This is a genomic window from Pseudomonas sp. NFXW11 (assembly GCF_049887815.1).
GTDB lineage: Bacteria > Pseudomonadota > Gammaproteobacteria > Pseudomonadales > Pseudomonadaceae > Aquipseudomonas.
In genome coordinates, this window is sequence record NZ_JAGEKI010000017.1 from 56,813 (window position 1) to 165,379 (window position 108,567).

Sequence of the window (108,567 nt, forward strand, 5' to 3'; positions counted from 1 at the left end):
GTAGGCCTTGCCCAGGGCGCTGCTGTCGTTGGTGTCCACTGGGTCGAGGATGCCCACCGCCACCCGCAGGCCGTCCATCTGCGGGCTGCGGTAGGTGATCTGCGACGACGGAAAGGGATAGGGGTAACCGCTGCCGATATTGCCGAACGACACCCCGCCGCCGTCCACCAGCCCCAGGCTGTCGCTGACCTGGCCGTAACCGGCGAGCATCTCGTCCAGCAGGATGTTGGAACGGGCGAACAAGCCGAAGTCCTTGCCGATCAGCACCTCGCCCCACTCCGGGTTGGCCACGGTGCCGTAGAACTGGCGCACGTCGATGGCGGTGTCGGTGCCATTGGTCTCGCTGTCGTTGATGGTGACCCAGAACGAGGAGCGGGCGCCGAGCTTGAGGTCGTCCACCTGCTTGCCCAGGGTGAAGCCCAGGTAGTTGGGTAGAAAGCCCATCTTCACCCGCGCCTGGCGCCGGTCGTACTGGTCGCCGGCGCGGTCGACGTCGCTGTTGACGTAGAAGGCGTTGATATAGCCGTCGGTGGCGAAGGTGGTCTGGTCCTTGTCGTAGAGCAGGATCTCGGCTTCGGCCACCCCTCCGAAACCCAGGGTGGACAGGCCGGCGATCAGGGCCGGAATCAGAGGATGCTGGCGGTTCTTATTGTTGTGCATGGCGCGCTCCGCAATCGGGGGACGAGTTGTCGGAGGCGATTATCGAAAGGGCCCAGGGCCGGCCATAGGCTGCCTTGGCGCTAGATGTGCGGTGCTTTGGAGGGGCCGCGGGGGCCCGGCAAATCCGGCCTAGTACCGGGCCCCTCCCGGGAGTAGCACCAAGGGTTTAACCAGCGGGGGGGGCAAAGGGATAAGGCCCCTACTCCCCCGCCGCCAGGGCCCGCAGCCGCGCCAGCTCGGCAGCGTCCAGGGCAATGCCGTGTTGCAGGGATTCGGCGCGGCAGCGATGGCGGCGATCACCGGGCATGCGCTCCAGGCCCACGGCCTGCATCTGCCGCACCAGCTCGCCGCTGCGCCGGGCGAACTGCCCGCCGCCCAGGTGACTGGGGTCGATCACGATCAGCAGCTGGCCGGTCCAGGGGGTTTGTGCCCCGGGATGCCGGGACCAGTCGAACTCGAAAGAGAAGTTGCCGCCAGTCAGCGCCGCCGCCAGCAGCTCCACCATCATCGACAGCGCCGAGCCCTTGTGCCCGCCAAAGGGCAGCAAGGCGCCGCCGTCGAGCACCGCTGCCGGATCGCAAGTGGGCTGGCCGTCGCGGTCCACTCCCATGCCCGCTGGCAGTTGCTGGCCCTGGCGCTTGGCGATCTGCACATCGCCATGGGCAATGGCGCTGGTGGCCAGGTCGAAGACGATGGGCTCGGCCCCTTCACGCGGTGCGGCGAAGGCAATCGGGTTGGTGCCGAACAGCGGCCGCTGGGCGCCGTGGGGCACCACGCAGGTCATGCTGTTGACCAGGCTCAGGGCCACCAGCCCCTCTTCGGCAAAGGGCTCGACATCTGGCCACAGGGCCGCGAAGTGATGGGAATTGCGAATCGCCAACACCGCGATCCCGGCGCTGCGGGCCTTGCTCAGCAGCAGCTCGCGGGCCGCTGCCAGGGCCGGCTGGGCAAAGCCGTTGCCGGCATCCACCGCCACCACGCCGGGGGCCACATCCTCGACTTTCGGTACGGCCTGGCCATCGACCCAGCCGCTGGCCAGGGACGACAGGTAACCGGGAATGCGGAATACCCCGTGGCTGTGGGAGCCGTCGCGCTGGGCCCGGGCGCAGTTGTCGGCGAGCACCTGGGCCACCTCGGGGCGGACCCCGTGGCGGAGGAAAATACGTTGCAGCAAGTCGGTCAAGGCAGGCAGGTCGAGGTGCTCGACGGGGGCCTGCGCCAGGGTCGCTTGGGACACTTGGGTCATGGCGGTTCCATTGGAATTGTTATTGGAAGGCACCTGACTATCGCGTCACGCCAGTTAACTGTCAAATGTTGACTTCATGACAGAAAACATTCATTTTCCATTGCCAACGGCCCACAAGAATGAAAAAAACCATGAGCCAGCCGATCAAGCAACGCCTTGAAAGCAGCCTGTCCAGCGCCACCGCTTCGGGGCGGGCGATTGCCAGCTACATGCTGGCCAACCTCTACGAGCTGCCCTTCCAGACCGCTGCCGATATCGCCGAAAAACTCGGCGTCAGCGAGTCCAGCGTCGGCCGTTTCTGCCGCGCCATCGGCTACAGCCACTTCAAGGATTTGAAAAACGACCTGAAGAACGACCTCGGCGAAGGCCCGTGGCTGGTGGGCGACCGTTTGCAGGAATTTCGCCAGCAGCCCAACCCGGCCCTCCAGGGCCTGCCACGCAGTTTCGAGCTGGAAGTGGGCGCGCTGGTCAAGGTCTACGAGTACAGCCTGACCCCGGCCTGGCAGGCCGTAGTGCAGCGCCTGGCCAGCCGGCGCCGGGTGTATGTGGCGGGGTTCCAGACCGAGCGCGGCATCGCCGCTTCCATGGTCCACCTGCTGCAATACCTGCGCGACGGTGTGTACCTGGTGGACGGCGCCGCCGGGCATTTCGCCGATGTGCTGCTCAGCCCCGCCGAGGATTGCGCGCTGGTGGTGTTCGAGGCCCGGCGCTATTCGCGCCACGCCCTGACCCTGTGCCGCAAGGCCCGCGAAGCGGGGATTCCAGTGACCCTGGTGACCGACACCTTCTGCGATTGGGCCGAGCAGAACGCCGACGAGGTGTTCCGCGTGCCCACCGAGTTCAACCTGTTCTGGGAGTCCACCGCGGCCATGCTGTCGCTGGTGCACCTGTTGGTGAACGAGGTGTGCAAGCACCTCGGCCCCGAGGTGGAAAAACGCCTGGAGGCCACTGCTGCCCTGCATAACGAGTTTGTTGGCTACACATCATCCGCCCGAGCAAAACAATAAATCATCGAGGTGCTTCATGAACCCTGTCGTCCGCATCGCCACCGCCTGTGCCCTGGTCTTCGCCGCTTCCGCAACCCAGGCCGAAACCTTGAAGATCGCCACCGAAGGCGCCTACCCGCCCTTCAACTACGTGGACTCCAACAACCAGCTGCACGGCTTCGACGTGGACATCGCCAACGCCCTGTGCGCGCAGATGAAGGTGGAGTGCCAGATCGTCGCCCAGGACTGGGAAGGCATCATTCCGGCGCTGCTGGCGAAGAAATACGACGCCGTGGTGGCCTCGATGATCGCCACCGACGAGCGCAAGAAAAAGATCGCCTTCACCAACCACTACTACCGCACGCCATTGTCGGTGGCGGTGGCCAAGGACTCGGACATCACGGATGCCCAGACCAACTTCAAGGGCCGCACCGTGGGCGCCCAGGCCTCCTCGACCCAGGCCATCTATGCCGAGGACCACTACGGCCCGGCCGGCGCCGACGTGAAGTTCTACCCGACCCTGGACGAAGCCAACAGCGACCTGGCAGCCGGCCGCGTGGACGGGGTGATCGCCGACAAATTCCCGCTGCTGGCCTGGGCCGACAGCGCCGGCAAGGACTGCTGCAAGATCATCGGCGACGTCAACGGCACCACCGCCGACGCCTCGATCGCCGTGCGCCAGGACGACCATGCCCTGCGCGAACGCCTGAACCAGGCCCTGGACGCCATCGTTGCCGACGGCACCTACAAGAAGATCTCCAGCCGCTACTTCGCCTTCGACATCTACTGACCCCACGCCTTTACCGCAGCCTTAGCCCCGCGTTCCCCTGAACGCGGTGGCGCCCTGCACGGTTCTTTTATCCAGAGGGTTCGCGCATGTTCGACCAGTTGTCACTCCTGTCCTTTGCCAGCGGCGGCTGGGGCTCGGCCCTGCTTGCCGGGGCCCTGGTGACCATCGCCCTGGCGCTCGCCTGCGTGCCCATCGGCCTGCCCCTGGGGCTGCTGGTGGCCCTGGCCGCCCGCTCGAAAAACCGCTGGGCGCGGGCCTGGGCCACCACCTTCTCCACGGTGTTTCGCGGCCTGCCGGAACTGCTGACCCTGCTGATCATCTACTACGGCTGCCAGATTGCCGCGCAGAAAATCCTCGGCGCCCTGGGCTACCCCGGTGAAGTGGCGATCAACACCTTCGTCGCCGCGATGATCGCCTTCAGCCTGGTGTTCGCCGCCTTCTCCAGCGAGATCTGGCTGGCGGCGTTCAAGACCCTGCCCAAGGGCCAGTACGAAGCCGCCAGCGCCCTGAGCCTGTCGCGCCGCACCACCTTCACCCGGGTGCTGCTGCCGCAACTGACCCGCATCGCCCTGCCGGGGCTTTCCAACAACTGGCTGTCGCTGCTCAAGGACACCTCCCTGGTGTCGACCATTTCCCTGGTGGACCTGATGCGCCAGACCAACCTGGCGGTCAGCGTGACCAAGGAACCCATGCTGTTCTACAGCGTGGCCTGCTTTGGCTACCTGTTCTTCTCGGCGTTGTCCGGGCACTTGTTCAGCTTTCTCGAACGACGCTTCAACCGCCAGCAACGGAGCCTGCAGCCATGAACCTGGATGACCTGCTGAACCTGTTCCTCAACCAGGAACTGCTGGAACGCTACGGCCCGCGCTTTATCGACGGCCTGCTGGTAACCGCCAAGCTGGTGGCGATTTCCTTCAGCCTGGGCGCGGTGCTGGGCCTGCTGATCGCCCTGGGGCGGCTGTCCAGCAACCGCGTGCTGCGGCGATTTACCGGGGCCTATGTGTACTTCTTTCGCGGCTCGCCGCTGCTGGCCCAGCTGTTCATGCTGTATTACGGCCTGGGCTCGTTCAAAGGCTTCTGGCAGGACGTGGGCCTGTGGTGGTTCTTCCGTGACGCCTGGTTCTGCACCCTGCTGGCCTTCACCCTGAACACCGCTGCCTACCAGGCGGAGATCCTGCGCGGCAGCCTGCTGGCCGTGGCCCAGGGGCAGCGGGAAGCCTGCAAGGCATTGAGCCTGTCGCGCTGGACCGCGTTTCGCAAAGTGATACTGCCGCAGTCGCTGCTGATCGCCATCGGGCCCTTGGGCAACGAGCTGATTCTGATGATCAAGGCCAGCGCCATCGCCTCCCTGGTGACCATCTACGACCTGATGGGGGTGACCAAACTGGCCTTCTCCCGCAGCTTCGATTTCCAGATCTACCTGTGGGCCGCGGTGCTGTACCTGCTGATTGTCGAAGGCGTGCGGCGCAGCCTCAAATACCTCGAAGGCCGCCTGGGCCGGCACCTGAACTGACCCCTTTAGTGGGTCGCCCCGCGGCCCCTGCCATAAGGATGCACACATGCATTGCCAAACCCTCGTTCTGGGCGCCGGGATCGTCGGCGTCAGCAGCGCCCTGCACCTGCAGGCCCGCGGCCGCCACGTGGTGCTGCTGGACCGCCAAGCACCGGGCAACGGCACCAGCCACGGCAACGCCGGGCTGATCGAACGCGCCAGCGTGATCCCCTACGCCTTCCCCCGGGAAGTGTCGAAGCTGTTGCGCTACGGCCTCAACCAGCAATCGGACGTGCGCTACAGCCTGCGCCACCTGCCCAAGGCCGGCCCCTGGCTGCTGCAATACTGGCGCCACTCCTCGGCCAAGGGCCTGGCCGCCGCCACCCGCGCCATGCTGCCGCTGATCGAGCGCTGCGTGACCGAACACCTGGCCCTGGCCCGCCCGGCCAATATGCTGGAGCTGATCGCCGACGGCGGCTGGATCGAAGCCTTCAACGACCAGCAAGCCTTCGACATCGCGCAAAGAGCCGCCGCCGACCTGCGAGACTACGAGCTCAATTACCGGGTACTGGACCGCAATGCCCTGCTGGCCCTGGAACCCGGCCTGCACGCCGACATAGTCGGCGGCCTGCACTGGCTCGACCCCAAGACCGTGAGCGACCCCGGCGGCCTGACCCGGGGCTATGCCGAACTGTTCCAGCAACGCGGCGGCCAATTCATCATCGGCGACGCCCTGAGCCTGAGCCAGGTCGAAGGCGGCTGGCAGGTACAGAGCGCCAACGGCCCAATCACCGCCCAGGAAGTGGTGGTGGCCCTCGGCCCGGAAGCCCGCGGCATTTTCGAACCCCTGGGCTACCCCATTCCCCTGGCGATCAAGCGTGGCTACCACATGCACTACGCCCCCCTGCCCGGCACCCGTTTGCAGCACCCGATTCTCGACCCGGTGGGCGGCTACGTGCTGGCGCCGATGGTGGGCGGCATCCGCCTGACCACCGGCATCGAATTCGCCGACCGCGATGACCCCATCAATGAAATCCAACTGCGCCGCTGCGAAGCCCTGGCCCGACGCTTCTACCCCCTGGGCGAACGCTTCGACGCCGAACCCTGGCTGGGCCGCCGCCCGTGCCTGCCGGACATGTGCCCGGTGATCGGCCCCGCCCCGCGCCACCCCGGCCTGTGGTTCAACTTCGGCCACGCCCACCACGGCCTGACCTTGGGCCCGGTCAGCGGCCTGCTGCTGGCGCAGATGGTCACCGGCGAAACACCCTTTACCGACCCAGCCCCTTACCGCGCCGAGCGCTTCAACTGACCGACGGAGAACCGCCATGCTGACCCAGACCGCCCCGCTTTCCGCCGCCTCCCAAGCGCCCGTTCACCCCGCCGTCGATCCGCGTGAAGTGGTGATCGATATTGCCGGGCTGAACAAGTTCTACGGCGCCTTCCACGTCTTGCACGACATCGACCTCAAAGTGCGCCAGGGCGAACGCATCGTCCTCTGCGGGCCTTCCGGCTCCGGAAAATCCACCCTGATCCGCTGCATCAACCGCCTGGAAATCGCCGAAAAAGGCCGCATCCTGGTGGACCGCACCGACCTCTCGCAAAACACCCGCGAAGCCGCCCAGGTGCGCAGCCAAGTGGGCATGGTGTTCCAGCACTTCAACCTGTTCCCCCATATGAGCGTGCTGGACAACTGCACCCTGGCACCGATCACCGTACGCGGCCTGTCGCGGAAAAAAGCCGAAGAACTGGCCCGGGGATTCCTGGCCAAAGTGGGGATCGAGAACCAGGCGGATAAATACCCGAGCCAGCTTTCTGGTGGGCAGCAACAGCGCGTGGCCATCGCCCGGGCCCTGTGCATGGAGCCGAAGATCATGCTGTTCGATGAACCGACCTCGGCGCTGGACCCGGAGATGGTGAGTGAAGTGCTGGATGTGATGGTGAAACTCGCCGGCAGCGGCATGACCATGTTGTGCGTGACCCATGAGATGGGGTTTGCGCGGCAGGTGGCGGAGCGGGTGCTGTTCTTGGATGGGGGGCGGATTGTGGAGGATGCGCCGCCGGAGGAGTTTTTTGGGGCGCCGAAAAGCCCAAGGGCGAAGGCGTTTCTTGCGCAGATTGTGCATTGAGATAGGTGGGCAGAATCACCCAAGGCGTGATGCCACGACGCATAACCACTTTCCAGAAACTATAAGTATTCGATATCGCTAATTCACTCAGGAACATAAGTGGTTTAGCTAACGCAGATGCAATGAGGAGGCATCATGCTATTTCGATACGGCAACCCATTACGCAGTCTGGCCCATCGTCGGCACAGCCCCCGTCACAGGGCTGAAGCCAAGGCGATTTTTACCTGCGCCGGCGAGGCTCTATCGTCGCGGTATGCCGTCGTCATTGCCTTGTCCATCGGCAGCGCACATGCCGCGCATGGCGAGGGGGCCTCCCTCGACGTGGCGCAAGAGCATGCCCCGTTGGAACAGCAAAATTCGGCATTGCAGGTCACGCCCTACATCTGGGCTGCCCGCCTGGATGGTCGCGTTTCGCCGTTCCAGCGAGGCCCTACCATTAGCGTCGAAAAGCCGTTCTCCGAGGTAGTGGATGATCTGAACTTGGGTGGCTTCATCAATGTGTGGGGACGCTACGAGCGCTTCGTCCTCTCGGGCGACATCATGTATGTCGATACCACAGATATCCATAAAGTCGGCCCGCTGCCTGCCTTCTCGATTCCCGGCCTTGGCGTAATACCGCCGGGAGGCAATGTCGATGCGAAGGTCGACACGAAACAATTCACCGCAACACTCATGGGCGGCTACCGGGTGATCGATGCACCTGGGTTCAGCCTCGATGCCCTGGCCGGTGCCCGCGTTTGGCACATTTCCAACAGGGTGAAAGTTACCGGGAGCCTTGGTGGCCTAAGCAAGTCTGCCAGCTACCACGAAAGCTTCGGCTGGGTCGACCCACTGGTCGGCCTGCGTGCATTCCTGCCCATTACGCAAAAGCTCTCCGTTCAGGGTCAGGCCGACATCGGTGGGTTTGGCGCAGGCTCCAACTTCACATGGTCGACGCTGGTTAGCGTTAATTATGCTTTCAGAGACAGCCTTTCCACCTCCGTAGGCTATAAGTTGCTCGACGTCGATTACGACCACAACGGCCACGTCTACGACACGCGCCTCAGCGGCCCGGCGCTCGGAATGACCTATAGGTTTTGATCAGCAACGGCTTTGCACATACGTCCCAAGGATTGGTATTCACTATGTCTAAATTCGCCCTCACCCTCGCCACCTTAACTGCAGCCGTCGCCCTGCTGGGCGCCGAAGTCCAGGCCTGTACAAGGGCTGTTTACCATGGCCCTGACGGCCGGAATATTACCGGCCGCAATATGGACTTCAAGGACGCCATGGTTAGCAACTTCTGGGTCTTCCCTCGCGGGATGAAGCGCAATGGAGCCGCCGGTTCCCGCTCCCTTGAATGGACATCTAAATTCGGCAGCCTGGCCGTGTCTGGCTATGACATTTCGACGGTTGACGGCATGAACGAAGCTGGCCTCAACGCCAGCCTGCTTTGGCTCAACGCCACAGAGTTTCCCAAGGACGACGGGAAGACGCCTCGCATGTCGCTCTCGATCTGGGCACAGTTCTATCTTGATCAATTCGCGACGGTGTCAGAGGCGGTTGAATATACGCGCAGCCATCCCGTGCAGGTGGTCAGCGGTGAAGTACCTGGCCGGCCCGGCAGCCTCGCGCCGTTGCATTTGACCCTCTCCGATGCCTCCGGCGACAGTGCTGTGCTGGAGTGGATCGGCGGAAAGCTGAGTATTCATCATGACCGCCAGTATCAAGTGGTGACGAACGACCCACCCTACAGCAGCCAACTTGCTAACCAGAAATATTGGAGCGTGATAGACCCGCTCAATTTCCTTCCCGGTAGTGGCCGCTCCGAAGACCGTTACCTGCGCGCCGGTTTTTACATCAACGCCGTGACCAAAAGCGACGACCCCCGGATCTCTGCCGCCGCGGTGTTCAGCGTTATCCGCAACGCTTCGGTCCCCTATGGCGTAAGCCTTCCTGAAGCACCGAACCTTTCCACGACCCGCTGGCGCGTGGTGGCTGACCAGAAAAGTATGCTGTTCTATGGCGAGTCGGCCATTTCACCCAATATTTTCTGGGTGGATCTGAAGAAGCTCGACTTCTCTGAAGGTGCGCGTGTCCGCAAACTCGACCTCGGGGTGGACATGGACCGTATCCTTACCGGGGAAACATCCGGCCAATTCGTTACTGAAAAGCCGTTCGACTTTATGGCCGCTGAATGAGACTTAGCAAAGATTCGTAGTATCCGAGGGAGGCTAAAAACTTGTCGCATCCTTCTGCGATTGCAATCGAATCAGGCGAACGGATTGTGTTGTGTGGGTCTTCCGGCTCCGGCAAATCGACTCTGATTCGGGGAGTGAGGTGCTGGATATGATGGTGAAACTCACCGGCAGCGGCATGACGCATGTTGTGCGTGACCCATGAGATGGGGTTTGCGCGGCAGGTGGCGGAGCGGGTGTTGTTTTTGGATGGAGAGCGGATTGTGGAGGGTGCGCCGCCGGAGGAGTTTTTGGGGCGCCGAAGAGTGCGAGGGCTAAGGCGTTTCTTGCGCGGATTGTGCATTGAGGTGGGAGGCACCGCGCGCTTTGCGACACTTGTTTAGCTTAAAGTGGTGAGGACTAATTAGTGAAAGACTCCTATCGGCCAGAAGCGGACAGCCATCCCAGTAAATAAATCTTGGGCCTGCCCCCTTTTCTTTGGGCCGCCTGGAACTGGTGGTCCGCGAGCAGATTCCCTTAGGTAGTCCGGCCTGCGCGATGCCACTACCCCGCCCCGGCTTGCGCTACCATTCGATACGCCCCCCCGGCAATCTGTGCTGCTGAGACACCACGCGAGGTCACCTCGACCGTGCAGACGGCGCACTTCGAAATGATCTGGAATAGGCTAGTAGGGGGGGTCAGGTGGAGAGTATTAGTAGTGTGTAGCTGGTAGACTGGTTAAACATAGACGCAAGCAGAACTCTTTGAAATTAGAGAAAAATCCAGAACTATCATTAAACATCCTATGCATCACTAATGAAAAATATTTTAGAAAAAAACTCCTAATTGCACACTTGGCAACCCATTAAACACAAGGATGAGAAGCTTGGCTTATGGCCTTCATTAAAGACATTCGAATAGAAGACAATGCAACTCCTGCTGCTGCCACTTCGAAAATTGTCGCCCAGCGGCTAGGTAAAACACTTCGCGAACGTTTTCAGGACTACATACATAAACGTGAATGTACCCCAGAAATGTCTGACTACGAAGTTAAAATGGCTAGTAGAGCCATTGCAGCCTTTTCAATTTACAGCCTAGCATCCGTTGATGAAGCTATTGCAGGTCAGAGTGTTTGCGACAGTTCCCAAGATGGAGGAATTGATGCGGTCTGTGTAAACCATAACGAAAAAATAGTTGTCATTGTACAATCCAAGTTCAACCAAGCGGGCAATGGAACATGGACAAAAGACGACTTTGTTGCTTTTAAATTTGCTTGTGAGAAGCTGCAACTTGAGGAGTACCACAGATTCGATGAAATCCTTCAGTCAATGTCGCCTGACATTGACATAGGCCTAAGCTCGCAGGATTACAAATTCCTCTTCGTCATGGCTCACACTGGAAAAAGAGGAGCTGCAGAAGCCATTCTTAGCGATATGCAACTATGGCAGGATGAGCTTAACTCTGCAGCACTTGCATCCGATACACTCTCACAAGATGAACTACCATTCCAAGTCCACTTAGTATCTGCCGAAGACCTAACTGAATGGCTGCAGGCAGGAACACATGTGAGTATCGACCTAGACGACGTTGAGATAGAGGAATATGGTCAAAAAAAAGAACCGTACCTGTCATTCTACGGGCAGGTTAGTGGTGACCAGATTCTTGAGTGGTGGGAATCTCATGGCACTCGACTATTCTCAAAAAACATACGAAATCTATTAGGTGACACTGAAGTAAATGCTTCAATTAAAGAGACGGCCAACAGTGCCCCAGAGATGTTCTGGTACTACAATAACGGCATAACACTGCTAGTGTCCGACATACAGCCTCATCGCAGGAATGCTGGCAGAGATACAGCCAGAGGAACCTTTAAGTTTTCAAACGTCAGCATTATCAATGGCGCTCAAACGGTAAGTACCATTGGACAAATATTCAAGGGAAGCTCCGAAGAGCGAAGCATCATTCTATCCCAAATAAGAATCTCTGCGCGATTTATAAAAGTCAACGATACTGAAAATGCTGAAATTGCAACAGCAATCACAAAAGCCAACAACCACCAGAACAGAGTACTGGGTCGAGACTTCGCCTCTCAGCACCCAGAGCAGATAAGACTATCAAAAGAGCTGGCCGTAGAAGGTTACCAATATCAACTACTTAGAACATCAGCCCAAACTGGGTCGAACGAACCAACTGTAATTGATCTTGATGAAGCCCTTGACGGACTTGCCTGCCTAACCAGCTCATCATCCATACTTACCACACTTAAAGGGAAGCGAGGACGCTTCTTCGAAAGCCTTGACGGTAACTTTTACAAGACCATATTCAATCCTACAGTATCCGGGATCAAGGTTATAAACGCCGTCACACACTTACGCGCTATCGAAAGACTGATTTCTGAAAAGCTTGAAGGAATTGACAGGGCCGCGAAAAGGAAACAGCACTTAATCGTCACCCATGCAAATAGAGTGTTGACTTCTCTTCTACTTAGAGAGGCATGTGGAATTTACAGCGCAACAGAAATTGTGCAGCCAAAAGAGCCACAACTACTTGAAAAACTCGACTTCTTGTGCGAAGAGATTGAGCAGTACATAGAACATAGCTATATAAATGCGTATCCTGCAAGGTTCTTTGCAAACACCGAAAAGGTTGGCGAGATAATTGATCATCTGACAATTAGACTCAGAGCCAACCGGCCTACCAACTGAGCTATTTCATCCCAACGAAACGCCGCGTAACAATCGGGGAAAGACCACGACTTTGATGCTACCAGGGGAATCCTAGGGCTAACTCTGCCGGCAAAAAGTCACAGCTCTTGGCCGGATAGCGACGGTCTGGCTTCGGCCGTCGCTATGCATGGTCAGACCTCGGTCTGTTCCGCCCTTTCCAAGGCGTCATCGACCTCAATTCCCAGGTATAGAACGGTGCTTTCCAGCTTCGTATGGCCGAGCAGGAGTTGGACTGCCCTCAGGTTCTTCGTCTTCCGGTAGATCAGGGATGCCTTCGTACGCCCCAGCGTGTGGATGCCGTACATGGCCGGATCAAGTCCAATGGCTGTTACCCAGGCTTTGACAATTCGAGCGTATTGCTTGGTGGAGAGACGATCTGAGCCTCGCAACCGACTCGGAAACTTTGCTCTGTGATCTCGAACTGCCAACCGCTTCGATTTTGAATTCCGGGGTGAATCGGTCTAGATTTCGCAGACGCATTGATCGGCCGCTTCTGGCCGAAAGCTGTCTCTCAAGTCTGTCTACAAGACCAGATAACTGTTACGACATAACCGCTCAAACATCTCACCCAATGCACAGTTGCCGCCTCCAAACACCGCCCTTATAGTTCCCCCTCGCAGCAACACCCGCGACGACCTTGGCCGGTCGAATTACAACGCAGCATCAGCGTCCACAACACCTTTTTGCAGTCGCCTTTCCGGTGCCCGCGACAGGATGTCATGACGGCTGTGCGCGGTGATTCTCCGGTCGTCATAGGTGCGCACAGCAGTCATTTTCTTTGTCGCCGGCAACTCAGGTGATTGCTCCATAAGCAGGAGCTGTACCGATGATTGACCAGCCACTCTCACGCTTTACCGCCGTCGACACCCACGACGCCAACCAAGCCGTTTTCTACCTCGACACCCAAGCCTCTCTGAACGATCTGGCCAGCAGTGCGGCCCATCGTTTCACCGTGGTGCGGGATCTGATGGACACGCTGTCCACGCTTAACCTGAAAGACATTGCTGACTGCGACCTGACACGGATCACCCGAGGGGTGCATCTGCTCACCCGGGAGGGTTGCGCGGTGCTGGAGGTGATTCAGTGGCGAACTGGGCAGGAATCCTGAACGCCATTGAACTCAACCAGCGCGTAAACGCGCATGGCTTTGCTTTGGCTTTTGATCTGGTTTTTGATCTTCCTGTCGTGCAGGCATTGCACAGGTCTCATCAAGGGCGATGCATGGCTTGCGGGCCAATTCGCCGGCAAGCCGGCTCCTACGAAAAGCGCGTAAAACGCGCTTGGCTTTGCTCTGGCTTTTGATCTTGCTTTTGATCTGCCTGCCCCTTCAGGAGGCCGAGCGCAGGCGTTGCGCAGGGGGCAGCTCGGCATGGATGCCGAGCTAGCCGCCCCAGGCCATGGATGGCCTGTGGCGGCGTGCCCCCGGAGCAATGCCGGAGTGAGGGAACGCCGAGCCTAGGCGAGGCGCCGGATGCGGGGGCAGAGAGCCTTTGGTTACTTTGGGCTCCATCCAAAGTGACCCGCTGTAAGAGCGGAACCCTAAGCGGCCGTGACCGAAGCAACGGATATGTACCCCAAACGCCCAGGCACATCCCCCATCCCGATTTCGCAGACACGAGCTGGGGCATGCTGAACATCGACATCACCCCGTACCTGGACAAGACCGAGAAGATCAACGTCACCCTACCGGGTTATGTGATCCAGCAAATCGACCGCTTCGTCCGCGAGCACAACATCAAGAGCCGGCCGTCCTTCCTGGCCGATGCCGCGATGGAAAAGCTCGGGCGCTGAAAGCAGCTGCAGAGGGCAAGCCCAGCGGAGTGAGGCCGGTTGGGGCTGCTGCGCAACCCAGCGGGAGCAAGCTCCCTCGCCACAGGGAGTGTGGCCGGGCAAATGGCTGCATCACCTGGCTGCATTGAGACGGCCCGTTGCACACTCAACTCCAACTACGCACCGCCGCTCTTTTGCAGCCTCTATTCAACCAAAAATGATGAGAAGCAAAACGACAACTTATTATCTTCAAGATCAACCAACCGATAACGCATCCGGTCAAAACCCGAATCCAGCTTACTCACACTCATATGCATCAACTGAGTCAATCCACCGCCAATATCCCAGGACGCAAAATGACTGACATCAATAAACCTGATACGCACCCCATCAGCCCCTGCCTTTTCAGAGACCGAAATCGATAGGGATAAATCATAAGCCCCCCATCTTCGTTCAACTGAATCTCAATGGCGCGCAAGCAGTTGTGAGCAACCAGCAGCTCATTCAACTGCGAAACTTTACTCATCAACTACCCTCGCCCCTTTAACCTTGGGCCCATAGCCAGGACCCTATTTGCAGCTATGCGTGTGCGTATCGAAAGTCACTCCGCATCACCGTTGAAGAGCTTTGCTTGGCTAGGGAAAGCGGACGGCTGCTGCCGACATGACCGCGTTATGCACGAGTAAAGAGGCTTGCTCGGGGTGTTGCTGCAAAAAATGCTTGATCGCTTGATCCTGGCGATCCACCACGCATACGTTCACGCTAGGGCGAGGGACGGTGCAGTTGCCAAGCGCGAGGAACCCGCAGTTCAATACGCCGTACACCGCAGCAGGTTGCGCGACGGCCGAGCAGCCGTAGACCATCTCGCCAAGGTAATTGAGCTGCCCTTGGGTGACGGTGAAACGCAGCGGTTTGGAGTAAGCCCCCATGACCCCGCGACGGTGACCCAGGCGGCTCACTTCATAGTCACCGGCAGGTAGCCATGCCGAGTAATCATCCTTGGGCCCCCAGCCATAAGTCTTGTCACTCTTGATATCGCGAAATTCAAGGTAGGTTCCGTAAGGGCCGCCTTCCAGCAGCGTGCCGACCACTAGACCCGCGTTTTGCGCGTTGTAAACAGGCGAATTCAACGCCATTTCAGCTGGCATTGACGAACAACCGGCCAGTAATCCGATCAGGCCAATTGCAAAGATGTTGCGCGAGTCAAGCATTCCACTACCTCGGTGGGAGACAAAGAAAATCCCCAGAAAAATTCAGGGACGACAGGCGCGCTGGACGGCGGCGACTGCCTTCTTTAGCATGATGGCCTTTCGCCCACTCGTGCATCAAGGACGATCTATCAACATGTTCTGTTTTTCCCAATGGCGCATGCGTGGCGCTGTAAGCATTGCCGCGCTGTTACTTGGCGGGTGCAGTTTCAACGGCACCTACCCGGACGCCAGTGAACCCGATGCAGCGAAGCTGCGCTTTATCAGCAGCAGTGACAGCTCGACGCTCGACTTGTTCGATGCCGAACACTGCGGCGGCCAAACCACGGGGCTGCTCAATAACCTGTTCAGCGCCAATACCCGGCGACGGGCGGCCATGAGTGCCGCTGCCCCCGACGATGCCAAGGCCTACTTGGAAGTGCGGCTGCAACCGGGTCATGAGCTGTTCGCGCGAGCCAATACCTTGAGCACCGGCAGCGTGTGCACCGTGGGGTTCAACTTTACCCCGCAGAGCGGCGGCGAGTACGAAGCGAACTTCCGCCAAGTAGGTCGCACTTGCCAGGTCACCCTTAGCCGTCTGCGCCAGATCGATGGCAAGACTGTGCGCTCGCCGATCGCGTTGACCAGCAAAGGCGTGCCCGCCTGCGCCGGCCACAACCCTATTTTCCCCAAGTCCGCCGAAGCACAACCGCAGTCAGCGGAGCGTGCAGCGCTGATCGCGCAGATCGTCGACGCGAGTGTCATCGCGAAAATGAAGCCCGACGCCGAGGATTCCCCTTCGGTCCAGAAAACACTGCTCGACAAATCCATAGCGGAACGCAAACAGCGCCTCGACTTCAGCCTGCCCGATGCCTATTGGGCTGGATATCAGCAGAACCTGGAGCAGTTCGCCAATGAGATGGGGGGCACCAAGGCCCGTTCATTGCAGCTGTACAAGGATTACTACAGCAACCGTCTGGGCCTGCTCGACACCCCTGCGATCAAGGAACTGCTGCCCGACAGCGCAACGGCCGACCGTAGCAAGGCAATGTCGACCAATAATGAAATGCTCGAGTACTACTACCGAGCCCGGCGAGAACTGCTGAAGGAAACCCTGAGCGCACATCAGGCACGCATGGCCGATCTGGATCAGCGCTTTGAGGTGTGCAAGCGTTTCGCAGAATGCTGGCAACGTTGAAGCGGAGTGCGGCTTGAACATACCGGCAGACGCCCGTACGCCGCCTTAGCCCTGACTGTAGTCGTCTAATAAAACCGGACACTCCATTAGGCGAGAATGCTCGCCGGATGGAGGTGTCTGATGCCGACCTGTTCCCACATCAATAAGTAACTTATGAAACCTCTTTACCTGTGCTCAATTATGCTGCTTGCAGGCTGTGCCCCAGTGCCGAAATACATTGTTCCTGCAGGGGCGCCTCAGGCACTTATCCGCAGCGAATTGGTGTCGATGGAGAATTATCGAAACGGCGTATCTCTGGTCGAAGCGCCTGCCATCAGCTGCAAATACGGTAGAGCCATGGCGACTGCGCAAGGTGGACAGGGACGGCAACTGGTTTCCGTTTTTAAGAATGTATCGACGCCGGAAGGCTTTTTTCCGATTGAAGCCGGCAAACCGATGCGCCTGGTAATGTATGGCATGGCCAATGCCAAGCGCTCATGCACCATAGCGTTCGTCAGCGAATTTACGCCGGGCGCACGTTACGTGATCAAAGGAGGAATTGTCGACAACCCGGGCGCGCTGAGCGGTTGTTACCTTGAAATATTCAATGTCGATTCGGGCGCCCGCGTCCCCATCGCCGATGCGCCGAAAATGGACCGCATTTGTGCGTTGGACCGGCTACCGGCGCTCTAGTTGGAAATGGCGCACTACCTAAACACCCGTTTGCGTTGCATGTGACCGGGTTGACCAGACACTTTTAATGGATGCCTCAGAACCACAATTTGCTCTCGACTATCTCCAGATCGCAGGTGCGTGATTGCAGAGTTGAAAAATCAATTAGTCTCTTTTTCTAAGTAGATACCAATGGTTACTCCCCTCGATCTTCAGAGCTTTGACGTTGGATGGATCGCCACTGATGCCATCGGGCAGGTTGCGCTTTTTACTACGGCTGGTCTGGGGTCGATTCCTGTCTCCGCAATTCCCTCCGTCGAGCACTTCGAAGAATGGGTCCGTTCATTGCCAGAGGTATCAGATGTAAAGATGGTCACGTCCATACCTAGCGCAAACGCTTTCGTGGCCTTTGCCAAACGTGGAGTCTTTGCATATGACTGGTCGGACGTCCATCGCGCGGCACACCAAGTCTTGAACGGATATGAGCTGCAATACCGTCCACTCAATCCACTAACACTTCACGACTTGCCTGCCCCTTTACGGGCATTGGCTGAGCTTACCCGGCTATCCGGCGTAAGGTTCGGAGTATCTATCGTAGTGATAGGTGGTCAGGTTTCTTAGCCACTGTTCAACGGCTGGTGTTGTTTTTGACCGATAGTTATCTCTCATATCCACCTAAAAAAGCAGAACGCGATTTAAGGTTTCGACACGCTGTCCACGCTTAACCTGAAAGATATTTGCGACTGCGATCTGAAGCGAATCACCCGTAGGCTGCATCTGCTCACCCGGGAGGGTTGCGCGGTGCTGGAGGTGATTCAGTGGCGGACTGGGCAGGAATCCTGAACGCCATTGAATTCAGAAGGCGCGTAAAACGCACTTGGCTTTGCTTTGGCTTTTGATCTTGCTTTTGATCTTCCTGCCCCTTCAGGAGGCCGAGCGCAGGCGTTGCGCAGGGGGCAGCTCGGCATGGATGCCGAGCTAGCCGCCCCAGGCCATGGATGGCCTGTGGCGGCGCGCCCCCGGAGCAATGCCGGAGTGAGGGTACGCCGAGCCCTAGCGAGGCGCCGGATGCGGGGGCAGGAGCCCTTTGCTTACTTTGGGGCTTTTCCAAAGTGAGTCGCTGTAAAAGCGAAACCAATAGCGGCCACACCCGCAGAAATGGATATGTACCCAGCCCCTCGCCGTAAGGGCGAAACCACCAGCAGCCATACCCGCACCCAAACGCCCAGGCACATCCCTCATCCCGATTTCGCAGGCATGAGCAGGGACATGCTGAACATCGACATCACCCCTTACCTGGGCAAGATCGAGAAGGTCAACGTGACCCTACCGGGTTATGTGATCCAGCAGATCGACCGCTTTGTCCGCGAGCACAACATCAAGAGCCGCTTGTCCTTCCTGGCCGATGCCGCGCTGGAAAAGCTCGGGCGCTGAAAGCAGCTGCAGAGAGCAGGCCCAGCGGAGTGAGGCCGGTTGGGGCTGCTGCGCAACCCAGCGGGAGCAAGCTCCCTCGCCACAGGGAGTGTGGCCGGGCAAATGGCTGCATCACCTGACTGCATTGAGACGGCCCGTTGCACACTCAACGCCCACTACGCACCGCCTCTATTTTGCACCCTCTACTCAACCGAAAATGATGAGAAGCAAAACGACAACTTATTATCTTCAATATCAACCAACTGATAGCGCATCCGGTCAAAACCCGAATCCAGCTTACTCACACTCATATGCATCAACTGAGTCAATCCACCGCCAATATCCCGGGACGTAAAATGGCTGATATCAATAAACCTGATACGCACCACATCAGCCCCTGCCTTTTCAGAGACCGAAATCGATAGGGACAAATCATAAGCCCCCCCATCTTCGTTCAACTGAATCTCAATGGCGCGCAAGCAGTTGTGAGCAACCAGCAGCTCATTCAACTGCGACACTGTACTCATAGACTACCCTCGCCCCTTGAACCTTGGACCCATAGCCAGGCCCCTATTTTCAGCTATGCGAATGTTCCTCAGCTGCTCACTGTCAGGTAGTGCGAGCGCCAACCATTCGAAAGCCCATGAGAGAAATCGTTATCTGGACGACCAGAACCAGGCACAGCAATACCGCTGCCATTCCCCAGTCACCGTGGTCGGCGATAACCCCCAACGTCGCGATCATTATCGTGGCGCCAATATTGCCGACCAACCAGAAAATTGAAGTCGCCGTCCCAGACCTGGAAAGCCCGGCAGTGTCGGCTATCAGCTGCAGCAGAAGAGGCAGCGGAGATAACAGCGCGGCACCGATCACGATCCCTGCCAGGCTCAATATCCAAGGGGAACCCGAGGTGAACAGCAGTACCGTGCCTCCCCCTGCCAACAATGAAACCCCGGACAGAATGCCCCCCACGGTGGCACCGCTACGAACCATTAAAGGCATGAACGTCATACCCGCGATACCACCGGCCAACATCAGAACAACGATAAATCCTGAAACCTGGGCTTCGATCCCCTGACGCAACAGGATCGGCTCCAGCCATGTCGTAATGGCGGAGAAATAGCCGTTGGTTAAAAAAATCATCAGCAAAACAGCCGTGAACGGAGCCGTGCGCAATAAATCGACACCCTCCGCCAGTAAACGGCCGCCGGACTTGGTCGGGGCGGACGTTGTTTGCACAAGAGGGCCATCTCGCGGGACATAAATAAAGGTCAATAGCGTAATCAGCCCCAGGATCGCGACGTCAATCAACAACGAACTGCTGACATTCCCCTCCTCCGTCAACGGAACAATCATGAACGCAGAGCCTATCCCCAGGAAAATCACCATACTGAACAGCGTCGTGACCCGCACATGTTCATCTTCAGAAAACCAGGTGATCATCAACTTGACGAGCAGCGACATGGTCAAGGGTTGAACAAACCCGAATAACAGTTGGCCGGCAAGCAGGTATTCATAATGGGGTTGTAACACCCGGATCAATGCCGCCAACAACATGGCAATGGCGGTGATACGCAACGCTGTCTGCACCGATATCCGGTCAATCAGGCCACCGCTGGGAAGTGCCAGCGGTAAGGCAAGTGCCGTCACCGCCAAAGACAATGAACCCACTTCCCCATAAGTAATACCGTACTGGGTGGACACCTGATCCGTGATAGGCGCAAAGCGCATCCACTCATACTGGGTCAACGCCAGCATGCCGGAGTAAATACAAAGAATACGGTAACGTACTGGGATCACTTTAATCTCCCGCAAGAAGACACAAGTGAAGTCCGGGGCGAATGCGCCGGACCTTGAGTTCACCCTGTGCAATCAAAACGCCCTCACCGGGCATGGGTTGTCAGCAACCTTAATACTTGATTCCGGTTGCCAGGCTCCAGTCACCGTATTGCGTGCGGGAAACGGTAATATCGCGAAAACCGGCGATCGTCAGCAGCTCCCTTATCTCGGTCTCTGACAATTGCTGACCCTGGGTCCAAAGCAACATGTTCGCGTTATAAGCCGCGACATTATGCGGGCCGGTCTTGTCTTTATTAAAAAACATCTCATGGAGAATGATACGACCGCCACTGGGCAGTGCATCAAAACTCTTCTTGGCCAGAAAAAGACACTTGTCCAGCGGCCAATCATGAAAGATATCACTGTAAAGATGCACATCGGCGGCTGGATACTCAGACGCCCAGATGTCTCCTTTATGGGTTGTGATGCGCCCCGCCATTCGGTACTGCTCGACGTAGGTATCGGCAATATCGCACACATAGGGAAGATCAAAGATCACCGCATTCAGTTCAGGCCATTTCTCCAGCGCACAAATGGAGTGAACACCCGAACCACCGCCCACATCCAGAAGACAGCTATACCCGGACAGATCAATCCGCCCCGACCAGGCCCGAGCCGGTCCTTTGCTTTTACTGTGCATCGCCTTGGTGAAAATTTCGCTGTGTAACTGATCCTGCGCATTGTTCTCAAACAGATCCGTCTCACCGAACAACCCGGACTCGCCACTGAGCATCGACTCTTTGAAGAATGCATAAGAGAACGCATCTTCTTTGTGGCGTGCGGATTGCAGAACCCCACTGAACGAGGTCTCCGACTTTCGGGTCAGAAACGCTTGTGCCAAAGACGTCAGGCCATAACACTCCCCACTCTTCTCAAGCAGCCCCTGACTGGTGCACATAGCCACAAGCGCCTGTGCGGCTCGAGGGGCCAGTTCCAATGCCGAGCCGATTTCATCCAGCCTCAGCGCTTTGCCTTCAAGCAGATCAAACAGTTTTACTTCATCGGCAAAAAACAAGGTGTAGGTATTGATAAACCCAAAGTAGATATCAAATATCTGTTTATCACTGTGATGTTCCCTGTGCACTGTACTGTCCATGTAGATGCCTATCCCACTTCAAAAATGCCGTTGAAGACCATCAACGATGCCATGACAATAGAAACCCTCTACAACACGATCAAACGCCTGCCTGGCCTCGTGCGAAGCGTTGCCCACCAGGTAACCATGTGAACAGGCCTGCAACATCTCGATGTCATTACAACTGTCCCCGAACGAGATGACCTTGGCGGGGGAAATCGCATGTTTCTTGACGATGAAATCGACCCCCTGCTTCTTTCCGCACCCCGGGTGCATGATGGCTACATCGTAGACATTCTCGGGGTCGCCGGCGGCGGCACTGGCGTAGGTAATTGAGGCCTCAAGACCCACCTGCAAACAGAGCCTATGGATCTGCTCGATGGCGGTCGCTTCATTGCCATCGGCCTTCAAGTAATAACCCCGAATGCGTTTTTGCTGGAAAGCCTCCGACTGCAACGTCAACTCAATACCCTCTTGCTCGAACAGGGCGCTCAGCCTTATGACCCGCTCTGGAAACGCTCCAGCGCCTTGTAACGGCCAACCTTCATCCTCCAGAACACTGTCCGGGTGATTCCAGTACAACTCGGTTCCCAGACTGGTCAGTGCAAAGTCCCAGGGAAATTCGGGGTATCTCTTCATCTTGTCCAGGACCACCGCTTGACTGTTTCCCGTGGCCCAGCCAAATAACAGGTGGTGCTTGCGTTTCAGTTGATTCAAACAGCTTTCCAGTTTGTCTATCCCGGCATCCGCCTCTCGAGACGACAAGACCGGCATAAACGTCTCGTCAAAATCAGAAACTATCAACCAGGTGTCTTTGCTCGTCATACCTGTTCACTCTCTGATGAGTCCCATGGACTGTGAGGATATTTCAATCCGGGAAAACTCCCCGACCGCTCCCTCGGAAAAGGGCGACTGCACACTAAACCCAACGCGGACTTCATTCGGGCAGTTGCTCACATAGAACGACCGATGAAAAACCACGGCCCCCTCAGAACCACTCAGATAACACGAGAACACATCCCCACTTCGTGAAATGAACAGCCGCACAGGCTCATCGTTTACCTCGATGCCATTGGCTTCATCGCTATAGGGCGATGAATGCACCGATACGATCTTCTTGTTGCTGCCGTACTCTTCAACACCGAACTTCAGCTTGTGCAGCCCGACTTCAAGAAAGAGCCCTGCAGCATCAAACTTGGCCAGGCTGAATAACTTGATGTCAGCGCCAAGGGCAAACTCTCCCGTCACCGACGTGAGCAAAGTGCCCAAGCTGTCCACCGTATGAAGCCCTGGAATATTGAACGCATCGCTACCGGGTTCGCTGCGCATTTTCAGAACCGGCGCTACATAACGCAGCTGTGCGCAATGCTCGGCACCGAACACACGATCACTGATCCTCAGTACGGTGTCCGGGTCTTCGCGCAAAACAGCCGTATTGCCAAGGGTGTCAGCCATACAGGTTCATTCCGCCATCGACCGACAGGGATTGAGCTGTGATGTCTTCGTTCTCAAGGACCGCCAGACAGAACCGGGCAATGTTTGCCGGGATCTGTGTACGACCCAGCGGGATCAGGCCCTCCATGCGAGCCCACAAGTCATCCAGCGACTCGTTGGGCTCGATGAGGCGGTTCTCCAGGTACTTCCACATATTGGTTTTGACGATGCCGGGGCAAACGCAGTTGACCCGGATATTGTGAGTGGCCAACTCCAGCGCCAAGGCGCCAGAGAAGCCCTGCAACCCGGCTTTCGCGGCGCAGTAGGAAGAGATTCCAGGAAAGGCGACTTTTGCGGCAATGGAGCTGATATTCAGGATCGCGCCGCCCTTGCCTCTCTGGATCAGTGCGCGGGCAGCTTCGCGCGACGTCAGGTAAGGGGCTGTAAGGTTGGTTTGCACGATCGCATCAAACTCGCTCAGCGCTGATTCAACCGTGTTGATCAGATGGCTGCTGCCAATGGCGTTGACCAGGCCGTAGAAGTGCTCTGACTCATGGACAACGCCACCTACGGCTTCTACGACCTGGGCTTCAGACGTTGCGTCGACCGCAATGGCCTTTACCGAAAGCCCTTGTTCCACAAGATCCGCCGCCAGCGTGCGAGCCGCCTGATAACCACTGACATCCTGAGTTTGATAGTGGTTGATTGCATTGGGTGTCCGGTCGGTATCAAAGATGTAGACATGAACACCTTCTTTGGCCAGTACTTCAACAATCGCGGAGCCGATGCCTCTGGCACCGCCCACGACGATCATGGTTTTACCGGACAACTTGCCTTGCGCTTTATTTCCCTGCGTCATAAACCACTGCTCCTGAATCCATAGAAAGCCTGCCGAACCCTATACAGGGTTCAGAAAACCAATAAATAGTTAAAACTGCATTTAAACCTGTGAAGCCTAATTAGCTAATGCGCACGGCGGGTCAGCCAACAATGCACCCAGTACTCGAGGTGCAACATTGGCCTGGAACGTCTCGATTGTTGGCCACTCATAGGCATCACTGAAGACCTTGCGAACTCGAACCAGCAAACTGGACTCAATGTATTCAGCCAGGTTGAAGCGACCACTGTTATGTTCAACGACAATAATTTCGCCACATCGGCTCAGCATGTCTTTAACCAACTCAAGATCCGGCCGAACGGACAGAAACCGGATATGCGTGCATCTTTTTGTCGTGGCAACCTGAAAGGCTTCGTATGCCATCGACTCCGATGACACTATCAATGAACCTGCGGCAAACTCGGGCTGAAAAATATAGATATCTTCAGACAGCTTCCGATACTTCTCCCTCAGGGCACACACTCTTTCCATGGGCTGGTCGTACATTAAGTACAGGCCGTTTCCACCCTGTGCTTTCTGCCGATGAATACAGGCCAACAGATCGAGAGGGTCTGTCAGTTCGTATACGGTTTCTTCCGTCAGCAAGCTGAATACGGTTGAGGCATAAGTAGCGCCGCCCCAGACACCGTTCTTCCGAGCGCCAATGACATGCAAATTACGACAGGCAATCAAAGCAGAGTGCAGTACATCTATCGCGTTGAGGTAATACTTGTCATCGGTCAAGACAAACTTCAGTTCATCATCCGGGCACCCCATCGCGCAGGTCAGCAACGCTGACTCGGCCAGGCCGATGTTGCAATAACCGGACAATGACTTGAGGCCAAACCGAGCGGCCAGATCCGCGGTGAATACATGGGCAGGTGCCCCTGAGCGAACTTCTTCGATAACGTCGGCCGTCCGACTGCAGCTGGAAGCTTTCCTCAGATCATTCTTCTGCTGATCGTCCGTTGACGTCATCAAACTCTGATGGCTGGCACGTTTGTAGGAGTGAACGCCCTTTTCGGTATGACAGATGATCGCGGTAGACCGATGGTCCTTCTCTGCCTGGCGAATGTGTTCACTGATTGCCTGGGTGTCGTGTCCATCCACTTCATAAACATCAGAAAAGTAGGCGGCCAAATACTCCGGCCTCAACTTCCCGGGAAGTGGGTCAATCCCTCTGCCATTGTTGTCCACTATCAACGTCAGGTTCTTGACCTCAAGTTCGCCAACCAGGCGAATCGCCTCGAAAGACACCCCTTCGTTCAACTCACCGTCACCCGCCACACAGATAACACGTGCATCTGGATTGGTATTCGCCCGCCCCAACGCAATGCCCATTCCCTCGCCCAGGCTATGCCGCATGCTGTAGGCAAAACCGTAGTGTTTATTGACAACGGCCGGAACCTTGTCGTGAACCGCAGCCAAAAAAGCCAAAGGCATACCGTTGAGCAGATGACGATAGGCATAAAACAATGGCGCAATATGCCCCCTGCCAATCACCAGATTCTGATTGGCCACCCCTGCCGCATTGCAGAGTTCCAACGCAAACAGCGCTTCGGCAATGTTCAGTGACGACAGGCAAGATGCCAGGGTTCCGTAACCGGCAATTTCATGAATCCGCTCCAGGCACACCCTTACGTCTGAATAGAAAGGCGTAAATTGTCTGGCGATGGCTACCGACAGTTCGTTGATCGTCTGGCACTTCGGCGACTCGGCAATACCGACTTCAACTTCCTCATTGGCACGCACATACTCATCGGCCGTCAGGTACGCCTTCCGTTTATGCACGCTTTGACGAATGCCATATATCGGCGTCAACAGGCTGGCAACTGGCTCGAGGTCATAACTGACTAATTGATTCATTCAACACCTCGAACACGTCACTTAGCGTTTCTTCTGACATGATGTAGGCGGGCGCAAGGCAAGCCCAATCTTCCTCACCTCGAATAATCAACTTCCTGTCAAAGCACAGCCCACCCAATTTCTTGCCTGCCTGCTCCCCAAGGCTTGAGTCCAGGGTTATGCCGATCAGCAAGCCGTGGGATTCAATTCGGGCGATACGCTCATTCCCGGCGATTTCCTGACACAGCGCCTGGGTCTTTGTAATGAGTTTTTGTACCTGCCCTGCGGCCTCTATCTGTTCCAGCACGCGCATCGACGCATTGATGGCCGCAATCGAAACCGAGTTGCTTGCATAGGTATGCGAATAGGAAAACGGGATCCACGGCTCTGGCTTGTCAAACACCGAGGCTATTTTATGGGATGTCACCATGGCGGATGCCGGGTAATAACCACCGCTGATGCCTTTCCCGAGCGCGACGATATCGGCAGAAACCCCAAACTGATGGGTATTCAAGAACTCTCCGGTTCGAGAGGCGCCGGTCACGATTTCATCGGTAATCATCACGATATCGTAACGGTCACAGAGTTCACGAATACCGATCAGGTACTCGCGGGGAGTTTGCCGCATCCCTTTCAAATGGTTGACCGGCTCGAAAATAATGCAAGCGATCTGCTCCGCACCATAATGAAGAATAATATTCTCCACATCCGCCACGCTGTGCATTTCCAACGCCTGACCTTCGTGAACGACAGGGAATGGCGGGTTGATCCGAATAGTGTCGTAACCGCTGCAACGCAGGTCCTTGAAATCGTTCCTGCCGGTAATACTGTGGGCCCCCAAGGTGGCGCCGTGATAGGAGTGCTTGCGGCAGATCACTTTCTTCTTGAACGTATTGCCTTTGCGCTGGTGATATTCCAAGGCCATGGCAATCGACGACTCGATAGCTTCCGAGCCGCTGTTGACATACAGCACGCCGCCGTCTTCCATCTTGGCGCGCTTGAGCAGCAGCTCTGAAGTTTCAAACAGCTCGGACGAATAGAAATGATCCTTGGGGTGGAAAGGCAGATCCGTCAACGTTTTGGAAATATGCTGCTTGATGGGTTCGCACGAATACCCGAACGGTACGTTAAACATGCCCGAAATCGCATCCGTGTAGATGCCACCCTCTGCATGAACACTGACATCTTTAACAGAGCCAACAATTTGGTCTTTCACGCGTGACTGATAGACAAACATCCCTTTCTGCCTTCTATTGATTAGATCGGATAAACCTGAGAACCAGCGCCCAGCACTTTACTGTGTGGCGGAACCGACTTTGCCACGACAGCACCCGCACCGATAATTGACCCTTTACCCACTGTGACGCCCGGCAAGATTGTTGCGCCGCCGCCAATCCATACATCATCTTCAATGACTACAGGCGCACCCGACTCTATATAACGACGCCGCTGCTCAAGATCCTTGGCATGGTTAGAGGTATAGATACCGACATGAGGCCCGATAAACACACGGTTGCCGATGTTTATTTCAAACGCATCGAGGAACACACCATTGGCATTAATAAAAACGCCTTCACCAATGTTGATGTTCGAACCAAACTCACAAAAGAAATTGCCCCACTGTTCAAACCCCTCACCCACTGACCCGAACAGGAGTTTATAAAGCGCTTCCCGACCATCAGGGTTACTGCTGATGGAGGAACATAACGCACGGGCGGTGCGCCTACGGGCAACCAAAGCAGGTTCCGCCGCATCGAATGTCATGAACTCACGCATACGCCACCCTGTAGACACGGGTGTAACAAAGAGCACTCATGCCGCGCTGTTCGGCAAGTAACCGTGGGCAAACAAGACGATCACTAGTTGCGCGCCTGCCACTACCACCCACAATTAACGCCCACACTTTTCCAATAGCCTGATTCCCTTCAGCCATCATCATCTCCATCTAGTATTTATTTTTTAAATATACTTCCGCACTTCTTGAAATTTTTCCACCTTCTACACTCGCCACCAACGCCTTGCAAGTTAGTTAGTGTGTCAGCCGTATTCTTATGTCACTGTTTTCAGGGCCTGTTACTCCCGTTCTGGATTGAGTGTGACGGCACCGATGGGCTGCCAATGACGCGTCGCACCTGACCAGCGATGCGGAGGTTGATAAAGGACTTGCTGCTACATGGCCAGCAGCTCTTGATCCTCGCCGCGATGACGCTGCGCAAGGGGTTACGAAGCGGATGCGGTTGTGGCGGTGCTCATGGTTTTACCCGCGGATAAAATCTCGCACCTGGCTGCGAGCGGCGTCGAAATGTGCAAAGCCATCCTTGGGCCGTTGCGAGCAGTATTTCAGCGTTCGAAACAGCCATTCTGAGTAGCGGTTGTCGTTGCTTACCCGTGGCCGGCCGCGTGACGGGATTCAGCCACTAACCAGCGACTGCGCTTGCGTGGTCGCCCCGGCTTACCGGGAATTCGCACCTGATCCAGCAGCGGTTGTGCATGGGCGATATCGCTGGCTTGGTCGGAGCCCCTCGCGGTAAGGGCGAAATCGCCAGTTGCACTCCTAATCCCAACTACGGACTGTCCCCATTTCCCCCTCTAATCAACCGAAAATGACGAGAAGTAAAATGACAACTTTTCATCTTCAAGATCGATCAATTGATAACGCATCCTGTCAAGACCCGAATCCAGCTTACTCACACTCATATGCATCAACTGAGTCAATCCGCCGCCAATATCCCGGGACGTAAAATGGCTGACATCAAAAAACCTGATACGCACAACATCAGCCCCCGCCCTTTCAGAGACCGAAATCGATAGAGACAAATCATAAGCCACCCCATCTCCGTCCAACTGAATGCTAATGGCGTACAAGCAGTTGTGAGCAAAAAGCAACTCATTCAACTGCGAAACTTCAATCATTATTCACCCTCGTTGCTCTACCACTAGACTCATAACCAACACCCTATTCGTGGGTATACGCGTGCAAATCAGAATCATATTCCGCAGGCTTTCCTTTGCCCCCAAAAGCCGACAGGTCTTTCTGGTTCAGACCGCTTTGGGGGTCTTGCAGGGCGTTAGATGATTTGGGTTGAAATGGCAGATGGAAACCATCTGCAGCAATGGTATGGGAGACGGTCAGTCACTGGCTCAAGCAGGCGGTATTTGAGGTCAATCAGAAGATGAGAATTAAGGTTAACAAGAACAGATTGGTGATTACACAAGAGCAATACATACCCCCGACAGAGTCGGGGATACTTATTCAAAACACACTCAACTCAACCAACCAATATCAAAATCAGAAAGCTGATTATCAAGATGCGACTCTAGCGCAAACCAATAATCAAAAGCTTGACCATCTTCATTGCTCAAAAACAAGTAATACCCACCTGTCTCCCCTTCACGATCGTCATCAATAGATATGCTCCACCCAGAGTATTCTCCAGACACAACAATTCCTTTTCGGATAATCGTCATCAATCCTCCTCAATCAAAATATGGAACATGATTGTTGGCTATATACTTACCTGTCACTGGGTCTTTAACACCAAAATGGACATGTGGAACTCCAGGTGCATGGGAACCCGCGATTGAACCTGCATCAATACGAAACTCCCTTGTTCCATCTGCACTATGAAAGACACCAGAACCAGGTTTTCCAATTTCCTTATATCCCGACCCAAGATATTTTTGCCCTGCCGCTAAAGCCTCATCAGTAGATAGCTTAAGATTGCTGGTGAAATTTTTCTTACCTGAAATAGTTTCATTAATTACCTGATCTACTACACGAGCAGAGTTAGCTTCTAGTTGAATTTGTTTCTCAGCTGCAATAAAACGTTTCCAATTTTCTGTAGGACCTGCGAGTGGAGTGCGCGATGCGCTAGAAGCGGCCTCTCCACTTCCTTTTGCCGCAAGCTCATCCACAGCTTTGACAACAGGTACACCTGTTGACGTTGCCCTCACCAATCCTTGCAGATAGTTACCAAAACCACGAACCGCATTGCCAAGATTGATGACCGCCATCACCAAGCTCGCCTTAGCCTCGACATCAAGCCTACTGCGCTCAGATTCCGTCTCAGTGTACAAAGCGTCACGTAGTTGAGGAGCTCTGCTGAACATAAAGCCGTCAACAAAAGCGATCGCTTCAGGCTTGGCGTTCTCTATCCCCTTTCCATGCTCCCCCTCTACACGCATGGCAAGAACAATATCGTCGACCGTCAACTTCTTGAAATCAATGCCCATGTCGCATAGCAGCGGGTTTTCGCGGCAGTGATCCAGCGCTTGCTGGGCCACCTGTTTCGCCGCAGTTTCATGCAGGTCATGGTTGTACTGAGTGGCGCCTTTGGCGATGGCAACGCCTTTGTCCAAATCGCCGTCGACTGCCGCAGCCGCTACCAAGCCAGTAAGTTGCGATAGAACCAGCCTCAGCTCTTTGTTATCCCGGCCCAGGTCGCCCATCGAGCTCACCATGACTTCATTGAGCCCTGCTGCCGCTGCGCCTGTCTTGAAGTCACTGCCTGTCAGCTCAGCCAACAAGCCGCCCATGATCGCGTGAGCAACCACTTTTTGGACGCTGCCATCTGGAAAACGAATGGCGTTGTCACCAATCCAGTTGAAACCGGAGGCCATGGCCATATTGCCGGCCTCGCCCATCAAGGCTGCACTGAAGTTGCTGCCGAAACTGCCTCCCCCAATGGCCGAGGACACTCCGCTAGAGATAAGCGCTCGCCCAACGGTACGAGTCGCCGCATCAGACGCATTGCTCCAACGGAAGATATCTTTGGAAGGATTGGCCGCACTTACTGCAGCACCATCCGTGGGTTGAACACCCTGTGTGGCCGAGCCAGCGCCATCGGCTGCCGTGAACCATTTGTCGTCGGCGTAATCAAGAAGCCCTGCAGTGAATCCTGCAATCGCCGCGCTCTTCAGGCTACCCGCACTGAACGTATCTTTGATCGCCAGGCCAAGGTTGCCCTTGTTATCAATGGTGCTGGTAACGGCAGTGGTACTGAGGCTCGCTGCAACAGCCAAGTTGGTCCCACCCAGCCCCAAACCGGCAGGGCCGAGGATGAAAGACATCAGAATGGCGATGGCAATCTTGGCGCCGGCGCCGAGGCCAGAGGACTCGTACTTGAAGCTGTCGTGAATTTCCTTTACCTGGTGCCAATCGATATCACCGCGGGCTTCCGCCTGCTTCATCCAGGCCAGGTTAGGGTCCGCTTGCACCATCGCGTCGATGGTTTGGCTAACGCTCTGTTGATCGACCTGCTTGATATCGATACGAATGCCTTCAGCAGCCTTGATAACCAGCTTGCCTTGAGCAATCAGGGCGCTTTGCCGCAGGGTCTCGTCTGTTTTTCCTTCGCCCTTCATCTTGTACCAAGCCAAGTCGCCCTTGCTCTTGGTATGGCTCTCGTCGTGGAAGTCCTTCACACCCTCGAACACGATGCGACCACCGCTCTCCAGCGTCAGGTCCTTGCCGCTGTCCAGGGTTGCCACTTGATAACGCTGATCGCCACCGCTCTTGAGTGTGAGATCGCCACCCGTCTTGATTTCACTGCCGACGTTAGTGTGCTGCGTCACCTCATCGCGTTTCGCCGCGTTACTCCCCCAACTGCCTTTTTTGCTCATGTCGTAGAGGGAGTAGTCGCGGTTGAGCTCAGCCATCAAATTCAACTGCTTGCCGGCAACCAGATAGGCCTCGTTACCCGCGTTGATTTTGCTGGCGACCATCGTCACGTCTTGCAGCGCCGCGACCTTTACATCACCACCGGCCTCAATCGTCGTGCCCTGCTGCCGAACATGGTCCTCTTCCTGATTGATCTTCTTGCCGCTGCGCTTGTAGCGGTACTCACTAGACTCTTCGTTGGCAGCCGCCAGGAGGTTCACATCCTTGCCAGATAGGCTGACGTCGCTGCCTGCCTTGACATGGCTGGCAACCATCGTCAGCCCGTTCGTCGCCACGACATCAAGATTTCCACCTACCGTGATCTCACTGGCATGCTGCACCGTCTGGCTTTGTTCCCAGAAATGCCGTTTGTCCTGACGCATCGACCCGGTTTCTTCACGAGCCGCCGCAATCACCACATCATTACCCGCGCTCAACTCTGCGTTCTTGCCGGCTGTGATGGCCCCGCCGACATTCAGTAAATCCCGCGCAGCATGCATCGTCAGGTTGTTTGCGGCTTCAACCCGCGCAGCGCTATCGACGACTGCAGTCTTGGAGCTGAAGCCCTTCCCACTGTTTTCAATCGTGGTGATGGTCCGGTCATTGCGGATATCCCCAGTCAAGGTGCTCAGGTCAACATCCTTGCCCTTGAGGATGCCGCCCTGCATGTTCACCAGGTCCTTACCCGCCACCAGCTTCAGCTTCTCACCGGCCTCAGCCAGTCGAGTATTCACCAGGTTGTTCCCGGCAGCTGCCGAAAGGTTTTCACTGGCGCGCAAGGTCCCTGCGTTCTTCAAATCAGCGCCGGCAATCAGTGTGACGTCCTTGCCCTGAATCAATGCCCCATCCGCCGTCAGGCGGTTGTTTGCCTGGGCCATGTACAGCACGGGTACCAGCACGTGCTCGCCATTGATCACCTGGTCTTCCATCCAGACGATATCGTGGGTCAGCGCAGCGACTTGTTGCGAGGTAAGGGTCACACCGACGGCAAGGTCGAGTTGCTCCTTGCTGGCGATGGCGTTGTTCATCAGGTACTTGAACATGCCTTCGTCGGTGGTCTGGCCAGCGATAAAGCGCTGACCTGTACGTGCGGTGACGGCTTGTTGAATCAAGCGTTGCTCGTAGAGGCCGTCACCCAGGCGCTTCCAGGCGGTCTGCGGGTCATAGCCGAGCTTGCCCAGCAGGTAGTCCGAGCTCATGAACTGCTTGAGGTCGGTGAAGGCAGAGTTGGTTTCGACCAGGTATTTGGGGCCGACGAACACCCGGCTGGCGTCCGAGCCCTGGATATTGGCTTTGCTCAGATCCTGGCTGTTTTTGGCCACAGCGGCGCTGTCGACCACATGGAACAACCCGTTCGTACCACTCGGCAAAGTGAAGCCCGGCATGCTGGTCGGATTGACTTGTTGCTGTGCCAGGTCCGGTGGCAGTTGTGGGTTCAGCACCACCACGGCGGGTTTGCTCACAGTCGTGGCGCCGCCCTTGTCCGCGATGGCGGTAGGCGGCGTGAACTGCACGATGCTGCTGTTCTCCAGCTGCTGGGTCGCCTGGATGCTGATGTTGCCGCCCGCTTGAATCACCGAGGCAATGGGATCGCCCGGGGTCACAGTGGTGGTGTCACCCACCAGGCGGAACGAATTGAGCGCGCCAACCGGCAATACCTTCGGGTTGGGCTGGGCGTTGTAGGGGTTGATCCAGTTGGCGCGGAAGCGCTCATCCGTGCCATCGGAAACGCGGCCCGTATTCCAGGTGCGCGTGCGTGTGCTGGTGCCGGTGGTAGCGCCGATATTGGCGAAGTTGTCGGCGGTGATCAGCAAGTCCGCGCCCGAAGCCATGGTGCTGTATTTATTGAGCACGCTTGAACCGTCGACGGTCAGCTTGGCCCCACTCTGAATCGACGAGCTGGCCGAATCTGTCGCCACCACACTTTTGGAGACTTCGTGAGCCACATAATCAACGTTATGGTGATCGCCACCGCAGTCGTAGCACGTCACGCTGAGGTAGCCCGACACCGCCTCGTCGACGGTGCTGAACACGTCCTTGCGGTTGATTACACGGTCGCTGCGTACCAACGCATCGTTGGCGGCTTCGACATGGCTGGAGATGTTTTCCAGTGACTCACTGCGGGCCACGCCGTCGCGGGCCATCATGCTCAGGCCACCGAGGCTGTAGATGTCGGCGTAGTAGTTGGTCAGGTTCTTCAAGCGCAGCGCCATGTCGGTGCCGCTGAAGATCAGGCCGCGGTCGTTGCGCACGGCTTCGGCGTTCAGATCAACCTTGCCGGCGCCGCCGAGGGTGCCGGTGTTGGTGACATTGGCGGCGGTCAGGGAGAACGCCCCGCCGCTGGTGATGCGCCCGGCATTGGTCCAACTGTCGCCCTTGCCGGTGAAAACTTGACTGGCGGCAAGTTTGCCGGTGGCTGCCTGGTTGAACTGGCCTACGGTGACGTTCAACACATCAGCCTGAACATCAGTGCTGTTGTCCCAGGTGGCGGCATCGACGGTCAGTGTGCCGGCAGTGGCGACGCTTCCGCCGATATTGCTGAACTTCGCCAGATCGACCGCAAAAGTGCCTGTGCCGACATGACGGACATTACCGTCGCTGTTCTTGAAGCTGGCCATGCGCAGGGAGACATCATGGTTGGCGGCTTCGATCATCCCGCCCTGATTATCCAGCAACTGCGTGCTGGCTACGCTGGCGGTGCCTTGCTGACCGAGGGAGCGCAACTTGCCGTTCTGGTTGTTGATGGACGCGGCGTCGATCAGCAAGGCGCTGGTGCCTTCGACCAAGCCAGATTGGTTGTTCAGCTCGCCACTCAGGCCGAAATCGATGGCATCAGCGGCGGCTCGGCCCTGGCTGTTGTTGAGATGGGTGGCACCTAGGTTCAGGGTTTGCTTGGCCAGCAATGCGCCGTTCTGGTTGTCGAGAATCGTGGTGGTAATCTGGGTATCGCCGCTCAGGGCGGAAATCTGGCCGCCGCTGTTCAGCAGCGATTGTTGCGCGCCCAGGTTGACTACCTGGGCCTGGATCAGCCCTGCTTCACCCACAACGGTGAGCGACTTGCCGTTATCCAGCACGGTCGCCAGAGTGGCCTTGAGCTTGCCCGCGACACTGGCCAATACACCGCCACGGTTATCAAGGTTGTTGGCTTCGATGTTGAGGTTGTCGCTCTGGGTGATGACGCTGCCATCTTGGTTATTCAGCCCACCGCCCAAGGTGGCAGTGATGCCGCTCTGGCTGAGCAGGCTGCCCGTGGTGTTATCCACCGCACCGCCGTTGATTGTCAGGCCCTGCTGGGTGCTGATGATGCCTTTGCCGGTGTTGATCAGTTGCTGATGGGCAGTGAGGCCCATGGCATTGGCAGAGGCGATGTAGCCGTCGAGGCTGTTGTCGATCGTGTCGGAGCTCAGGGTGAGCTGGCCTTGGCTGATCAGTTTGCCGCCTTGCTGGTTGAAGGCTTTGGTGGTGGCGAGAATGTCACCCTGGCTGGTGATCTGACCCTTTGCGTTTTCGACGGTGCTGCCCTTCAGGGTCAGCGCGCCTTTGGCGGTGATCCTGGCGCTACTGTTGTCGAGGCTGGCCACGTCCAGGCCGAGCGTATCCTGGCTGCTGATGACTCCATTGCTGTTCTTCAGCGCTACCGCTTTCAGTGTCTGCTCAGCGCCGCTGGCGAGGGTACCGTTATCGCGGTTATCGAGCCTACCACCGAGGGTAGTTTTGAGCGTGCCCTGACTGGTCAGGGTGCCGCCGCGGTTGTCGATGTCCTGGGCGCTGAGGATCATCCCGGTGTTCGCCGATAGCGTGCCGGCGCGGTTGTCGAGGGTTTCGCTGACGGTTGCCTTGAGGTCGCGACTGGCGATGACGCTCTGGCCACGGTTGTCGATGTTGTTGGCGGTGAGCGTCACATCACCGGTTTGGTTGCGGGTGCTCTCCGGGGTGACGCCGGCCTCGATCAAGCCAAGGTTGTTGAGCTGACCGTCGCTGGTCAGCTTGACGCTGTCCCGAGCCGCGATGGAATGGCGGTTGGTCAGCGTGCCTTGAGTGGTGGCTTCGACACGGGTACCGGCATAGATCGCGCCCTGGGCATCCAGGCTCTTGGCGTTGATGACAACCGCTTCAGCCGCCGTGGCCTGCACCAGGCTCAAGTGACCATTGGCATCCAACTGCATATCACTGCCACTGGCGAGCATCTTGCCGTCAAGCTTTACACCGACACCGGCTTCACTGCTGACCAGCTTGATCGCCCCGGCATACATGCCGCCCAGGGCCGAGGAGTCGATGGCCAGTTGAGGGGCAGTCGCCGGGTCGGCGGCACGCGCAGTAGCCTTGAGGGTCTTGGCATCAACATCATTGGCACCGGCAATGATCGTCAGGTTCTTGGCCTGAATTTCGGCATTGAGCTTGGCCGAGCGGGTGATGATTTCAAAGCGGTCGATGTTGTTGGCATTAAGCTCGGCGCCCTCAATAACAACGCTGCCCTGATCCACCTGATAACGCTGAAGCTGGCCGTTTTCAAGCACCGGCTTACCGGTGGTCAAGGTGGCTTGCGGGGTATTGATAAAGCCGCAGCCGTTACAGGTAATGCCATAGGGGTTGGCCACGATCACATGGGCCGACTGCCCCGCCACTTCGGTAAAACCGCGTAGTTGGCTGGGGCTACCACCGTTGACCTCGTTGAGGATCACCTTGGCAGCCGTGCCGTTGAGGTTCTGGTTGCCGAGGATGATCCCACCCAGCTGCGTGGACTGGGTGCGACTGGTCGCGTTGTTGAGGATCACGCCCTGCTGGCCGACGTTGTAATCCTTGAACTGGTTATGCGACAGCCCGCTGCCATTGGGTGCACTGATGTTGACGATCGGCACGCCATTCGCCGCCTGGCCCAGGCTGGTACCGGGCGCACTGACTACAATCCCCTCCGCCTGCACCAGCAATGGTTGCCAGAACATGGCGTTCGCCAGAACAAACGCCAACCCGCGTTTGGGCAAGCCCATAAAGTGGGAGCGGCTTTTCAGGGCTGCAGAAGGTTGGCGCGCAAGGAAGGCGAACTGTTGAACGTCCATGTAATGTCTCGTGCCCGTGGGCGGTAAAAAATTTAGAGAAAGAAATCCAGGCGGAAATAGATCGGCGCTTCACGCTCGGTGATGGGCGCCGGACGTTCCAAAGAGTGTGCAAATGTCACGGTGGCGGCGACGTTCTGGCCGCGTGCAAACATCTCCACCGAGTTGCTGGTCATACGCCCATGCTGTTCGGCGTTATAGCGGTCGTGGCGGATCACGCCCTGGTCATAACCCAGGCTGGTGCCGTACTCGCTGAATACCGGCTGCATCCAGGTCCAGGTCACCGGGCGGCTCCAACGCAGGTCGTTGCGCCAGTAACCGCCGCTGTCTCCGGCCAGGCTTTGATCCTTGTAGCCGCGAATCGATGACTGCCCGCCGAGGCTCATGCGCTGTGGGCTGAACAGCACGTCTTCGCTGCGCTGACCAGTCATCAGGCTGCTGAAGCTGAACGACTCGCCCCACAGCTTGAACGGGTACAGGTAGCTCAGGGTCGCGGTGTATTTGCGATAGCGCGCATCGGCTTGGCCGGGTCGTGGGTTGTGATTGGCCTGGGCATCGAACGCACCAATGCCGTCCTGCATGCCCAGGTCGATGTTGAGGAATGAGCCGCCGATACGTCGGCCATGGTTAATACCGAACTGGGCTTCGCTGAGGCGGTTGCTGCTCAACGCAAGTTTGCTGTCCTCGATGAAGTTGTTGGTGCGCAGATACGCGACGCCGGTACTGAGGGATGTTTTGCTCAAGGCATCGCGATGGATCACCCGCTCCAGGCCCAACTGATGATTTTGACTGTCGCCCGATTGCTTGAAATTGAAACCGCTGGCCTGGGCCAGAGAGCGGTATTGGGTTTCGCTGTAGGTGTAATTGAGGTTCCACCAGCCGAACGGCAGGCTGTAGTTGAGCATCGAGTTGCGCGAGGTTTTCTGGTGATCGCTTACTGCATCGTGGCCACCGCGCAACGAGAGTTGATCGGCCAGGCCGAGAGGGTTGTCCCAATCCAGATTGATGCCCCACTGCTGCTCTCCCGTGCTGCGCTGGCCACCGTTGTGGCGCGACAGGCCTACGCGCCAGGGCTTTTGTGGAGTGTTTTTGACCAGTACTTCGCTGCCACCCACTGCCTTGCCCGGTGCCAATTCCATCTGTGCCTGATTGGATGGCAAGCGGTTCAGTTGCTCGACCATCTGCTCGATCTCTCGCAGGTTGAGCATGTCACCCGGTTTGCCTGGGAAGCTCATATACAGCTGGCGGTCAGTGATGCCGCTGCCTTCTGCGCCCCTCATGCCTTCCAGTCGCCCCTCGACCACCTGCACCTTCAAGTTGCCGCTGGAAAGGTCTTGCTGTGGCAAGTAGGCACGGCTGGTGACCAACCCTTTGACCATGTATTGGTCGGTGATGACCTTGAGCAATTCATTGAGCTGGGGGACGCCGAGGCATTGGCCGATATAGGGCTTGAGCAGTTTGCTGCGCTCGCCCTCGGACAGAGCATCGGCGCCACTGAAATCGACGGTTTCGATGGTGAAGCAACGGGTGCCGATAGGCGCTGCCGACTTGCTAGGCCCTGCGACGTTGCCGGGCAGGTCCTTGAGTTCTTCGAGGCGGCGTTGTTGCTCTTCGAGCAGGCGATCCTGGCGGTCCCGGATCAGGTCGGTGACGCCTGGAGCATTCTGCAAAGTCGCGGATTCGGCCATCCCGGCTGTGCCCAGGCAAAAAAAAGCGGACAGCAGGCCGAGCCTGGTCCGATCAACCAAACGCCACATTTCTAGATCCTTCTATATGGCGTTGTGCCATTAATCGGCGGCGATCTTAGGGCGGCGTTTTAATGACGTCAATTAAATGTACTGGCTTGTTTCAATCTTGGTGTAACCAGCCATCAGCGATGACTCTCGGGAGTTCACTGTGGAGAGGCCGAATAAGGCTTGGTGGGGTGATTCAACATTGGGCCAGCGCCCGCAGTGGCCAATGAAAAATGTAACTCCGTGTCCGGGCTGATTGACCCCAAACTCTCTGAACGATCTGGCCAGCAGTGCTGGCCCATCACACCAGCCCCCTCCTCGCTGAACGACATGCCCCGAAACATAACTCCAGACACACAATTCAACCTGCGTTATGATGCGCCTGGAGTTATAAAGCACCTCTCACCCCGATAAGGAGATGGAGGTGCAAAGCATACAGTTGATCAAGGAGCTTGAAGCTGCTGGCTAGGTGCTGGAGCGAGTCACTGGCAGCCATCATCTGTTCAAGCATCCTTACCGGCCCAACACCGTTCCGGTGCCTCACCCGAGGAAGGATTTGCCACGGGGTACGGTCAGGGCCATCAAGAAACTGGCTGAACTGATCTAGCTCCCGCCACCTTCGCACCTATTGAGGAGATCCCCGTGCAATATCCCATCTGTATCGAGTGGGGCGACGAACACACCGCCACAGGCATCCAGATTCCTGATATTCCCGGTGCAGTCACCGCCGGCGACAGCTTCGAGACCGCCTATAGTGCGGCCATCGAGATTGCCCACGTCATGCTCGAAGAGCTGGCCCGTGCAGGGCACGCCATTCCCCTGCCCTCTCCCACCCGCAAGCACCGCGCCAACCCCGATTTCGAAGGCATGGGCTGGGGCATGCTGGATATCGATATCGCGCCTTACCTGGGCAAGACCGAGAAGGTCAACGTGACCCTGCCGGGTTATGTGATCCAGCAGATCGACCGCTTTGTGCGAGAGCACAACATCAAGAGTCGGTCGTCCTTCCTGGCCGATGCCGCGATGGAAAAGCTCGGGCGCTGAAAGCTGCTGCAGAGGGCAGGCTGAGGGGTGTGAGGGCGGTTGTGGTTGCTGCGCAACCAAGCGGGAGCAAGCTCCCTCGCCACAAGGGCTTGTGGCCTGGAAAACAGCTGGGGCTATCCAGCCTCAGTGGCCACAGCCCAGCAAACCATAAGCCAGGAACATCAACAGACCATCGCCTTGGCTTTGGCTTTTGATCTGCCTGTCCCTTCAGGAGGCCGAACGCAGGCGTTGCGTAGGGGGCAGCTCGGCATGGATGCCGAGCTAGCCGCAAGGGCGAAACCGCCAGCAGCCACACCCGCAACAACGAATATGTACACCAGGAATCACAAACAACCAGCGGTCGAACGTGACTGCGCATCATCGTTGAAAAGCTTCGCTGGCAAGCCAGCTCCTACAGAGGACGGCAAAGCGACTCGGCCCCAAATCAATTTACACTTTTGAACTCAAAGTACTCTTTCATCATCTCGAAGGGCTGCTTCATATCCACACCCAAGAAACCCAATACCTCAAAAAACCACGACAGGTTATCCCCCAGGACAGACATATCCTCCTCATCATTCGACAGCAGACAAATGGCCAACCGCGCCATCAATATCTCCCGATCATGAAACTGCCGAGCTGCTTCTTTCTCATCGATTTTTGCCCACCAGCCCGAAACTTGCGCCTTGCATTGCCCAATAGGAATTTCCCCGGCGACATAGTCTCTCGCCAGACGCAAAGGATCATGCTCGCAACCAGAGAACTTGAAACCCAACTTATCCAGAACCTTGATCAAGAATCCAATCTGGTGTTTGAGCGCGGTGGAATTGTCAGTTGCCCGAACAATTGAAGCCATATTGTATTTCTTGAATTCACTTGGATTCATGCATCAACCTTAAAATATTGCTGCGCGATTCATCCATCTACGCAGGATTGCCTCAGATGCTGCTGACAAATCTACCTATCGACACAAAACCCTTGAAATTACTGCTGGGCAATCCAGCCCTCAAACTCAGCAGCTTCCAAAGGAGAGTTAATTTCCTTGATCCAATGGATTTGCGTCTCTGGGTCGATACTGTCGGTAACCGAGAAAGCGAAAATCACGCCTTCCAACTCTGTCTTTCGCAACTCTTTAAGGGCGTCCACGCACAGACTAAAAACATGATAACGATACTTAGTGAACTCAGCCCCTTCCGGTGCTGACTGAGAGAATCGCAGCATATCCTTGGAAATATCGTCAAAAAACTCGACCCCGACACTTTCATGACTCCACTCACCAGGGCTCCATTTAAAATAAAATGGATCTTCAGGATACTCAGCCTGCATCTTCGCAAGATGAGTTCTACAGTTGAATGCTGGAGACAAGGAAGTAGCATCAGAGTCGGAGTACAATGCAAAACCGCAAACTTCAGAGTCTGGAATTTCCCTTTCAACTTCAATGATTGCCTGACGCGCAGCAGTTACAACCCTGCTGCGAAAATCATCGACATCAAAGACAACCATATTGCTACTCCTTACAACAATAAGTTAATTGTCTCGCCAACAACGTGCTGCCTCATGCGACGACAGAAGCCCTTCTTTATGCGAGGAAAGCGCCTGTAGCACCGGCATCCGCCAATGCAAACAGCAGCCCCTCCACCGCTTCTCCTGGAACCGACCCCAAGTCAATCTTGACCCTGTAGCCTTCCTCCGTCGCCTCCGGGTCCGACACAAAATGCACCACCCCTTGCAGCCCTTCCGCAGTCGGCGGGTTTTCATCCTCCCCATCGAACCACTCGAAGAACCAGCCCCGAATCACTTCGCAGGCCTGCTCCAGGCTCAAGCCGCGCACCTCCAGCGGCAACCAGTCCCAGCCAAAGGGCGAGATCGCCACCGCCATCTGCTCAATGGCAAAGCGCACCGGTTCAAAGCCCAACTCGGATTCGGAATCGACCTGCAGCGCTTCCCCGGCAGCCGCCCCCTGCCCGGCAATCACATCCACCCGGCACGGCGTGGCCAAGGCCCCATCAACCGCCAACGCACCGTCACTGTTGCGGTAGGCCGGCTCAACATGCGCCGCCCCTTCTGCGGCGGCACGCGCCAGGGTTTCAACATAGGGTTTACGGATGGCGACAAGCAGTTCGCTGACGGTCATGGATCTGATGACTTCCTTGGCATAAGCCCGTCGATGGATCGACCTTCGACGGGAGGGTGATGGGTGACTGAAAGGTCGGCGCAATAATGGAGGCAATCAGGTGCCCATGAAAAGCAGATAAAGCTTCGCTGAAGCATCTGGCCAGCGATGCGGCCTATCGTTTCACCGAGGTGCGGAAGGTGATTCAGTGGCGAACCGGGCAAGAGTCCTGAACACCCTGCTTACTTTTGTGCCGACTGACAAAAGTGAGTCGCCGTAAGGGCGAAACCAATAGCCGCCGTTACTACGACAACGGATATATACACCCAGAACCACAAACAACCAGCATGTCGAAAGTGACCCCGCATCATCGCTGAAGAGCTTCGCTGGCAAGCCAGCTCCTACAAGAGAACACCACACCTGCCCGGCATCTCTCACCGCAGCAACAGATATGCCCCCCCAAAAGAAACCCATACAATGCCCTCCCCGCCCCCTGAAGGATCAGACATGTCCATCACCAACCCAACAGTCATCGATATCTGGGCAATCCCCAAATCCGAGCCCGACAGCCTGCTGTTGATCATGGTCGACCCCCTCGAATGGGGCGACGAAGCGGCACACAGCGAACACCTGCTCCTGCTGCAAGAGAAGATCAACACCTACATCACCTTTATCGAAAGTGACGAGATCTACAGCGAAATTCCCGACGCCTGCGGCAAGCAGCTGATTATCCGAGTACTGGGTTTGCACGAACTGCCCGAGCAAGTCGATTGGTTTTTCAAACGCATTACCGAGATCCTCAATGACCGGAACATTGGCTTCGATTTCGAGCTAAAAGTGAACGAAGAAGCGCCCCACCTGTAGCCCAGCACCTGCGCGCTGCCCGATCGAGCAGCGCGCAGCTGTACTTCATACGGGCTGAATCAACGCCCGATTAAGCGCAATCAAGTCCACATGTTCCTCATAGGAAAAGCCCTCGATCACCTCTTGCAGGTGCACATGCTCGCGCCCATTCGCCGCCATTTCGTGTGCCGCATCGATCAAGAACAGACCCAGCGCCCTGAGTGTTTCCGGCTCGGCGAGAATTGAAATCTCATCCAGCTGAATGCTCTGGTCACTGCCCACTGCGGTTCCTTGAACGGTGAATGTCTTGAGCTTTTCCAAAGGTCGAATTCCTTTACCCATAGGTCATTGTCAAATCGAGACTGTCTGCACGCTTTGACCGAAACCCACTACTGCAAGGGCACATAAATATCCGTCTGCCACTGCTCCAGCGGCGTCTGCGGATAAATACTCAGGTACTCGAAGAACAGCGGCTGATCCCGCAACTCCTCGCCACTGCTCGGCAGCCAATCGCGGTAGATCGGGTAGATGCTCTCACCAATATGATCCGGCGAGCCCACATGCCGCACCACCGCGTAGCGGCCACCGGCTATCTGCAGCTCGCGAATACCCGCCTCATTGGCGGCCACCGCCTCATGAATCTCGCCGCAGATGGCAAAGCGGAATTCCTCCGGCGGTGTGGTATCGGGGTTGTTGAAGGGAATGCCAAAACTGCGACTCGACGCCACCGGCGACTGCCCGCTCTGCATCCGCCAATCGATAAACCTGCGCACACTTTCATCGACCTGCCCGGGAGGCCCGTAGTGCTCCAGCGCTGCAACCCGGGTGTCGGCAAAGTCCACGATTCGTACCTGCATGATGATGCTCCTGGAAAAATGAGGGATAGCGAATACCGCATTCCAGACCTGCCAGTTCGGCTGCTTCCTGAACCCACTCGGGCTCATGCCGAACGCCCGCCTGAATGCCCTGGAAAAGGCCTCGGGGCTTTCAAAACCGGCGCCAAGCGCGGCGTCCAGCACCGAGTAATCCGCCAGGGAAACCAGGCGATGGGCCGCACCGCGCAAGCGCATCAGTTGCACATAACGTGAAACCGGTACGCCGACGAAGGCAGTGAATTGCCGATGGAAGTGAAACGCCGAAAAGTTCGCCACCTGGCTCAAGGTTCGCACCGACAGGTCACCTTCAAGGTTGCCATCGATGTAGGCGAGCACGGCGTTGAAGCGTTTGGTGTAGGCAGCGTTGATCGGCAATTCAGACACTGGGCACAGACTCCGGGAATTACGGTAGGCGAAGGATTGACCATGCCGGGGTGAACGCGCCTAGCCGCACTTGCTCAAGCTACGCAGAGGTTGGCCAGTGTAGCCACTTCCAGGATGTCGCTGGGCTTTGCCACAGCCCGGACTGATATGATTTTTTTCAATATGATTGCATATGGATTTTTATTGTGTCATTTATGACTGCGCCGATCACAGGAAAGATCCACCGCGCCACCCTGGATGGCGGGCACCCGTTCCCCCAATGCCCCCTGGAGTCAACAAGATGAACAAGACAGAACTTCTAGGTGCTTTGCTGCTGTGCGCGTCCAGCTTCCTCGCCCATGCCGACGAAGACAGCCTGCGTATTGGTATCGAAGCCGCCTACCCGCCCTTCTCCTTCAAGACCCCCGAGGGCAAGGTCAGCGGTTTCGACTACGACATCGGCAACGCCCTGTGCGCAGAAATGAAGGTCAAGTGCGAGTGGGTGATCCAGGAATTCGACGGCATGATTCCGTCGCTCAAGGTGCGCAAGATCGATGCCGTGCTGTCGTCGATGTCGATCACCGAAGACCGGATGAAGTCGGTGGACTTCAGCAAAAAGTACTACCACACCCCGGGCAAGCTGGCGATGAAGGCCGGCAGCCAGATCAACGACCCATTGCAGGACCTCAAGGGCAAGAAACTCGGCGTGCAGCGCTCCTCGACCTACGACCGTTTTGCCACCGAGCAACTGGAACCCGCAGGCGTGCTGGTGGTGCGCTACGGCTCGCAGAACGAAGCCTTTCTCGACCTCGCTTCGGGGCGCCTGGACGCCACCCTGGCGGATATCGTCAACACCAACGAGAGCTTTATCAAGACGCCTGCGGGCCAGGGTTTCGCCCTGGTCGGGCCGGATATCAACGACCCGAAATACTTCGGTCGGGGCGCCGGGATTGCCGTGCGCAAAGGCGACAGCGCCAACCTGGCGCGGCTCAATGCGGCAATCGACAGCATCCGTGCCAACGGCACGTACCAGCAGGTGATGGCCCGCTACTTCGCGTTCGATATCTACGGCGAGTAAGCCTTGGTTGAGCCCCGGCGCCGGCTGCTTGCTGGCGCCCCCGGGGCTTGTGTTGCGCGCCTCGCGGCGCTCGCTTGAGGAACTTCATCATGCTCCACGGCTACGGACCGAGCATTCTCGATGGCGCCTGGCTGACCATCAACCTGGCCCTGACTTCCATGGCCCTGGCAATTGCCCTGGGCCTGATCGGCGCGGCCTTGCGCCTGTCACCGCTGAAGTGGCTGGCGCTGCTCGGGGAAAGCTACACCACCCTGATTCGCGGCATTCCAGACCTGGTACTGATCCTGCTGATTTTCTATGGCGGCCAGGACCTGGTGAACCGCGTCGCCCTGGCACTGGGCTACAGCCACTACATCGACATCAACCCCTTTATCGCCGGGGTCTGCACCATGGGTTTCATCTTTGGTGCCTACCTCTCGGAAACCTTTCGCGGCGCCTTTATGGCGATCCCCAAGGGGCAGGCCGAGGCTGGCCTGGCCTACGGCATGGGCGGCGCCCAGGTGTTCTGGCGCATCCTGGTGCCGCAAATGATCCGCTTCGCCATTCCCGGGTTCACCAACAATTGGCTGGTGCTGACCAAATCCACCGCGCTGATTTCAGTGATCGGCCTGCAGGACATGATGTTCAAGGCCAAGAACGCCGCGGACGCCACCCACCAGCCCTTCACCTTCTTCATTGCGGTGGCGGCGCTGTACCTGCTGCTTACCAGCCTGTCCCTGGTGCTGCTGCGCGGCCTGGAAAAACACTACTCGGTCGGCCTCAAAGCCGCCGAACTGTGAGAGGAGTCGCCCCATGATGCTTGACTACCAACTGATCTGGGACAACCTGCCGCTGTACCTCAACGGCGCCGTGCTGACCCTCAAGGTGCTGCTGATTTCCCTGGCCCTGGGCTTGCTGCTGGCGCTGCCTTTGGCGTTGATGCGGGTGTCGCGCTCGCCGCTGCTGAATGCCCCGGCCTGGCTCTACACCTACGTGATTCGCGGCACGCCGATGCTGGTGCAGCTGTTCCTGATCTACTACGGCCTGGCGCAATTCGAAGCGGTGCGCCAGAGCCTGCTCTGGCCTTACCTGTCCAGCGCGACCTTTTGCGCCTGCCTGGCCTTTGCCATCAACACCAGTGCCTACAGCGCCGAGCTGCTGGCCGGCAGTTTGCGCGCCACCCCCGCCGGCGAGATCGAGGCCGCCCGGGCCATGGGCATGTCGCGCCTGACCCTGTACCGGCGCATCTTGCTGCCGTCGGCCTTGCGCCGGGCCTTGCCGCAGTACAGCAACGAAGTGCTGATGATGCTGCAAACCACCAGCCTGGCTTCCATCGTCACCCTGGTGGATATCACCGGCGCCGCGCGCACGGTCAGCTCGCGCTTCTACCTGCCGTTCGAGGCGTTTATCACCGCCGGGCTGATCTACCTGGTCCTGACTTTCATTCTGGTGCGTCTGTTCAAGCTGGCCGAGCGCCGCTGGCTGGCGTACCTGGCACCGCGCAAGCACTAAGGAGCTGCTATGGAGCACATTCAATACCTGTTGCCCTGGAGTGCATCGGGCACCGAACGCCGGTTGAGCCTGCTGCGCTTTGGCAGTGGCAGCCGCAAAGCCTATATCCAGGCCTCGTTGCATGCCGATGAGTTGCCGGGCATGCGCGTGGCCGTGGAACTCAAGCGCCGCCTGCTGGAGCTGGAAAGCCAGGGCCGCCTGACCGGCGTCATCGAGCTGGTGCCGATGGCCAATCCGCTGGGTATCGCGCAAATGTTCCAGGCCACCCACCAGGGGCGCTTCGAGTTCTCCAGCGGGAAGAATTTCAACCGTGATTTCCCGGAGCTGTTCGAGCCGGTCGCAGCAGAGCTGCAAGGGCAATTGGGTGATGACGCCGAGGCCAACGTTGCGCTGATCCGCCGCACCATGGTCGAGGTACTGGCGAGCATGCCGGCCTGCGCCTCGGAACTCGACGGCCTGCGCCGCCTGCTGCTGCAGCACGCTTGTGACGCCGACCTGGTGCTAGACCTGCACTGCGATTTCGAGTCGGTGATGTTGCTGTACGCCATGCCGCAGCACTGGCCGCGCCTGCAAGCACTGGCCGCACGCCTCGGCGCCGAGGTTGCCCTGCTGGCCGAGGATGCGGGCGGCAGTGCCTTCGACGAAGCCTGTGCGATTGTCTGGCTGCGCCTGGCCGAGCACTTTCCCGAAGCCAATATTCCCCTGGCCTGCGCCGCCACCACCATCGAACTGCGCGGCATGGCCGACACCGACCGCGAGCCCTGCCTCGACAGCGCCCAGGCGATTCTTGGCTACCTCGCCGAACAGGGCCTGATCGACGGCGACTGGCCCGCGGCGCCCCCCAGCCACTGCCAGGCCATGCCTTTTGCCGGCGCCCAGTACGCCTATGCGCCCCATCCCGGGGTGGTGAGTTTTCTGCAGCCCGTGGGGGCGCAGGTCAAGGTCGGCGACCCGCTGTTCGAAGTCATCGACCCGCTCAGCGACCGTCACAGCCTGGTGCGTGCCAGCGTCGACGGCATTCTCTATGCCCGCGAACGGCTGCGCTTTGCCCAGCCCGGTCTGTGGCTGGCCAAAGTCGCCAGCGCTACCCCCATTCGCCAGGGTCGCTTGCTCAGCGACTGATTCCGGAGAGTTCACAGCATGTACAAACTTGAAATTCAGGACCTGCACAAAAGCTACGGCGCGCACCAGGTGCTCAAGGGCGTGTCGCTGCAGGCACAGGCCGGTGACGTGATCAGCCTGATCGGCTCCAGCGGCTCGGGCAAGAGCACCTTCCTGCGGTGCATCAACCTGCTGGAGCAACCCAATGCCGGCAGCATCCTGCTCAATGGCGAAGCCCTGAAGCTGGTGGCCAACAAACACGGCGGGCTCAAGGCCGCCGAACCCAAGCAGTTGCAACGCATGCGCTCGCAGCTGTCGATGGTGTTTCAACACTTCAACCTCTGGTCCCATATGAGCGCCCTGGACAACGTCATGGAAGCCCCGGTGCAGGTGCTGGGCCTGAGCAAGCAGGAGGCCCGGGAGCGGGCCGAGCACTACCTGGAGAAAGTCGGCGTGGCGCACCGCCGGCACGCCTGGCCGGGGCATATGTCCGGTGGCGAACAGCAGCGCGTGGCGATTGCCCGGGCCCTGGCGATGGAGCCCCAGGTGATGCTGTTTGACGAGCCGACCTCGGCGCTCGACCCCGAGCTGGTGGGCGAGGTGCTCAAGGTCATGCAGGACCTGGCGCAGGAAGGCCGCACCATGGTGGTGGTGACTCACGAAATGGGCTTTGCCCGGGAGGTCTCCAACCAGTTGGTGTTCCTCCATCAGGGCCTGGTGGAAGAACGCGGCGCGCCTCGCGATGTGCTGGCCAACCCGCAGTCCGAGCGCCTGCAGCAGTTCCTTGCGGGCAGCTTGAAGTAAAGTCGCCACGCCAGCGCTCGGTGCAGCCCCGGCGAGGCCGGCTTCGGATACACTCCAGGCCATCTCGCCAGGGCACCAGGCACAGCCCTTCTCTCACCTTCAGCCACTGTTGAGCCGGATATGCCAAGCCCATCGAAAGACACCACGGTCTACGCCGCGCCGGTGATGCGCAAACTGTCGGAAATCGTTGCCGAGCTGCCGCCTTCCCTGCGCAAGGTGGCGGACTTTATCCTGCGCCACCCGCTCAAGGCCGCGACCCTGACCATCGAGGAAATGGCCCAGGCCACCCTGACCTCGCCCGCCGCCGTCAACCGCCTGGCCAAGGCCCTGGATCTTGGGGGCTACAGCGGCATGAAGGCCGAGCTGGTGGCCACCTTGCAGCAGATGGTGTCGCCGGTGGACAAGCTGCGCAACGAACTGGCCCAGCGCCCGGGCGGCGCCTTCGGCCTGCACGAGCAACTGCAGAGCGCCAGCAGCAACCTAGCCACCGCTGCCACCAGCAACCATGCCGACAGCTTCGACGCCTTCATCAGCCGCCTGACCAGCGCGCGCAAGGTCTACATCCTGGGGTTCGGCAACAGCGTCTACCTGGCCGGGCTTGCCGCCGCCACCCTGATGCCGTTCTGCGCCGACGCCACGGCCATCAGCATGGAAGGCGGCAATGAAAATGCCGCCTACCGGTTGGCGGCGATCACCGCTCAGGATGTATTGCTGGCGATCTCCCTGCCGCGCTACTCCCAGGACACCTTGCAACTGGCGCGCTTCGCCATTGAGCGCGGCGCCGTGGTGCTGGCGATTACCGACTCCCCCGCCTCGCCGCTGACCGCGATTGCCGAGCACACCCTGTTCGCGCCCTGCGATCACCCGGTGCTGACCAGCTCCAATATTGCCGTGCTGGCGTTGATCGAAGGGCTGGTTGCCGGGGTGATGGCGCGTAATGAAAAGGCGGTGAAATTGGCCACTGAGCTCACGGAAAGCGTGATGTCTTATTTGCATATTCCGGGTCAGGGGAAGGTGCTGAAGAAGTGAGGGTGTGGTTTTTTCTTTGATGCTGGTTGCGGGGACATATCCGTTATTGCGGGTAGCGAGGGACGGAGTACATATCCGTTGCCGCGGGTGTTGCGGCTATTGGTTCCGCTCTTACAGCGGCTCACTTTTGTCAGTCGACACAAAAGTAAGCAAAAGGTCTTGCCCCCGCATACGGCCCCTCGCCTAGGCTCGGGGTGCCCTCGCTCCGGCATCGCTCCGGGGGCGCGCCGCCACAGGCCATCCATGGCCTGGGGCGGCTAGCTCGGCATCCATGCCGAGCTGCCCCCTACGCAATGCCTGCGCTCGGCCTCCTGAAGGGGCAGGAAGATCAAAAGCCAAAGCAAAAGCCAGGGCAAGAACCAAGCGCGTTTTACGCGCTTATCGTAGGAGCCGGCTTGCCGGCGAAGAGGCCTGTAAGCCATGCATTGATTCGGCCGACGCCTTCGCGGGCAAGCGGAACGCCGCCCGGCCAGCGCCTACAGAGAGAGGACGAGGCCGTAAGGCCAAAGTTTGCTCTGGTTCTGGCTCTTGATTTTGAACTTAGCGGCCCCGTTAACCACGATGGCCGCACGCAGGCATTGATCCGTGGGTAACCCGGCAGGACGCCGGGTTAGCCGCACTGGGCCAGGGATGGCCCATTGCGGCGGCCCACGGATCAATGCCGGAGTGCGGGCATGCCGAGCCTTAGCGAGGCACCGAGTGGAGGGGCAAGACCTTTTGGTTCCTTTTGTGTCGACTGACAAAAGGGACTCGCTGTAAGAGCGAAACCAATAGCAGCCGTAACCGCAGCAACGGATATGTACACCCAACCCCAGCTTTGCGCCCGCTGCGCGGTCGAGCGGGAGCAAGCTCCCTCGCCACAGTAAGGGCGTGCACTGCCTGCTTTTCTCCAGGCAAAAAGGGCATGCCCTGCCTGCCTTTCTTCAGGCATAAAAAAAGCGGCTACCCCCAGGTAGCCGCCTCTTTCAAACGCTGGCAGTAACGCTTATTTCGCCAACTTGTAGGCAATGATGTAGTCGCCCATCTTGGTGCCCAGCGAACCGTGGCCACCCACGACCACCAGCACATACTGCTGGCCATCCTTGCCGGTGTAGCTCATCGGCGTGGCCTGGCCACCCGCCGGCAGGCGCGATTTCCACAGTTCCTTGCCGTTCTTCACGTCATAGCCGCGAATGTACTGGTCCAGGGTGCCGCTGAGGAAACCCACGCCACCACCGGTCACCATCGAACCGCCCATGCTCGGCACGCCAATCGGCAAGCCGATCGGAATCGGCGAGCTGTCGCGGCTGGTGCCGTTCTTGTGCTTCCACACCACCTTGTTGGTGGTCAGGTCGATGCCGGCCACATAACCCCAGGCCGGAGCCTGGCAAGGCACGCCCAGAGGCGACATGAACGGATGCATGATCACCGCGTAAGGCGCGCCAGTGTTGGGTTGCACGCCCGAGGTCTCGCTTTCGCGCTTGCTGTCGGCAGCCACTTCGGCACGCGGCACCAGCTTGGAAACGAAGGCCATGTAGTTCGGGCTGGTGAACAGCAGCTGGCGCACCGGGTCCAGGGACACGCTGCCCCAGTTGAACACACCCACGTTACCCGGGTAGATCAGGCTGCCCTGCACCGAGGGCGGGGTGTACTGGCCTTCATAACGCAGTTGCTTGAACTGGATGCGGCACAGCATCTGGTCGAACGGTGTGGCGCCCCACATGGCTTTTTCGTCCAGGGGCGGGTTCAGCAGGTTGAGGTCCGAGCGGGCCTGGGTCGGGGCGGTGTGGTCGCCTTCCACTGCGCCGGTAGGGGCCGGCACTTCATGGATCGGCACGATCGGGGTGCCGTCGCGACGGTCCAGCACGTACAGGCTGCCTTGCTTGGTCGGCTGAATCAGCGCCGGCTTGACGCCATCGGCGGTCTTCATGTCGAGCAGGGTTGGCTGGCTGCCCACGTCCATGTCCCACAGGTCGTGGTGAGTGAACTGGTAGTTCCAGCGCAGCTTGCCGGTGTCGATGTCCAGGGCCACGGTGCCGGCGCTGAATTTCTCTGCGCCTGCAGTGCGGTTGCCGCCCCATTGGTCAGGCATCTGGTTGCCCAGTGGCAGGTAGACCAGGCCCAGCTTCTCGTCGACGCTGGCCAGGGACCACATGTTCGGCGAGTTGCGGGTATAGGTCTTGCCTTCCGGGAGAGGAGCGGTTTCGTCGGGGTTGCCCGAATCCCAGTTCCATACCAGGTGACCGTCGTGCACGTCGAAGGCGCGGATCACCCCGGACGGTTCGTTGGTCGACTCGTTGTCGGTGACGTGACCGCCGATGATCACCAAGTTGCGGGTGATGGCGGCCGGCGAGGTGGAGTAGTAGCCGCCCGGGGTGAACGGGCCGATACCGGCCTTCAGGTCCACGGCGCCTTTGTTGCCGAAGTCTTCACAGACCTTGCCGGTGTCGGCGTTGATGGCGATCAGGCGCGCATCGGCGGTGGGCAGGAACAGGCGACGCGGGCAACTGGCGGTGATCGCCTGGCCGGCGGGGGACAGAGTCGCCGGACGGCTGATGGCGTCGGATTGGGCGTAGTTGGCTTCGTCGTAGTACGACACGCCACGGCAGGTCATGTGTGCCCAGCCACGGAAGTCGTCGCCGTTGGGGCCCTGGATCTGTGGGTCGAAACGCCAGATTTCCTTGCCGGTGTCCGGGTCGAGGGCCAGCACCTTGCTGTGGGCGGTGCAGGCATAGAGCATGCCGTTGACCTTCAGCGGGGTGTTCTGGTTGGTGATTTCCACCGGGTCCTTGGCGGTCGGCATGTCGCCGGTGCGGATGCGCCAGGCTTCTTGCAGCTTGCCGACGTTGGCCGGGGTGATCTGCTTCAGCGGCGAGTAGCGGTCGCCGAATTCGCTACGGCCATAGGCCTGCCATTCACCGTCGGGCATGGCCGGGGCGGTGCTGGCCATGTCGGCGCTGTCGCGGCCCAGGTCGCCGGAGATTTCCCCGGGGTTGGTGAACTGGCTGCCAATGGCGGCACCACCGGCCAGGACCACGGCCACGCTGAGGGCGGCGGTGCCCATCGGCGCCGGGCCGTCACGCAGTAGCGGACGGCGGAACCACGGCAGCAGCAGGACCACGCCCAGGGCGAACCACAAGGACAGGCGCGGCACCAGCTGCCACCAGTCCAGGCCGATTTCCCACAGCGACCACAGGGTGCTGGCGAACAGCACCAGGGCATACAGCCCCAGTGCCGCACGTTTGCCGGCCAGCAGCAAGAGTCCGGTCAGGGTCAGGCCGATACCGGCCAGGACGTAGTACAGCGAGCCGCCGAGCAGGCTCAGCTTGATGCCCCCGGCCAGCAAGGCCAGGCCCATTAGCAGCAGCAAGATGCCGAGCAGGCTTGGCAGCAAGCGGCTCGGAGTGGAAGCACCCTCAGTGCTCATAGTGTGGTTCTCCGTGACGTTAAGAGTGGACCCGCGCTTGTTCACTGTAGATGACGATCAGGCGCGGGCTTGGTTCAGCTGAAAAGGGTAAATCGACTGTTCTGTTGCCTTGGGGGCTTCAGAACGAGCTCTGGATCTTGATTCCGCCGATCAACGCGTCATCCACCTGGCTCACGCCACCGGGATGGCGGATGTACTGCAGGTTGGGGCGCACCGTCAGCCAGTTGGCCAGGTGCACGCCGTAGTACAGCTCGGCGCTGTATTCGGTGTCCTGGGGCGGCAGGTAGCCGGGGTTGTCGTAGTCGTAGAGGGCGCGGGCCTGGTTGCTGGCCTGGGCGTTCTTGCGGAACGCCGGGTTGACGTGGACCCGGGCCAGGGCAAAGCCGATGTCGTCTTTCGCCCGGGCATCGAACAGGCCCTTGTAGACCAGGCCGGCCTGGACGTAGTTGTCGATGGCGTTGGTCTTCTTGTCATGGGCGGTGAGGTTGGCGAACAGGCTCAGGCCGCGGGAGTGGTCGCTGGCCAGGCTGGTGACCTGCTGCTGCGCGCCCAGCCACAGGCCGTGCTTGCTCGAGCTGCTGCGGTAGGCCTCGCCGGTGAGCGCCGCAGGCTGGCCATTGCCATCCTTGTACACATCCGTGGCCTTGGCGCTGCTGTAGTAGTAGCCGGCGCGGTATTCACCGGCCAGGCCGTTGAGCTTGGGAGTCCACACCAGTTCCACCGGCAACAGGGTGCCCTGGGTGCCGCTGCCGCTGAGCTTGAATCCGTTGTCGCGGTCCAGGTTCGAGGGGTTCTGCTCGTAGGCGCCGATCTGCGCGTAGAGCTCCGGGGTCAGGTGGTATTTGACCCGCAGTGCCCACTGACTCACCGGCCAGTTGTACCAGACACTGCCGGCCCAGTTGCCCACCTGGGAGCCGCAGAACGCCAGGTTCTGGAAGTCGCAGGGGAAGCTGTTGAAGTCTTCGCCCTGGCCAAAACGACCGGCCTTGATGTCGAGCTTCTGGTCGAAGAATTTCTGCTGGTACCACATCTGCGTCAGGCGCCAGGTCTGGCCGCGGCCCCAGACTTCCTGGGCCGAAGTGAAGCCGCCGACCCGCGGGTCGTTGATCCGGTCGTTGCTGATGTTGTCGCCGTCGCGCTTGGTCACCGTCAGTTGGAACTCGGCATCCTTCCAGCCAAGGATCTTCTGCAGGTCCAGGTGGCTGCCGAAGGCGAACTGGTCGCTGTAGCGCGCGGTGCGATCGTGGTTGTAGCCGCCGTGCAGGTTGGAACCCATCTCGCCGACGTAGTCGATCTTGAAGTCGTAGCCCTTGTTCGCCAGTTCGCTGCGGGTGCCGTTCCAGTCGCCGAGCATCCACGGTGAGTCGCTGTCGAAGGCCGGGGCGGCCTGGGCGCAGGCGGCAAACCCCAGGGCGCCGAGCAGGCTGAGGGTCTTGGGCAGGGCAATGGACGTCAGGACAGCGCTGTCTTTGGCGCGCTGAAGAAGGGGCATAGGCATTGGAATGGGTCTTTTTCTAGGAATAGGCAGAAGCAAGGGCAGGCTGCGTGGCCTGGATCAGGCTTGATCGAGCTGGCATGCCGCTGATTTCAAAAGGAAAGATGAAGCGTTTCAGCTTCAGGGTGCGAAGGATAAAGCGCCGTCTCATCGAGAGAAAGCGCTTTTATTGACATGAACAGTTTCTGATTCGGTAACAGTCATTGTGCCGCTGCGCCTTCAGCGAGCGGCGGGGGCCTCGGCGGGCGCCGGCTGCTGCCGGGTGTAGCTCAGTACAAAGTGCGCCGCCAAGCCGAAGATCAGCCCCCAGAACGCTGCGGCCAGGCCGAGGAAGCTCATGCCCGAGGCGGTCACCAGAAAGGTGATCAGGGCCGCTTCGCGCTGTTTCTCATCGGCCATGGCGCCACTCAGGCCGCTACTGATGGCGCCGAACAGGGCCAGGCCGGCCAGGGCCGCGATCAACTCCTTGGGCAGGGCGGCGAACACCGAGGCCAGGGTGGCGCCGAAGATGCCCATCAGCAGGTAGAACAGGCCGCAGGCGATCCCGGCGACGTAGCGTTTGTTCGGTTCCTCGTGGGCTTCGCGTCCGGTGCAGATGGCCGCGGTGATGGCCGCCAGGTTGATGCCGTGGGAGCCGAAGGGCGCCAGCAGCACCGAGGTGATGGCGGTCCAGGACACAATCGAGCGCGCCGGGGTGTTGTAGCCGGCGCTGCGCATCACGGCCATGCCCGGTACGTATTGCCCGGTGAGGGTCACCAGGGCCAGGGGCAGGCCGATATTGACGATGGCGTGCCAGCTCCACTCCGGGGCGATGAAGATCGGCTGTGCCACGGCCAGGGTGATGGCGCCACCGTTGAATTCACCCAGGCCCGCGGCCACCGCGCATCCCACCAGCAGCACCGTGAGGATCGCGTAGCGCGGCAACAGGCGCTTGCCCAGCAGGTAGGCGGCGAGCATCGCCAGCACCAGCGCCGGTTGCAGGGTCAGGGAGGTGAACAGGCCGGCGCCGAAGCGAAACAGGATGCCCGCCAGCATGGCCGCGGCAATGGCCTTGGGTAGGCGGCTCATAAGCTTGTCGAAGGCCCCGGAGAAACCGATCACGGCGATGATCAGCGAAGCCACCACATAGGCGCCAATGGCCTGGGGCAGCGACACCGTGGGCAGCATCGACACCAGCAGCGCCGCACCCGGGGTGGACCAGGCGGTGATCACCGGCACCTTCAGGCGCCAGCTCAGCAGCAGGCCGGTGAGGCCGCTGCCGATGGAGATCGCCCAGATCCAGGACGACACTTGAGCGTCCGGCAAATGGGCCTCGCGGGCCGCCTGGAACACGATGATCAGGGGGCCGGCATAGGAAATGATCACGGCGATCAGGCCGGCGATCACGGCGGAGAGGGACAGGTCCTTTCTGAGGCTGGGCATGGCATCTCGACTGGCGTGGGGTGGGGAAGGATTGATTCGATTTCGGTGGCGCTGGGCGAGTGTATTTCAATAAATTGAATCGATTCAATTGTTGTGTGCTTGCGAGGTGCTCTGTTTAGTCTTGAATAGGCGCATAAATCTATTTAAGTGACTGATATATAAGTTATTTATTGTTTAGTGAAAAATTCTCAGCAGCGCCTTCGATCTTTTCATTGGTCATTTTTATCGATTCAATTCAGGTATTGAGTCGATGCTCTGGAGGCCGCTGGCGCTGTGATATGCTGCGCCGCACTTCAATGCAGCCGAGGGTCGTCAGCCTCCATGTGGGTTCCCCAGTTAAGCGAGTTCAATCAGCCGGTCTACCTGTCCATCGCCGATGCCCTGGCCCGGGATATCGGCAGTGGCTTGCTCAAGGAGGGCGACCGTTTGCCCACCCTGCGCGAATTGGCGGTGACCCTGAATGTCACCCCTGGCACCATCAGCCGCGCCTACAGTGAAGCCCAGCGCCGTGGCCTGGTGCAGGGCGAAGTGGGGCGGGGTACCTATGTGCTGGGGCAGGCGCCGCAAGGGGTGCCGGAAGGTTCCGGCGCGCCCTCCCTGGCCCTGGGACAGTCCGAGGCCCTGGACCTGTCCATCATCAAGCCCTACAGCGAAACCCTGGAGTACTGGCTGCGCGGCGCCCTGGTGGGCATGGCCCGCAGCAGCGACTTCGGCCGGGCCCTGGACTACGCCCCCGACGGCGGCCATCCGGCCCATCGCGAGGCCGGTGCCCAGTGGCTGCGGCATTCCCTGCCAGGCGCCCAGTGGCAGCAGGTGGTGCTCACCGCCGGCGCCCAGCACGGGCTGCTGGTGGCCATCAGTGCCTTGAGCAACGCCGGTGACCTGGTGCTCTGCGAGTCCTTGAGCTACCCGGGCATCATCTCCGTGGCCCATGGCCTGGAGCGGCGCCTGCGGGGGGTGGCGATGGACGAGGAGGGCATGCTCCCAGAAGCCCTGCGCGAGCAGTGCCTGCGGGAAAAGCCGGCGCTGCTGGTGTGCGTCGCCAGTTGCCAGAACCCCACCACGGCGATCATGTCGCCACGGCGCCGGGCGGCGATTGCGGCGATTGCCGAGGAATTCGATTTCCTGATCATCGACGACGACATCTACGGCTTTCTTGTCGCCGACCCACAGATCAAGCCCTTGTCCAGCTATGCCCCGGAGCGCTCGGTGTACCTCACCAGCCTGTCCAAGGCGATCATGCCGGCCTTGCGCATCGGCTATCTGTACAGCCCGCCGAAGCTGTTGTCGCGCCTGAGCTCGATGGTGCGCAGCAGTGTGTGGATGCCGTCGCCGTTGACCGCGCAACTGGCCAGCAATGTGCTTGTCGAGGGCCTGGACCGCAAGCTGGTGCAGACCCAGCGCAACGAGGCGGCGGCGCGCCAGGCGATTGCCCGGGAAGTGTTTGCCGGTTTGCAAATGCAGACCCAGCCCCACAGCTATCACCTGTGGCTGACCCTGCCCGAACCCTGGACCGGTGACGAGTTCGCCACCCTGGCCCGGGCCAATGGCGTGCTGGTGATGAGCGGGAGCCAGTTCCAGGTGGAACGTGACGCCCGCTCGCGCTGTGTGCGGGTGGTGTTGATGTCGCCCACCACTCAGGACGAGTTGCGATTCGCCCTGACTCAGCTGGCCAGCCTGATCGAGGCCGATCCGCGGCGTTATCGCTAGCGCTTTCGCCGGCAAGCCGGCTCCTACAGGGGCTGACTTAGAAAGTGGTACGCAAGCCCACTTCCACACTGCGCCCGGCTGCAGGGGCAATATCCCGCAGGATCGAGCTGGCGTAGCGCACGGTCTGGTTGGTCAGGTTCTCGCCCTTGACGAAGGCCAGCCACTGGCTATGGCCAATATCGAAGCGATAGCCGGCACTGGCGCCAAAGGTGGTGTAGCCATCGGTGGTGCTTTCGTGGTCCGGCACTCGCCCCTGGCTGGCGGCGTGTTGTACGTCCAGGCGTGCCTGCCAGCGATCCAGTTCCCACAGCAGTCCGCTGTTCAAGCGCAGGGGCGCTATGCGTGGCAGGTCCTGGCCGTTGTCGAGGTTCTTGGCCCGGGTGTAGTCGCCGGACAGTTCCAGGGCGAACTTGCCGTAGGCGCCTTCCCCCAGGGCCCAGCGATCTTGGGCTTCGACCCCGGTGAAACGTGCCCGCACCCCTTTGTAGGCGTACTCGGGAATTCCTGCAGCATCCTCTTGCCCTTCATCGTTGAGGGTACGCCCCGTGCCCAAAAGGCCGATGTAGTTGGAGAAGTGGCTGTAGAACACCCCGACGCTGCCTTTGTGGGTGCCGTTGTCGAAGCGCAGGGCCAGGTCGCTGGACACGGCTTTTTCCTTGGACAATCCGGCGTTGCCCACTTCATAGGTGCCAGTGGCGACGTGGGCGCCATTGGCATACAGCTCGTAGAAGGTTGGGGCGCGTTCGGTGTAGCCCAGGGTCGCGGCCAGGGACCAGACCGGGGTCAGGGTATAGACGGCGCCCGAAGACAGGCTGCCGGCGGTGAAGCTGCTGGACTTGTCGGCCTGGGCAAAACGCTCGTTGCCCTTGGCGCTCGGGTCTACGCGGGTGTGTTCCAGGCGCCCGCCGAGGCTGAGTTTCAGGCGCTCGCTGGCTTGCAGTTCTTCGAGAATGAACAGCGCGCCGCTGTTGGTATCGGTCTGCGGCACGAAGGCCTCTTCACCGAGGGCGGAGAACTCGTTGCGATTGACCTGGGCGCCAACCACGCCCTCCAACGGGCCGATGGGCAGGTGCCGGGCCTCGACTCGCGCCTCGTAACCTTTGTTCTTGAAGGTGGTGCCGGTCTCGCCGCCCTCGATTTCCCGGTGTTCATAGTCGGTGTAGCCGGCGTTGAACTTGATCGAGCTGAAGGGCCCTTGCAGGTTGCGCAGTTCCGAGGCGAAGGCGTAGTGATCCTGCTTCATGCGGATGCGCACGTCTTCTTCGGCGGGGGAGCCATAGTTGGAGTCGTAGTTGCTGTAGGACAGGCCGGCGTAACCGTCATCCCAGGTGTAGGAGCCGCCAATGGCGCCGCCGTCCTGGCGGCCGTCGCTGTTGCCCAGGCGGCCTTTCTTGCCATCGCCCTCTTCACTGGCCGGGGCGTGGCGGCTGCGGGCGTAGCCGGGAATCTTCAGGTCGTTGAACTGCCGCGAGTTGGCGTCCAGGTGCAGGGCGAAGGTGCCATCGCCGGCTTCCAGCTTGCCGGCGCTGCTGCGGGTGGTGTCGGCGCCGCCGTAGCGCAATTCACCGGCACCCTGGATGCCGTCGATGGCTTCGGTGGGAATCCGATTGTCGAAGCTGTTGATCACCCCGCCAATGGCATTGCCGCCGTACAGCAGGGCCGCCGGGCCGCGCACTATCTCGATGCGCTCGACATTCACCGGGTCCAGGGGCACCGCGTGGTCGTAGGACAGGGACGAGGCATCCAGTGCGCCGACGCCGTTTTGCAGAATGCGGATGCGGTCGCCATCCAGGCCGCGAATCACCGGCCGGCTGGCTCCCGGGCCGAAGTAGGACGAGGACACCCCCGGCTGTTTGTTCAGGGTTTCACCCAGGCTGCCCTTTTGTTCCAGGGTCAGTTGGTCGCCTTCCAGCACCGTACTCGGCGCGGCCAGCTGGCTACTGCCCAGTGGGTTGGCGGTGATCACTTGCTGGGGCAGTTCCAGGGCCTGGGCCTGGGAAGCGATCAGCACAGCGGCAGACAGCGGCGATAGGCGCCACAGCAGAGAGCGAGAAGGGCGAGGGACAGAGAGGGACATCGGCAATTCCTTGGCAAGCGTTGCGCAGCGCGCTTTGAGTCAGAAAACAGGCGAGACACGGAAGGTGTCTGGAGGCGAGTGAGTTGTTATGTGTTGATACAATATAACATCACTTTTATTTCTAAAAGCCAGGAACTTTTCATCGCGCCTGCCCAATCACCTTGGCGCGTGCCGCCGACTAGAGTTAAACCAGCGCTCTGGCGCGGGCGCATGCCCTCGGCTAAGGTGCGCGGCTTCTCTAATCTTTCTCCCCCTTGAAGGCCTGGCATGACCGACACCCACATCGACCCGCTGCATGGCGTGACCCTGGAACAGATCCTCAAGGCGCTGGTGGAGCACTACCAATGGTCGGGGCTGGCCGAACGCATCGATATCCGCTGCTTCAAGAGTGATCCGAGCATCAAGTCGAGCCTGACCTTTCTGCGCAAGACGCCCTGGGCCCGGGAAAAGGTCGAGAAACTCTATGTGAAATTGCAACGCACCAAGCGTCCGCTTTAAGGAAGCCCATGGCTGGTTTTTCGCTGCGGGGGCTGTTCACTCGGCGTGGCCTGATTGCGCTGGCCGCGGTGCTGGGTTGGCTGGGGCTGACGATTCAGCTGTACCTGATTCTGTTGCTGCGCTGGGAGGTCGGGGCCAGCCTGCTGGGCGGCCTGGTGAACTTCTTCAGTTTTTTCACCGTGCTCAGCAATACCCTGGTGGCCAGCGTGCTGACCTGTGCCCTGAACCTGCGGATTTCCCGTGGGCAGGCCTTTATGCTGCGGCCGGCGGTCAGTGGCGCGGTGGCGGCGAGCATTGTGCTGGTGGGCCTGGCCTACAGCCTGCTGTTGCGCCATCTGTGGCAGCCTCAGGGCTGGCAATGGCTGGCGGACGAGTTACTGCACGATGTGATGCCGCTGCTGTTCCTGGTCTATTGGGGCTGCTGTGTGCCCAAGGGCCAATTGCGCCTGCTGCATGTCGGCCTATGGACGCTTTACCCGCTGCTGTACTTCGCCTACCTGCTGTTGCGGGGTGATTTGCTGGGGTTGTATCCCTATCCCTTTATTGCCGTGGACAAGCTGGGGTATCCCCGAGTGCTGCTCAATGCCCTGGGGATACTCGCAGGCTTTGTGCTGGTGTCACTGATATTGCTGGGGCTGGACCGCTGGCTGGGCCGGCGAAGAGGCCCGTAAGCCCTGCGCCGTTCATGCCGACGCCTTCGCTGGCAAGCCAGCTCCTACGGGGCGAGGTGTGTGGATTTATCGTAGGAGCCGGCTTGCCGGCGAAGAGGCCCATAAGCCTTGCGCCGCCAGGCCAGTTGCTACAACGAGGCGGGGTTATTCTTCCTCGCTGCTGTCCAGGCGCCAGTAGCCGGCGGCCTTGACGAACTCGTCGTCGAGCCGGTGCTCATCCAGCAGCACGCGACGCAACTGCCGCGACAGTTTGCTTTCAGTGGCCACCCAGGCGTACAGCTTGCCTTGCGGTACCTGCAGCTGACGCACCACGCTGATCAGGTCCGGCCCACCAGCGTCACGCTCGACCCAGACCACCTCCACCTCGGCGGCGCTGCGCAGCGTCTGGCGTTCGGCGGCGTTTTGCACTTCGATCACCGCCAGCACTCGGCGTCCGGCCGGCAGTTCTTCCAGGCGCCGGGCGATGGCCGGCAGGGCGGTTTCATCGCCGATCAGCAGGTAGCTGTCGAAGATGTCCGGCACCACCATCGAGCCCCGTGGCCCACCGATATGCAGGTACTGCCCCGGCTCGGCCTGCTCGGCCCAGGTCGAGGCAGGGCCGTCGCCGTGCAGCACGAAGTCGATATCCAGTTCGCCCAACTCCAGGTCGTAGCGGCGTGGGGTGTAGTCGCGCATGGCCGGCATCGGTCCGCTGTCCTTGCCCGGGCCCAGCACCAGGGTTTCCAGGGCGGCTTGTTGCTCGGCGTTCTGCGGGAACAGCAGCTTCACATGGTCGTCGCTGCCCAGGCTGATAAAGCCGGCCAGCTCCGGCCCGCCCAGGGTGATGCGACGCATGCGCGGGGTCAGGTCCACCACCCGCAGCACCTCCAGGCGTCGGCGCTTGATCTCGTGCATGACCCGGTGAATCGACAGTGGTTGAGTGGCAGTCATGCGGATGGCTCCTGGGAATTAGGGCGAGCCGGGCCATCGACAATGGCCTTGGCGGTGTTGTTCAGCAGGTCTCGCACGCGGAGGATTTCTTCCGCGCTCCAGCGACCGTGGTGCATTTGCAGGGCGTGGCGCAGGTTGTGCACGGCCTCGTGGATTTCTGCCGGCCGGTCATGGCCGCGCAGGGAGCGCTTGCTGACTTCGATGCGCATGCGCACCCCGTCCAGGGCGATGGCTTGCTCTTGCAGGGAAACACGGCCGGCTTCGGTCACGCTGTAGCGCTTTTTGCCGCCTTCGGCGTCGCCTTGGATCATTTCGCTTTCTTCGAGAAAGGTCAGGGTCGGGTAGATCACCCCGGGGCTCGGGCTGTAGGCGCCGTCGAACATGCCTTCGATCTGGCGGATCAGGTCGTAGCCGTGGCAGGGCTGCTCGGCGATCAGGGCCAGCAGCAAGAGTTTCAGGTCGCCCGGGGCAAACACCCGGGGGCCACGGCCACCGCGTTCACGGCCCAGGCCCTGGCGGCGTTCGAAACTGTCGTGGCCCTCGCCGTGTTCGCGTCGGGAATGAGGGTGGTGCTCTCTCATGTTCTCGCTCTCCGTTTTGGTTTAGACATAACTTAAGATATATCTTAAGAAATGCGCAAGCCGTTCTGCAGAATGCAAAGCTGCCGTTCGTCGGAGGTGGAGAACAGGCAAGCACCTGGAGGCCAGGTGCTTGCCGGGTATGGATGACGGTTGTCGCCGGGTTGTTCAGCGCTGGGCCAGGCTGCCCAGGCACTGGGTACTGCTGCCCGGTTGCAGGTAGGGCATCAGGATCGGTGCCATGCCCTTGAGCACCTGCACCGGCAGCGCCGAGGTGAATTTGAAGGCTTGTGCCGATGCCCCCGGCACATAGGCGGTGAGGGTGCCGAAATGGTGATCGCCGATGTAGAACACGAAGGTTGCGGTGCGGTTGATGGATTTCGAGCTCAGCACCCGGCCACCGGCGCCAATGGCTTCGATGCGGTTGTCGCCGGTGCCGGTCTTGCCGCCCATGGCCAGGGGCGTGCCATCGGCCAGCTTGAAGCTGCCCGCCACACGTTTCGCGGTACCGGCATCCACCACCTGGGACAGGGCCCCGCGCAGCGCCGTGGCCACTTCCGCAGGCATCACCCGCTTGCCCCTGTCCGGATCGTTGCGCAGCTGGGTTTCATAAGGCGTGCCGGCAGCGAAATGCAGGCTGTCGATACGCAGCGTCGGCAGGCGCACGCCGTCGTTGAGGATGGTGCCCACCAGTTCCGCCAGGGCCGCCGGGCGGTCGCCGGAGCTGCCGATGGCGGTGGCCAGGGACGGCACCAGGTGATCGAAGGGGTAGCCGACGCTTTGCCAGCGCTGATGGATATCGAGGAAGGCCTCGACTTCCAGCATGGTGCGGATGCGACTGTCCCGGGCGCTGCGATGGCGGCTCTTGAACAGCCAGCTGTAGACCTCCTGGCGCTCGAACTCGCTGGCCTTGACGATCTGGCTGAAGGTGGCGTCGGGGTTGTTCATCAGGTAGCCCAGCAGCCACAGGTCCAGGGGGTGGACCTTGGCGATGTAACCCTGGTCTGGCAGGTCGTAGGCGCCCGGGCCATAGCTGGCGTAGAGCTTGTCCAGGCGTTCATCGCCGAGTTTCTCGCTGGTCTTGGCTGTTTTCATATGGGCACGGACGAAACGGTTGAAGCTTTCCTGGCTGGCATCCGGCAGCAGGTAGCGGTGCACCGCGGCCAGGCGGATGGCCGTGGGGTGCATGCCGTCGAGAAAGGTTTCCAGGCGCGCCTGGGTGTCCTTGTTGCGGTATTTTTTCCAGAAACGCAGCAAGAACGAGGTGCCTTCGCGGTCGGCAAACCGCGCCAGGTATTCCTGGCGGCGTGGGTTCTCGTCGTCCTTGAGCAGCTCGGCGCTGCTGCTGTCGCCGCCGTAGGTGCTGTAGCGCACCAGGTCGCGCATCAGGCGGATAAACGGCAGGTTGATCGATTCCCGCAGTGCATCGCGCAGGGTCGGGCTGCGGCCGTTGTCCTCGTTGCGAAAGTTGTGGAAGTGATGCACCCCGCCACCGGTGAAGAAGGCTTCGCCGGGGCTCGCGGAGTAGGTGCGGTCCAGGGCTGCGTCGAGCATCTTCGGCAGGCTGCGGTCGCTGTTCTGCATTAGGTAGTCGATGGACCAGCGGCTGATTCGGTCCTGGTCATTGACCGCAACCTTCTTCAGCTCGGCCGGGGTTTGCCCGGCGTGTTTGGCGTGCAGTTCGGCAATGATCTGCAAGTAGCTGGTGAGCACCCGCAGCTTGGCGGTGGAGCCCAGTTCCAGCTTGCTGCCTTCGTTGATGTCGAAGGGCTGGTCGGTGCTGTCGGTCTGCACCCGTACCCGCGAGCCGTCGGGGGTGAGTTCGAACAATGTGAAGCTGTAGCGCACCTGGGTGGTGCTGGTGGGGGTCAGCAGGCGTTCGCCGAGCAAGCCGATCTGTGCGGCGAACGCCGGGTCGGCCAGGTGCTTGAGGTAATCGGTGGCCTGGGCCTGCAGGTCGCTCTGCAAGGTGCTGGTGGCGGACAGGTCGAGGCGATCGAGGTCGTACAGGGGGCGGTTGAGCAGGCTCGACAGGCGACTGCGGGCCACGCTGATGCCCTTGTTGGTCTCGATCGGCTGGATCGTCGGTTGCTGCTGCCAGTCACGGTAGCTCACCTGGCTGGCCAGGGCCGCGCTGCTCAGGGCAGGGTCGATAATGGCGTTCTGCGCCAGCAGGCGGATATGGCTGTCGGTCAGCTCCGCCAGCTCGGCATGGCCCTTGGTCAGGTAATGGGACGGGCGCCGCTGGGCGATCATCAGCGACAACACCTGGCGCAGGGCCAAGCCGCGGAGGGCCAGGCTGTGGGCATCGCTGGCGGTGCCGGCCAGGGCCTGGTTGACCTGATTGAAGTCGGCGCCGTACCAGACCCGCAAGCCCTCGGCCATGCCATGCACTTCGCCATGCCCGGGCACCGCCGACAGCGGCACGCTGTTGAGGTAGTCGCGCACGATGCGCTTGCGCGCCTCCAGGGTCTGCGGGCCGTCCTGGTAGGCCCGCACGCTGGCGGAAATCATCTGGCGGATCTTCTCGCCGCCGGACAGCGTCAGGCCATCGGGGGAATGACGGTATTTCTCCAGCTGGGTGGCCAGGGTGCTGCCACCGGCGGTTTGTCCGGGCAGGTGCAGGAGCTTGGCCACCTGGGACCAGGCGGCCTTGGCAAAGCGCGGCCAGTCCACTGCCGGGTTGGCCTGGGCTAGCTTGGGGTCCAGCAGTTCACGGTTCTCGATAAACAGCAGGCTGTGCACCATCAACGGGGGAATGCTGGCGAAGCTGGTGTAGAGCTGCTGCGGGTAATCGAACCGATACAGCGGCGCGGCGCGGCAATCGGTGATGGACAGGCCAGCCTGGATCTTTTCGCTGTAGGGCACGAAGAAACCGTTCTTGCTGTAGTCCAGCAAGGCGGGGGAAAAGCGCGTCTGGGCTTCGATCAGGTAACCGCGCTTGAGCAGGCGGGGCAGGAATTCTCCCAGGGCGCTGTAGCCCAGGCGCCGGTCGAAGGGCCCGGCGCCGGGGTAGAACATCGAATCGCTGGGGCCCGGTTGCACGGAGTAGCTCAGGTCGCTGGCCAGCTTGCTGAATTCCCGGGCCTGGAGCTTGGAGCTGCGCATTTCCCGGGACGCGGCCACCCCCAGGGCAATCAACCCGAGCAGCAGCAAGAGCCAGAACAGGCGCCAGAAATAACGGCGGGGCTTGCGGGGTTTCGGTGGGGGCACTGCTTCTTCGCTGTGGCGTGGCACTGCGTTCTTGCGCGAGTCGGTCTGCCACAAAGCGCCCATAGTCGATTGATCCCCTCACTGCAGATTGATCGGACTTGTCTGAAGCTTAGTCGGTGGCGGCAGGCGGTGAAAAAAATGTGAAAGCCTCCCGGCGGCGCATCCTTGCAAAGCAATACCTCTAGGCATTACCCGCCCTGTGGCGAGGGAGCTTGCTCCCGCTGGTGCGCAAAGCGCGCCCAAATCCGAGCAACGGATTTTTTCAGGCACACCCTGCCAGCAACTTCTGCGCCTGCCATGCTCCGGTACCCCGGCAGACCGAGCGGGAGCAAGCTCCCTCGCCACAAAAGGGAGCTAGAGCCAGATGGCATCCCAGAGCGGGTAGTCGCCAATACGCCGCACCAGGCCCGCGCGCAACGGGTTGGCGATGATGTAGCGGGCAATATGCTGGATATCTTCACCATCCCGAACTGCACGATCGTGGTAACCGCTTTGCCAGAAGGCGCCACGTAAACCCAGCCGTTGATTGATGCGCAGGGTGCTGCGGGATTTCATCCTTTGCATCACCTGAGGCAGTGTTCCGGCATGAAGTTGCAATAGCCAGTGCAGATGATCCGGCATCAGCACCCAGGCCAGGGAGTTTGCCAGTCCCTGCTCCTGGATCTGTTGCAGCTCGGCGACCACCAAGCGCCCCAGGCGCCAGTCTCTGAATAGGGGGCGACGTTGGTGAACCACTGTGGTGATGAGATAGGCGCGACCGGGATTGGAGTAACGGCCACGACGAAGTCGATGGGACTTGGGACGCGGTGACATTCCATTGCCTCCGGAGATAGATCGAGTAAATCAGCGACGCTAACAGCCTGCCTGGGTGATTGGGATGACGAGGTGGTTTGCGGATGTTTCCTGCTGAGGCTGTTGATAGCCGGGTGACCTGTTGTGCAGGCTGCGTTCCTTGCGCCTTGAATCCCCTGTGGCGAGGGAGCTTGCTCCCGCTGGGGCGCAAAGCGCACCCAAATCCGCGCAACGGATTTTCTCTGGCACACCTGGCCAGCCGTTTCTGCGATGGCCATGCCCCGGTACCCCGGCAGACCGAGCGGGAGCAAGCTCCCTCACCACAACGGCTGCTTCTCTTGCGCAGAACAGCGGAGTAGAGCCTTTTGCCAGGTAAATACGCCCTAGGTAGGGGCATGACGATGCACCAGGGCTGTGCAATACTCCGAGCCCTTTCGGGCTGAGGTTTCACGGCAAAATGCAGGTAATGCTTCTCCGCGAAAGCGGTTTTTGCCGAGATTTCTCTCTGAATTTAGCTGTTTATAGAGTGAAAAGCCCTGTCAGGGGCTTTTTATACTGCGCACCCCGCTGACCTGGCAGGTCTTGTCCTACAGGCGCGCCGTTCCACAAGGACGGTACGGTTGAGCAAACCAGGGCTATCCGCCCTGGTTTCGCAGGCTCGGTGGTTCATATCCAATAACAAAATGAGGTTGTATCTCTATGCCAGTTGGCAACCAACTGCCCCACGGCGAAACCGCTCAGGGCGGCCCGCTGAAACGCGAACTCGGCGAACGGCATATTCGCTTGATGGCCCTGGGCGCCTGTATCGGCGTCGGCCTGTTCCTCGGTTCGGCCAAGGCCATCGAAATGGCCGGTCCGGCCATCATGCTGTCCTACATCATTGGCGGCCTGGCGATCCTGGTGATCATGCGCGCCCTCGGCGAGATGGCAGTGCACAACCCGGTGGCCGGCTCCTTCAGCCGCTATGCGCAAGACTACCTGGGCCCCTTGGCGGGCTTTCTCACCGGCTGGAACTACTGGTTCCTGTGGCTGGTGACCTGCGTCGCGGAAATCACCGCGGTGGCGGTGTACATGGGCATCTGGTTCCCCGATGTGCCGCGCTGGATCTGGGCCCTGGCGGCCCTGGTGAGCATGGGCTCGATCAACCTGATCGCGGTCAAGGCCTTCGGTGAGTTCGAGTTCTGGTTCGCCCTGATCAAGATCGTCACCATTATCGCCATGGTGATTGGCGGCGTCGGCATCATTGCCTTCGGCTTCGGCAACGACGGCGTGGCCCTGGGCATCTCCAACCTCTGGACCCACGGCGGCTTCATGCCCAACGGCGTGACCGGGGTGCTGATGTCGCTGCAGATGGTGATGTTCGCCTACCTGGGCGTGGAGATGATCGGCCTGACCGCCGGTGAAGCGCGCAACCCGCAGAAGACCATTCCCAATGCCATCGGCTCGGTGTTCTGGCGCATCCTGCTGTTCTATGTGGGCGCGCTGTTCGTGATCCTGTCGATCTACCCCTGGAACGAGATCGGCACCCAGGGCAGTCCGTTCGTGATGACCTTCGAACGCCTGGGGATCAAGACCGCCGCCGGCATCATCAACTTCGTGGTGATCACCGCGGCGCTGTCGTCCTGCAACGGCGGCATCTTCAGCACCGGGCGCATGCTCTATAGCCTGGCGCAAAATGGCCAGGCCCCTGCCAGCTTCGCCAAGACCTCGCAGAGCGGCGTACCGCGTCGCGCCTTGCTGCTGTCGATCTTCGCCCTGCTGCTGGGGGTGCTGATGAACTACCTGGTGCCGGAAAAGGTATTTGTCTGGGTGACCTCGATCGCCACCTTCGGCGCGATCTGGACCTGGGTGATGATTCTCCTGGCCCAGCTCAAGTTCCGCAAAGGCCTGAGCCCGGCCGAGCGTGCGGGCCTCAAGTACCGCATGTGGCTGTACCCGGTCAGTTCCTACCTGGCCCTGGCGTTCCTGGTGCTGGTGGTGGGGCTGATGGCCTACTTCCCGGACACCCGCGTGGCCCTGTATATCGGCCCGGCGTTCCTGGTACTGCTGACCCTGCTGTTCTACCTGCTCAAGCTGCAACCGACCGACGTACAGCAAGGGGCCGCTCGTTCGGCGTCCTGACCTTGAGTTGATCGATGCTCCCGTCTGGAGCGCCCCAGGCTTACGCCTGGCATGAAAAATCCGCCGCCTGGCAAGGACGGCGGATTTTTTTTTGCCTGCATCAGCCGCCCAGGGTGCCACTGCTGTCAGCATCGAACAGCGCCTTGGCCTGGCGCGCCGCAGGTACCAGCACGCCGAGCAGCGCGGCCTCGCTATACAGCTGCTGGGCCGCCAGATTGCCGGGCACCGGCTCGATGGGGATCAACACATCGCTGTCGGCGCCGTGCAGCCAGAGCGCCGTGACCTGCAAGGCCGCGACGAACAACAGGCGCAGCTCGCAGCTTTGCCCCTGCAGCGCCGGAGCCTGTTCCGCGAGGTTCAGCGCGCTGATCGTCGAGGCCGCCAGGGCGCCATGATTCAGCGCCGAAAACTCGAGGTGACCGGCGACTTCGCTCAGTTGCGCATCGGCGATCGACACCCCGCCGGCAAACACCAGGTAATGCCAGTCGGCGGCCCTGGCCTGGGCCAGCCCGGCGCCATTGGCCAGGTCGTCCAGGCTCAGGGCGTAGCCACGAAACCCCTGGGACAGATTCAGGCTGCTGGCGCGGGCCCTGGCAAAGGCACGGTTGATGCCGAAACCCTGGGTTTGCAGCGCGGCTTGCAGCGCCGGGCGCAATTGCTGGACGGCACCTGCCGGTGCCTGGGGATAAGTCAGTTGCATGTCGCCTCCTAGTTTTTCCGGGTGAAGTAGGTGTGGGTCCAGTTGCCGCCGCCGTTGTAGGAACCGGGGAAGCTGTTCAGGGCGCGGGTTGAGTAGCCGTAGATCGAGTCGGCCACCAGGATGTAGCCGCCGTCGCTGCCGTAGATGGCCAGGAAGTGCGCACCGCCGCCATACCAGGCGCAACGCAGGCCGACGGGGCGGCCCATGCTCAGTTGGTTGTCGATGGCCGGCATCTGCATCCGGTCCTCGCGCATGCCGCCGTAGCTGCGGGTGGTGCGCAGGGCCGAGTCCAGGTAGCCGTAGACGTTGCACGGCCCGGGCTGGTTGCAGCAGGTGTTGCGTCCCAGCTCGGCGTTGGCCACGCCGCACTGGGTCCAGGAGCCGGTGCCGTAGTAGTTGCCGACCGAAGCGGACAGCGCCGCCCAGCACCAGTTGCTCTGGGTTTGCGGCTGGATGTTGAAGTTCAGCCGGGCGCCGGCCGGCGGCGCGGCTTCGGCAAGCTGGGCGACTTCGTCCAGTTGCGGGTTCAGCAGGGTCCCGGCCAGGCAGTGCGGCAGGGCCTGCGAATTGCCGGTGGGGGTCAGGGTGGTGGTTGACATGTTCATCCTCCATGAAGTGGAAACCAGCCGGTGGCTGGTGGGTGAGTCGACCGGTGCCGGGCGCAGTGTCAGCCTCGATGGCCTGCGCTGGCGGGGTCTGTAGGCAACCCTAGATGAGTTATGCGTTTATGCAATTGAATCTATGCGTTTATGCATTTTGGCCGATATGACTGTCCCCGCTAAGGGGGACAGTGGTGCCGTGGCTGAGTCGCGAGCGGGGTTACTGGCCGTCGAGGAACTGCTCGAGGGCCGCATTAAACAGGCCCGGGTCCTGGAGGAAGGCGAAATGGCTGACGTTCGGCAGGATCAGCAAGCCGGCCCGGGGAATGGTCGCGGCCATGTATTCGGTGTGCTCGCGCTTGATGGCTTCATCGTGGTCGCCATCGACGATCAGTACCGGGGTGTTGATCTTCGCCAGCTCGGCATCGCTCCAGTTGGGCTGGCTGGCCCACATCTGGCCGATCTGCTCGACAAAGGCCTGGTACTCCTTGGGCGTGGGCGACAGGCGCCGGTACTCCTCGCCGGCGCGCTCGATATAGGCAGCGAAGGTCGGGTTGTGCTCCACCCCCTCCTTGACCCCCGAGGTCTGGGTGTTGGCGGCATAGGCGAAAACCTTGCCCACCCGCTGCGGGTAGCGCATGGCCAGGTCGAGGCCGAGGATCGCGCCGTCGCTCCAGCCAACGAAATCGGCCCGGGGGATCTTCAATTGATCGAGCAGGGCGATCACGTCGTCGGCCATCAGGTCGTAGCCATAGGGCCGGGCATCCCGGGTGCTGCGCCCGTGGCCGCGGCTGTCGACGCTGATCACCGTATGCCGGGCGGCCAGGGCCTGGACCTGGTGCCCCCAGTAGTCGGCATTGCCCAGGCCGCCATGCAGCAGCACCACCGGTGAGCCGTGGCCGACCTTGCTGTAGTGCAGGCGAATGCCGTTGACCTCGGCATAACCGGCTTGGGCCCCGGCCACCGGGGCCGGTGTGGGCGGCAGGGTCTGCCAGCGTTCGCCGGCGAAGGCGCTGTTGAACGACATCAGTAGAGCTATCACTGCAAGCAAGCGACGAGGCATGGGCTTCTCCGTGCATGGGCCCTCGGGTCGGAGTGACTGCGGGGCAGGTGGTTACCGCAATTTAAGTCAACCAGGGACAGGCTAGACGTCAATGATCACCAGGGTGCCGTGGCTGCCGGGCAGCACACTGTGGGCCTGGCCGGCCTGCACCAGGTACATCTGGCCCGCCAGTACCTGCACCACGGCCTGGTCGATGCCCAGGCGCAGGCAGCCCTGGGTCACCAGCAGGCCTTCGTCAAAATCGTGGGTTTCTTCCGGGTAGGGCTGGCCGTCCATGCGCAGCACCTTGATCCGGGCGGGGCCAATCTGGCCCAGTTTTGCAGACTGCCAGGGCTCGGGCAGTTGGTGGGACAGTTGGTCGAATAACAGCAGGGGCATGGCGGACCTCCGAACTATCAGCAGTCGGGCATTGTGCTTTCGGTGGTCCGGTCAGCAGGGGTGGGTGTTTCTAGAATTCGTCCATCAACAGTACCCGGCACTCGCGGGCCTGGAAGGCGTTGATCTGCGGTACCAGGCGGGTGAAGTGCTCGGTCTTGCAGTGGGCGTCGAGGGCGGCGCGATCCGGCCATTGCTCGACGAAGATGAAGTGCCCCGGGTCTTTCTGATCAACGAACAGATCGTAGGCGATGCACAGCGGTTCCTGGCGGGTTTTTTCCACCAGTTCGGCGTACCAGGGGCGCACGGTGTCCAGGTGTTCGGGGCGGATAAAGTCTTCGGCAATCACTTTGAGCATGCTGCACATCCTTGGCGGTGGCCCAGGCTCCCCGGCGAGCGGAGAGCGCTGGGCGGGTGATTCAGGCGGCCTGGCTGTTGGGTTCGAAACTGTCGGCCCGGGCCAGTTGCCACATGCGCGAGTAGAACTCGCCATTGACCTCGCCAGTGAGCAGTTCACCGGGCTTGAGGAACACATGCAACTGCGAGAACAGCTTGATCTCGGTGGCCGACATGCGCCGCACCAGGTGCTTGGCTTCCAGTTGCGAGGGGTGCTGCAGGCCGGCGGCGGCGAGCATTTCCGCCAGGGCCTTGAGGGTGTTGCGGTGGAAGCTGTAGACCCGCTGGGCCTTGTCCGGCACCACCAGGGCGCGCTGGCGCAGGTTGTCCTGGGTGGCCACGCCGGTGGGGCATTTGTTGGTGTGGCAACTTTGCGACTGGATGCAGCCGATGGCGAACATGAAACCCCGGGCCGAGTTGGCCCAGTCGGCGCCGATGGCCAGCACGCTGGCGATATCGAAGGCGCTGACGATCTTGCCGCTGGCGCCGAGCTTGATCTTGTCCCGCAGGTTCAGCCCCACCAGGGTGTTGTGCACGAACAGCAGGCCCTCGCGCATCGGCGCGCCGATATGGTCGGTGAACTCCACGGGGGCCGCGCCGGTGCCGCCTTCCTTGCCGTCGACCACGATGAAATCCGGGAGGATGCCGGTTTCCAGCATGGCCTTGGCAATGCCCATGAATTCCCACGGGTGGCCCAGGCAGAACTTGAAGCCCACCGGCTTGCCGCCAGACAGCTCACGCAACTGCTGGATGAAATGCATCATCTCGATGGGGGTGGAAAACGCGCTGTGGCTCGACGGCGAGATGCAGTCCTCGCCCATGGGCACGCCGCGGGTGTCGGCGATTTCCTGGGTCACCTTGTGCTTGGGCAGGATGCCGCCGTGGCCCGGTTTGGCGCCCTGGCTCATCTTGATCTCGATCATCCGCACTTGCGGGTTTTGCGCCTGCACGGCAAAGCGCTCGGGGTCGAAGCGGCCTTCGCGGGTGCGGCAGCCGAAGTAGCCGCTGCCCAGTTCCCAGGTCAGGTCGCCGCCGTGTTCGCGGTGATAGGGGCTGATGCTGCCTTCACCGGTGTCATGGGCGAAGTTGCCGAGCTTGGCACCCTGGTTCAGGGCGCGGATGGCGTTGGCGCTGAGGGAGCCGAAACTCATGGCCGAGATATTGAACACCGAGGCCGAGTAGGGCTGGGTGCACTGCGGGCCGCCCACCGTGACCCGGAAGCTTTCAGGGTCGGTCAGGGGCGCGGGGCGCATGGAGTGGCCAATGAACTCGAAGCCCGACTGGTAGACGTCGATCAGGGTGCCGAAAGGCTTGTCGGCGCTTTCATTCTTGGCCCGGGAATACACCAAGGAACGCTGAGCCCGGGAAAAGGGCAGGGCGTCGCTGTCGGATTCCAGCAGGTACTGGCGGATCTCCGGGCGGATGCCTTCCACCAGGTAGCGGATATTGCCCAGGATCGGGTAGTTGCGGCGTACCGCGTGGGGGCTTTGCAGCAGGTCGAAGATCCCCAGCAGGCTCAGCAGGCCGGTGACCAGGGTGAATGGCCAGAGCCAGTCGTAATGCAGGAAGGGCAGGCTGGCGAGGGTGAATATCACGCAGGCGGCAAAGAAGGCGTAGCGGCTCAGGAGTGACAGGCTCATACGGTTTCCTTGGTTCGGACTCATCAGATCAATCAGGCAGATCGTGCCTGGATAGCGGCTCACAGGCAGCGACACCGAACGAATGGAGCGGCGGGCTGCAGAAGTATTTCTTATAGGAATTCACGGCTGTGTCAGAGCGTTGCAGCTGGCCATACTGGCGCGCCAGAGCCGCGCGGGCAAGCCTCGAGCCGAGGGGCGGGGAGCGCTTTGGACCATGGTCGAAGAAGCGTGTTGCGATAAATTCTCGTTTGAACGAATTAATTGTTACTGTATAACGTTGTTTTTCACCCCAGGAGTTCCCTTCCATGAAGCCCGATATTCACCCTGAATACCGCCCCGTGCTGTTCCACGACACCGCCGCCGATGTGTACTTCCTTATCGGTTCCACCGTCGATACCGACCGCACTCAGCAACACAGCGACGGCCAGACCTACCCTTACGTGGCCCTCGATGTTTCCAGTGCCTCGCACCCGGTGTACACCGGCCAGCAGCGCAAGACCCAGTCCGAAGGCCGCATCGCCGGTTTCAACAAGCGTTTTGCCTCTTTCGGTTCCGGCGCCAAGGCCGCCAACTGAAGCCGGCGGTGGCGAGGGGCGGCTGGGCCACCCTCGCCAACCGGACGGAAAAATTCAGTGACGGATGACGCGTCACTGCCGGGCATGTGATCCTTGCGCCTTCGTTTTCAGGCTTGCCGGGTTCCCATGTCGCTGTCTTCCTCCGCTGTACCTTCCATCATCCGTATCGCCGCCGCCCTGTTGATTGGCGCCGATGGCCAGACCCTGCTGGTGCGCAAGCGCGACACCCAGGCCTTTATGCAACCGGGCGGCAAGATCGAGGCTGGCGAGCAACCGCTGCAGGCCCTGACCCGTGAGCTGGAGGAAGAGCTGGGGCTGCGCATCGAGCCTTCCCAGGCGCGCTACCTGCAACAGTTCTCGGCGCCGGCGGCGAATGAGCCGGGGCATGAAGTGCAGGCCGAGGTGTTCCTGATTCATATCGATACCCCGGTCAGCCCTGCGGCAGAAATCGCCGAGGTGCGCTGGATAGATCCGAGGGGTGATGGCGATTTGTTCCTGGCGCCATTGACACGAGATCTGATCCTGCCGTTTTATCGCAGGTTGCAAGCGACCCTCGTTTGACCTGTTCTCATTGCCAAGGATTGCCATGATTCCACTCCACGACTACCTGATCTTCGCCGCCGCTTCCTTGCTGATGGTGCTGACCCCCGGGCCGAACATGATCTACCTGATTTCCCGGTCGATCTGCCAGGGGCGCAAGGCCGGAGTGACGTCGCTGTTGGGGGTGGTGGGCGGTTTCTTCGTGCATCTGTTCGCCGCGGCGCTGGGCCTTACAGCCGTATTCATGGCGGTGCCCATGGCCTACGAGCTGCTCAAGTGGGCCGGTGCCCTGTACCTGCTGTGGTTGGCCTGGCAGGCCCTCAAACCGGGTGCCCGCTCGCCCTTCGAAGCCCAGCAACTGCCCGCGGATTCGCCACGCAAGCTGGTGACCATGGGCTTTCTGACCAGTGCCCTGAACCCCAAGATCGCGGTGTTCTACCTGTCGATCTTTCCCCAGTTCATTCACCCCGAATACGGCTCGGTGTTCACCCAGAGCATCATCCTGGGCCTGACCCAGATCTGCGTGAGCTTCTCGGTGAACCTGCTGATCGCCCTATTTTCCGCGGGCATCGCGTCCTGGTTCGCCAGCAACCCGACCTGGCTGTCGGTGCAGCGCTATTTCATGGGCTTTGTGCTGGCGGGGCTGGCGGTGCGCCTGATGCTCGAACAGCGCCGCGCCAACTAATGGAGTGCAGTTGCAATGTCTGATTTACACAGCCCTGAAGAAGTTGTCGAAGCCCAGTTGCAGGCCTACAACCGCAAGGATCTCGACGCCTGGCTGGCCACCTACGCCGAAGATGCCCGGCAATACGAGCACCCGGCGACGTTGTTGGCCAAGGGGCATGACGAGATCCGCGCCCGTGCGCTGCTGCGCTTCCAGGAGCCGAACCTGCATGCACGGCTGATCCAGCGTTCGGTGATGGGGAATGTGGTGATCGATCACGAGTTGATCAGCCGCACCTTTGCCGACGGCACCGGCACCCTGGAAACCGTGGCCATTTATGAGGTGCAGGCGGGCAAGATAAAATGCGCGTCATTCATTTCCGGCCGCAAGAGCCTCGATTGAGCATGCAGATCCAGTGCCTGACACCTGACGATGTGGAGCAGTACCGGGCCTTGATGCTCGAAGCCTATGAGCGCCATCCCCAGGCGTTCACCTCCAGCGTCAAAGAGCGGGAAAAACTGCCCCTGGCCTGGTGGGCGGCACGCCTGGACGGCGAGCTTGACCTGATCCTGGGGGCTTTTTGCGCAGGGCGCTTGCTGGGGATTGTCGGCCTGGCCTTCGAGTTGCGAGAGAAGGCCAGGCACAAGGCGACCCTGTTCGGCCTCTACGTCACCGGCGCGCAGCGCAACAGCGGGCTGGGTTACCGGTTGGTCCAGGGCCTGCTGGCCGAGGCTGCCGAATATGAAGGGCTGCGGGTTATCCAACTAACAGTGACCGCAGGCAATGCAGCTGCGCTGTCCCTGTACCAGCGCTGCGGTTTCGTCCAGTTCGGCCTGGAACCTCAGGCCGTGCGAGTGGGCGATGACTATTTCGACAAGATCCACATGTGGCGGGAGTTGGTAGCAGCGGGCTGAGGCTGTGCTGGCCAGGTGCCTGGCAGATTTGTCGTAGGAGCCGGCTTTCCGGCGAAGAGGCCCTTGGGTCTTGCACCGGCCATGCCGACGCCTTCGCTGGCAAGCCAGCTCCTACACAAGCCAGCTCCTACACAAACCCGCTCAGCGCACTGCGCTGACCCCGTCCAGTGTGGAGAACGAAGTGTCCTTGGCCGTCAGCAGGAAGTCGCGCATATAGGGCGCGTCCAGCATATCGGCGCGGATCGCCGCGTAGAGGGTGGCGAACAGGCCCTTTTCCCCCAGGCGCTTGGCCTTCACATAACCCCGTGAACTGTATTCATGCAGGGCCCAGTGCGGCATGCCGCACACGCCACGGCCGCTGGCCACCAGTTGCATCATCATCACCGTCAGCTCCGAGGTACGCACCTGGGCCGGCTCGATGTCCGCAGGCTCAAGGAAGCGGGTGAAGATATCCAGGCGGTCGCGTTCCACCGGGTAGGTGATCAGGGTTTCGCTCAGCAGGTCTTCCGCAACTATGTAGGGCTTGCTCGCCAGCGGGTGCTGGTTGGCCACCGCGAGCATGGCCTCATAGGTGAACAGCGGCACATAGGTGATGCCCGCCAGTTCCAGCGGGTCGGAGGTCACCACCAGGTCCAGGTCGCCCCGGGCCAGGGCCGGCAAGGGCGCGAAGGAGAAGCCCGACGCCAGGTCCAGCTCGACTTCCGGCCAGGCATCGCGGAACTGGTCGATGGTCGGCATCAGCCACTGGAAGCAGCTGTGGCACTCGATGGCCATGTGCAGTCGGCCAGCGGTACCGCCGGCCAGGCGGGCCAGGTCGCGTTCGGCACCCCGCAGCAGCGGCAGGGTGGCATCGGCCAGTTGCAGCAGGCGCAGGCCGGCGCTGGTGAAGCGCACCGGCTTGGTCTTGCGCACGAACAACTGCATGCCCAGGCGTTCTTCCAGTTCCTTGAACTGGTGGGACAGGGCGGACTGGGTCAGGTGCAGGCGTTCGGCGGCTTCAACCAGGCTGTCGGCTTCGCGCAGGGCGTGCAGGGTCTTCAGGTGACGGATTTCGAGCACCAGGGTCTCCATGAGTAAACTTTATGATCAACATGAAAAATGTTGAGTTTGTCTCATGCCGGGCGGGCTGTCGATAAACCCGTACCGCGTTGACCCCTGTCGATGCCCGAGGAGCGCTGGTCAGCAGAATCATGACCGCTGGGCAATCTTCATCAAACTGTCACGCAACTGTGGCAGCGCGAATCATCCAAGTTCATCAGACTCGCGCTCTACTGGGGTTCTGCGTTTCGGTGTTTTCCATGCGGGCAAGATGCTTTTCCATGTTCATCCTGCTGGCCGGGCTTTTGCTCGGCCAGCTGTCTTTTGCAGCGGCGCGCTGCGATGTCAATGTACCCACGCAGCGGGTCGACCTGCCGCAGGTGAGCCTGGCCTACCAGAGCATCGGGCGCACTTCCGACCCAGCCTTGCTACTGGTCATGGGCCTGGGCGGGCAACTGATCCATTGGCCGGACGAGGTGGTGGTGGCCCTGTGTCAGCAGGGGTTTCGGGTGATCCGCTATGACAATCGCGATGTTGGCCTGTCCACCTGGCGCCAGGCCCCGGCCAGCGCCAACCTGACCTTCGAAGTGCTGCGCTACAAGCTCGGCCTGCCGGTGGCCGCGCCTTATACCTTGAGCGATATGGCCGACGACGCCCTGGGGCTGATGGATGCCCTGCATGTGGAGCAGTTCCATGTATTGGGAGCGAGCATGGGCGGGATGATCGCCCAGCACCTGGCGGCCATGGCGCCGCAGCGGGTGGAGAGCCTGACTCTGGTTATGAGCACTTCCGGCGCCGAGGGCCTGCCGGCGCCGAACGCGGCCCTGGTGCAGCAGTTGTCGCGACGCAACGCGCCCAACCGCGAGGCGGCCCTGGAGCAACAGGCCGACCTGCTGGCGGCCCTGGGCAGCCAGCAGGTGCGCGACGATCGTCAGGTGCTGTTGCACCAGGCAGCACTGGCCTATGACCGAGCGTTCAATCCGGAAGGGGTCAAGCGCCAGATCATGGCGATCCTCGCCGAACCGAGTCGGGTCAACCTGCTCAAGCAACTGCGGGTGCCGGCGCTGGTGGTGCATGGCACCGCCGATCCGCTGTTGCCGGTGATGCACGGGGTGCACCTGGCGGCGCAGATCCGTGGCAGCCAGCTGAAGCTGATCCCGGGGCTGGCCCATCGCTTCCAGGAGGCCTTCAAGGCGCCGTTGCTGGCGGCCGTGTTGCCCTACCTGCAAAGCCATCGCGAGGACAGCTCCCATTGGGCGCAGATCGACCCCGTGGACAGCAGCAATGTGCTTTAGATGAGCGCTGGCGTGAGCTTTTTCGCTGGCAAGCCAGCTCCTACAGGCTGGTTGTTTCTTGCGGCTTAGGCCTGTCCACGTCAGCGGACAATCTTGTCGACCTGGATGCCGAGCTTTTTCAGGCGATACCAGAAGCTGCGTTCGGAGATGCCGATCAGTTGCGCCGCGGCGGCCTGCACGCCATTGCTTTGCTGCAGCGCGGCGAGGATATAGGCCCGTTCCACTTCGGCCAGGGCCGCATCGAGGTCGCTGGGCACCTGGGTGCCGAGGCTCAAGGCGGTGCTGTCCTCGGCGGTTTCGGGCCTTGAGTCGAACAGGTAGCCCGGCAGGTCGCTTTCTTCGATGACTGGTGCGCCAGCGACGATGGTGGCGCGCTCCACGCAGTTCTGCAGTTCGCGGATATTCCCCGGCCAGTTGTAGTTGGCCATGGCGTGCAGGGCCTGCGGGCTGAACCCGCTGATGCGCTTGCCGGCGGCGGCGCCCAGGCTGTGGGCGAAGTGCCGGGCCAGCGGGGCGATGTCTTCGACCCGTTCGCGCAGCGCCGGCAGGGGAATCGGAAACACATTCAGGCGGTAGTACAGGTCCTCGCGAAATTCCTTGTTGGCCACCGCCTCCAACAGGTTCTTGTTGGTGGCGGCGATGACCCGCACATCGACCTTGCGTTCCCGCGGGTCGCCCACCGGCTCGATCACCCGCTCTTGCAGGGCGCGGAGGATTTTCGCCTGCAGGGCCAGGGGCATGTCGCCCACCTCATCGAGGAACAGGGTGCCCTTGTCGGCCTGCTGGAAGCGCCCGATGCGGTCGGCCACGGCGCCGGTGAAGGCGCCCTTGCGATGGCCGAACATCTCGCTTTCCAGCAGGCCTTCGGGGATGGCCGCGCAATTGACCGCGACAAACGGCTTGCCGGCGCGATTGCCGTGCTTGTGGATGGCCCGGGCGACCATCTCCTTGCCGGTGCCGCTTTCCCCGGTGAGCAGAATGGTGGCGCTGCTTTCGCGCACCGAGTCCACCGCCTGCAACACCCGGCGAAAGGCCGGGCTGTCACCCACCAGGCTGTCGAACTGATGCTGTTCGTCGAGCTCGGCGCGCATGCGCAGGTTGTCCTTGAGGATGTCGCGAAACTGCAGGGCCTTGCTGACGGTGATGTCCAGCTCGTCGATATCGAAGGGCTTGGCAATGTAGTCGTAGGCACCGTTGCGCATCGACTGCACGGCATTTTTCACCGTGCTGTAGGCGGTCATCACGATCACCGGCAACTGTGGGTAGCGCTGCTTGATTTCCCCCAGCAGCGCCGGCCCGTCCATGCCCGGCATGCGCCAGTCGCTGATCACCAGGTCGATGTCTTCCTGTTCCAGCACCTTGAGGGCATGCAGGCCATTGCTCGCGGTGAACACTTGCACGCCGTTCTGGCTCAGGGCCGAGGACAGCAGGTCGCAGAGTTTGGGTTCGTCGTCGACCACCAGCAGGTTATGCGTCATCAGTGTCCTCATTGTCTTCGTCGTCCGCGTCACCATTGGCCGGAATGTACAGGCTGAAGGTGGCGCCGGCATCTTTTTCGCTGACGCATTCGACATGGCCGTCATGGCTTTCCATGATCGAGAAGACCTTGGCCAGGCCCAGGCCGGTGCCCGAGGCCTTGGTGGTGACGAAGGGGGTGAAGATGCGCTCCAGCATGTCCGGCTCGATGCCCTGGCCGGTGTCGGCGACGCTGATGATGGTTTCGTTGTCTTGCTGGGCGATACCCAGGGTCAGGCGGCCACCCTCGGGCATGGCGTCGATGGCATTGAGGATCAGGTTCAGGCAGGCCTGCTTGAGCTGCCGGGCATCGGCGTGGAGGGTGGCGCCGGGGGCCCGGTCGTCGATCCGCGCATCGATATTGTGGGTCGCCAGCTCCGGGGTGCAGAAGCCCAGCAGTTCTTCCACCAGGGGGCGGGCCGGCTGGGTGGCGCGGATCGGCGCGCTGGGCTTGGCGAAGTCGAGGAATTCGGTGATCAGGTCGTTGATCCGGCTGACCTCGCTGATCACGTATTCCAGGTGACGCTTGTCGTTCTCCGGCAGGTTGTCGCGGCGGTGCAGCAGTTGGGTGGCGGTCTTGATGATGCCCAGCGGGTTGCGGATCTCGTGGGCCAGGCCCATGGCCACTTCCCCCAGGGCGTGCAGGCGGTCGCGGCGGCGCAGCTGGGCTTCCAGGTGCTGCAGCTCGCCCAGGCGTTCGGTCATGTGGTTGAAGGTGCTGCTGAGCTCTGCCAGTTCGTCGCCGCCAATCACCGGCACCCGTTGCCGGTAGTCGCCGGCGATCACCGCCTGCACGCCCTTGGACAAGCCGCGCAAGGGCCGGGTCAGGCGTTGCGACATCAGCCAGCCGACACACAGCGAGGCGGCCGAGCTGAGCAGGAAGATCAGGATGAACAGGTTGCTCTGGTTGACCAGGCCCACCAGGCTGCTGTGGCGCAGCAGGCCGCTGAAGATCACCCCCACCAGCTCGCCGCTGTCGTTGAAGATCGGCCGGTACAGGCCGCTGTAGCGGTTGGTGAACTGTTCGGTGGGCTGGCGCGTGGCGCGCAGGATGTCCTCGATCTTGTGGGGCACCTTGGGCGGGTGGTCCTCGAAGCGCTGGGTGGCGAAGATTTCCGAGAAGTCGTCGGCCTTGGCCAGGTACAGGCGCAGGTCCAGGGAGTGCACGTCAGCCACGCTGGTGAGGAAGCTGGCGTCCAGGTAGGTGGCGATCAGCAGCTGGTAGTCGACCCCGTCGAGGTTGGTCTGGAAGGTCGAGACCACCGACCCGGTGGCCACGCCGCCGACCTGGAGGGTCTGCAGCACGGCATTGGAGGCGGTGCTGATCTGTCCCACCACATCGTCGGCGGCGGTGCTGAACATCACCTTGTGGTCGCTCTTGCGAATCAGCGCCACCACATCGATGCCCATGGAATCGGCGATGTCGGCGGTGAGCTTGTCGTGCTTGGCCGCGTTGCGCGAAGTCGGCGGCCGGGTATAGCGCAGGAACAGCTGGGCGACCCGCGCGTTGTCGTGGAGGATCTCAGTGATCTCGTCCTCGACGATCTTGGTCGACTCCTGCAGCCAGATGCGCACGTTGCTGTCGAAGATTTCCGACAGGGTAGTGGCCGCCAGCTCCGCCGCGATCATGGTGGGAATCACACTGACCAGCCAGAACGCCAACACCAGCTTGCGCTGCAGGCTCCAGCGGGAGATGGCAAAGGGGCGAGGCGGGCGACGTTCTTTTCTGGTCATGTACTTTCGCTTATTGCAGCGGCCATGGCGGGGTCGGAGGCATCCGGGCGGACAAAGCGTTTTATCACCTTGAGCAGGGTATTGAGCAAGGGGTTGCGATGTCGGAAAAACAACATGTTAGCGGTGAAGCGACAGCCCAGGCGCAATTTACTGGCATAGCCGGCCTGGCCGCATTCATACAGTGGGATGCGCTGCTGGATGCAGTAGTCGACATTGGCCAGCCAACTGCGGAAATACAGGTTGTGCTCACGGGTGACATTCAGGTCGTGGGCGAAGAACTTGTCGATCAGCCGATGCTGGTCCACCAGCACCAGGTTGAAGGCCACCAGTTGCTCGCCGACCCAATACAGAACACAGGCGGAACGCTCTCCCAGCTGTTCGAGGATGCCGGTGAAGTAGTCCGCCGGCAGGCGTTCGAACTGCAGGTCGCTGCGGTTCAGGGTGGCTTCGTACAGACGCATGATGTCGGGCAGCACATCGTCGATCTGTTGTCGCCATTCGATGCGTGGCGCTGGCGCCCGGAGCTTGCGCCGCAGGTCCTTGCGGGTGGATTTGCCCAGGGTGCCGAGGTAGGCGTCGATCGAGGCGAAGGGCACTGGCAGCAACGCGGTGGGCAGGCTGGGCATGGCTTGCAGGCCGGCCGCCAGGCAGCTGGCAGCCCATTGCCGGTCGTGGCTGGGGGCGTCCTTGACCGCCATCAGGCCGATGCCGAAGCTGTCGGCGTCTTGCCGGGCCAGTTTCAGCAGTTCGTCGAGCAAGGCCTGGCGCCGCTCCTCGGGCACATGGCTGGCGGTGCCGGCATTGCACTGTTCGGCCACCGGCGAACCGACGGCGTACAGGCGCAATTGCAGGACCCCGGGCCAATGCCGCTCCAGGCGTTCGGTAAAGCGCTTGGCCAGGCCGGAGACCGTGGTGTCGAGCCGATACTGGGTGGTGAAGGCCGGCGCCACCGCCACCAGGGTCGAGCCTTCGTAGACCGCCAGGTAGCGCCACTGGAAATCGGCGATGGCGGCTTTTTCCACGGCCAGGTAGTAGTCCCAATCCTCCAGGGCCTCTGGAAAACAGTCATTCCAGGCACTGCGTTCGATGGCCTGGATGGTTGAAAAGGCTTGGGCGGTAATCACGTCTCTTCCTTAAGTCATGCCAGCTGTCGGTAGTCTTCGCGCACCGCCGGTGCCACCACTCGCTGCTGGATGAAATCTGCGCTCAGTTCGATCACCCGCTGGTACTGCAGGTCCACGGTGATCATGTGATAGCAGTTGTCGAGGAGGATCTTGGTCACCGGGCCGCCGAGCTTGCGCTCCACGTAATCGGCGTTCCAGGGGCTGGTGATGTCGTCTTCGCTGGCGTGCAGCACCAGGGCCGGGGTCATGATCGACGGCATGCGTTTTTTCACCACGGCGTTCATCCGATGCAGCTCGCGCACCGTCACGCCCTCCATGGTCAACAGGCCCGCATCGCTGCTCTGGCCGGCCTTCATCTGCTTCTCGACGATGGCCCGCAGGCGTTCGTTCTTGATGCCATAGGGCGGCTTCTCCTCGAAACGGCAGATATGCACGCCAAAGGGAATCTTCATCAGCAGAGGGGTGAGGAACGCCAGCTTGTTGATGCTCCAGCCGTCGTACTTAAGGGTGGTGGAGTACATCAGCAGGCCGCTGATCCGTCCCGGGTGCTCGGAGGCCAGGTACATCGACATCACCGCGCCCATGGACAAGCCGCCGACGAACACTTGCTCGTGGCGCTGTTGCACGCCGACGAAGGTCTTGCGCACGCCCTCGTACCAGTCCTGCCAGCCGGTGGCCTGCAGGTCGCTGTTGTCCCCGCAGTGCCCAGGCAGGGTCGGCACGTACACGGTGCACGTACCGTCCTTGACCAGGCCCTGGGCCACCCGACGGAGTTCCGTCGGGGTGCCGGTCAGGCCGTGGATCAACAAGACCCCGACCGGACCCGTGCCGAGAACGAAGCCTGAGCCGCCTTCGCCCAGATCGATCTCAGCCATGCTCATCGCTTCATGGCCCGATCCAGCAGGCGGTCGAGCAGGGCGATGCCCAGGTCGATTTCCGCGTAGCTGATTTCCAGCGACGGTGCCAGGGTGATGACGTTCTTGTAGTAGCCGCCCACGTCGAGGATCAGCCCCAGGCGCTGGCCGTTGATCTCGATGTCACCCTTCATGCCTTCCTCGACCATGTAGTCCAGGGTCGCCTTGTCCGGAGTGAAGCCGTCGGTGGTGCAGATTTCGCAGCGCAGGGCCAGGCCCAGGCCATCGACGTCGCCGATGATCGGGTAGCGCTTCTGCAGGTCTTGCAAGCCGGCCAGGAAGTACTTGCCCTTTTCCATGACCATCGCGCCGTAGTCGATCTCGCTGGTCATCTTGAACATTTCCAGGCCCACGGCGGTGCCCAGCGGGTTGGAGGCGAAGGTGGAGTGGGTCGAACCTGGCGGGAACACGCCCGGGTTGATCAGCTCTTCACGGGCCCAGATGCCGCCCAGAGGGTTGAGGCCGTTGGTCAGTGCCTTGCCGAACACGATCACGTCGGGTTTGACGTCGAAGTGCTCGATCGACCACAGCTTGCCGGTGCGGTAGAAGCCCATCTGGATTTCGTCCACCACCATCAGGATGCCGTGCTGGTCGAGCACATGCTTGAGCTCGCTGTAGAAGTTCATCGGCGGGATCACGTAGCCGCCGGTGCCCTGGATCGGCTCGACGTAGAAGGCGGCGTATTCGCTCTGGCCGACTTTCGGGTCCCAGACACCGTTGTATTCGGTTTCGAACAGGCGGGCGAACTGCTGCACGCAGTGGCTGCCGTATTCTTCCTTGGTCATGCCTTTAGGGCCACGGAAGTGGTAAGGGAACGGGATGAACTGCGCGCGCTCGCCGAAGTGGCCATAGCGGCGACGGTAGCGGTAGCTGGAGGTGATCGACGAGGCGCCCAGGGTACGGCCGTGGTAGCCGCCCTCGAAGGCGAACATCAGGCTCTTGCCGTTGGTAGCGTTACGCACCACTTTCAGCGAGTCCTCCACCGACTGCGAGCCGCCGACGTTGAAGTGCACGCGACCGTCGAGGCCGAACTTCTTCTTGGCGTCGACCGCGATCATTTCCGAGAGCTCGATCTTGCCCTTGTGCAGGTACTGGCTGGCGATTTGCGGCAGGGTGTCGATCTGTTGCTTGAGGGCGTTGTTCAGGCGCGGGTTGGCGTAGCCGAAGTTCACCGCCGAGTACCACATCTGCAGGTCGAGGTAGGCCTGGTCGCTGGTGTCCCAGACGTAGGAACCTTCGCAGCGGCTGAAAATGCGCGGCGGTTCGATGTAGTGAACGGTATCGCCGTAGGAGCAGTACTTGGCTTCTTTTTCCAGAAGGATCTGGTCTTCGGCGGTAGCGATGCGGATATCAGACATGGTGGAAGAGTTCCTGGGTTTCAAGGGAGAAATTGGTGGCGTTGGCGGCGTTGTTCGGCAGTTTTGCCAACAGCGCCGGCAGTTCGGCGAAGGAGTCGAACCGCGCATGGGGAATCTTGTTGCGCTCGCAGTAGTCGGCCAGGCGATCCTTGGCGAAGACGAAGTCGGCGGTGGAGGCCACGCACATGTCCGACTGGCCGTCACCGATCACCAGCACGCGCTTGCCGCGCGGGGTGGACTTGCACTTGCAGTTGCCGGAAGCGGCGCGGCAGGCATCGCTGGCGTAGGGAAAGTCGATGCGCCAGCTGTTGTGGTCGACCTGGCGCAGGCGGTTGGCGAGGATCGGCAGCAGGGTCACGTAGTTGCGTGCCAGGATGCGCGCGATGCCCTGCTCGATGCCGTCGCTGACCACTTCGATGGAGGCGCCGAGGCCAATCACGTGGTCGACGAAATCGGGGAAGTCGGGGTCGATTTCGACGCTGTCGAAGTAACCCAGCAGTTCGGCGGGCGAGGCCTTGACCAGGGCCAGTTGGCGACTGAGGCATTCCCGCGAGCCGATATGACCGTCCAGCCATTCCTGCTCGATGCTTTCCCAGCTCGGATCGGCGAAACGTTGGAGGACGTTATCGATCACGTCGGCGCGGGAGATGGTCCCGTCGAAGTCACATACGATATGCCAGTGCATCATCTGCTGTTACCTGTTGAATAAGAACGCTGTCTGCGCTTGCGGCAGGGGTAGAGCAGGGATTGTGCCAAGTGGCGCAAACCCCACAGGGCCGGGGCTTTGGCGAGAGGGGCAGGTGATTTGTAGCTTTCTGGCTACAATTTTTGTAGGTCGCTACAAACAACATCAGTGCTTGCACCAGAGGGCCCCTCTAGGGATTGATGCGCGCCTGATCACACAAGGAAACTCATTTATGCCCAGGCTTTCATTCCCTGCCTTAGTGGCCGGCCTGCTGTCGCTGGCGCTGGCCGGCGGCGCCGCTGCCGAGCCCGGCATCACCGGCGAGCTGGGCCTCGGCCTCGGTTATCAGCCCCACGACCCCAGCGGCAGCAGCTATGACACCGTGCCCTTGCCCTACCTGGACCTGGACTGGGGCGATGTCAGCCTGAGCACCGACGACGGCCTGACCTGGGATGCGTTCAAGGGCAATGGCTTCAGTGCCGGCCCCTATATCAATTACCTGCAGGGGCGTAATGCCGATGGAGCACTGCGGGGCATGCGGGACGTGCGCGATATGGCCGATGTCGGGGCTTTTGTGCAGTACGCCCCGGATGATTTCTGGCGGGTGTTCGCCGCCGTGGGCCAGGCGGTGGGCGGCGCCGGCGGCCAGGGCGGGGTACTGGGCAAGGTCGGGGGCGAGATCGGCTACCCCTTGGGTATGGGCATCATCGGCAGCAACCAGCTGACCCTGCACTACGCCGATGCCCGGCAGAACCAGACCTTCTTCGGGGTCAGCGCCCAGGAATCCCTGGCTTCGGGCATCGGTCGCTACGATGCAGGCGGTGGCCTGCAGAACTTCACCCTGAGCCAGAACTTGCATTTCCCACTGGGGGACAACTGGGCGCTGGTGGCCAGCGCCAGCTGGATTCGCCTGACCAACTCGGCGGCGGACAGCACCCTGGTGCGCGACAAGGGCGCGGTCAACCAGGGCCAGGTGCAGACCGCCATCAGCTACAAGTTCTGAGGTACGCCGGCCCCGGCCTGCGCCGGTCGGGGTGAAACTGGTCTGGCCTTTGCAGAGAGCGCCATGAATTCAATTTCTCAGGAAGTTCTTCATGGCTCGACCTGCCTATCGACTGCTCGCCTATTCCCTCTGGGACCTGATCCCGATCGCCATGGCCCTGGCGCATTTCGCCTTCGTGCTGTGGCTGGTGCTGGATTTCCACGCCCTGTCCTGGTGGGTCATCCTGCCGGCCGCGCTGCTGTACGCGGTGAGCCTGTCGTGGAGCATCAACAGCATTTCCCACAACCAGATCCATAACGCCTATTTCACTCCGGCATGGATGAATCGCGGCTTCGACCTGCTGCTGTCGGTGACCATCGGCTTTTCCCAGACCCTGTACCGCGACATCCACAACCGCCATCACCGCGGCAACTCCGATCTGCCGGATGCCAACGGCAAGACGGTGGACCCGCTGTCGATCTACCTGCATGGCAAGCATGGCCAGCCGGACAACCCCTGGGCCTACACGTTCTTGAGCTTTTTCCGCGACGATCCCAAGGAGATCTACCAGGAAATGCAGCGCAAACGCCCGGACGACGCGCGCTGGGTCAAGGTGGAAATCGCCGTGACAGTGGCCTTCTACCTGCTGCTGGCACTGCTGGATTGGCACGCGGTGCTGGTGCTGCTGCCGTTCTGGTACCTGGGGCAGTCGCTGTCGTCGCTCAATGGCTACTACGAGCACCTGGGGGGCAACCCGGACCTGCCGATCGCTTGGGGTGTAAGTTCCTACAGCCCGCTGTACAACCTGATCTGGATGAACAACGGCTACCACGCCGAGCACCATTATCGGCCGAAGATGCACTGGACCAAGGTCAAGGCCTTCCACCGCGAGATTGCCCAGCAACAGCGTGAGGCGGGGGTGAAGGTGATTTCGGTGTCTCACGGCCTGGGCTTCCTGGTAGCCCATCGCAAGACCTGACGGGCGATCGCCCCCACTGTAGGAGCTGGCTTGCCAGCGAAGAGGCCCGTAAGAACTGTGTAAGGCTTGCGGCCCCCTTCGCCGGCAAGCCGGCTCCTACAAGGGCATGACACGGGCATGATCAGGCCTCTTCGCCCTCCGCCAGCAGGGCGATGCCGCCCATGATCACCAACACCCCGACCCAGTGCAGCAGGTTGATCTGCTCCCCCAGCCCCAGCCAGGAACCCAGCAGCACCACCACATACACCAGGGCGCTCAGGGGGAAGGCCAGGGACAGGCTGCTGCGCCGCAGGATCAGCATCCACACGAAGAAGGCGCCGATATAGCAGGCGATCGCCGTCAGCACCCCGGGGTTGGCGACGACCGCCGCCAGCCATTGCAGGTTGAAATCCATCTGGCCCAATTGGTCGCCACCGACTTTGGTGGCGATCTGCCCGGCCCCTTCGAAACTGATCAGCAGAAACCACAGCACCAGGGTGCCCAGGCGGCCATGCAGCCAGTCGTGCGCTTGTTTGGAACTCATCGAATCTTTCCTTGCTAAAGGTTGCATGTTCAGGTGCTGGCGATGCACACCAGCATCACCCCGCCGGTGATCACCAGGGTGCCGAGCCAGCGCCGGCGGCTGACGGTTTCCCCCAGCACCAGCTTGCCGGCCAGCACCACGCCGCAATAGGCCAGGGCCGCGGCCGGGAACAGCAGGCTCAGGGGCGCGCGGGACAGGGCCTCGAGCCACACGAAGAACTCCACCGCATAGGCGCCCACTCCGCACCACAGCAGCGGTGCATTGAAGACCTGGCCCCAGAAAGCGTTCAGGCGAAAACCGCCTTCCAGCTCCGGCAGGCGGTCGAGGCCGAGCTTGAAACAGAGCTGGCCGATCACATCCAGCAGGATTGAAACGGCCACCAGGAAAACAACGGTCAGGGTCACGGGAACAGCTCCTCGAACAGCGAAATCAGGGCTTCATTGGTCACCGAGTTGCGCAGCAGGTCGTCGGCGCTCCAGCGCTCGGCCGGCGGTTGGTCGGACTTGGCTTCCCAGCGTTTGAAGGCGTTGCTGAAGGCCGGCTGGGCGAATTCGCCGCAGACATCGATGCCGAGGATGCGCTTGCCCGCGGCCAGGCGGCGGATGGCTTGCAGCAGGTGGCTCAGGCGCATGCCGCCCTGGTCCCAGTTGGTGGCGGCGTCCTCGCTGGCCAGCACGTCCTTGTCGATGGTGATCCAGATCGCCTGGGTCGGCAGGCTGGCGATCAGTTGGTCGAGGAAGGCGTTCCAGTCCAGATCCGCCAGGTTGCGCCAGTGCAGGTGGTTTTCCTGCTGTTGGTGCCCGGCGCCGTCGCCGACTACGCCCCAGACCTTGGACGGCGCATGCTGCCAGGGAAACAGCTGCAGCTTGCCGTGCTTCAGGGCGCCGAGGTTGCCGCCGCGCAGTTGCGGGTTGTGCAGGTCTTCGCTGCAGGGGCCCAGGGTGACAATGCGCTGGATATTCGGCAGCTTCAGCGCCCGGTTGACCCAGGAGCCGCAGTGCCGACGTGGAGCGAAACGGACCCAATCGGGGTGGTTGTCGAAGTGGATTAGGCTCACCGGCTCTGGCAGGTCGCTGAGGAAGGCCGGGGTCAGATGGTGGTAGTCACCGGAGCCGACAAAGAAGATTTCCGGCTGCGGGCCGCTGTGCCTGGGGCGTTGGCCCAGGCGACGGGTGAAGTGGCGGTAGGTGCGTTCGGTGGACCAGAGGCGCAGTTTGGGGCCCAGGTCGAGCAGGTCCAGGCGTCGTGCCTGGCCACTTTCAAGGCGCCGGATGATCGGCTCCTGAGCCGTCAGGCTGTGGTCGAGATCGAGGATATGCAAAAGTCATTTACCCATGGCAGCGCCCTCCAGAAAACTGCGTGATCAGGCTAGAACGCAGGCTGGGCGGGCTTTGCCGGGTTAATGCAAGGGACGGGCCAGGCGCCGATTGCAGGAGCCGGCTGGCCGGCGAAGAAGGGTGTCAGTTGCTTCGCGAGCAAGCTCGCTCCTGCAGGAATGAAGGGGGCGTTAGGCGTGGACGCGCACCCAGACGCTGACCAGCACGGTCGCGGCCATCAGCCAGGCCAGGGCCGCCACCGCCAGGGAGGCTTCCAGGCGCAGGCGGTCGACCATGACATACAGGGTTGCCAGGTAGACGAAGTAGGGAATGATCGACCACATGCCGAACAGGATGGTGGTCTTCAGGTCGTCGAGGCTGCGGCCCTTGCCCACGATGTAGTGGGCGATCAGGGCAAAGGTCGGGAACAGCGGCACCAGGCCGGCGATGTAGTAGTTCCGGGTCTTGGCCAGGGCCGCGAGAATCACCACCACCGCCGCGCCGAGGGCGGCCTTCAACAATAGATCCATGGATAGGTGCGCCTTGGGTTAGTGGCTCAGGCCGTATTTCTTGACCTTGTCGAACAGCGTGGTCTTGGCCATGCCCAGCTCCTGGCTGGCCTGGCTGAGGTTACCGCCGCTGCGTTGCAGGGCATCGTTGAGCAGGTTGCGTTCGAAGGCTTCCACCGCTTCGGCGAAACCCAGGCCCTGGGTGCTGCTGCTGCCGCTCTTCTTGAAGGCCGGCAGGCCCAGGGCGTAGCGCTCGGCGACGTTGCGCAATTCGCGCACGTTGCCTGGCCAGTCGTGACTCATGAGGCTCGACAGGGTCTGGTTGTCCAGCTCCGGCACGGCGCGGTCGAAGCGCAGGGAGGATTGCTGCAGGAAGTGCTCGAACAGTTGCAGGATGTCCTCGCGGCGCTCGCGCAGCGGCGGCAGTTCCAGGGTCACCACGTTGAGGCGGTAGTACAGGTCGCTGCGAAATTCCTTGGCCCGGCTCAGCTCGTCGAGGTCCGATTTGGTGGCGGCGATCACCCGGCAGTCCACGGCCACGCTCTGGTTCGAGCCCAGGCGTTCCAGGGTGCGCTCCTGCAATACCCGTAACAGCTTGATCTGCAGGTTGATCGGCATGCTTTCCACTTCATCGAGGAACAGCGTGCCCTGGTGGGCGTGCTCGATCTTGCCGATGCGGCGTTTGCCGGCACCGGTGAAGGCGTTGGCCTCGTGGCCGAAGATCTCGCTTTCGAAGAGGTTTTCCGGCAGGCCGCCGCAGTTCAGGGCGACGAACTGTTGCTGCTGGCGCCGGCTGAAGTCGTGCAGGCAACGGGCGACCAGTTCCTTGCCGGTGCCCGTTTCGCCTTCGATCAGCACGTTGGCCGAGGTGTCGGCGACATTGGCGATCAGTTCCCGCAGGTTCTGCATGGCCGGCGAGCGGCCGATGATCCGCCCCTCCAGGGAATTGCGCTCGGCCAACTGGCGGCGCAGTGAGGTCACTTCCCGGGCCAGGCTGCGTTGCTCCAGGGCGCGGCGCGCCACATCCACCAGGCGCTCGGGGGAGAAGGGTTTCTCCATGAAGTCGTAGGCGCCTTGCTGCATCGCACCCACGGCCATGGAGATGTCGCCGTGGCCGGTGATCAGCACCACTGGCAGGCTGCGATCGCGCTGCTTGAGGCGGGTCAACAGTTCCAGGCCGTCGATGCCCGGCAGGCGGATGTCGCTGACCACTATCCCGGGGAAACTGTCGCCGACCTGGGCCAGGGCCTCTTCGGCACTGCCCACGCCGATGCAGGGAATGTCTTCCAGGGCCAGGGCCTGCTGGCAACCCAGCAGGACATGGGGGTCGTCTTCGACGATCAGCACGGTCAGCTCGTTGTTCATATCGGCTCGGCTTGAGTGGGGCTTGCCAGGGGCAAGCTGAGGACAAAGGCGGTGCCGCCGCTTGCCGGGTGTTCCACCACCAGGCTGCCGCCGGTGGCGGCGGCAAGGCTGGCGGACAGGGTCAGGCCCAGGCCCAGGCCCTGCTCGCCGGGTTTGGTGGTGAAGAAGGGTTCGAACAGATGCTTGCGCACCTCGGGGTCGATGCCATGGCCGTTGTCGCGCACCCGCAGGCGGTATTTGCCGTCGCTGAACTCGCCCTCCAGCCACAGCTCAGGCAGCCCTTGGGCCTGCATCGCATCCAGGGCGTTGCCGATCAGGTTGACCAGGATCTGCTCCAGGCGGGTCTGGTCGATTTGCAGGCACTGTTCGTGGAAATCGCGGTGCAGTTGCAGGGGCAGGGGTTCGATCCGCCCGTTGAGGATCTGCAGGGCGGCGTCCACGGCCTTGTCCAGGCTGGCCTGGCCCTGGTCGTCGCCGCGGCGGGCGAAGGCGCGCAGGCTGGCGGTGATGCGGCCCATGCGGTCGATCAGTTCATTGATGGTCTTGAGGTTGGTGCTGGCGGTGTCCAGGGCGCCGCGTTCGAGGAAACGCACGGTGTTGCCCGACAGGGTGCGCAAGGCCGCCAGCGGCTGGTTGAGTTCATGGGCGATGCTGGTGGACATCTGGCCGATGGCCGCCAGCTTGCCGGCCTGGACCAGTTCGTCCTGGGCTCGGCGCAGGGTTTCCTCGGCCTGGCGGCGTTCGCGGATCTGCGCCTTGAGCCGCTCGTTGCTGGCTCGCAGGTCGGCGGTGCGTTCGGTAATCCGCCGTTCCAGCTGGCTGTTGGCTTCCTGCAAGGCCTCGCGGGCGGCGAGGCGGGTGGCGATGACCTTGCGCCGTTCGTTCCAGGCAATCAGCAGGAAGGCCACCAGGCCGAACGCCACGGCCACCAGGATGCCCTGGTTGATGGCTTCGCGGCGCAGGTCCTGCAAGGGCGTGAGCAGGGTGAAATTCCACGGGGTGTCGCTCAAGGGGCGGGTCTGTGACAGGTAGCTGATTTCCTGCTCGTCGGACACCAGCTCGGTGTTGGCCGGGAAGGTCAGCTTCTCCACGCCTTCGGCCAGGCGTTCCCGCGCCAGGGGTTCCAGCTCGTTGAGCGGGAACCAGTAGTACTGCAGGCTGCGGGCCAGGCGCTCCTTGGTGTCGTCGCTCAGCGGACGCACCGACTTGAGCCGCCGCACCGGATCGCTGGAGAGGATGATGATGCCGTTCTCGTCGCTGACGAAGGCTTCCAGGCGCGCGCGTTGCCAGCGTTCCTCCAGGGCTTCGAGGCGCACCTTGACCACCGCTACGCCGATGATCTTGCCTTGCTCCTCCAGGCCGTGGGCCAGGTAATAGCCGGGCTCGCCATTGGTGCTGCCAATGCCGTAGAAGCGTCCGGGCTGGCCGCGCACGGCGTTCTGGTAATAGGCGCGAAACGACAGGTCTTCCCCCAGGTAGCTGTCGACGTCGCGCCAGTTGCTGGTGGCCAGCACCCGGCCGGTGGTGTCCATGACATAGATGGCCCGGCTGCGGCTGCGGCGGTTCAGGCCTTCGAGGTATTGGTTGACCGTCTGCCGGTGTTGCGCCGAGGGATCGGCCAGCAGCTGCGAGACGCTGGATTCGAGTTCCAGCAGGCTGGGCAGGTAGGTGTATTTGCTGATCTCGCTTTCTACGGCGCGGGCATGCAACTCCAGCTGGCGCTGGCCGTTTTCACTGAGGCTGCGGATGCCATTGTGCTCGCTGACCCAGAAGCCGATGTAACCCAGGCCGACCATCAGCGCGATGATCAGGGGTGGCAGGAACAGGTGACGGATCAGGCGGGGTTTCACGGCAAGTGATGGCGGCGCGGCGCGATAGAGAGTGGGGTCGCATTTCATCACAGATGCCTTGGGTCAACCAGCGTGGCGAGGGAGCGTGCTCCCGTTCGGCTGCGAAGCAGCCACCCACCTGTCAGTGCGTTTGCATGTGCAGGTTTCGGGGGCCGCTGTGCGGCCCAGCGGGAGCAAGCTCCCTCGCCACAAGGGTAGGAACAGCGCTGTTTAGTGCTGCAGGATCTTCTCGAGGAAGTGCTGGGCGCGTTCGGAACGGGCGCTGATATCGCCGAAGAACTCTTCCTTCTGGCAGTCCTCGATGATCTGGCCCTTGTCCATGAAGATCACGCGGTTCGCCACTTTGCGGGCGAAGCCCATTTCGTGGGTCACGCACATCATGGTCATGCCTTCATTGGCCAGTTGCACCATCACGTCCAGCACTTCGTTGACCATTTCCGGGTCCAGGGCCGAGGTCGGTTCGTCGAACAGCATGACGATCGGGTCCATGGCCAGGGCGCGGGCAATCGCCACACGCTGTTGCTGGCCGCCGGAGAGCTGGCCCGGATGCTTGTGGGCGTGGGCCGAGAGGCCGACCCGGTCCAGCAGCTGCAGGCCTTTCTTGGTGGCCTCTTCCTTGCTGCGGCCCAGTACCTTGATCTGCGCGATGGTCAGGTTCTCGGTGATGGTCAGGTGCGGGAACAGCTCGAAATGCTGGAACACCATGCCCACCCGCGAGCGCAGTTTCGGCAGGTTGGTCTTGGGGTCGGCAATGGAGGTGCCGTCCACCACGATGTCGCCTTTCTGGAAGGGCTCTAGGGCGTTGACGCACTTGATCAGGGTGGACTTGCCCGAGCCGGACGGCCCGCAGACCACCACCACTTCACCTTTCTTGACCTCGGTGCTGCAGTCGGTCAGCACCTGGAAGTCCCCATACCACTTGTTGATGTTCTTGATAGAGATCATACGGCGAACCTTTTTTGCAGACGCTTGACCAGCACCGAGGCGGCAAAGCTGATTGTGAAATACACCAGACCGGCAAAGATCAGGAATTCATTGGAGCGGCCAATGATGTCGCCGCTGGAGCGCGAGGCGTTGAGGAAGTCCACCAGGCCCACGGTGTAAACCAGCGAGGTGTCCTGGAACAGGATGATGCTCTGCTGCAGCAGCAGCGGGGTCATCTTGCGAAAGGCCTGGGGCAGGATGATCAGGCGCATGGTCTGGCCATAGCTCATGCCCAGGGCTTGGGCGGCGCCCATCTGGCCCTTGGGAATGGACTGCACGCCGGCACGGACGATTTCGCAGAAGTACGCCGCTTCGAACATCATGAAGGCCACGATGCACGAGGTGAACGCGCCGATCGGCGTGTCTTCACCGGTGATCCAGCGCAGCACGAAAGGCACCGCCAGGTAGAACCAGGTGATCACCAGCAGCAGCGGAATCGAGCGGAAGTAGTTGACGTAGGCGCCCGCCAGGTTCGACAGCAGCTTGTTGTGGGACAAGCGCATCAAGGCCAGCACGGTGCCGAGGATGATCCCGCCAACCACGCCCAGGACCATCAGCTTGAGGGTCATCAGCATGCCGTTCCACAGGCCGGGAATGGCCGGGATGATGCCCGAGAAGTCGAATTCCATTATTTACCTCCCACGGAGATCAGGCCGGGGACCGAGACTTTTTTCTCTACCAGGCGCATCAGCAGCATCAGGCTCATGTTCAAGGTGAAGTAGATCAGGGTGGCCAGGGTGAAGGCTTCAAACAGGTTGGCCGAGAATTCGGCGGTCTGCTTGGTCTGGGCCAGCAACTCCATCAGGCCGATCAGGGACGCCACCGAGGAGTTCTTGAAGACGTTGAGGAATTCCGAGGTGAGCGGCGGAATGATGATCCGGTAGGCCTGGGGCAGCAGCACGTTCCAGTAGATCTGCGGCAGCGAGAAACCCATGGCCCGGGCAGCGGATTCCTGGCCGCGGGGCAGGGCCTGGATACCGGTACGTACCTGTTCGCACACCCGCGCGGCGGTGAACAGGCCCAGGCACACGACAACGCTCAGGTAGGCCGAGGTGGTCGGGTTGAGGTCCTGCTTGTACCACTCCTGGAGATTTTCCGGCAGCAGGTCGGGCACCAGGAAGTACCAGATGAACAGCTGCACCAGCAGCGGCACGTTGCGGAAGATTTCCACGTAGACGGTGGCGATGCCCGATACCAGGCGGTTCGGCACGGTCCGCATGATCCCGAGGAGCGAACCCAGTATCAGCGCGATGATCCAGGCCACCACGGCGATGGCGATGGTCCAGCCCAGCCCCGTGATGAACCAGTCGAGATAGGTCTCGCTGCCCACGCCGGTGGACTTGAAGAACACGCCCCAGTCCCAGTTGTAATTCATTAGGGTTACCCCTCAGATCGTTCGATGTACAAGCACCCGCCTGGGGGAGTTCCGTTCCCGCCTGATCATGATGATCAGGCACACGCGATCGGCTCGATAACCACCGGTTCGAGTGTTTCCAAAAAATGCCAGCAGGTAGTGACAGACTCCTGAAGGGGCGAGCCCTTCAGGAGACAGATTAGTCAGGAATCAGGACTTTTTATCGTCAGCCGCTTTGTCGGTCGGGTTGGCGATCAGGGCCTTGAGCTCATCGCTCATCGGGAACATCAGGTTCAGGCCTTTTGGCGGGATAGGCGATTGGAACCACTTGTCGTAGATCTTGTTGATCTCGCCCGACTTGTAGGTGGCGACGATGGCGTCATCCACGGCCTTCTTGAACGGGGCATCGCCCTTGCGCACCATGCAGCCGTAGATTTCGTAGGACTGTGGAGTGCCGGTCACGGCCCAGTCGCCAGGCTTCTTGGCCTTGGCCATTTCACCGGCCAGCAGGGCGTCGTCCATCATGAAGGCCACGGCGCGACCCGACTCCAGCATCTGGAAGGATTCACCGTGGTCCTTGGCGGAGATCACGTTCATGCCCATCTGCTTGTCGGCGTTCATCGCCTTGAGGATGCGCTCGGAAGTGGTGCCGGCGGTGGTCACCACGTTCTTGCCTTTCAGGTCGGCGAAGTCCTTGTAGGACGAATCCTTCTTGGACAGCAGGCGGGTACCGATCTCGAAGATGCCTACCGAGAAATCGACCTGTTGCTGACGCTCGACGTTGTTGGTGGTGGAACCGCACTCGACGTCCACGGTGCCGTTCTGCACCAGCGGGATACGGGTCTGGGAGGTGACCAGGTTGTACTTGACCTTGAGGTCAGGCATGTCGAGGTCTTTCTTGATCGCTTCGACGATTTTCAGCTGGATGTCGTGGGAGTAGCCCACTGGCACGCCGGAAGCGTCAGCGATGTAGGAAAACGGAATGGAAGCGTCGCGATGTCCGAGGGTGATGGTGCCGGACTCTTTGATTTTCTTCAGTGTGCCGGTGAGTTCGGCAGCGAAAACTGGAGTGCTAATCAGAGCGGCAGCGATAGCTGCGCCCAACAGATGGGGAACGATGCGCATCAATATTTCCTCGACATTTGTTTTTTTTATGAAGCCAGTTCGACGGCTCTTTTATACAGCGAATGCCTTGACGGCTCCTGTTGTGTTGGCACGACAGGCATTCGTCGCACAGTGTAGAGCATGAGTCGTGCCAGACCAGTTGATCACGGTCAAAGCCTTGATTTTCAAGGTGATTGAACATTGAAGGTGGCGAATTTCCAAGGTTTTCATCCGGTTATCCGAACCATGCTCAAGTGCTTGTTCGGAAAACCGAACGTCTGCTGCCTAAGGTAGGAGCCGGCTAGCCAGCGAAATGTTCCAAAAAAAAGCCCCTGGACCTTGAGGTGCAGGGGCTCTTTTTGACCGGTACGGATCAGGCGGCGCGGATCTTGCCGCGATTGTCCTCGACCTTCTGCAGGTAGTCCTGCAACTGTTGCTGCTCGGCAGCACTGGTGAACAGCCCCAACTTGCTGCGGCGCCAGAGAATGTCTTCGGCCTTCAGGGCCCACTCTTCGGCACAGAGGTAATCCACTTCACGGCTGTAGAGGCCGCCGCCCAGGTGTTCACCCATGTCGTTCAGGCTGTGTACGCCTTCCAGCAGGCGCCAGGTGCGGCTGCCGTAGGTGGTGGCCCAGCGTCGGGCGATCTGGCTCGGCACCCAGTCGAATTTCTGGCGGATGGCCTCTGCCAGGGCCTGCGGCGTGCTCATGTTTTCGCCGCCGGGCAGGGTGGCCTTGGCGGTCCAGCTGGGCTTGGCCTGCTTGAAGTAGGGCGCCAGCTGCGCCATGGCCGATTCGGCCAGCTTGCGGTAGGTGGTCAGCTTGCCGCCGAACACCGACAGCAGCGGGGCTTCGTCGGCGCTGCCAGACAGGGCCAGGGTGTAGTCGCGGGTCACCGCCGAAGGGTTGTCGGATTCGTCGTTGCACAGCGGGCGCACACCGGAATAGGTGTGCAGGATATCGCCACGGCTCACTTGCTTCTTGAAGTGGGTGTTGACCACTTGCAGCAGGTAATCGGTTTCCCCTTCGGTGATCGCCACCTTGGCCGGGTCGCCGGTGTATTCCCGGTCGGTGGTGCCGATCAGGGTGAACTGGTCGAGATAGGGGATGGTGAAGACGATGCGCTGGTCTTCGTTCTGCAGAATGTGCGCGTGCTCGCCTTCATACAGCTTGGGCACTATCAGGTGGCTGCCCTGGATCAGGCGGATGCCGTAAGGCGATTCCAGCTTCAGGTCATCCTTGATGAACTTGGCGACCCAGGGGCCGGCTGCGTTGACCAGGGCCTTGGCGCTGATGGAGAACAGGCTGCCGTCGGCGCGTTCCAGCTCCAGGTGCCACAGGCCCTTGCTGCGCCGGGCGCTGACGCAACGGGTCTGGGTATGCACATGGGCGCCGTGTTCGCGGGCGGCCATGGCGTTGAGCACCACCAGGCGCGCATCGTCGACCCAGCAGTCGGAGTATTCGAAGCCCCGGGTGATTTCGGTTTTCAGCGCGCTGTCGGCGCCGAACTTCAGGCCGCGGGAGCCGGCGAGCTTTTCCCGCTTGCCCAGGTGGTCATAGAGGAACAGGCCGGCGCGGATCATCCAGGCCGGGCGCAGGTGCGGCCGGTGCGGCAGGACGAAGCGCATGGGCTTGACGATATGCGGGGCCTTGGCCAGCAGCACTTCGCGCTCGGCCAGGGCTTCGCGCACCAGGCGGAATTCGTAATGTTCGAGGTAGCGCAGGCCGCCGTGGATCAGCTTGCTGCTGGCCGACGAGGTATGGCTGGCCAGGTCGTCCTTTTCGCAAAGGAACACGGACAGGCCGCGACCTGCCGCATCCGCGGCAATTCCAACACCATTGATCCCACCGCCGATGACGGCGATATCGTAAACCTCGGAAAGAGGGCGAGCGGGCAAGGTAGAAGTGGGCATCGACAAGCCTCGTGTTGCTTTTGATATTTGAATTCGAACATTAATGTTCATTTTCGAAAATATTAGCGCAGAAGGATGGCGGTATCCAGCGCGCTTCGATTAAAAAAACTGATCGAAACAGCTGAAAGGAAAGATTTCGAACATTAAGGGGAAGGGAGGCCCGCAGCGCTGCCAGGCAGGGGACGGTGCGGGGGGATCGGCCGCGCCATTGCGAAACCCTCAGGCCGTTGTGGGCTGGGGTCGTACGCGGCTCGATCCGGGAAGGCGGGGCAAAGGCGCTTAGACCACTTCGAGGCGGATCTTGTGCTGGTTGAGCAGTTGGCTCAGGGCCGGAACCGGTTGCTGGTCGGTGACCAGGCAATCGATCAGGCTGATGGGGCCGAGGCGGATCATGGCGTTGCGCCCGAACTTGCTGGAGTCGGCGGCCAGGATCACCTGACGGGCATTGGCGATGATCGCCTGGGATACCCGCACTTCCTGGTAGTCGAAGTCCAGCAGGCTGCCGTCCTCGTCGATGCCGCTGATGCCCACCAGGGCGAAGTCGACCTTGAACTGGTTGATGAAGTCGACACTGGCCTGGCCCACCACGCCGCCGTCGCGACGGACGTTGCCGCCGGTAAGCAGCACGTCGAAGTCATCCTTGGCACTGAGCATAGAGGCCACGTGCAGGTTGTTGGTGATGATTTTCAGGTGGCTGTGGTTGAGCAGGGCGCGGGCGATGGATTCGGTGGTGGTGCCGATATTGATGAACAGCGAGGCGTGATCGGGGATCTGCGCGGCAACGGCTTCGCCGATACGCTGTTTCTCATCGCGCATCTGGTCGGCGCGCATGGCGTAGGCGGTGTTTTCCACACTGGAGTCATAGGCCGCGCCGCCATGGTAGCGGCGCAGCAGATTGGCTTCCGCCAGCTGATTGATATCGCGGCGGATGGTTTGCGGGGTAACGACGAACAGCTGGGCCAATTCCTCGATGCTGACGTAGCCGCGCTCGCGGACCAGATCGAGGATTTGCTGCTGACGGGGAGGCAGATTCATGGGGCTTCCTTTGGGCTGCCGTGCAAAATTTGCCCATGATGCCGCAGGAATCCCCTCCCGACCAGTTACAAGCGGTTACCAATCCACGGCTTGGCTTATTTGGCCTCGTCGTGGGGTTCCCAGTCGCGGGTGCGGCTGACAGCCTTCTTCCAGCCGGCGTACAGCTCTTCCTTTTGTGCCTCGGCAAGCTGTGGGTCGAACTCGCGCTCGATCACCGCCTTGCCTCGCAGTTCTTCCAGGCTGCCCCAGAAACCGCAGGCCAGGCCCGCCAAGTAGGCCGCGCCCAGGGCCGTGGTTTCGCGCATTTGCGGGCGCTCGACCTGGGTGCCGAGGATGTCGGCCTGGAACTGCATGAGGAAGTTGTTGGCCACGGCGCCGCCGTCCACGCGCAAGGCTTTCAGGCGTTCGCCGGAATCCTGCTGCATGGCGTCGAGCACGTCGCGGGTCTGGTAGGCGATGGATTCCAGGGCGGCGCGGATAATGTGGTCCACGCGCACGCCACGGGTCAGGCCGAACAGCGCGCCACGGGCGTAGGGGTCCCAGTAGGGCGCGCCCAGGCCGGTGAAGGCCGGTACCAGGTACACGCCGTTGCTGTCCTTGACCTTGTTGGCGAAGTATTCGGTGTCGTGGGCGTCGTTGATGATCTTCAGTTCATCGCGCAGCCACTGCACGGTGGAGCCGCCGTTGAATACCGCACCTTCCAGTGCATAGGCCACTTCGCCACGGGGGCCGCAGGCGATGGTGGTGAGCATGCCGTGCTGGGATTTCACCGCCTTGTCGCCGGTGTTCATCAGCAGGAAGCAGCCGGTGCCGTAGGTGTTCTTGGCCTGGCCCGGCTCGACGCACATCTGGCCGAACAGCGCCGCTTGCTGGTCGCCGGCGATACCGCCGATGGCGATGCCGCTCTTGGTGCGGCCGTAGATTTCCGACGAGGACTTCACTTCCGGGAGCATTTCCCGCGGGATGTCCAGGACTTCCAGCATCTTCGCGTCCCACTCCAGGGTGTGGATGTTGAAGAGCATGGTGCGCGAGGCGTTGGTGTAGTCGGTGACGTGGGTCTTGCCGCCGGTGAATTTCCAGATCAGCCAGCTGTCGATGGTGCCGAACAGCAGCTCGCCGCTACGGGCGCGTTCGCGGCTGCCTTCTACGTTGTCGAGGATCCACTTGAGCTTGGTGCCGGAGAAATAGGGGTCGGTGACCAGGCCGGTGGTGTCGCGGATGTAGTCTTCCAGGCCGTCACGCTTGAGTTGCTGGCAGATCTCGGTGCTGCGGCGGCACTGCCAGACGATGGCGTTGTAGATCGGGCGGCCGGTGGTCTTGTCCCAGACCACAGTGGTTTCACGCTGGTTGGTGATGCCGATGGCGGCTACCTGGTCGTGGTGCAGGCCGGCCTGGGCCAGGGCCTCGACCATCACGGCGCTCTGGGTGGCGAAGATTTCCATCGGGTCATGCTCGACCCAGCCGGCTTGCGGGTAGTGCTGGGCGAATTCGCGCTGGGCGGTGCAGACCACGTTGGCGTCGCGATCGAAGATGATCGCCCGGGAGCTGGTCGTACCCTGATCGAGGGCAATGATGTAGTTCTTATTCTGAATGTCGGTCATGTCGATTGCCTTGGACGAAATAAGGGAGTGGAAACAGGCGCGCGATTGGTTTGGGCAGGATCGCGCGCCAATGGATTCAGGACGCTTTTACTTTGCCATCTGCTGCTTGCTCGGTCTCTGTCGCAACGCTGGCGTTGGGCAGGTGCCGGGCAATCAGCCCGCGATAGGCCGCGGCACCCAGGCAGGCACCGAGGATCGGCGCGAAGACCGGCACCAGGAAGTACGGAATGTCCCGGCCGCCGGTGAAGGAAATCTGCCCCCAGCCGGTGAGGAAGGTCATGAGTTTAGGGCCGAAGTCCCGTGCCGGGTTCATCGCGAAGCCGGTCAGCGGGCCCATGGCGCTGCCGATCACGGCGATCAGCAGGCCGATCAGCAGCGGTGCCATTGGGCCGCGAGGCAGGCCGTTGTTGTCATCGGTGAGGGACATGATCACCCCCATCAGGATCGCGGTGATCACCACTTCCACCAGGAAGGCCTGGGAGGTGGACAGCGCCGGGTTGGGGAAGGTGGAGAACACCGAGGCCAGTTCCAGGCTGGCCTGGGAGCCGCGGATCATTTGGTGGGCTTGTTCGAAATCGAAAAACAGGTTGCTGTACAGGGTGTAAACCAACAGCGCCGCGCAGAAGGCGCCGGCGATCTGCGACAGGATGTAGAACGGCAGCTTGCGCTTGTCGAAGTCGGCGAACAGGCACAGGGCGATGCTCACGGCCGGGTTGAGGTGCGCGCCGGAAACGCCGGCGGTGAGGTAGATCGCCATGCTCACGCCGATCCCCCAGATGATGCTGATTTCCCACAGGCCAAAGCTTGCCCCCGCGACCTTGAGCGCAGCGACACAGCCGGTGCCGAAGAAGATCAGCAGCGCGGTGCCCAGGAATTCGGCCATGCACTGGCCCGATAGCGATGGTTGTTGCAGAGCAGTTGTCATTGTGAACCTCGATTTTTGTTGTTGTCTGGCGCTGCTGCAATACGCATGGAGCGCGACTACCAACGAAGACGGAATCCCCATTCCGGCTTCGTCTTGCTACTGGGTGCAACGGTGGATCTACCGCATGATATTCAGAAACGAAAAAATATAGACAAGAAACACCGCTGTCAAAGGTCGAAAGTGAACGAGTGGTCATTTTATAGATATCAATCAAATGAATGATCCGGGATGGCGGGCTGGGGAGTGGCAGGGCCAGTTGTGTCAGGTGCTGCAAGGCTTGCTGATCAAGGCTTGAAATAGAGCCTTTTGCTGAGCAATGGCCTAAAATCCGGCGGCCTGTTTTGGCCTTTTCACCCTTCGCCTGGAGCTGTCATGACCCCTGCATTGGACCTGCTGAAAAAAGTTCGCGCCGAACATCGCATCCACAGTTACGAACATGATCCCAAGGCGGCCTCCTACGGCCTGGAGGCGGCGGAGAAGCTCAATCTCGATCCGGCCCAGGTGTTCAAGACGTTGCTGGCCAGCAGTGAAAAGGGCGAGTTGCTGGTGGCGGTGGTGCCGGTGGTGGGTAGCCTCGACCTCAAGGCCCTGGCCCATGCGGCGGGGGTGAAGAAAGCCGAGATGGCCGATCCGGCCGCGGCGCAGCGGGCGACGGGCTATCTATTGGGCGGTATCAGCCCGCTGGGGCAGAAAAAGCGCCTGCGCACCTTTATCGACAGCAGTGCCCAGCCCTTTGCCAGCATCTTTGTCAGTGCCGGGCGTCGTGGTCTGGAGGTGGAGCTGTCGGCGGCGGTGCTGGCCGAGCATACCCAGGCCAGTTTCGCCGATATCGGCCGGCCCTGATTCGCAGAGTGGCTGTATGCCGCAAATAGCGGCTCTCTGTGTCTGTCGCTTGTGCCTTGGCCGGGCCCATGCTGGAGCCTGACCTAACAAGGAGAAAGCCATGCAGCTTGAGTTCCAGCAGATCGACGCATTCAGCGACCGGCCCTTTGCCGGCAATCCGGCCATGGTCTATCGGCTTGAGCAGTGGCTGGACGACGCGCTGATGCAGCAGATCGCCGCCGAACACAATCTGGCGGAAACCGCCTTTGTGGTGCGCGAGGCGCAAGGTTGGCGCATCCGTTGGTTCACCCCGGTGACCGAAGTGCCGCTGTGCGGGCATGCGACCCTGGCCACTGCCCATGTGCTGTTCGAGGTGTATGGCGAATCGGCGCAGCGCATCGACTTTCTCAGCCGTTCCGGGCCCTTGAGTGTCACCCGTGAGGACGGGTTGCTGTGGCTCGATTTCCCTCGCCGCAGCCCTCATAGCCAGGCCGGGCTGGAGCAGGTGTCGCAGGCGCTGGGGGTCAAGGTAGTGGAACTGTTGGGGGCCAATGAGCTGTTGGCGGTACTGGAATCCGAGCAGGCGGTGCGTGATTGCCGACCGGACATGGCGGCGCTGGCCAAGCTGCCGTGGCCCGGGGTGATTGTCAGCGCCCGTGGCGAGCAGCATGACTTTGTCTCGCGGTATTTTGCCCCGGCCATTGGCATCGATGAGGACCCGGTGACCGGTTCCACCCACTGCTGCCTTACACCTTACTGGGCGCAGCGCCTGGACAAGCAGCAGTTGAGCGCCTATCAGTGCTCGGCACGCGGCGGTGCGTTGTTCTGTCGGTTGGAGGGCGAGCGAGTGAAGATTGGCGGGCAGGCCCGGCTGATTGCCAGCGGGCAGTTGCATCTGCAATGACCGAGCGGGGTCTTCGCCGGCAAGTCGGTTCCTATATCACGCATCGTAGGAGCCGGCTTACCGGTGAATAGCCTTTAATGCGCGCTGCTGTAGCGGCGCACCCCTGAGTCGCTTTGCGGGATTTGTGCCGCGGTGCTGCCCGAGGCCTGGAACAGCACCAGGTGTTCCGCCGCGACCCGAATGCCCACTTCCGCTCCAACCTGATGGTCGGCGTGGCTGGGGAAGATCGATTCCAGCTGGCTGCCGGTGGTCAGCTGCAGTCGATACAGGGTCGAGGCGCCGAGGAAAGTCTTGCCGACGACACGTGCTTTCAGCGCGCTGTCCGGGGCGTGGACTATGTCGTCCGGACGCAGCAGCACATCCACCGCGCCGCCTGTAGGCCAGGTGTAGGCACGGTTGCCCTGGAGCACGCCGAGTTCGGTCTGCACCGATTCCGGGCTGCTCAACTGACCACGAATGAAGTAGCCCTGGCCGATGAAGCTGGCGACAAAGGGCGTCTGCGGTTCGTGGTAGAGGTTGTAGGGCGTGTCCCATTGCTCCAGGCGACCTTCCTTGAACACCCCGACCTGATCGCTGACGGCGAAGGCTTCTTCCTGGTCGTGGGTCACCAAGATCGCGCTGGTGCCGCGGGCCTTGAGGATATCGCGCACCTCATGGCTGAGCTTGCGCCGCAGCTCACCGTCGAGGTTGGAGAAGGGTTCATCGAGCAGCAGCAGTTGCGGCTCCGGTGCCAGGGCACGGGCCAGGGCAACTCGTTGCTGCTGACCGCCGGACAGCTCATGGGGGAAGCGCTGGCCGAGGTTTTTCAGGTTGACCAGTTCCAGCAGTTCCGCCACCACCCGCTCTTTCTGCGGGTGCTTGCGAATACCGAAGGCGATGTTGTCGGCCACGCTGAGGTGCGGGAACAGGGCGTAGTCCTGGAACACCATGCCGATTCGGCGCTTCTCCGGTGCCAGGGTGAAACCGGCACTGGAGATGGTTTCGCCGGCCAGCTGGATCTCGCCTGCATGCACCGGTTCGAAGCCGGCAATGGCGCGCAGGGTGGTGGTCTTGCCGCAGCCGGAAGAGCCCAGCAGGCAGCCGATATCCCCGGCGTTGAGGTGCAGGTTGAGGTTCTGCACCACCCGTTGGTCCTGGTAGCCGCAAGCGAGGTTGCGCAGGTTCAGCAGTAGTGGCTGGCTCATGCGTGGTGGTACGCCGGCTCAACGAGGAACTCGAGCAGGGCCTTCTGGGCGTGGAGGCGGTTTTCCGCCTGGTCCCAGGCCACCGAACGCGGGTCATCCAGCAGGTCGAGGCTGATTTCCTCGCCACGGTGGGCGGGCAGGCAGTGCATGAACAATACGTCTGCTGCCGCCAGGTCGAGCAGGGCGCGGTTGACCTGGAAGGGCGCGAACAGCTTGAGGCGCTTGGCGGTTTCCTCTTCCTGGCCCATGGAGGTCCAGACATCGGTGCTGACCAGGTGAGCGCCGCGTACTGCTTCGCGAGGGTCGCGGACGATGCTCACCCGATCGCCGGCCTGGGCGATGAAATCCGGGTTCGGCTCGTAGCCTTCGGGGCAGGCGATGCGCAGTTGGAAATCGAACTGGATGGCCGCTTCTATATAGCTGTTGCACATGTTGTTGCCGTCGCCGATCCAGGCCACGGTCTTGCCCTGGATCGAGCCGCGATGTTCGAGGAAGGTCTGCATGTCGGCCAGCAACTGGCAGGGGTGCAGGTCATCGGACAGGCCATTGATCACCGGTACCCGGGAGTTGGCGGCGAATTCGGTCAGGGTGCTGTGGGCGAAGGTGCGGATCATCACCGCATCGAGCATGCGCGACATGACGATGGCGCAGTCGCCGATGGGCTCGCCGCGCCCGAGCTGGGTGTCCCGTGGCGAAAGGAAGATGGCCTGGCCGCCCAGCTGGATCATGCCGGCTTCGAAAGACAGTCGGGTACGGGTCGAGGACTTCTCGAAAATCATGCCCAGCACACGATTTTTCAAGGGCTCGAAGAGTACGCCGCGGTTACGCAGGTCCTTCAGCTCGATGCCTCGACGGATCACACTGACCAGCTCTTCGGGCGTGCAATCCATCAGGGAGAGAAAGTGCCTTGCGCTCATCATTAACTACCTTTTTGCAACGGACCGCAGATTCTCAAAGCCTTGTTTAGTCGAACAACGGGCTGGACCTGCGGCGGAAGCCGCACGGGGCGACGAAATTTGGGGAAGGCGCGATCTTATAATTAAATGTCGCGTATTACCAATAGTGCTACGGCGATCATGGGCATTCGGAGAAGTCAGGGCGCGAATGCGCTGACGCTTTTCAGACCGGTTTTCAGACAGCAGCCGGGCATTTGTACACTGCCCCGACGGGACTTGGCAATCGAGCGCGACGCTGGCTACAGGCTTGCGGTCGTTTTCTGACCTGTGGGCCGAGCACACTGCCCGGGGAATTTGCGCGCCGGCAAGCTGAAACATTTCCTAATGCAAAGTGCTGAGGTTATAAAGGCGAATCAGCGGCAGGGAAGGGTGAGCGATGGAGTCCAAGGAGCAACAATTGATGACGCTGCTGGGACTCACGGCCCGGGCGCTTACCGATATGACGGCCTCAGTGACGGCATTTTCCTTCGAGCTGTTGCGCAGTGAAGACCCGGTGACCCGTGCGGCGTCACGCAAGATGATCGACCGGATGCTGACCCTCAGCGCCGGCCTGGACGAGCATTGGCGCTTGCTCGCCGAGCTGTCGGGGAGCCATGGGGGGCAAGGGCCGATCGACAGCACCGCGCAGGTCGCTGTGGACCATCCGCCGCGGCTGCCGCCCAACTGACGGCCTCGATCATGGTCTTGGCTGATGGCCGGCAATTCATGTGACGAACGTCGCTGGCGTCCACCGGGAGTGGTGGCCATAGTTTTTCTTCCCAGCGCCCGCATCCGGGTCGCCATCAAACAATAGAGACTGGCCATGACCAAGACTCTTCATCACCGTGCCTGCCACCTGTGCGAAGCCATCTGCGGCCTGACCCTGGAAGTCACCGAGGAGCCGGGCAGCGGCCCGCGTATCACTTCGATCAAGGGCGATGCCCAGGACAGTTTCAGCCGCGGCCATATCTGCCCCAAGGCGGTGGCCCTGCAAGATATCCAGAACGATCCCGATCGCCTGCGCCAGCCAGTGCGGCGGGTGGGCAACGAATGGTTGCCGATCGAATGGGACGAGGCCTTTGCCCTGGTGGCCGAACGCCTGGCGGATATCCAGCAGCGTCACGGCAACAATGCGGTGGCGACCTACCAGGGCAACCCCAGCGTGCACAACTATGGGCTGATGACCCATAGCAATTACTTTCTCGGCCCGCTCAAGACACGCAATCGGTTCTCCGCCACTTCGGTGGATCAGTTGCCCCAGCACCTGACCAGCTACCTGATGTACGGCCACGGCCTGCTGTTGCCGATTCCCGATATCGATCACACCGATTTCATGCTGATTCTCGGTGGCAACCCCCTGGCGTCCAACGGCAGCATCATGACCGTGCCGGATGTGGAAAAACGCCTGAAGGCGATCCAGGCTCGAGGCGGCAAGGTGGTGGTGGTCGATCCCCGGCGCAGTGAAACCGCAGCCATGGCCGATCAGCATCTGTTCGTGCTCCCTGGCGGCGATGTGGCCCTGCTGTTCGGCCTGCTGAATACGATTTTTGCCGAGAGGCTGACGCGCGGCAGCCATCTGCAGGTGGATGGCCTGGCCGAAGTGCGTCAGGCGATCTCCACGTTCACCGCGCAAGCCATGAGCCCGTTGTGTGCGATTCCGGCGCCGCAGATCCGCCAGCTGGCCCGGGATTTCGCCTCGGCGGACAGGGCCGTGTGCTACGGGCGCATGGGGGTCTCGACCCAGGCTTTCGGCACCTTGTGCCATTGGTTGTTGCAGTTGCTCAACCTGGTGACCGGCAACCTCGATCGGGTGGGCGGAGCGCTGTGCACCGAGCCGGCGGTGGACCTGGTGGCGGCAACCTCGGGTGGGCATTTCAATGCCTGGCAGAGCCGGGTGTCCGGGCTGCCGGAGTACGGCGGTGAGCTGCCGGTGTCGGCCCTGGCCGAGGAGATGCTCACCGAGGGCGAAGGGCAGGTGCGGGCGTTGATCACGGTGGCGGGCAACCCAGTGCTGTCCACGCCCAATGGCCGGCAGTTGGAGCAAGCTCTGGACGGCCTGGAGTTCATGCTCAGCATCGATCTGTATATCAACGAGACCACCCGTTATGCGGACCTGATCCTGCCTTCCACCTCGGCCCTGGAGAACGATCATTACGACACCACTTTCAATCTGTTCGCGGTGCGCAATGTCAGCCGTTTCAATCGGGCGATCCTGCCCAAGCCGGCCGGTGCGTTGCACGATTGGGAGATCTTCGTCGGCCTGGCCAAGGCCTTTGCCGCCAGGACCCAAAGCCCGCTCAAGCCGACCCTGGCCCCGGCGCAAATGATCGACATGGGGCTGCGCGCCGGGCCTTATGGCGATGCTTCAGCGCACAAGCTGTCCCTGGCGACCCTGGATCAGCATCCCCACGGTATCGATCTGGGCCCGTTGCAACCGAACCTGGCCGGACGCTTGAAGACCGAGAGCCGGCGGATCCAGGCGGCGCCGCCAGCGATCATGGCCGACCTGGCACGCTTTGCCTGCTTGAGTGCGCCGGTGGCAGGCGAGTTGCTGCTGATCGGTCGGCGCCATGTACGCAGTAATAATTCCTGGATGCACAACTATCACCGCCTGGTGAAGGGCAAGCCGCGTCATCAGTTGCTGATGAACCCTGAAGACCTGGCACACCGCGGTTTGCGCGATGGCCAGCGGGTGCGTATCAGTTCCCGGGTTGGCAGGGTGGAAGTGGAGGTGCTGGCCAGCAGCGACATGATGCCGGGTGTGGTGAGCCTGCCCCATGGTTGGGGGCATGGCCGGCCCGGTGTGCAGATGGGCATCGCCATGGAGCAGCCCGGTTGCAGTGCCAATGACCTGACCGATGAGCGCCAGCTCGATGCCCTGTCGGGAAATGCGGCATTGAACGGGGTGCCGGTGCGGGTGGAGGCGGCCTGAGAAGTCTGACGGAGAGGCCAAGCAGGGCGCTGAGGATTCCGTTACAATGCGCCACCGTGCCGACAACAGAGTCGGAAAGTTCAGCCGAGGTGTTCCATGGATATCATCGAAACTATTAAAGAGCAGATTGCCAACAACACCATTCTGCTTTACATGAAAGGCTCGCCGAATGCCCCGCAGTGCGGCTTCTCGGCCAAAGCTGCTCAGGCCGTAATGGGCTGTGGCGAGAAGTTCGCTTACGTGGACATCCTGCAGAACCCGGAAATTCGCGCCAACCTGCCCAAGTACGCCAACTGGCCAACCTTCCCACAGCTGTGGGTAGCGGGCGAGCTGGTCGGCGGTAGCGACATCATGGCTGAAATGTTCGCCAACGGTGAGCTGCAAGCTCTGATCAAGGCCGCTGCCGAGAAAGCCGCTGCCAAGACCGAAGCCTAAGCACACCGGGCCGTTCGCGAAGCGTTCCTGAGAGTCGGCGGAAGTATTCTGTCACTCTCGGGAAGTTCCATCGGCGTCTTGGCCTGTGTGCATGTCGTGGATATATCCGTGGCATAAAAAAGGTTCTTCACGGATTACCGGGAAAGACGCTCTTGATCTTCATAAAAAAGAATTCGCTATCCCGGTAACCGTACGCCATCCGTTTGATGACCTTTATTCGATTGTTTATCCCTTCCA

99 protein-coding genes and 5 pseudogenes (1 of these 104 running past the window's edge) are annotated in these 108,567 nt (G+C 60.8%); 42 read left to right on the forward strand and 62 right to left on the reverse strand.

Annotation, left to right across the window (positions count from 1 at the left end; genetic code table 11):
* Together J4P02_RS23520 and J4P02_RS23525 are read right to left on the reverse strand one after the other, a co-directional pair.
* Positions 1-660, reverse strand: partial view of a porin gene (locus tag J4P02_RS23520; RefSeq protein WP_426194751.1) — the 5' portion only. 525 nt of this gene lie to the left of the window's left edge; only the first 660 of its 1,185 coding nucleotides appear in the window; the start codon lies at positions 658-660; its stop codon lies off the left edge, out of view.
* Positions 661-859: 199 nt separating this feature from the next.
* Entirely contained in the window at positions 860-1,906 is a 1,047-nt protein-coding gene (locus J4P02_RS23525) for an Ldh family oxidoreductase (protein ID WP_426194753.1), read from the reverse strand.
* 131 nt (positions 1,907-2,037) lie between these two features.
* Between J4P02_RS23525 and J4P02_RS23530 the strand changes: the two genes are divergently transcribed.
* The 11 genes and pseudogenes from J4P02_RS23530 (at position 2,038) to J4P02_RS23580 (ending at position 12,161) form a co-directional block, all read left to right on the forward strand.
* A complete protein-coding gene (locus J4P02_RS23530) occupies positions 2,038-2,913 on the forward strand; it encodes a MurR/RpiR family transcriptional regulator (RefSeq protein WP_426194755.1) in 876 nt (291 codons plus the stop codon).
* Positions 2,914-2,929: 16 nt separating this feature from the next.
* Positions 2,930-3,682, forward strand: coding sequence for a transporter substrate-binding domain-containing protein (locus J4P02_RS23535; RefSeq protein WP_426194757.1), 753 nt, complete (start codon positions 2,930-2,932; stop codon positions 3,680-3,682).
* Positions 3,683-3,768: 86 nt separating this feature from the next.
* Complete coding sequence (locus J4P02_RS23540) at positions 3,769-4,488, forward strand: ABC transporter permease (protein WP_426194759.1); 720 nt, start codon at positions 3,769-3,771, stop codon at positions 4,486-4,488.
* Positions 4,485-5,195: an ABC transporter permease gene (locus J4P02_RS23545; protein ID WP_426194761.1), complete on the forward strand. Its 711-nt coding sequence runs from the start codon at positions 4,485-4,487 to the stop codon at positions 5,193-5,195. The genes J4P02_RS23540 and J4P02_RS23545 overlap by 4 nt, the downstream gene beginning before the upstream one ends.
* A gap of 46 nt (positions 5,196-5,241) precedes the next feature.
* On the forward strand, positions 5,242-6,483 hold the full coding sequence (locus tag J4P02_RS23550) for an NAD(P)/FAD-dependent oxidoreductase (RefSeq protein WP_426194763.1): 1,242 nt from the start codon (positions 5,242-5,244) through the stop codon (positions 6,481-6,483).
* Between the two features lie 16 nt (positions 6,484-6,499).
* Positions 6,500-7,300 carry an amino acid ABC transporter ATP-binding protein gene (locus tag J4P02_RS23555; protein ID WP_426194765.1) on the forward strand — a complete coding sequence of 267 codons (801 nt, stop codon included), beginning with the start codon at positions 6,500-6,502 and terminating at the stop codon, positions 7,298-7,300.
* 135 nt (positions 7,301-7,435) lie between these two features.
* The gene (locus tag J4P02_RS23560; protein WP_426194767.1) at positions 7,436-8,380 is read left to right on the forward strand and encodes a hypothetical protein; all 945 of its coding nucleotides are present in this window, start codon (positions 7,436-7,438) and stop codon (positions 8,378-8,380) included.
* 44 nt (positions 8,381-8,424) lie between these two features.
* Positions 8,425-9,480 (forward strand): linear amide C-N hydrolase, encoded by a 1,056-nt coding sequence (locus J4P02_RS23565; RefSeq protein WP_426194769.1) that lies wholly within the window; start codon positions 8,425-8,427, stop codon positions 9,478-9,480.
* A gap of 86 nt (positions 9,481-9,566) precedes the next feature.
* Entirely contained in the window at positions 9,567-9,632 is a 66-nt protein-coding gene (locus J4P02_RS23570; RefSeq protein ID WP_426194938.1) for a hypothetical protein, read from the forward strand.
* Positions 9,608-9,823, forward strand: a pseudogene (gene glnQ / locus J4P02_RS23575) (glutamine ABC transporter ATP-binding protein GlnQ); the annotation flags it as partial. The gene J4P02_RS23570 and the pseudogene glnQ, both read left to right, overlap by 25 nt.
* A gap of 526 nt (positions 9,824-10,349) precedes the next feature.
* Positions 10,350-12,161, forward strand: coding sequence for an AIPR family protein (locus tag J4P02_RS23580; protein WP_426194771.1), 1,812 nt, complete (start codon positions 10,350-10,352; stop codon positions 12,159-12,161).
* A gap of 152 nt (positions 12,162-12,313) precedes the next feature.
* On the opposite strand, the gene J4P02_RS23585 is transcribed toward J4P02_RS23580, so the two are convergent.
* The gene (locus J4P02_RS23585; protein ID WP_426194773.1) at positions 12,314-12,610 is read right to left on the reverse strand and encodes a tyrosine-type recombinase/integrase; all 297 of its coding nucleotides are present in this window, start codon (positions 12,608-12,610) and stop codon (positions 12,314-12,316) included.
* Between the two features lie 398 nt (positions 12,611-13,008).
* On the opposite strand from J4P02_RS23585, the gene J4P02_RS23590 reads away from it, so the two are divergent.
* Positions 13,009-13,290, forward strand: coding sequence for a hypothetical protein (locus J4P02_RS23590; protein ID WP_426194775.1), 282 nt, complete (start codon positions 13,009-13,011; stop codon positions 13,288-13,290).
* Between the two features lie 479 nt (positions 13,291-13,769).
* A pseudogene (locus J4P02_RS23595) lies at positions 13,770-13,973 on the forward strand (type II toxin-antitoxin system HicB family antitoxin); the annotation flags it as partial.
* Between the two features lie 614 nt (positions 13,974-14,587).
* On the opposite strand, the gene J4P02_RS23600 reads toward J4P02_RS23595, so the two are convergent.
* Positions 14,588-15,163, reverse strand: a complete 576-nt coding sequence (locus J4P02_RS23600) for a hypothetical protein (protein WP_426194777.1) — start codon at positions 15,161-15,163, stop codon at positions 14,588-14,590.
* On the opposite strand from J4P02_RS23600, the gene J4P02_RS23605 reads away from it, so the two are divergent.
* The 3 genes and pseudogenes from J4P02_RS23605 to J4P02_RS23615 all read left to right on the forward strand — a co-directional run.
* Entirely contained in the window at positions 15,144-16,337 is a 1,194-nt protein-coding gene (locus J4P02_RS23605) for a hypothetical protein (RefSeq protein ID WP_426194779.1), read from the forward strand. The genes J4P02_RS23600 and J4P02_RS23605 overlap by 20 nt on opposite strands.
* A gap of 153 nt (positions 16,338-16,490) precedes the next feature.
* On the forward strand, positions 16,491-17,009 hold the full coding sequence (locus tag J4P02_RS23610) for a hypothetical protein (protein WP_426194781.1): 519 nt from the start codon (positions 16,491-16,493) through the stop codon (positions 17,007-17,009).
* Between the two features lie 1,218 nt (positions 17,010-18,227).
* A pseudogene (locus J4P02_RS23615) lies at positions 18,228-18,422 on the forward strand (type II toxin-antitoxin system HicB family antitoxin); the annotation flags it as partial.
* A gap of 182 nt (positions 18,423-18,604) precedes the next feature.
* On the opposite strand, the gene J4P02_RS23620 reads toward J4P02_RS23615, so the two are convergent.
* From J4P02_RS23620 to J4P02_RS23690, 15 genes and pseudogenes are all read right to left on the reverse strand, one after another.
* Entirely contained in the window at positions 18,605-18,928 is a 324-nt protein-coding gene (locus J4P02_RS23620; protein WP_426194783.1) for a hypothetical protein, read from the reverse strand.
* Positions 18,929-19,010: 82 nt separating this feature from the next.
* Positions 19,011-20,201 carry an MFS transporter gene (locus tag J4P02_RS23625; RefSeq protein ID WP_426194785.1) on the reverse strand — a complete coding sequence of 397 codons (1,191 nt, stop codon included), beginning with the start codon at positions 20,199-20,201 and terminating at the stop codon, positions 19,011-19,013.
* Positions 20,202-20,310: 109 nt separating this feature from the next.
* Positions 20,311-21,336, reverse strand: coding sequence for a methyltransferase (locus J4P02_RS23630; protein ID WP_426194787.1), 1,026 nt, complete (start codon positions 21,334-21,336; stop codon positions 20,311-20,313).
* 18 nt (positions 21,337-21,354) lie between these two features.
* Positions 21,355-22,140, reverse strand: coding sequence for an HAD-IIB family hydrolase (locus tag J4P02_RS23635; RefSeq protein ID WP_426194789.1), 786 nt, complete (start codon positions 22,138-22,140; stop codon positions 21,355-21,357).
* 6 nt (positions 22,141-22,146) lie between these two features.
* Complete coding sequence (locus tag J4P02_RS23640) at positions 22,147-22,770, reverse strand: DUF1349 domain-containing protein (protein ID WP_426194791.1); 624 nt, start codon at positions 22,768-22,770, stop codon at positions 22,147-22,149.
* Positions 22,763-23,608, reverse strand: a complete 846-nt coding sequence (locus J4P02_RS23645; protein WP_426194793.1) for an SDR family NAD(P)-dependent oxidoreductase — start codon at positions 23,606-23,608, stop codon at positions 22,763-22,765. Before J4P02_RS23645 ends, J4P02_RS23640 begins: the two co-directional genes overlap by 8 nt.
* Positions 23,609-23,704: 96 nt before the next feature.
* Positions 23,705-25,492: a 1-deoxy-D-xylulose-5-phosphate synthase N-terminal domain-containing protein gene (locus J4P02_RS23650; protein WP_426194795.1), complete on the reverse strand. Its 1,788-nt coding sequence runs from the start codon at positions 25,490-25,492 to the stop codon at positions 23,705-23,707.
* Positions 25,470-26,708 carry an aminotransferase class III-fold pyridoxal phosphate-dependent enzyme gene (locus J4P02_RS23655; protein ID WP_426194797.1) on the reverse strand — a complete coding sequence of 413 codons (1,239 nt, stop codon included), beginning with the start codon at positions 26,706-26,708 and terminating at the stop codon, positions 25,470-25,472. The genes J4P02_RS23650 and J4P02_RS23655 overlap by 23 nt, the downstream gene beginning before the upstream one ends.
* Positions 26,709-26,728: 20 nt before the next feature.
* Positions 26,729-27,247 (reverse strand): sugar O-acetyltransferase, encoded by a 519-nt coding sequence (locus J4P02_RS23660; RefSeq protein WP_426194799.1) that lies wholly within the window; start codon positions 27,245-27,247, stop codon positions 26,729-26,731.
* 297 nt (positions 27,248-27,544) lie between these two features.
* Positions 27,545-27,878: pseudogene (locus J4P02_RS23665) on the reverse strand (IS3 family transposase); the annotation flags it as partial.
* Positions 27,879-27,883: 5 nt separating this feature from the next.
* A pseudogene (locus J4P02_RS23670) lies at positions 27,884-27,982 on the reverse strand (IS5/IS1182 family transposase); the annotation flags it as partial.
* Positions 27,983-28,060: 78 nt separating this feature from the next.
* Positions 28,061-28,384, reverse strand: a complete 324-nt coding sequence (locus J4P02_RS23675; protein ID WP_426194801.1) for a hypothetical protein — start codon at positions 28,382-28,384, stop codon at positions 28,061-28,063.
* 351 nt (positions 28,385-28,735) lie between these two features.
* Complete coding sequence (locus tag J4P02_RS23680) at positions 28,736-28,939, reverse strand: hypothetical protein (protein ID WP_426194803.1); 204 nt, start codon at positions 28,937-28,939, stop codon at positions 28,736-28,738.
* Positions 28,940-28,948: 9 nt separating this feature from the next.
* The gene (locus J4P02_RS23685) at positions 28,949-36,187 is read right to left on the reverse strand and encodes a DUF637 domain-containing protein (RefSeq protein WP_426194805.1); all 7,239 of its coding nucleotides are present in this window, start codon (positions 36,185-36,187) and stop codon (positions 28,949-28,951) included.
* A 32-nt stretch (positions 36,188-36,219) separates the two neighbouring features.
* On the reverse strand, positions 36,220-37,941 hold the full coding sequence (locus J4P02_RS23690; RefSeq protein ID WP_426194807.1) for a ShlB/FhaC/HecB family hemolysin secretion/activation protein: 1,722 nt from the start codon (positions 37,939-37,941) through the stop codon (positions 36,220-36,222).
* 445 nt (positions 37,942-38,386) lie between these two features.
* Here J4P02_RS23690 and J4P02_RS23695 point away from each other — a divergent pair, with 445 nt between their 5' ends.
* Positions 38,387-38,524: a type II toxin-antitoxin system HicA family toxin gene (locus J4P02_RS23695; RefSeq protein WP_426194809.1), complete on the forward strand. Its 138-nt coding sequence runs from the start codon at positions 38,387-38,389 to the stop codon at positions 38,522-38,524.
* A gap of 35 nt (positions 38,525-38,559) precedes the next feature.
* Entirely contained in the window at positions 38,560-38,961 is a 402-nt protein-coding gene (locus J4P02_RS23700) for a type II toxin-antitoxin system HicB family antitoxin (RefSeq protein ID WP_047290264.1), read from the forward strand.
* A 424-nt stretch (positions 38,962-39,385) separates the two neighbouring features.
* Here J4P02_RS23700 and J4P02_RS23705 read toward each other — a convergent pair whose 3' ends face one another.
* The 3 genes from J4P02_RS23705 to J4P02_RS23715 all read right to left on the reverse strand — a co-directional run bounded on the left by J4P02_RS23705 (position 39,386) and on the right by J4P02_RS23715 (position 41,074).
* Entirely contained in the window at positions 39,386-39,826 is a 441-nt protein-coding gene (locus tag J4P02_RS23705; protein ID WP_426194811.1) for a hypothetical protein, read from the reverse strand.
* 98 nt (positions 39,827-39,924) lie between these two features.
* On the reverse strand, positions 39,925-40,443 hold the full coding sequence (locus J4P02_RS23710) for a DUF4303 domain-containing protein (RefSeq protein WP_426194813.1): 519 nt from the start codon (positions 40,441-40,443) through the stop codon (positions 39,925-39,927).
* 76 nt (positions 40,444-40,519) lie between these two features.
* Entirely contained in the window at positions 40,520-41,074 is a 555-nt protein-coding gene (locus J4P02_RS23715) for a hypothetical protein (protein ID WP_426194815.1), read from the reverse strand.
* Positions 41,075-41,560: 486 nt separating this feature from the next.
* Between J4P02_RS23715 and J4P02_RS23720 the strand changes: the two genes are divergently transcribed.
* Positions 41,561-41,917 carry a DUF6572 domain-containing protein gene (locus J4P02_RS23720; RefSeq protein WP_426194817.1) on the forward strand — a complete coding sequence of 119 codons (357 nt, stop codon included), beginning with the start codon at positions 41,561-41,563 and terminating at the stop codon, positions 41,915-41,917.
* A gap of 45 nt (positions 41,918-41,962) precedes the next feature.
* Here the strand turns inward: J4P02_RS23720 and J4P02_RS23725 are convergent, their stop codons facing one another.
* Positions 41,963-42,217 carry an Imm32 family immunity protein gene (locus J4P02_RS23725; RefSeq protein WP_426194820.1) on the reverse strand — a complete coding sequence of 85 codons (255 nt, stop codon included), beginning with the start codon at positions 42,215-42,217 and terminating at the stop codon, positions 41,963-41,965.
* A gap of 68 nt (positions 42,218-42,285) precedes the next feature.
* Positions 42,286-43,155, reverse strand: a complete 870-nt coding sequence (locus tag J4P02_RS23730) for an AraC family transcriptional regulator (protein ID WP_426194822.1) — start codon at positions 43,153-43,155, stop codon at positions 42,286-42,288.
* Positions 43,156-43,435: 280 nt separating this feature from the next.
* Here J4P02_RS23730 and J4P02_RS23735 point away from each other — a divergent pair, with 280 nt between their 5' ends.
* From J4P02_RS23735 to J4P02_RS23760, 6 genes are all read left to right on the forward strand, one after another.
* Complete coding sequence (locus tag J4P02_RS23735; RefSeq protein ID WP_426194824.1) at positions 43,436-44,212, forward strand: ABC transporter substrate-binding protein; 777 nt, start codon at positions 43,436-43,438, stop codon at positions 44,210-44,212.
* Positions 44,213-44,301: 89 nt separating this feature from the next.
* Entirely contained in the window at positions 44,302-44,991 is a 690-nt protein-coding gene (locus J4P02_RS23740; RefSeq protein WP_426194826.1) for an ABC transporter permease, read from the forward strand.
* Between the two features lie 13 nt (positions 44,992-45,004).
* Positions 45,005-45,703: an ABC transporter permease gene (locus J4P02_RS23745; RefSeq protein WP_426194828.1), complete on the forward strand. Its 699-nt coding sequence runs from the start codon at positions 45,005-45,007 to the stop codon at positions 45,701-45,703.
* Positions 45,704-45,712: 9 nt separating this feature from the next.
* Positions 45,713-46,825, forward strand: a complete 1,113-nt coding sequence (locus tag J4P02_RS23750; protein WP_426194830.1) for a succinylglutamate desuccinylase/aspartoacylase family protein — start codon at positions 45,713-45,715, stop codon at positions 46,823-46,825.
* Between the two features lie 18 nt (positions 46,826-46,843).
* Positions 46,844-47,608, forward strand: coding sequence for an ABC transporter ATP-binding protein (locus tag J4P02_RS23755; RefSeq protein ID WP_426194833.1), 765 nt, complete (start codon positions 46,844-46,846; stop codon positions 47,606-47,608).
* Positions 47,609-47,728: 120 nt separating this feature from the next.
* The gene (locus J4P02_RS23760; protein WP_426194834.1) at positions 47,729-48,637 is read left to right on the forward strand and encodes a MurR/RpiR family transcriptional regulator; all 909 of its coding nucleotides are present in this window, start codon (positions 47,729-47,731) and stop codon (positions 48,635-48,637) included.
* Positions 48,638-49,622: 985 nt separating this feature from the next.
* Here J4P02_RS23760 and J4P02_RS23765 read toward each other — a convergent pair.
* The 3 genes from J4P02_RS23765 to J4P02_RS23775 form a co-directional block, all read right to left on the reverse strand.
* Complete coding sequence (locus J4P02_RS23765) at positions 49,623-52,043, reverse strand: glucose/quinate/shikimate family membrane-bound PQQ-dependent dehydrogenase (protein WP_426194836.1); 2,421 nt, start codon at positions 52,041-52,043, stop codon at positions 49,623-49,625.
* Between the two features lie 118 nt (positions 52,044-52,161).
* Positions 52,162-53,535 (reverse strand): carbohydrate porin, encoded by a 1,374-nt coding sequence (locus J4P02_RS23770; protein WP_426194940.1) that lies wholly within the window; start codon positions 53,533-53,535, stop codon positions 52,162-52,164.
* A gap of 222 nt (positions 53,536-53,757) precedes the next feature.
* A complete protein-coding gene (locus J4P02_RS23775; protein WP_426194838.1) occupies positions 53,758-54,960 on the reverse strand; it encodes a benzoate/H(+) symporter BenE family transporter in 1,203 nt (400 codons plus the stop codon).
* A 321-nt stretch (positions 54,961-55,281) separates the two neighbouring features.
* Here J4P02_RS23775 and J4P02_RS23780 point away from each other — a divergent pair, with 321 nt between their 5' ends.
* Positions 55,282-56,670 carry a PLP-dependent aminotransferase family protein gene (locus J4P02_RS23780; protein ID WP_426194840.1) on the forward strand — a complete coding sequence of 463 codons (1,389 nt, stop codon included), beginning with the start codon at positions 55,282-55,284 and terminating at the stop codon, positions 56,668-56,670.
* Positions 56,671-56,707: 37 nt separating this feature from the next.
* Here the strand turns inward: J4P02_RS23780 and J4P02_RS23785 are convergent, their stop codons facing one another.
* On the reverse strand, positions 56,708-58,747 hold the full coding sequence (locus J4P02_RS23785; protein ID WP_426194842.1) for a TonB-dependent receptor: 2,040 nt from the start codon (positions 58,745-58,747) through the stop codon (positions 56,708-56,710).
* Positions 58,748-59,014: 267 nt separating this feature from the next.
* Here J4P02_RS23785 and J4P02_RS23790 point away from each other — a divergent pair, with 267 nt between their 5' ends.
* Entirely contained in the window at positions 59,015-59,245 is a 231-nt protein-coding gene (locus tag J4P02_RS23790) for a VF530 family DNA-binding protein (RefSeq protein ID WP_426194844.1), read from the forward strand.
* Between the two features lie 8 nt (positions 59,246-59,253).
* Positions 59,254-59,916 carry a Pr6Pr family membrane protein gene (locus J4P02_RS23795; RefSeq protein WP_426194846.1) on the forward strand — a complete coding sequence of 221 codons (663 nt, stop codon included), beginning with the start codon at positions 59,254-59,256 and terminating at the stop codon, positions 59,914-59,916.
* Between the two features lie 144 nt (positions 59,917-60,060).
* Here J4P02_RS23795 and J4P02_RS23800 read toward each other — a convergent pair whose 3' ends face one another.
* The 4 genes from J4P02_RS23800 to J4P02_RS23815 all read right to left on the reverse strand — a co-directional run bounded on the left by J4P02_RS23800 (position 60,061) and on the right by J4P02_RS23815 (position 65,450).
* On the reverse strand, positions 60,061-60,846 hold the full coding sequence (locus tag J4P02_RS23800) for a siderophore-interacting protein (protein ID WP_426194848.1): 786 nt from the start codon (positions 60,844-60,846) through the stop codon (positions 60,061-60,063).
* Complete coding sequence (locus J4P02_RS23805) at positions 60,843-61,427, reverse strand: PadR family transcriptional regulator (RefSeq protein WP_426194850.1); 585 nt, start codon at positions 61,425-61,427, stop codon at positions 60,843-60,845. Before J4P02_RS23805 ends, J4P02_RS23800 begins: the two co-directional genes overlap by 4 nt.
* 165 nt (positions 61,428-61,592) lie before the next feature.
* Positions 61,593-64,700 carry a transglycosylase domain-containing protein gene (locus tag J4P02_RS23810; RefSeq protein WP_426194852.1) on the reverse strand — a complete coding sequence of 1,036 codons (3,108 nt, stop codon included), beginning with the start codon at positions 64,698-64,700 and terminating at the stop codon, positions 61,593-61,595.
* Between the two features lie 291 nt (positions 64,701-64,991).
* Complete coding sequence (locus tag J4P02_RS23815; protein ID WP_426194854.1) at positions 64,992-65,450, reverse strand: REP-associated tyrosine transposase; 459 nt, start codon at positions 65,448-65,450, stop codon at positions 64,992-64,994.
* A gap of 678 nt (positions 65,451-66,128) precedes the next feature.
* On the opposite strand from J4P02_RS23815, the gene J4P02_RS23820 reads away from it, so the two are divergent.
* Positions 66,129-67,550, forward strand: coding sequence for an amino acid permease (locus J4P02_RS23820; RefSeq protein WP_426194856.1), 1,422 nt, complete (start codon positions 66,129-66,131; stop codon positions 67,548-67,550).
* Between the two features lie 100 nt (positions 67,551-67,650).
* Here the strand turns inward: J4P02_RS23820 and J4P02_RS23825 are convergent, their stop codons facing one another.
* From J4P02_RS23825 to J4P02_RS23850, 6 genes are all read right to left on the reverse strand, one after another.
* A complete protein-coding gene (locus tag J4P02_RS23825) occupies positions 67,651-68,250 on the reverse strand; it encodes a hypothetical protein (protein ID WP_426194858.1) in 600 nt (199 codons plus the stop codon).
* A gap of 8 nt (positions 68,251-68,258) precedes the next feature.
* Positions 68,259-68,849, reverse strand: coding sequence for a papain-like cysteine protease family protein (locus tag J4P02_RS23830; RefSeq protein WP_426194860.1), 591 nt, complete (start codon positions 68,847-68,849; stop codon positions 68,259-68,261).
* 220 nt (positions 68,850-69,069) lie between these two features.
* Positions 69,070-69,912, reverse strand: coding sequence for an alpha/beta fold hydrolase (locus J4P02_RS23835; RefSeq protein WP_426194862.1), 843 nt, complete (start codon positions 69,910-69,912; stop codon positions 69,070-69,072).
* Positions 69,913-69,993: 81 nt separating this feature from the next.
* Entirely contained in the window at positions 69,994-70,290 is a 297-nt protein-coding gene (locus tag J4P02_RS23840; RefSeq protein ID WP_426194864.1) for a cupin domain-containing protein, read from the reverse strand.
* Between the two features lie 70 nt (positions 70,291-70,360).
* Positions 70,361-70,645 carry a putative quinol monooxygenase gene (locus J4P02_RS23845; protein ID WP_426194866.1) on the reverse strand — a complete coding sequence of 95 codons (285 nt, stop codon included), beginning with the start codon at positions 70,643-70,645 and terminating at the stop codon, positions 70,361-70,363.
* Positions 70,646-70,706: 61 nt separating this feature from the next.
* A complete protein-coding gene (locus J4P02_RS23850; RefSeq protein WP_426194868.1) occupies positions 70,707-72,323 on the reverse strand; it encodes an FMN-binding glutamate synthase family protein in 1,617 nt (538 codons plus the stop codon).
* 305 nt (positions 72,324-72,628) lie between these two features.
* Here J4P02_RS23850 and J4P02_RS23855 point away from each other — a divergent pair, with 305 nt between their 5' ends.
* From J4P02_RS23855 to J4P02_RS23875, 5 genes are all read left to right on the forward strand, one after another.
* On the forward strand, positions 72,629-72,898 hold the full coding sequence (locus J4P02_RS23855; RefSeq protein ID WP_426194870.1) for a type B 50S ribosomal protein L31: 270 nt from the start codon (positions 72,629-72,631) through the stop codon (positions 72,896-72,898).
* Between the two features lie 126 nt (positions 72,899-73,024).
* Positions 73,025-73,459, forward strand: coding sequence for an NUDIX hydrolase (locus J4P02_RS23860; protein ID WP_426194872.1), 435 nt, complete (start codon positions 73,025-73,027; stop codon positions 73,457-73,459).
* 25 nt (positions 73,460-73,484) lie between these two features.
* Complete coding sequence (locus tag J4P02_RS23865; RefSeq protein ID WP_426194874.1) at positions 73,485-74,123, forward strand: LysE family translocator; 639 nt, start codon at positions 73,485-73,487, stop codon at positions 74,121-74,123.
* A 15-nt stretch (positions 74,124-74,138) separates the two neighbouring features.
* On the forward strand, positions 74,139-74,504 hold the full coding sequence (locus J4P02_RS23870) for a nuclear transport factor 2 family protein (protein ID WP_426194876.1): 366 nt from the start codon (positions 74,139-74,141) through the stop codon (positions 74,502-74,504).
* A 2-nt stretch (positions 74,505-74,506) separates the two neighbouring features.
* On the forward strand, positions 74,507-75,016 hold the full coding sequence (locus J4P02_RS23875; protein WP_426194942.1) for a GNAT family N-acetyltransferase: 510 nt from the start codon (positions 74,507-74,509) through the stop codon (positions 75,014-75,016).
* A gap of 141 nt (positions 75,017-75,157) precedes the next feature.
* Here the strand turns inward: J4P02_RS23875 and metR are convergent, their stop codons facing one another.
* Positions 75,158-76,075, reverse strand: coding sequence for a transcriptional regulator MetR (gene metR / locus J4P02_RS23880; RefSeq protein ID WP_426194878.1), 918 nt, complete (start codon positions 76,073-76,075; stop codon positions 75,158-75,160).
* A gap of 239 nt (positions 76,076-76,314) precedes the next feature.
* Here metR and J4P02_RS23885 point away from each other — a divergent pair, with 239 nt between their 5' ends.
* Positions 76,315-77,349: an alpha/beta fold hydrolase gene (locus J4P02_RS23885; RefSeq protein WP_426194880.1), complete on the forward strand. Its 1,035-nt coding sequence runs from the start codon at positions 76,315-76,317 to the stop codon at positions 77,347-77,349.
* An 80-nt stretch (positions 77,350-77,429) separates the two neighbouring features.
* On the opposite strand, the gene J4P02_RS23890 is transcribed toward J4P02_RS23885, so the two are convergent.
* The 6 genes from J4P02_RS23890 to J4P02_RS23915 are packed head-to-tail and all read right to left on the reverse strand — an operon-like array spanning position 77,430 to position 84,682.
* Complete coding sequence (locus J4P02_RS23890) at positions 77,430-78,827, reverse strand: sigma-54-dependent transcriptional regulator (RefSeq protein ID WP_426194882.1); 1,398 nt, start codon at positions 78,825-78,827, stop codon at positions 77,430-77,432.
* Positions 78,817-80,598 carry an ATP-binding protein gene (locus J4P02_RS23895; protein WP_426194884.1) on the reverse strand — a complete coding sequence of 594 codons (1,782 nt, stop codon included), beginning with the start codon at positions 80,596-80,598 and terminating at the stop codon, positions 78,817-78,819. Before J4P02_RS23895 ends, J4P02_RS23890 begins: the two co-directional genes overlap by 11 nt.
* Complete coding sequence (locus J4P02_RS23900; protein WP_426194886.1) at positions 80,595-81,722, reverse strand: GNAT family N-acetyltransferase; 1,128 nt, start codon at positions 81,720-81,722, stop codon at positions 80,595-80,597. The genes J4P02_RS23895 and J4P02_RS23900 overlap by 4 nt, the downstream gene beginning before the upstream one ends.
* 14 nt (positions 81,723-81,736) lie before the next feature.
* Positions 81,737-82,603, reverse strand: coding sequence for an alpha/beta hydrolase (locus J4P02_RS23905; protein ID WP_426194890.1), 867 nt, complete (start codon positions 82,601-82,603; stop codon positions 81,737-81,739).
* The gene (locus tag J4P02_RS23910) at positions 82,600-83,994 is read right to left on the reverse strand and encodes an aspartate aminotransferase family protein (RefSeq protein WP_011063138.1); all 1,395 of its coding nucleotides are present in this window, start codon (positions 83,992-83,994) and stop codon (positions 82,600-82,602) included. Before J4P02_RS23910 ends, J4P02_RS23905 begins: the two co-directional genes overlap by 4 nt.
* Complete coding sequence (locus J4P02_RS23915; RefSeq protein ID WP_426194892.1) at positions 83,987-84,682, reverse strand: HAD-IB family phosphatase; 696 nt, start codon at positions 84,680-84,682, stop codon at positions 83,987-83,989. Before J4P02_RS23915 ends, J4P02_RS23910 begins: the two co-directional genes overlap by 8 nt.
* A gap of 229 nt (positions 84,683-84,911) precedes the next feature.
* On the opposite strand from J4P02_RS23915, the gene J4P02_RS23920 reads away from it, so the two are divergent.
* Positions 84,912-85,682 carry a MipA/OmpV family protein gene (locus J4P02_RS23920; RefSeq protein WP_426194894.1) on the forward strand — a complete coding sequence of 257 codons (771 nt, stop codon included), beginning with the start codon at positions 84,912-84,914 and terminating at the stop codon, positions 85,680-85,682.
* 91 nt (positions 85,683-85,773) lie between these two features.
* Complete coding sequence (locus J4P02_RS23925; RefSeq protein ID WP_426194896.1) at positions 85,774-86,640, forward strand: fatty acid desaturase family protein; 867 nt, start codon at positions 85,774-85,776, stop codon at positions 86,638-86,640.
* A 121-nt stretch (positions 86,641-86,761) separates the two neighbouring features.
* Here the strand turns inward: J4P02_RS23925 and J4P02_RS23930 are convergent, their stop codons facing one another.
* The 14 genes from J4P02_RS23930 to J4P02_RS23995 all read right to left on the reverse strand — a co-directional run bounded on the left by J4P02_RS23930 (position 86,762) and on the right by J4P02_RS23995 (position 101,118).
* Positions 86,762-87,163 (reverse strand): EamA family transporter, encoded by a 402-nt coding sequence (locus tag J4P02_RS23930; protein WP_426194898.1) that lies wholly within the window; start codon positions 87,161-87,163, stop codon positions 86,762-86,764.
* Between the two features lie 29 nt (positions 87,164-87,192).
* Entirely contained in the window at positions 87,193-87,567 is a 375-nt protein-coding gene (locus J4P02_RS23935) for a transporter (RefSeq protein WP_426194900.1), read from the reverse strand.
* Positions 87,564-88,484 carry an arginase gene (locus J4P02_RS23940; protein WP_426194902.1) on the reverse strand — a complete coding sequence of 307 codons (921 nt, stop codon included), beginning with the start codon at positions 88,482-88,484 and terminating at the stop codon, positions 87,564-87,566. Before J4P02_RS23940 ends, J4P02_RS23935 begins: the two co-directional genes overlap by 4 nt.
* Before the next feature lie 186 nt (positions 88,485-88,670).
* Complete coding sequence (locus tag J4P02_RS23945) at positions 88,671-89,000, reverse strand: GlpM family protein (protein WP_426194944.1); 330 nt, start codon at positions 88,998-89,000, stop codon at positions 88,671-88,673.
* Positions 89,001-89,027: 27 nt separating this feature from the next.
* Positions 89,028-90,305 carry a sigma-54-dependent transcriptional regulator gene (locus tag J4P02_RS23950; protein WP_426194946.1) on the reverse strand — a complete coding sequence of 426 codons (1,278 nt, stop codon included), beginning with the start codon at positions 90,303-90,305 and terminating at the stop codon, positions 89,028-89,030.
* Positions 90,306-90,349: 44 nt separating this feature from the next.
* Positions 90,350-92,251 (reverse strand): sensor histidine kinase, encoded by a 1,902-nt coding sequence (locus J4P02_RS23955; RefSeq protein WP_426194904.1) that lies wholly within the window; start codon positions 92,249-92,251, stop codon positions 90,350-90,352.
* Between the two features lie 162 nt (positions 92,252-92,413).
* Complete coding sequence (locus tag J4P02_RS23960; protein ID WP_426194906.1) at positions 92,414-93,148, reverse strand: amino acid ABC transporter ATP-binding protein; 735 nt, start codon at positions 93,146-93,148, stop codon at positions 92,414-92,416.
* The gene (locus tag J4P02_RS23965; protein ID WP_426194908.1) at positions 93,145-93,816 is read right to left on the reverse strand and encodes an amino acid ABC transporter permease; all 672 of its coding nucleotides are present in this window, start codon (positions 93,814-93,816) and stop codon (positions 93,145-93,147) included. The genes J4P02_RS23960 and J4P02_RS23965 overlap by 4 nt, the downstream gene beginning before the upstream one ends.
* The gene (locus J4P02_RS23970) at positions 93,816-94,562 is read right to left on the reverse strand and encodes an amino acid ABC transporter permease (RefSeq protein WP_426194910.1); all 747 of its coding nucleotides are present in this window, start codon (positions 94,560-94,562) and stop codon (positions 93,816-93,818) included. Before J4P02_RS23970 ends, J4P02_RS23965 begins: the two co-directional genes overlap by 1 nt.
* 189 nt (positions 94,563-94,751) lie before the next feature.
* Positions 94,752-95,666: a glutamate/aspartate ABC transporter substrate-binding protein gene (locus J4P02_RS23975; RefSeq protein WP_426194912.1), complete on the reverse strand. Its 915-nt coding sequence runs from the start codon at positions 95,664-95,666 to the stop codon at positions 94,752-94,754.
* 352 nt (positions 95,667-96,018) lie between these two features.
* The gene (gene glpD, locus J4P02_RS23980) at positions 96,019-97,557 is read right to left on the reverse strand and encodes a glycerol-3-phosphate dehydrogenase (RefSeq protein WP_426194914.1); all 1,539 of its coding nucleotides are present in this window, start codon (positions 97,555-97,557) and stop codon (positions 96,019-96,021) included.
* A 279-nt stretch (positions 97,558-97,836) separates the two neighbouring features.
* The gene (locus tag J4P02_RS23985) at positions 97,837-98,592 is read right to left on the reverse strand and encodes a DeoR/GlpR family transcriptional regulator (protein ID WP_092310986.1); all 756 of its coding nucleotides are present in this window, start codon (positions 98,590-98,592) and stop codon (positions 97,837-97,839) included.
* 95 nt (positions 98,593-98,687) lie between these two features.
* Entirely contained in the window at positions 98,688-100,193 is a 1,506-nt protein-coding gene (gene glpK / locus J4P02_RS23990) for a glycerol kinase GlpK (protein ID WP_426194917.1), read from the reverse strand.
* 76 nt (positions 100,194-100,269) lie between these two features.
* Complete coding sequence (locus J4P02_RS23995) at positions 100,270-101,118, reverse strand: MIP/aquaporin family protein (RefSeq protein WP_426194919.1); 849 nt, start codon at positions 101,116-101,118, stop codon at positions 100,270-100,272.
* A gap of 372 nt (positions 101,119-101,490) precedes the next feature.
* Here J4P02_RS23995 and ybaK point away from each other — a divergent pair, with 372 nt between their 5' ends.
* Positions 101,491-101,961, forward strand: a complete 471-nt coding sequence (gene ybaK, locus J4P02_RS24000; protein WP_426194921.1) for a Cys-tRNA(Pro) deacylase — start codon at positions 101,491-101,493, stop codon at positions 101,959-101,961.
* Positions 101,962-102,061: 100 nt separating this feature from the next.
* Positions 102,062-102,844, forward strand: a complete 783-nt coding sequence (locus J4P02_RS24005) for a PhzF family phenazine biosynthesis protein (protein ID WP_426194923.1) — start codon at positions 102,062-102,064, stop codon at positions 102,842-102,844.
* A gap of 74 nt (positions 102,845-102,918) precedes the next feature.
* Here the strand turns inward: J4P02_RS24005 and J4P02_RS24010 are convergent, their stop codons facing one another.
* Together J4P02_RS24010 and argF are read right to left on the reverse strand one after the other, a co-directional pair.
* On the reverse strand, positions 102,919-104,028 hold the full coding sequence (locus J4P02_RS24010) for an ABC transporter ATP-binding protein (RefSeq protein ID WP_426194925.1): 1,110 nt from the start codon (positions 104,026-104,028) through the stop codon (positions 102,919-102,921).
* Positions 104,025-104,945, reverse strand: coding sequence for an ornithine carbamoyltransferase (argF, locus tag J4P02_RS24015; protein ID WP_426194927.1), 921 nt, complete (start codon positions 104,943-104,945; stop codon positions 104,025-104,027). The genes J4P02_RS24010 and argF overlap by 4 nt, the downstream gene beginning before the upstream one ends.
* A gap of 415 nt (positions 104,946-105,360) precedes the next feature.
* Here argF and J4P02_RS24020 point away from each other — a divergent pair, with 415 nt between their 5' ends.
* The 3 genes from J4P02_RS24020 to grxD all read left to right on the forward strand — a co-directional run bounded on the left by J4P02_RS24020 (position 105,361) and on the right by grxD (position 108,330).
* Positions 105,361-105,651 (forward strand): hypothetical protein, encoded by a 291-nt coding sequence (locus tag J4P02_RS24020; protein ID WP_426194929.1) that lies wholly within the window; start codon positions 105,361-105,363, stop codon positions 105,649-105,651.
* 135 nt (positions 105,652-105,786) lie between these two features.
* Positions 105,787-107,895, forward strand: coding sequence for a molybdopterin oxidoreductase family protein (locus tag J4P02_RS24025; protein WP_426194931.1), 2,109 nt, complete (start codon positions 105,787-105,789; stop codon positions 107,893-107,895).
* 96 nt (positions 107,896-107,991) lie between these two features.
* Positions 107,992-108,330: a Grx4 family monothiol glutaredoxin gene (gene grxD, locus J4P02_RS24030; protein ID WP_159891178.1), complete on the forward strand. Its 339-nt coding sequence runs from the start codon at positions 107,992-107,994 to the stop codon at positions 108,328-108,330.
* Positions 108,331-108,457: 127 nt separating this feature from the next.
* Here grxD and J4P02_RS24035 read toward each other — a convergent pair.
* Positions 108,458-108,567 (reverse strand): transposase (locus J4P02_RS24035; protein ID WP_163003228.1); only part of this gene is annotated, 110 nt, incomplete at its 5' end.

Coding starts and splice junctions, on each gene's coding strand:
- J4P02_RS23525 (WP_426194753.1), bottom strand. CDS start 1,906: ATGACCCAAGTGTCCCAAGCGACCCTGGCGCAGGCCCCCGTCGAGCAC.
- J4P02_RS23530 (WP_426194755.1), top strand. CDS start 2,038: ATGAGCCAGCCGATCAAGCAACGCCTTGAAAGCAGCCTGTCCAGCGCC.
- J4P02_RS23535 (WP_426194757.1), top strand. CDS start 2,930: ATGAACCCTGTCGTCCGCATCGCCACCGCCTGTGCCCTGGTCTTCGCC.
- J4P02_RS23540 (WP_426194759.1), top strand. CDS start 3,769: ATGTTCGACCAGTTGTCACTCCTGTCCTTTGCCAGCGGCGGCTGGGGC.
- J4P02_RS23545 (WP_426194761.1), top strand. CDS start 4,485: ATGAACCTGGATGACCTGCTGAACCTGTTCCTCAACCAGGAACTGCTG.
- J4P02_RS23550 (WP_426194763.1), top strand. CDS start 5,242: ATGCATTGCCAAACCCTCGTTCTGGGCGCCGGGATCGTCGGCGTCAGC.
- J4P02_RS23555 (WP_426194765.1), top strand. CDS start 6,500: ATGCTGACCCAGACCGCCCCGCTTTCCGCCGCCTCCCAAGCGCCCGTT.
- J4P02_RS23560 (WP_426194767.1), top strand. CDS start 7,436: ATGCTATTTCGATACGGCAACCCATTACGCAGTCTGGCCCATCGTCGG.
- J4P02_RS23565 (WP_426194769.1), top strand. CDS start 8,425: ATGTCTAAATTCGCCCTCACCCTCGCCACCTTAACTGCAGCCGTCGCC.
- J4P02_RS23580 (WP_426194771.1), top strand. CDS start 10,350: ATGGCCTTCATTAAAGACATTCGAATAGAAGACAATGCAACTCCTGCT.
- J4P02_RS23590 (WP_426194775.1), top strand. CDS start 13,009: ATGATTGACCAGCCACTCTCACGCTTTACCGCCGTCGACACCCACGAC.
- J4P02_RS23605 (WP_426194779.1), top strand. CDS start 15,144: ATGTTGCGCGAGTCAAGCATTCCACTACCTCGGTGGGAGACAAAGAAA.
- J4P02_RS23600 (WP_426194777.1), bottom strand. CDS start 15,163: ATGCTTGACTCGCGCAACATCTTTGCAATTGGCCTGATCGGATTACTG.
- J4P02_RS23610 (WP_426194781.1), top strand. CDS start 16,491: ATGAAACCTCTTTACCTGTGCTCAATTATGCTGCTTGCAGGCTGTGCC.
- J4P02_RS23620 (WP_426194783.1), bottom strand. CDS start 18,928: ATGAGTACAGTGTCGCAGTTGAATGAGCTGCTGGTTGCTCACAACTGC.
- J4P02_RS23630 (WP_426194787.1), bottom strand. CDS start 21,336: ATGGACAGTACAGTGCACAGGGAACATCACAGTGATAAACAGATATTT.
- J4P02_RS23635 (WP_426194789.1), bottom strand. CDS start 22,140: ATGACGAGCAAAGACACCTGGTTGATAGTTTCTGATTTTGACGAGACG.
- J4P02_RS23640 (WP_426194791.1), bottom strand. CDS start 22,770: ATGGCTGACACCCTTGGCAATACGGCTGTTTTGCGCGAAGACCCGGAC.
- J4P02_RS23645 (WP_426194793.1), bottom strand. CDS start 23,608: ATGACGCAGGGAAATAAAGCGCAAGGCAAGTTGTCCGGTAAAACCATG.
- J4P02_RS23650 (WP_426194795.1), bottom strand. CDS start 25,492: ATGAATCAATTAGTCAGTTATGACCTCGAGCCAGTTGCCAGCCTGTTG.
- J4P02_RS23655 (WP_426194797.1), bottom strand. CDS start 26,708: ATGTTTGTCTATCAGTCACGCGTGAAAGACCAAATTGTTGGCTCTGTT.
- J4P02_RS23660 (WP_426194799.1), bottom strand. CDS start 27,247: ATGCGTGAGTTCATGACATTCGATGCGGCGGAACCTGCTTTGGTTGCC.
- J4P02_RS23675 (WP_426194801.1), bottom strand. CDS start 28,384: ATGATTGAAGTTTCGCAGTTGAATGAGTTGCTTTTTGCTCACAACTGC.
- J4P02_RS23680 (WP_426194803.1), bottom strand. CDS start 28,939: ATGACGATTATCCGAAAAGGAATTGTTGTGTCTGGAGAATACTCTGGG.
- J4P02_RS23685 (WP_426194805.1), bottom strand. CDS start 36,187: ATGGACGTTCAACAGTTCGCCTTCCTTGCGCGCCAACCTTCTGCAGCC.
- J4P02_RS23690 (WP_426194807.1), bottom strand. CDS start 37,941: ATGTGGCGTTTGGTTGATCGGACCAGGCTCGGCCTGCTGTCCGCTTTT.
- J4P02_RS23705 (WP_426194811.1), bottom strand. CDS start 39,826: ATGAATCCAAGTGAATTCAAGAAATACAATATGGCTTCAATTGTTCGG.
- J4P02_RS23710 (WP_426194813.1), bottom strand. CDS start 40,443: ATGGTTGTCTTTGATGTCGATGATTTTCGCAGCAGGGTTGTAACTGCT.
- J4P02_RS23715 (WP_426194815.1), bottom strand. CDS start 41,074: ATGACCGTCAGCGAACTGCTTGTCGCCATCCGTAAACCCTATGTTGAA.
- J4P02_RS23720 (WP_426194817.1), top strand. CDS start 41,561: ATGTCCATCACCAACCCAACAGTCATCGATATCTGGGCAATCCCCAAA.
- J4P02_RS23735 (WP_426194824.1), top strand. CDS start 43,436: ATGAACAAGACAGAACTTCTAGGTGCTTTGCTGCTGTGCGCGTCCAGC.
- J4P02_RS23740 (WP_426194826.1), top strand. CDS start 44,302: ATGCTCCACGGCTACGGACCGAGCATTCTCGATGGCGCCTGGCTGACC.
- J4P02_RS23745 (WP_426194828.1), top strand. CDS start 45,005: ATGATGCTTGACTACCAACTGATCTGGGACAACCTGCCGCTGTACCTC.
- J4P02_RS23750 (WP_426194830.1), top strand. CDS start 45,713: ATGGAGCACATTCAATACCTGTTGCCCTGGAGTGCATCGGGCACCGAA.
- J4P02_RS23755 (WP_426194833.1), top strand. CDS start 46,844: ATGTACAAACTTGAAATTCAGGACCTGCACAAAAGCTACGGCGCGCAC.
- J4P02_RS23760 (WP_426194834.1), top strand. CDS start 47,729: ATGCCAAGCCCATCGAAAGACACCACGGTCTACGCCGCGCCGGTGATG.
- J4P02_RS23765 (WP_426194836.1), bottom strand. CDS start 52,043: ATGAGCACTGAGGGTGCTTCCACTCCGAGCCGCTTGCTGCCAAGCCTG.
- J4P02_RS23770 (WP_426194940.1), bottom strand. CDS start 53,535: ATGCCCCTTCTTCAGCGCGCCAAAGACAGCGCTGTCCTGACGTCCATT.
- J4P02_RS23775 (WP_426194838.1), bottom strand. CDS start 54,960: ATGCCCAGCCTCAGAAAGGACCTGTCCCTCTCCGCCGTGATCGCCGGC.
- J4P02_RS23780 (WP_426194840.1), top strand. CDS start 55,282: ATGTGGGTTCCCCAGTTAAGCGAGTTCAATCAGCCGGTCTACCTGTCC.
- J4P02_RS23785 (WP_426194842.1), bottom strand. CDS start 58,747: ATGTCCCTCTCTGTCCCTCGCCCTTCTCGCTCTCTGCTGTGGCGCCTA.
- J4P02_RS23790 (WP_426194844.1), top strand. CDS start 59,015: ATGACCGACACCCACATCGACCCGCTGCATGGCGTGACCCTGGAACAG.
- J4P02_RS23795 (WP_426194846.1), top strand. CDS start 59,254: ATGGCTGGTTTTTCGCTGCGGGGGCTGTTCACTCGGCGTGGCCTGATT.
- J4P02_RS23800 (WP_426194848.1), bottom strand. CDS start 60,846: ATGACTGCCACTCAACCACTGTCGATTCACCGGGTCATGCACGAGATC.
- J4P02_RS23805 (WP_426194850.1), bottom strand. CDS start 61,427: ATGAGAGAGCACCACCCTCATTCCCGACGCGAACACGGCGAGGGCCAC.
- J4P02_RS23810 (WP_426194852.1), bottom strand. CDS start 64,700: ATGGGCGCTTTGTGGCAGACCGACTCGCGCAAGAACGCAGTGCCACGC.
- J4P02_RS23815 (WP_426194854.1), bottom strand. CDS start 65,450: ATGTCACCGCGTCCCAAGTCCCATCGACTTCGTCGTGGCCGTTACTCC.
- J4P02_RS23820 (WP_426194856.1), top strand. CDS start 66,129: ATGCCAGTTGGCAACCAACTGCCCCACGGCGAAACCGCTCAGGGCGGC.
- J4P02_RS23825 (WP_426194858.1), bottom strand. CDS start 68,250: ATGCAACTGACTTATCCCCAGGCACCGGCAGGTGCCGTCCAGCAATTG.
- J4P02_RS23830 (WP_426194860.1), bottom strand. CDS start 68,849: ATGTCAACCACCACCCTGACCCCCACCGGCAATTCGCAGGCCCTGCCG.
- J4P02_RS23835 (WP_426194862.1), bottom strand. CDS start 69,912: ATGCCTCGTCGCTTGCTTGCAGTGATAGCTCTACTGATGTCGTTCAAC.
- J4P02_RS23840 (WP_426194864.1), bottom strand. CDS start 70,290: ATGCCCCTGCTGTTATTCGACCAACTGTCCCACCAACTGCCCGAGCCC.
- J4P02_RS23845 (WP_426194866.1), bottom strand. CDS start 70,645: ATGCTCAAAGTGATTGCCGAAGACTTTATCCGCCCCGAACACCTGGAC.
- J4P02_RS23850 (WP_426194868.1), bottom strand. CDS start 72,323: ATGAGCCTGTCACTCCTGAGCCGCTACGCCTTCTTTGCCGCCTGCGTG.
- J4P02_RS23855 (WP_426194870.1), top strand. CDS start 72,629: ATGAAGCCCGATATTCACCCTGAATACCGCCCCGTGCTGTTCCACGAC.
- J4P02_RS23860 (WP_426194872.1), top strand. CDS start 73,025: ATGTCGCTGTCTTCCTCCGCTGTACCTTCCATCATCCGTATCGCCGCC.
- J4P02_RS23865 (WP_426194874.1), top strand. CDS start 73,485: ATGATTCCACTCCACGACTACCTGATCTTCGCCGCCGCTTCCTTGCTG.
- J4P02_RS23870 (WP_426194876.1), top strand. CDS start 74,139: ATGTCTGATTTACACAGCCCTGAAGAAGTTGTCGAAGCCCAGTTGCAG.
- J4P02_RS23875 (WP_426194942.1), top strand. CDS start 74,507: ATGCAGATCCAGTGCCTGACACCTGACGATGTGGAGCAGTACCGGGCC.
- J4P02_RS23885 (WP_426194880.1), top strand. CDS start 76,315: ATGCGGGCAAGATGCTTTTCCATGTTCATCCTGCTGGCCGGGCTTTTG.
- J4P02_RS23890 (WP_426194882.1), bottom strand. CDS start 78,827: ATGACGCATAACCTGCTGGTGGTCGACGACGAACCCAAACTCTGCGAC.
- J4P02_RS23895 (WP_426194884.1), bottom strand. CDS start 80,598: ATGACCAGAAAAGAACGTCGCCCGCCTCGCCCCTTTGCCATCTCCCGC.
- J4P02_RS23905 (WP_426194890.1), bottom strand. CDS start 82,603: ATGAGCATGGCTGAGATCGATCTGGGCGAAGGCGGCTCAGGCTTCGTT.
- J4P02_RS23910 (WP_011063138.1), bottom strand. CDS start 83,994: ATGTCTGATATCCGCATCGCTACCGCCGAAGACCAGATCCTTCTGGAA.
- J4P02_RS23915 (WP_426194892.1), bottom strand. CDS start 84,682: ATGATGCACTGGCATATCGTATGTGACTTCGACGGGACCATCTCCCGC.
- J4P02_RS23920 (WP_426194894.1), top strand. CDS start 84,912: ATGCCCAGGCTTTCATTCCCTGCCTTAGTGGCCGGCCTGCTGTCGCTG.
- J4P02_RS23925 (WP_426194896.1), top strand. CDS start 85,774: ATGGCTCGACCTGCCTATCGACTGCTCGCCTATTCCCTCTGGGACCTG.
- J4P02_RS23930 (WP_426194898.1), bottom strand. CDS start 87,163: ATGAGTTCCAAACAAGCGCACGACTGGCTGCATGGCCGCCTGGGCACC.
- J4P02_RS23955 (WP_426194904.1), bottom strand. CDS start 92,251: ATGAAATGCGACCCCACTCTCTATCGCGCCGCGCCGCCATCACTTGCC.
- J4P02_RS23960 (WP_426194906.1), bottom strand. CDS start 93,148: ATGATCTCTATCAAGAACATCAACAAGTGGTATGGGGACTTCCAGGTG.
- J4P02_RS23965 (WP_426194908.1), bottom strand. CDS start 93,816: ATGGAATTCGACTTCTCGGGCATCATCCCGGCCATTCCCGGCCTGTGG.
- J4P02_RS23970 (WP_426194910.1), bottom strand. CDS start 94,562: ATGAATTACAACTGGGACTGGGGCGTGTTCTTCAAGTCCACCGGCGTG.
- J4P02_RS23975 (WP_426194912.1), bottom strand. CDS start 95,666: ATGCGCATCGTTCCCCATCTGTTGGGCGCAGCTATCGCTGCCGCTCTG.
- glpD (WP_426194914.1), bottom strand. CDS start 97,557: ATGCCCACTTCTACCTTGCCCGCTCGCCCTCTTTCCGAGGTTTACGAT.
- J4P02_RS23985 (WP_092310986.1), bottom strand. CDS start 98,592: ATGAATCTGCCTCCCCGTCAGCAGCAAATCCTCGATCTGGTCCGCGAG.
- glpK (WP_426194917.1), bottom strand. CDS start 100,193: ATGACCGACATTCAGAATAAGAACTACATCATTGCCCTCGATCAGGGT.
- J4P02_RS23995 (WP_426194919.1), bottom strand. CDS start 101,118: ATGACAACTGCTCTGCAACAACCATCGCTATCGGGCCAGTGCATGGCC.
- ybaK (WP_426194921.1), top strand. CDS start 101,491: ATGACCCCTGCATTGGACCTGCTGAAAAAAGTTCGCGCCGAACATCGC.
- J4P02_RS24005 (WP_426194923.1), top strand. CDS start 102,062: ATGCAGCTTGAGTTCCAGCAGATCGACGCATTCAGCGACCGGCCCTTT.
- J4P02_RS24010 (WP_426194925.1), bottom strand. CDS start 104,028: ATGAGCCAGCCACTACTGCTGAACCTGCGCAACCTCGCTTGCGGCTAC.
- argF (WP_426194927.1), bottom strand. CDS start 104,945: ATGAGCGCAAGGCACTTTCTCTCCCTGATGGATTGCACGCCCGAAGAG.
- J4P02_RS24020 (WP_426194929.1), top strand. CDS start 105,361: ATGGAGTCCAAGGAGCAACAATTGATGACGCTGCTGGGACTCACGGCC.
- J4P02_RS24025 (WP_426194931.1), top strand. CDS start 105,787: ATGACCAAGACTCTTCATCACCGTGCCTGCCACCTGTGCGAAGCCATC.
- grxD (WP_159891178.1), top strand. CDS start 107,992: ATGGATATCATCGAAACTATTAAAGAGCAGATTGCCAACAACACCATT.